Source organism: Cardiobacteriaceae bacterium TAE3-ERU3 (assembly GCA_019218315.1).
In the GTDB taxonomy this organism is placed as follows: Bacteria; Pseudomonadota; Gammaproteobacteria; order Cardiobacteriales; family Cardiobacteriaceae; genus JAHUUI01.
Window position 1 is genome coordinate 57,672 of sequence record JAHUUI010000005.1, and the last position, 104,787, is coordinate 162,458.

Consider the following 104,787-nt stretch of genomic DNA (forward strand, 5'->3'; position numbering starts at 1 on the left):
CCAGCCGGTCAATTATGGTGGCATGGAAAAGATGTCCAAATCCAAAAACAACGGTATTGATCCAGCCAGTTTGGTACAGCAATACGGTGCTGATACTGCACGTCTCTATACCATGTTTGCAGCGCCACCGGAGTCCACACTCGAATGGTCGGATAACGGAGTGGAAGGAGCACACCGCTTCCTGAAGCGTCTGTGGGCTTATTGCCATGAGTTTAAAGACCAACTCGGCAATGAGCACAGCACTGACAGCAGTACACTCGACGAAAAGCACCAAGCGATTCGCCGCGACATCCATGAACAAATCCGCTCAGCCCGCTTCGACTACCAGCGCAGCCAATTCAACACTGTCGTCTCTGCTGCCATGAAATTGCTCAATACCCTTGGTGACATTGAGCCTGGCAATGAAGCATTGCGCAATGAAGGCGTACGCACACTGCTACTGATTTTGGCACCAATTGTGCCACACATCACGCAGCAATTATGGGTCGATCTCGGCTATGGTGAGAGTATTCTGGACGTTGCATTGCCTGAAGTGGATGAATCCGCGCTCAAGCAGGATAAACTCACTCTTGTCGTGCAAATCAACGGCAAACGCCGTGGTGAAATCACCGTCCCGGCTGATATGGGTAAAGACGACATTATTGCCACAGCACAAGCTGATGAAACCCTTGCCAAGCACCTTGAAGGCACAACTTTGCGCAAAGCGATTGTCGTACCAAATAAGCTAGTCAACTTGGTGGTTGGCTAATCGACCCGACCAATCCGGCTTAAATCATGCCGGATTGGTCATTGACTCAAAGGTATACCATGAAAAAGATCCACATCTTTACCATCGTTTTATTGACAACATTCATTACTGCCTGCGGCTTCCATCTCAAAGGACAAGAGCAACATAGCACCAAAATTCACGCTATTTACCTTGACTGCGCATGTGACGACGCATTAGCTGAAAACATCGTCTCACAACTACAAGCACGCAATATTCAGCTGATTAGTGACCCAACCAACGGACTCGCTCTATCCATATCAAATGCTCGGGAAAACTCATTCAATACCGCTATCGGTGATAATGACCGGAGCAAAGAGGTTGAACTCACCATCGGATTCGATGCTCGAGTTGAACGTAATGGCAAATTTTTGGGCCAACGCCGTATAGAAAGTAGTGCCTATGTACAATACAACAGCGATACTTATCTCGGCAGCAGTGCTGAAGCTGCGGAAACACGCCACCGCTTACAACGAGAAAATACGGACAAGCTGATCCGCTTCCTCGAATCAGTAAGCGCGAAATAACTCAACCAATGAATATTCAAGCCGAGCAAGCCCCCCAGCACTTCGACAAGCAAAGCAGTACGCCCGTAACCTTAATCTACGGCGAAGAAACATTGCTCAATGTCGAAGCTGCTGATGCTTGGCGGCAATGTGTCCTAAAAGAAGGCTATAGCGAGCGCCAACGCCTCGACAGCGATGGTGGTTTCCGCTGGCCGACTCTACTCAATGAATTTGACACACCATCGCTGTTTGCCAGCAAACGCGCTATAGAGCTGCACAGTGACGATAAAAAGTTCAATAAAGCAGCCGGTGAAATACTCAAAGCGCTTGCCTCACGGCAATCTGACAGTATTCGCCTCCTGATCTACGCACCAAACCTTGAGAAACCGCATACCGCCGGTTGGTATAAAGCTTTATTTAACGGCCAAAATACCGTGGTGCAAAGTAAAGCCCTTTATCCCAGCACTCTGGCCCGACAAATAGACCAACGCTTGCGTAACGCCAAGCTACACCTCACAGAAGATGCATATCAGCGCCTGATGGATTATTGCCAAGGTAATTTGCTTGCCGCACAGCAGGCTATTGACCGACTCAAAATTCATCCTGAGCACAAAAGCGTCATAGGCCCTAATCTACTCAGCGATTTACTTTCAGATGTTTCACATTTTGGCGTATTTACCTTAAGTGACGCTTTACTCAGCGGGCACTGGCTCGAAGCATGGAAAATCACCAACAAACTGCGCGACGAACATGCTGACCAAGCAACGCTTGTCACATGGCTAATCCAGCGTGATATGAATACATTGCTGCAACTACACACCCTTCCCCCGCAGCAACACGGTGATATGTTCAAGCAATATCGGCTCTATAGCCCACAGCAACAGAAGCGCTACCAGCAAGCCAAGAAACGCTTTTCCCCGGCATTGATCCGGAACACACTAAAACTCTGCGCCAAGCTCGACCGCCTCACCAAAGGTGCCGAAGCTGGTGATTTTTGGCTCACACTCAGTCAGTACCTACTATTACTCGCTCAGCGCCATCATGCGACTCGTTAGTATGAGGTATCATAAATGCCGTATGTTTGCTGCACCCACTCCCTGCTTCGCTGGATTTTCAAGCCACGCAGCAATAAGCTATGATGTACTTTTTAACCTGACAAACATGCAAATGATTTCACCCCCCAAACATAATAGTTCTCTACTACGTGCGATATCGCATACTTGGCAAGAGATAGCATCTATTTGGGCGATGAGATTGTTTAGCGTGATAAACAACTCATAGCAGTATGGCTAACCCTTCGCCCCCACCTCTCAATCAAGCCATTGATGGCACCATCAGTCACTGGAATGATGAGAAAGGCTTCGGCTTTATCCAATACAAAGCCAAATCACCCGGTGTATTTTTCCATATATCCAGCTTTGCCTATCACCACAGCCGACCACAAAAAGGCAATAAAGTCGTTTTCATTGCTATGGAAAAAAATGGTCGCTATAGTGCACAACGCGTTGTACTGGCTAAAGATGCAGACAGCATCAACGGCGACAACATCATCGACAACACCCAACTGCCACCACATCTTGCGGAAGGTTTCATTTTCGCCCTGATCAGTATTTTTTTCTATGCTGCGTTAACCTATATTTCTGCACCGCTTGCCATTGCTTCATTGATCATCAGCAACCTGACCTATATGCTTTACAGCTTGGACAAGCAGGCCTCTCTTCAGCATCGTCAGCGCATCCCCGAAGCCAGCTTACACATTGCAGCCATACTTGGCGGCTGGCCTGGTGCTTTAATTGCCAGAGCGCTACTGCGCCATAAAACCAAGAAAATCCGCTTTGTCATCTTTTTTTGGCTGAGCATCATCATAAATTTTGCCGCACTTTACGCCCTGGTACTTTTTATTCCTGAGCATCTTGATTACTTCAACCATTACATCATGTCTTATTTGGGCTTTTAGTGCCGTAACATTGCTTGCACGAAAAGTTATTTGTATGATGCAGGTTTACCTTAATTGATCTAACACCATGAGTATCATTGCCCAACTGGGTCAGCAGGCAAAAAGCAGCGCGAGAATTCTTGCCAATGCAGGTAATCAGCAAAAAAGTGCTGCGCTACACGCTATTGCAGACAGCATCCTCACAATGCAGGATCAGATACAGCAAGCTAACCAAAAAGATTTGACTGCTGGTCGAGCCAAGGGCTTAAGCCCTGCGTTACTCGATCGACTGGAGCTGACGCCAGCAAGACTACAGAGCATGACTGACGGTATCCGCCAAATCGCCACGCTCAGCGATCCCGTTGGTGAAATCAGTAAAATGCGCACCAATGACAAAGGCCTGCAAATCGGCAGAATGCGCGTTCCACTCGGTGTTATCGGTATCATCTATGAATCACGCCCAAACGTCACGGCAGATGCTGCTGCACTGTGCCTCAAATCTGGCAATGCTGCCGTTTTACGTGGTGGCTCAGAGGCCATCCACAGCAACCGCGCCATCATGGCGGCTATTCAGCAAGGATTAGCCCAAGCAGGATTACCAGAACATGCCGTGCAGTTGGTCCCAGACACTGATCGTGCTTTGGTCGCAGAGTTACTCAATGCAGCAGAATATATTGACGTCATCATTCCACGCGGTGGCAAAGGATTGGTCAAGCTGGTCAGTGAGCAGGCAAAAATGCCGGTCATCAAGCATCTCGACGGCCTTTGCCACACTTATATCGATCAACACGCAGATATGAACAAAGCGCTGCGTATCGCCGATAACGCCAAAACCTACCGCTATGGTATCTGTGGCGCAACCGAGACGCTACTCGTCCATCAGGGCATTGCTGAAGCCTTTTTGCCACGCATTGCCGAGATTTACGCTGACAAAGGAGTGGAAATACGTGGCTGTGAACAAACCAGAGCCATTCTAAGCGCTCATACAGCTGAAATTAATCCAGCCAGCGATGATGATTGGTCCACTGAATACCTCGCGCCGGTGATTGCGATTAAAGTCGTTGCCGATTATGATGCCGCCTGCGCACACATCGACAAATACAGCTCAAAGCATACCGATGCCATTGTGACTGAGCATTTCAGCACCGCGCAACGCTTCTTGCGCGAAATTGATTCCGCTTCAGTCATGGTCAATACCCCAACTTGCTTTGCTGATGGCTATGAATATGGCCTCGGTGCAGAAATTGGCATCAGTACAGACAAAATACATTGGCGTGGTCCTGTCGGGCTTGAAGGGCTCACCGTAGAAAAATTCATCGTCATCAGTGATGGCGTTACCCGTTAAACAACATTATTTACACACAAAATTGGAATTTTATGAACGTAGAACAACTTAAAGAACTCGTCCACGCAAGCCTTGAAGACATGAAAGGCGTCGATATTCAGACCATCGAATTAGCTGGCAAAAGTGACATCGCCGATTACATGGTCGTCGTCAGTGGTACTTCTGATCGCCACTTGCACGCCATGGCAGACAAAGTCGTCACTGACAGTAAAGCAGCCGGCGTGCCACCAATTGGAGTAGAAGGCGAAGACAGCCGCGACTGGGTACTGGTTGACCTCGGCGACATCATCGTACATTTGATGCGCCCTGAGACGCGTGAACTCTATGCGCTGGACAAGCTGTGGTCATTGCCACCAACTCGCGGCTAAACCATTGAGATTCGATCTGTCATTGCGTACAGATCGATTTCCCGTCGCCTATACTTAACATCCACGACTGAGAAACAAATGATGCGCCCACTTTGGACCCTGACTTTACTCTGTGTACTCACCGCTTGTTCCACAGCCTACTATGGGACTATGGAAAAATTTGGTGTTTACAAACGCGATATCCTCGTTGACCGCGTCGTCTCGGCACGCGATGCGCAAGACGACGCAAAAGCCGAGTTTCAATCAGCACTAGAGCAATTTGGTTCAGTCGTGTCGTACAACGGTGGTGAGCTGGAAGCAACCTATAAGCGGCTTGATGATGCTTATAAGGACAGCGAGTCAGCAGCTAAGCGTGTTGATGAGCGCATTCGTGCCATAGAGCGCGTCGCAGAGGATTTATTTGACGAATGGGAAGATGAGCTCGACGAATACAGTAATGCTTCGCTACGCGCAGATAGTGAGCGACAACTGCGCGATACCCAGCGTGAATATCAGCGTCTTATCCGTGCGATGAAGGCCGTACAAGCGAAGATTCCACCTGTACTAACCGTATTCCACGATCAAGTACTTTACTTAAAGCACAATCTCAATGCCCGTGCAGTTGCCGCATTACGCGGTGAATATCGCAACGTCCAAGGCAATGTATCGCGCTTGCTAAACGAACTTGACGCATCTATTCGCGAGGCCGATCAATTTATTCAGCGTATGAAATACACTCAGGGTCAATAAATCACTTCCATGAAAAATGATCCTATTGCGCGCTATTCAACAGATTTTATTATCCGTTGTTGGCCTTTTTTACTGGTATTTGCTGTTTTTTCTATCGCTGGCTTAGCCGCACAAAGTTATTTTGGCAAAGTTGATCTGCATTTAATGCTGGTGACTAAAGGTACGCCGGCTTTGGATCACGCCTTTCAGTTTATTACCGACTTAGGAGACTTGCCTTTCGCATTGTTGGTTGCTGCAGTCATTGGCTGGCGCTATCGCTGGGGTGGGGTTGGCTTTTACGTCGTTGCCTGCTTATTACAGCTGATCATCGTGCAAGCACTCAAGCATGGACTGTTTGCCCATCATCTGCGGCCAATCCATTTCTTTCAAGAGATGGGCATCACGGTACACAGTATTGCCAGCGTTGATCAAGGCATGTACTTCCACTTCCCTTCGGGCCATACCGCGATGACTTTCACCGCCTTCTTGTGCCTGGCAACATTTAGTCACCGGCGCTGGTGGCAGTTCGTCTGTGGGCTGCTCGCTGTAGCCGTCGCCTATTCTCGGCTTTATCTCGCGCAGCACTTTATCCTTGATACCATCGCTGGCGCGACTATTGGCGTTCTATGCGTTATTGCTAGCTATTATGGCTGGCAAGCAATCGTCGCACGCAAGCAATTACGCGACAGTGAATCTAACCACATATAGCCCGGGCGAAACAAAAAGCCCGGCCATATAGCCGGGACTTGATGTTTCACAACAAGCTTGTGCGCTATTGCGCCTTACCTGAAGGAGCTTGCGCTTTCTTTGCTTCTTTTTCCGCTTTACGCTGCTCAATCAAATCAGGGACTTCACCGCCAATATGCGTCTCACCACGTGCTTTAGCGAGCTGAATTTGGCGTTCACGCTCGCGGAATCGCGCACGCTGCTCCTCAGTTGCCTTATCGATGCAATGCGGGCAGGACTCACCACGCACATACGCAGCACTTTGCTTGTCTTCTTCTGTAATTGGCATACGACAGGCGTAGCACTGGTCATACTGCCCTTTTTCAAGCTTATGGTTTACGGCAACGCGGTTATCGAAGACGAAACACTCTCCTTCCCATAAAGACTCTTCTTCCGGTACTTCTTCCAAATATTTCAGGATGCCACCTTCAAGATGATAAACCTCATCAAAGCCTTGCTGCTTCAGGTACGCAGTCGATTTTTCACAGCGAATACCACCTGTGCAGAACATTGCCACTTTCTTGTGCTTCTTGGGGTCAAGGTGCTCTTGCACATACTCGGGAAACTCACGGAAAGACTCGGTATGCGGATTGACGGCATGCTTGAACGTACCAATCTGTACTTCATAATCATTGCGCGTATCAATCAACACCACATCAGGATCAGAGATCAGCGCATTCCAATCTTTTGGCTTCACGTAGCGCCCAACGGACTGCAATGGATCAATACCTTCCACACCAAGAGTGACGATTTCTTTTTTCAGCTTAACCTTGGTACGGTAGAAGGGCTGTTCATCAGTAAATGATTCTTTATAGTCAAAGCTACCAATCGCAGGAATAGTGCGCAGATAATCAAGTACGGCATCAATACCGGCTCGGCTGCCTGCAATCGTGCCATTAATGCCTTCATGGGCAATCAATAGTGTGCCTTTGACGTCATGCGCAAGCATGGTATCGCGAATGGCTTCACGGTAATCGGCAAAATCAGGGAAAGGGGTAAATTTATACAATGCGGTGACGACAATATCACCATTTGAGGCTTCACTCATGTTGTTCTCCTGCTCGCTGAAGCGTAAGTTCAGTGCATCGGTTAATGGAAGGAATCTATAGATTCTGGAAATTCAGGACTGAATTTTAAAGCTTTTATTTCGAAAGGCAAGTAAGGCGTGCCTTATTGCATGACACACTCACGAACCTAATTGACAGCAAACAAGGTAGGGCTGGTTTTTTAGCTATGCTCAGCCCAGTAGATCACTGAAAAATTGCCGGCGCCAGCCGCGATCAATTTTGCATTCGCCAGCCTCGCCAGCTGCGAAATAGCGTAGATTTTTTTGAGTACTCAGCATATCTACATGAATACCCAACACTTCAGCCACTTCATGACTGCGCTTATCCAGCCGGTTAAACAGCTCGCGCTGTTTATTATTCAAGCGTGGACTGCGTGGAATGACGGGATAAGGTTTCGCGATCTGGGCAAAGCCTTCATCGAGCATGCTTTGCTTGCTAAAGATCAGATGAGCGCTATCGAGAAATTCTGCCAGCTCATCCGCTTGCTCAATACCACTTTGCGCAATATCAAAGATCACGCCATCATCAAGCACTTTGCGTCTCGGCCAATTTTTATCACGGGCAATATGCTCACGCACAGTATGCAGCAATGCGGCTATGGCTGTTTCCTGCCCTTTTAACTTTGGCGCATTACGCAGCTTGAACCATTGCTGCTGTAGCTGAACGGTAGCTTGATGATCAAGCAAATAACGACACTCTTCAGCCCACCAGCTCAAGCGCTCAAGCTGACTTAATTCAGCACACAAAAGTGGATAGACTCGGCTTAATAGACCAACATCATTCGCCGCATAATCCAGCTGCTTTGCATCTAAAGGACGCTTGAGCCAGTCACTACGGGTCGCACTTTTATCCACCACGGCATCGAGATAATATTCAACCATTTCAGCAAAACTGACCGTCAGCTGAGGGTGGCACAAAGCAAAGCCTATTTGAGTATCTCTGACTGATGACGGTAAATAGCCCGTTTCCTGCCGGATTAACTCAAGATCCTGGCTCCCACTATGCATAACTAAAGGCGCTGAATGATGCAGTAATGCTTGCCAAGGCGGCTGGGCTGATAATGGGTCACACAGTGTGGCCTCGGCCGCACCCGCCTCTTGCCACTGCATCAAGGCAAGCTTGGGAAAATAACTTTTCTCGCGGACAAACTCACTGTCGTAAAAAACCACACGACCCAAGGCGAACGATTCATTATCGCTCGCCCAGTGCCATTGTGTCTGTGTCGCAGCTCTGTTTGTCGGCATCAAAGAATTAGCCTTCTTTTTGATAGAGCTTGACGCTATTGCGCACTTCTTCCTCTGCGGCTGCTTTATCGCCCCAGCCATCAAGCTTAACCCACTTACCTTTTTCAAGTGCCTTGTACTGCTCAAAGAAGTGGCGGATTTGCTCAAGCGTCAGCTCTGGCAAATCATCAATACTTTGGTATTGGGCATAGATTGGGCAAAGCTTTTCAGTCGGCACAGCCAACAGTTTTGCATCACCACCTTTTTCATCAGTCATATGCAAAACACCCAAGGCACGAGATTCAATGACACAACCCGGCTCAACTGGGTGAGGCGTCAGTACCAATACGTCCAGTGGATCACCATCATCACACAGCGTTTGTGGGATATAGCCATAGTTAGCAGGATAATACATTGCTGTTGGCATGAAACGGTCAACGGTCAACGCACCGGTTTCTTTATCGATTTCGTATTTAACAGGGCCTGAATTAGCTGAAATTTCAATTACAACATTAAAAGATTCTGGCAAATTTTTGCCGGCCGGTACATTTTTTAAGCTCATTAAAGCCTCCAAAGATAAAAGTAAACTGTATCACTTATTCTATAACGTTTGTGCGGTGATAGGGTAAGTTTGGCAGCTTTTATCACGCCACTCTTACCCAGAATAACCTCACCTAGCCTCGCCGAGACAGCTCCGCCAAGCGCGCTTTATCGCGCACTGCGCCTTTATCGGCACTGGTCGCCAGCAATGCATAAGCTTGTAATGCCGTGCTGACGTATCGTTCTCTAGGTTCAGCTGGCTGCCAGCCTTTCTTGTCTTGCGCTTCGCGGCGCCGCGCCAGCTCTGCATCATCAATGATCAGGTTAATGCTGCGCTCGGGAATATTGATGTCAATGCGGTCGCCGTCCTCAATCAAGCCAATCGCACCACCGGCCGCGGCCTCTGGTGAGGCATGACCAATGGACAAGCCCGACGTACCACCAGAAAAGCGCCCATCGGTGAGCAAAGCACATTCCTTGCCCAGCCCCATGGATTTGAGATAACTGGTCGGATAAAGCATTTCCTGCATGCCTGGGCCTCCACGTGGCCCTTCGTAACGGATAATGACGATATCACCGGCTTTGACTTGCTTCTTCAAGATTGCGGTTACTGCGGCATCCTGACTCTCATAAACCTTTGCTTTACCGCTAAATACGTGAATTGACTCATCAACACCAGCCGTTTTCACCACACATCCATCAAGTGCAATATTGCCGTACAATACAGCGAGACCACCCTCCTGCCCATAAGCATGCTCTATATTGCGGATACAACCTTGCGCCCGGTCTTCATCAAGTGACGGGTAACGACAATCCTGACTAAATGCCTCTTGCGTCGGGATACCCGCAGGGCCTGCCAAATAAAAGTGCCTGACTTCCTCTCCACCTGTACCGGCGACGAGGTCAAAATGAGTGATCGCATCTTTAAGCGTCGCACTGTGTACTGTGGGGAGATCCGTATGTAACAACCCTGCACGATCCAGCTCCGCAAGGATATTCATAATCCCGCCAGCACGATGCACGTCTTCAATATGATATTTTTGGGTATTCGGTGCGACCTTGCACAGCTGAGGTACTTTGCGCGACAACGCATCAATATCGAGCAGTGTGTAATTCACTTCTGCTTCTTGCGCTGCTGCGAGTAAGTGCAAAATAGTATTGGTTGAGCCCCCCATTGCAATATCGAGGGTCATGGCATTATGAAATGCTTTTGCTGATGCGATAGTGCGCGGTAAGACACGGTCATCACCTTCTTCGTAATAACGCCGAGCATTAGTGACAATCTGACGTGCCGCTTTCAAGAATAATTCACGACGATCAGCGTGTGTCGCCAGTACGGTACCGTTGCCTGGTAAAGACAGCCCCATGGCTTCAGTCAAGCAGTTCATCGAGTTCGCTGTAAACATCCCTGAGCAAGAGCCACAAGTTGGGCAAGCACTGCGCTCTATTTCAGCGACAGTATTGTCACTGACATCAGGATCAGCAGCCATAACCATCGCATCGACCAAGTCAAGATGATGTTCGGCCAGCTTGGTTTTGCCCGCCTCCATCGGCCCACCAGAGACAAAAATCACAGGGATGTTGAGGCGCATTGCGGCCATCAACATACCGGGGGTAATTTTGTCGCAGTTAGAAATGCACACCATCGCATCCGCGCAATGCGCATTAACCATATATTCGACGCTATCTGCAATGATATCGCGCGATGGCAGCGAGTAAAGCATGCCATCATGTCCCATAGCAATACCGTCATCTACAGCAATGGTATTGAACTCTTTAGCAACACCGCCCGCCTTCTCAATCTCGCGCGCAACCATTTGCCCGATGTCTTTCAGGTGCACATGCCCCGGCACAAACTGGGTAAACGAATTGACGACCGCGACAATAGGCTTATTGAAATCACCATCTTTCATTCCGGTTGCACGCCATAATGCACGCGCACCGGCCATATTACGCCCGCCGGTAGAAGTCTTGGAACGATAGGTTATTTTGCTCATGATGTTTATAGCTTTAGAAAAAGATCTGATATTGTAATGGATGGCTTCGCTTTACCCAAGTATTGGGCTACTCCATCACTGCAGACTCATAAAAAAGCGCCACATCCCGTGTGGCGCTTTTGGCGTAGTCTTAATTAATAAGATGAATAAACGTGCCAATCCACTTATGTGGGAATACGCAGCTTCTGCCCTGGATAAATTTTATCCGCACTGCTCAACATTGGCTTATTCGCTTCAAAAATCTTGTTGTACTCATTGGCATTGCCGTAATACTCTTTGGCAATATGGGACAGCGTTTCGCCCTTTTGTACTTCGTGGTAGCGCGCTTCCTCACCATTCTGTTCAACTTCCAGATCATTTTCAACCTTGGCTACGCCTTTGATGTTCCCAGCAGCCAATGCAGCCTTCTCACACGCAGCTTGATCTGGCGCACGCCCTTTCAAAGTCACCAAACCTTCTGCTGCTGAAAATGACACTTCCAGATCTTCCAAGCCAAGCTTCTGCTGCTCAACGTGCGCACAAATTGCGTCAGCCGCTTCTTGGTTCAATTGCTCTATACTTTTCTCTTGCTCAGCTTTTTTCTGCGCAATAATTTGCTCACCAGCATCGGTCAAAAAATCAAACATACCCATCGTTTTGCTCCTTTAATGCTTAAAACATATTTAGCTTATTAATCATGTTCCATGATACCGATTGCCATAAGCACAATAAATAACTTTCATTCATCTATCATGCAAACAATTTCACCGTCACACCAAAGAGCTATAAGTCGGTCCCCTCTTGCTGCTCACGCTTGGCAACCAAGCGTGCAGAAATAAATAGCCCAAGCTCAAATAAGACCAATAGCGGCAAAGCCAATAAAGTCTGCGAAATGATGTCTGGCGGGGTAAGGATCATACCAATCACGAATGCAGCCAAAATAATATAGGGGCGCTTGGCTTTAAGTGATTCGACACTAACCACATCCATCAAGACCAGAATCACGGTCGCGATTGGCACTTCAAAAACAATCCCAAAAGCAATAAATAGACGCAGGCTGATCGACATATAGTTAGTAATATCCGGCATGAAAGCAACGCCTTCGAGCTCAATACTACCAAGAAAATGGAATAAAATCGGCAGGATAACGAAGTAAGCAAACAGCACACCAAGATAAAATAAAATTGTGCTGGATGCGAGAATAGGAAGCATCAAGCGCTTTTCATGGCGATACATACCCGGTGCAATAAACGACCAAATCTGATACAAAGTCCACGGCATTGAAGCAAGTACAGCGAGAAACAGGCAAACTTTTACCGGGGTTAAAAAGACGTCAATCGCATCTTTAGCCAGCATTGATTGTCCCGGGAGTAAATTCGCCAATACCGGGCGCGCAAACAACGTATAAACCTGCTCATAAAATGGTAATAGCGCGACGAACACGATAGCGACCGCAATCAGGATACGTAGCACACAGCTACGCAACTCAATAAGATGCTCGACCAGCGTCATCTCTTGGTCATCTGGGTTTGGATCAATTTTGGGTTCAGTCATGCTGCTTTGGTGGGGTAGTTGAGTCGGGTTTATCGGCTATATCATTCGAAGCTTGGTCATCATGTATAGGCTCAGCTTCAACACCAGTATCAGCATATTCTTCGCTGTCCGCCGCATGAGGATCATAGTCGTAATTATCGTATTCAATACCCGAATCACGCTCATCTACCGCGCGCACTTCCGGGTCATTGAGGTCATCAATACTCTGGCGAATATCATCGTCAAAGCGCGATACGGCTTTGCGTACATCGCGGTCAGCGTCCATCACAGATTGATTGAGCTTTTTGATGTGGTCTTCCATATCCACTTCCTGCATTTGCCGACGGATATCATCAAGGTCGAGTTCGCGCTCGATGTCTGATTTCACATCCTGAAATGCACGGCGCGCTTTACGCACATACGCAGCAACAGTACGCACCACTTCCGGCAATCGCTCCGGACCAACCACCACAATTCCAATAATAGCGATGGTCGCGAGTTCCCAAAAACCGATATCAAACATGGCTGGAACGCCTAGCGATCAAGGTGAGTTTTATCCTCTCGCTTGACTTCAGCATCAATGATACGATCATCATGCTGCTCTTGATTAATACGCTCTTGAGTTACAGCATCTTCTTCTTTTTTGTCGTCTTTGCTGACTTCTTTGAAGCCTTTAATTGCATGACCGAGGTCTGAACCAAGGCTGCGCAGGCGCTTGCCACCAAAGATCAGTACGACGATGACCAATACGATCAATAATTGGATTGGACTGATTCCCATATTTCACCTCATTCAGTGCGTTGTGCTTTTTCTGTAAGCCCCGAAAGGCCGAATCTTCTCGCTAATTCTACACAAATGTCATCAAGCGCGATACCTTGGCGTCTAAGAAGCACCATCAAATGAAAGATCAAATCAGCACTTTCATAGACCACTTCATCCCGCGCACCACCTTTTGCGGCAATCACAGTTTCGGTCGCTTCCTCACCAATTTTCTTTAGCAGCTTGTCCTCGTGGCCATGCAGCAACTTGGCCACATAGCTTTCCTCCGGGTCCGCAGACTGCCGTTCGTGAATAACTTGCTCGAGTGCATATAAAATGTCAGCTTGATTGCCCATAAATAGCCTCTTGTGATTTGATAACCGGTGCTTCAACTTGCCACATCCCATCTTCAAGACGACGATAGAAGCAGCTCTTTCGCCCAGTGTGACAGGCGATACCACCTTTTTGGCGCACCTGAGCAACGAGTGCATCACCATCGCAATCAAGCCATAACCCAACGACGGTTTGCGTATGCCCCGAGCTTTCACCTTTGTGCCACAAGCGCTGGCGTGAGCGGCTAAAGTAAACCATCTCACCGCGCGAGACTGTCTCACGCAGGGCAGCCTCATTCATCCACGCCTGCATGAGGACGGTGCCATCGTCTGCGTCCACAGCTGTAGCGCAGACGAGGCCTTGCGCATTAAAGCGCACTTCACTCAACCAATCAGCCACGTTGGCTTGCCGCCTGTTCTGCTTGAACAGCAGTGATGGCGATCGTATAAAGAATATCGTCGATCAGCGCACCACGCGACAAGTCATTAACCGGCTTACGCATACCTTGCAATACCGGCCCCATCGAAATGGCATTCGCTGAACGCTGCACTGCTTTATAAGTGGTATTACCGGTATTGAGATCCGGGAAGATAAATACCGTAGCCTGACCAGCAACCGGACTATTCGGCGCTTTGCTCTTGCCGACTGAGGCAATAGCAGCCGCATCGTATTGCAATGGACCATCGACGACGATATCAGGGCGCAGTTCGCGTACTTTATCCGTTGCGGCTTTAACCTTTTCAACGTCTTCGCCAGTGCCGGATGTACCTGTTGAGTAACTGATCATCGCAACTTTTGGCTCGACGCCAAATGCTTTGGCCGTGTCATGCGACTGAATGGCAATCTGGGCCAATTCATCTGCATTCGGGTTCGGCACAATCGCGCAGTCCCCGTAGACCAATACTTGCTCTGGCAAGCACATAAAGAATACTGATGACACCATCTTCGCACCTGGGGCGGTTTTAATGATTTGCAGCGGTGGGCGCATGGTATTGGCCGTAGTGTGTACTGCACCAGAGACCAAACCATCAACTTCACCAGCTTCAAGCATCATCGTGCCAAGCATCACGTTATCTTCAAGCTGAGTACGGGCAAGAGTTTCATTCATGCCTTTGTGCTTACGCAACTCAACCAAGCGCGCAATATAACGCTCACGCACCACATCAGGATCAATGATTGAAATATTATCGCCGAGCGTCACGCCTTGTTGTGCGGCAATTTCATTGACGCTATCAGGATTGGCTAGCAACACACATTTTGCCATACCACGCTCTGCACACTGGCTGGCTGCAACCACCGTACGCGGCTCATCACCTTCTGGCAGCACAATCGTCTTTTGCGCAGCAATCGCACGTTGCACAATGCTGTAGCGGAATGCAGCCGGAGAAATACTCGCTTTACGCACCTCTGTAAGGTAGGCATCAACCCAGTCGCTCTTGATATGCTCAGCAAAAAATTCTTTAGTGTGCTGAATGCGGCGTGCATCATCATCCGGGATATGCTTATTGAAGTTATCCATGGCACGCGCAGTCTTCCAGCTGTTGGTATTAATCTGCAACACTGGCAACTTTGACTCTTCAAGCAATGGACGACACAGCTTCATGACGTTTTCAGATGGGCTGGTAGAACCCGTCAAAATCAAACAGCCAAGATTATTACCCGACTTGGCTGAAATCGTGACTGCCATCAGCGTATCATCACGATCGCCCGGCGAGAAAATACAGTAGTTCGGCTTCAAGAACTCAACCGCATTGGGCACTGTACGCGCAAACATGACGTAATCATGCACACGGCGAGTTTCCAGCTCCCCTTCAAACAATACTTTGGCATTAAAGTGGCGCTTCAGATCCAACACTCGTGGCGCAGAAATATCAGCACGATTAGGAATCAAACCAAGCAGTTTAAAACGCTGACCAAAACGGCGCGAGCTGAAAATAGTATCGCCATCAAGGCAACCTTCCCCACCAACGTGATTGACAATCGCGCCGAGCAGATTACCTTTTTCATAACCACCAAACCCTTCAACTGAAAAATCGAGGCGGTTTTCAAGGCGGCTCAAGCTAGGCACTTTTGCACTGGTGACGAACACCACATCCGAACCCAATGAGCGGGCAATTTTCTGGTTAATCCCATTAGCGTAAGGTACGTTTGGCGTTTCGAGCAAACCTTCCATGACGATGATATCGGCATCGCCCTTCGCAGCCTCGAATTGCTGGATAACGTTTTCCATCAACTCATCAACATTATGCGTATCGAGTGCTTTCTGCACCACTTCCGGGCGGATAGTCAACGACTCATCCTGCTTGCCGCGGCAATACTTTGCCATCATACGGCTGCTGTTATCGACTGTATCACTGTCGCTGTTGTACTGCATCACTGGTTTATGGAAGCCAACTTTCATGCCTTGACGTTCCAGCGCGTGATACAGGCCCAATACTGCTGAGGTAAGCCCCGCCCCCTGATGGGTAGAGACTACTAAAATTGATTTAGCCATGCTGTTACTCCTGCATTAATGCCAAAGTGTCACGGGCAATCATTAATTCTTCATTGGTTGGCACGACCCAAATTGGCAGACTGTTCGCTGCATCAATACGACCTTCTGCACCGCGGATGGTCGCTTCATTTTTCTCTTCATCAAGTGCGAAACCCATAAAGGCGAGCTTTTTAATCACTTCACTGCGCACATACGATGAGTTTTCGCCAATACCACCGGTAAATACCAGTGCATCCGCACCACCCAAGGCCACCATTTGCGCAGCGATGTGCTTCGCCAAGCGATAGTTATAGACGTCCATTGCGCGCTTAGCCGCTTCATTACCCGCTTCAACACCTTCTTCCAGCGTACGGCAATCATTGGAAAGTCCAGAAAGACCGAGCAAGCCGGATTTTTTCCACAGCAAATCGGTTACTTCTTTTTCTTCCATACCAAATTGCTCAACGAGGATACCAGGAATAGCAGGGTCAATATCACCTGATCGCGTGCCGTGAACGATGCCTTCAAGTGGTGTTAAGCCCATAGTCGTATCGACCGAGTGATCACCGTCAATCGCGGCAACTGAACCACCATTGCCGAGGTGTGCAATCACCAACTTGCTACCTTCTTTGCCGGTCAACTCCTGAACACGACCAGCAGTGTAACGATAGGAGGTACCGTGGAAGCCATAGCGACGGATACCCTTTTCTTTGTAAAGCTCATAAGGCAAAGCATATAAAAATGCCTGCTCAGGCATATGCTGATGGAATGCAGTATCAAAGACCACAACTTGTGGCAACTCTTTAAAAGCTTCTCGCGCTGCATCAATACCTGCGACATGCGCCGGATTGTGCAAAGGTGCGATACGGATACAATCCGCAATCTTATCGCGCACATCATCATTAACGCGCACAGATTCAGAAAAATACTCGCCACCATGAACGATACGGTGACCAATACCAACGACTTTGTCGAATAAGTTCAACTCTCGCAACTTAGCAACAATATCTTCCAACGCTTGTTTGTGAGTTCCTTCCGACAGTGTATGGGTTTCTTTTTCCCCATCGTACTTAAATGTAATTTCGCCAGCCTGCCCACTTTGTCCGAGACGTTCGGCCAAACCTTTGAGTGACTCCTCTCCACTTGCAGGATCGATCAAAGCGAATTTAACGCTAGACGAACCGCAATTTACCACCAATACCCATTCTGCCATGCAAGACTCCTTGTATTTCATCATTCGGATATAATATCAAATTTCGTGTCTACTACTCGGACTAAAAAAAAGCCCCAAGCAAACGCTTGAGGCAAATCATCATGAGGCAATGTGACAGATTGCTTTCGCGCTCCATCAAGCGTAATGATAACGATTCTTAAAAATATTGCAACAAGAAATCGCTACTATTAGTTTATTACCCACTATTCTTTAGCAAATCAGCTTCGCTGCGCATAAAGCGTACAGCAATAAATTTAGACGTTGGCGTGTAACTTTTATCGCCAAAGCTCTCCAGCGGAACCAATGGATTAGTCTCGGGATAATACGCAGCACACTGCCCGGCAGGAATATCGTATGGCACAATTTCAAAACCGTGGATTGTTCGTGTACGCTGATCGCTCCACAGCGATGTAATATCGACGCGCTGTCCTTTTTCAAAACCTAACCGCTCGATATCATTGGGGTTCATAAACACAATATCGCGCTTACCACGTATGCCGCGATAACGATCGTTATAGCTATAGACTGTGGTGTTGTACTGATCATGCGAGCGCAACGTCTGCAAGATCAAATCAGGCTGTTCTTCATTATTTGGTACCGTGGTTTGCAGGATGCTTTCTGGCAACGGATTGGCTTTAAACACCGCCTTGCCACTAGCAGTCAACCAACGTCGTTCATCAGCAGCATTACCAAGGTGGAAACCACCAGGTTGCTGAACGCGCTTATTAAAGTCTTGGAAGCCATCAATAGTATCCTCAATCATATCTCGAATACGACTGTAGTCACCAATAGCCCAATCCCAATCTATCGGATGATTACCCAACGTTGCTTTCGCCATTCCAGCGATAATCGCTGGCTCTGATTTCAAGTGTTCAGATGCTGGTTCAAGCATACCGGAGGAAATATGTACCATCGAAAAAGTATCTTCAACCGTCACGCCCTGCCTTCCCTCACTCTGCATATCAAGCTCAGTACGGCCAAGGCAAGGCAAAATTAAAGCATCTTTGCCGTGTATCAAATGGCTGCGATTGAGCTTGGTCGCAATCTGCACCGTCAAATCACATTGCTGCAAAGCAGCATGGGTCCGCGGGGTATCAGGTGTTGCCTGAGCAAAGTTACCACCAAGGCCAATAAAAACCTTTGACTCACCACGCTCCATCGCACAAATCGCTTGCACGGTATTATGCCCATCATGACGCGGACTCTTGAACTTGAAGCGTTCATCCAACGCATCGAGCAGTTTTGCCGGTGGCGTTTCGTGAATACCAACGGTGCGATCACCTTGAACGTTACTGTGCCCACGCACCGGCGACAACCCGCAACCAGGCTTACCAACCTGACCACGTAACAATTGCACGCTAACAATTTCCTGAATAATAGGCACAGAATGGCGATGCTGAGTGACGCCCATTGCCCAGCACATGATCACGCGCTCGGAATCACGATGCATAGCAGCAATATTGCCAATCTCCTCTTTGCTCAGCCCTGACTGGGAGACGATATGTTCCCACTCGGTGGCATCTACCAATGCCAAATAATCATCCAGCCCTGTGGTATGTTCTTCGAGAAATGCATGATCGAAAATAGGCTGACCTTCGCGTTCCCATTGCAAAAACCACTTCGCCACACCACGCATTACCGCCATATCACCACCCAAATGTGGGTGATAAAAAGCAGTACTGGTTGGCTCAGAAGCATCGAAAATCATTTCCAGCTTTTCTTGCGGATTCTGAAAACGCTCCAAACCACGCTCTTTGAGCGGATTAAGGCAGATGACTTTCGCACCACGCTCAACGGCCTCACGCAATGGCTCAAGCATCCGTGGATGGTTCGTGCCGGGATTTTGCCCAATAACGAAAATACAATCAGCGTGATCAAAGTCCTGAATGACGACTGTACCCTTACCGACACCAATGGTTTCCTTCATGCCCGTACCACTTGCTTCGTGACACATATTTGAACAGTCCGGCATATTATTGGTGCCATAAGCGCGTGCAAAAAGCTGATACAGGAACGCTGCTTCATTACTCGCACGGCCTGAAGTATAAAACTCTACCGCGTCCGGGCTTTTTTGCGCTTTTAGATGCTTGGCAATTAATGCAAATGCATCATCCCATGTCGTCTCAACGTACTTATCCGTTGTCGCGTCATAACGCATCGGATGGGTGATCCGGCCATTTTTCTCCAGCTCATGGTCACTTTGCTGCAACAACTCGGTAACCGTATGACGTGCAAAAAACTCCGGCTTGGCGAGGTTGGCGGTCGACTCCCAGTTAACCGCCTTTGCGCCATTTTCACAGAACTTGAATGCACCTTTTTCAGGTGCATCACCCCATGCACAGCCCGGACAATCAAAGCCAGCTGGCTGATTGGTCTTAAGCATGGCACGGGCATTTTGCAGGATTTTTTTACTTGCAACCCAGTTTTTCGCCACACTTTTGAGCGCACCCCAACCACCAGCAGGCCCTTCATAATCATTGTATTTATCGTCAATTTTTCGTTTCATGATGATGTTCCGTGCAATACTCTACGATCAGAATAAATCCAGCACCTTAACAAATACCATGACAACACCGTAAACCAATGGCACACCAACAATCAGCCAGCTAATAATGGCACGCGCTGGGTGTGCTGAGGTCACTGCATCAGATACGCCATGAATCACTTCACTGGCATCATCAAGTGTCTGGTGGCGATTCACTTCAATATGGTGTTTCTTATCAACCGGCTTAACCAGCAGATTCAAAATCAGACCGACAATCAGCAGCCCAGCCATGATATACATCGTAATGCTATAGGCATCTGACGGCGCTACACCGCTATCAATTTGCCCCTGACGAATGTAGTTAACCAGAACCGGGCCAATAATTGCGGCGGTTGACCATGCCAGCAAAATACGGCCGTGAATTGCACCGACTTCAAACGTGCCAAACAAATCGCGCAGATAAGCAGGAATTGTGGCAAAGCCGCCGCCATACATCGAGATAATCAAGCAGAAGCCGACGATAAACATCGTCAAGTTACCGCTTTCCCCGAAAGTAGGAATCAAGAAATAGAGAATTGCGCCAAAGACAAAGAATACTGAGTAGGTATTTTTACGACCAAGTAAATCTGACATACTTGACCAGAAGAAGCGCCCGCCCATATTGAACAAGCTCAGCAAACCAACAAATCCAGCCGCAGCTGCAACGCTTACCGCCAGATTTTCACCGACAGAGCTCACTGAAAACATTTCTTGGATCATGACGGATGCTTGCCCGAGTACGCCAATACCCGCGGTAATATTCAAGCACAATACGCCAAACAGCAGCCAAAATTGTGGCGTTCTCACCGCCTGCTTTGCACTGACATGCCCATCAGAGACCAGCTTATTATTCGATACTTTAGGCTCATAGCCTTCAGGCTTCCAATCTGGCGCAGGTACCTTCACAGTAAACATGCCAAACATCATGAATACGAAATAAAAAATCCCCAGCGTAACAAACGTTGGTACAAGGCCGACAGAAGTGGGGGTCGCGAAATGATCAAGCAACGCAACACTAAGTGGTGATGCCAACATCGCACCGCCACCAAAGCCCATAATAGCCAGGCCAGTCGCCATACCAGGGCGATCAGGGAACCATTTAATCAGCGTAGAAACAGGCGAAATATAGCCTAGCCCCAAGCCGATACCACCCAAGACGCCATTACCAAGATAGACCAGCCAAATATTGTGTAAATGCAGCCCTAGTGCTGAAACCAGAAAGCCACCTCCAAAACAACAGGCAGAAATAAACATCGCCTTACGAGGGCCAGCACGCTCAAGCCATTGACCAAAAATAGCCGCAGAAGCACCAAGCACAGCCAATGCGATACTGAAAATCCAGCCAACAGTTGCCAAGCTCCAATCTGCTTCTGTCGAGGTACTAACGCCGAGCACACGCGTCATTGGTTCGTTGAAGACGCTATACGCATAAATCTGGCCGATGGAAAGGTGAATAGCCAGAGCAGCAGGAGGAACCAGCCAACGATTAAAACCCGGTGGCGCTATTGAGTGAGATCGATCAAGAAAAGACATATAGACCCTCGTTTTTTGTTAAGTAAATATCAGTTATGTAAATTACTAAACAAAGCTTAATTAAAATCTCGGATCTTTACAATATCTATTTTTAACTGAAAAAAGCTTCAAAACAATCACTGCATATAAAACTATGCTTTTATTTATATTTAAAGTGCTAAAAACACAGCTCCCTACTCAATAATTCTTTTGGGGTAGCTATAAATCACCAGCTTCTCCGGCCGCGCAAATCCAGCCAGCGTCAGGCCATAACGCCGCGCCAAGCGAACTCCTTTAGCTGTCGGCGCAGAAACTGCAACCAAAATACCACAGCCTGTATTGGCGGCTTTTTGTACCATTTCATAGCTTGCACGACTTGAAATAAGCAACCACCCATCCTGCCAATCGACTTTATGACGCGCCCCCCAGCCAATCAGTTTATCAAGCGCATTATGTCGCCCAACATCCTCATATACTGCTGCAATTTCACCACTCAGCGATACCCACGCAGCACCATGTACAGCGCCAGTTTCTTGTCGTAATGGCTGATGCCGGTTCAATTCATCTAGTGCTTTTTCTATCGCATCGGCCGTCACTGTTTTGGTCGCGCGGATCTGCCGGCGCACATCAGGCAAATCTTCCAGCTTTTCCAAGCCACATAATCCACACCCTGTACGCCCGGCCATATTGCGCTTGATCTCACGCATCCGCTCACCGCCAATACCTGCTACCCCAACGTCGATAATAAAGCCATCGCCCTGCTCTCGCACCAGTACCGTATCAATACGATCATACTCACTGACGACGTCCTCACTCAACGAAAAGCCCACTGCCAATTCGGGTAAATCAGCCGGGGTCGCCATTAAAACCGCATAAGAACGCTCGTTATAGCGGATCTCAACAGGCACTTCTTCAGCGAGAATATCCTCACTAATTTCACCTGCTTCTCCACGGCGGATCACTTGAAATACCTGCGTATTTTTTACATTTTCTTCCATAGCGCCCCCTTAAATATATTTTGACTGACCATACTTTTCGCTAACACCACACAATAATATCGCCGACAATCAGCTTTCATACAACTGGCAAGAGACGCTGGACAATACATATCACTTTTAGCAATTCTGGATGAATTTCTTGATGGTATTAAAAAGCCCCACTCATAAAAGTGGGGCTATACTTACATCATAACAATTCAAGTTAAAAATACAGCTTATAACTTGAGTGTAAAGTGTAGTTCATCGCCTTCGCCAGTAATGACCAAGTTATTACCGCTACGCTGTAATGATTCAGCTTCACCAAGTGCGCTCAAGTATTCAGATTCGAGCTTCATCGCGGGAATAGGCCCAGCCATGCGGGTGGTGATTAGCGGCCCGGTATGCTTAATACTGCCACCAGAAATGGCTACAGGAGCCCGGTATTTATTTACCGACCCATTGCCGACCATGGCTTCACCATCAACAAAAGACAAGGTAATCTCACCATTACTCAGATCCAATGGCTGCCCATCAACCTGACCTTCGACCAACACCCAAGTCTCGCTCTCAACACTAAGAGAATCTGCGCTTTCTCCAGCACAAGCACCGAGCAACAAAGCACTAAATGCCAAGCCTGTCAGTATGGATGCTTTCATGCCTTTGTTCCCTTATTATGATCATCTTTAATGTGCTTTTTGACCGAGTCAATAGCCGATTCATGTTGATTGCTCTTAACGATGGTGTCCGCTGGCTTTAAGCCGGCATTTTCCGCAGCTTTCTGTACATTACTCTTGGTGCTCTTGGCTTCTTCATTGACCTGAGCTTTGGCTGGAGCGGCATTAACTGCTGTTTCAGCTTTGACTTTCTGTTCACTCACAGGCTTTACTGCTTCAGGCTTCGCTGTATCAGCTGGCGTCTTTACTGTATTGGCATAGGCAATAACATCTGCTTTTTCATCGGCTGGCACCGGCGCCTCTTTCTTGAGCAACGGCTCAATGGCTTGCTTACCATCACTGACCACACTAGATGCTTCAACCTTACTCACCTTAGTTTTGCCCGCACCAGACTTTGGCTCACTTTCCTGGTCAACCAAATAAGCCAGCGTCACAGCCTTGCCTTGGCGCTTCTCAAGCTGATCCTGCAATGCTTTCTTGTCCATCAGGTTCTGAGCGCCATCGCTTAAGTGATCAAAAACTTGCTGATAGCTTTTGGTCAGTCCGTCAACCGCATCAGCAGTCTTGGCAAAATGTGCATTCACCTTTTCACGGTAGCTGTCATATTCTGCTTGCAGCTTGGCTGTTTCCAGATCCTTCTTCCCTTTGCTTCCACGGCCAATGATCGCCATCAAAACAGCGCCGATTACAAAGCCAATCAACCCTGCAATCACTACATCCATTTCTGTATTCATCTTTTTCTCCTCAGTTTTGCCACTCGTAAACGATTATAATATAACAAACGTTGAGTGTTGATATTGCTTTATACGCCAGTAATTTAATGGCCACGATAGCCAAAAAGGCGCTTTTCCTTAATCAGCTCAGCCACAGGCTCTGGGACGTCATTTTCCCATCCCGGCAATCCGTCTTGAATTTCCTGCAACACTTTGCGTGAGAAAATATTAAACAACTCAGCATTAGAATCGTGAATACCTCGAACAAATCCATTCTCAACCAAATGGCGGTACAAATGGCGCAGATGATCAGGCAATTTCACATTCTGATAGCTTACTTCTTCGCCATCACCATTTAGCTCAGGGTATGCGTATACAATCGTGTTGTCCGGGAACAACTTACCCAGACCTTCCATAATTCCGCCTTCAACGCCGCGATAAAATTCTTCATCAAAGATTTGGCGGATATTGTCCATCCCCATGACGATGCCAATTTGCTTGCGCGTAAACTGGCGGAAATAAGCACGCAGACGGAAATGGCGAACATAATCCGAAATCATGACGTGATAGCCCAGTGCGGACAACTGATCGACGCGCTCGACGAAGTCTTTGTCATTGACGTTTTCATTGTCCCCCACCAGCTGGTTCATGGTGATCTCGGCGAGCATCAAAGTATTATCGACGTTTACCCCCGGTAACTGCGCAAATTCACGCATCCCTTGGGTCATCATATCTTCGTTGATCTTGGTGAATGGCTTAAAAGAACCACGCGTCACAAGAATATTCTTTTTATATAGCAGCTCTGCAGGTACACACACTTCCCCTTCGGGATTAAACATAATCGCGCGCGTTTTCCAAGAGCGGATTAAGTGCAAGTTCAAGCAGCGGTTATCTTCATCTTCAAAATACGGACCAAAGAATTCGATACTGTCAATTTCCAGGCGGTCATCCCCAATACCATCAGTCAGTGAATCAATGATATCGCGTGGATTTTCGTAGAGATAATAGGCACCATAGATCAAATTGACGCCCAAAACACCCAGCGCTTCTTGCTGCTCATTGACGTCCTTATCCAACATACGCACATGCACGATAATGTCACTTGGCACAGCCTCAGGATAAAGCTGCACGCGAATCCCGCACCATGCATGGCATTCGTTATCGCGGTTAAAACTCTTTGCAGCAACGGTCGCCGCGTAAGCAAAAAATGTCGAGCTTTTGGGCCGGGTATCTTTTACCCGTTCAACCACCTGAGAAAACTCACGTTCCAACATTGCATACAAACGGCTACGGCTGACAAAACGACCATTTGGGTCCGTGCCATAGATCGCATTGGAAAACTGCATATCATAAGCAGACATCGTTTTAGCGATCGTCCCCGCCGCCGCACCAGCACGGAAAAATTCACGCGCAACCTCCTGGCCCGCACCAATTTCAACGATTGTGCCGTATTTACGCTCATCGAGATTCACCTGCAATGCTTTTTGTCGTGAAGACAACTCACGGTGATTTATCTTTTCCATCACACTACTCACTTAGATTCATAAGAGCGCTTAAAATACAGCACTTCATCGCAGCCGTCCAACTGCAACGGTGTGCCAATTAATCGTTCCGGCAATACAGCCTGCACCACACCACCCGCTTCATCTGCACCAAAATCAAGCACCACTCCGCCAAGCTGGCTGGCATTGCGCAGTTGATCCCCGGGTAAAACATTAATCTTTCTCTTGGTTTCTGCAACAGCAAGATGGCGTCGAGTTTGTGATTTATAGTGTAAGCGTGCCACATTCTCCTGCCCGACATAACACCCCTTAGTAAAGCTCAATGCACCAGCATGATCCAATCCCAACGCCTGAGGCAAAAATGTATCAGCCGTCTGTACATGAACCTGAGCTATACCAGATCTGATATAGCTTGCACGCCACTGTAGTGCATCTATTGCTTCATGAGCATCGAGTGCAGAACCAATAAAAACATCTACTCCAGCCGTCCCTGAAAGCAGAACAGAATCACTACCTATGACGCTACGCTTGCGCGTATCTTGAGCACCACCAACACCGAGCGTCGCCACCGCCATACATGGCACATCACGCAGTTCAATCGAAACGCGGCTGCGCAATACAAACATCTTTAGCCGGCGCTGAACGGACTCAACAATATCCTCAGCCATACCTAACCAGATTTCATCTGCATTACGCCACAGCCAAACAACTGCCAACACTTTACCTTGTGGAGAACAGTAGGCCGCCAACTGCCAATTATCATCACACAAAGCATTAACGTCATTACTGAGCTGACCTTGCAGAAATTCCACACGATCCTCACCAGTGACCACCAACCATCGAAGTAATTCCATTCTCCCTCCTTTTTACGACCCAGCCGTATTTATGGCTCAAGCATAAAATTGTTAATTAATCTAGAATCTTACTTGACTACGCGAGATAAGCCATAACGCAACCTATCACCAATAAAGCACCTCTATCATCCACAATAGCGTAATTTATTTATATTTCAGCCGCATGCTCAGCAATACCACTCTTGCATTATTTCCAGCACCAACCCCAAAGCCAATCACAAATAACAAGGCAACATTATATTAATCAACAAGATAGATATAGGATAAACCATGTAAAAAGTGATTACCTTGTGCTTAAAAACCTTCATATATAGAGCAAATATAAGTAGCGTTGCTTTTCACCCGATCTTAGAAGTAATACACTAAATCAGAATTTTAGCGAAGGTAAAGATCATGACGCACCAACCCCCAGAAAAATACACGCCACAGAGTGCTGAAAACGCAAAGCCAAACAGCGCCGAAGCGCAGCATGTTGATAGCGAGCTAGACAACAATCAGTCTACAAAAGAAAGTGGCGGCCCTTCAGGACCTGAACCCACCCGCTATGGTGACTGGGAACGCAAAGGGCGCTGCATAGACTTTTAAACAGTAGCAGAAGTCCGTAATTACCCCTTAATTAGCAACAGTATTCTATCCCAGCTAAAAGCCAAAAATAAGCTATTCGATTAGCGTTCTCAATAAGAGCGATAATCACATAAAGCTATTAGTTTGCTATATAATCCTGTTATAATTCACGTGTAAAACTGATACAAGCGCCAGCCTTTTTGGCACCTTGTGACACAAGACTTCTTGAGGCAAAACAATGCAACAACAAAATCGACCCTTATCGCCGCATTTGCAGGTTTATCGCCCGCAATTTACGTCTATTATGTCCATATTGCACCGCGCCACTGGTGTTACAAGCGCAATGGGATTGCTGCTGATTACATGGTGGTTAGCGATGACCGCGACAGGCAGCGACAGCTGGCACACAGCCAATAGCTTATTCGCCAACCCATTTGTCGTACTCATTTTATTCTTTTGGTCTGGCGCACTGATTTATCACCTCTGTAATGGTATTCGCCACCTAACATGGGATACAGGCAAATGCCTAACCATCGCAGAGTCGCGCAAAACAGCACGCATCGTCCAAATCGCAACTGTCATTATTACAGTCGCGCTGTGGATTGGCATTTGGTGGTAAGGAGCAGACATGAGCATACTTAACGAACTCAAAAAAGCCAAAGGCCTTGGTTCTGGCCATAACGGAACGCACCACTTTATCGTCCAGCGCGTCAGTGCCGTTATCCTCATCCCGCTGGTACTTTATTTCCTCTACAGCATCGTACGTATCACCGGCGCACACGACTATCAAGCCGTACAAGCGTGGTTTGCCAACCCGATCAACAGTGCTTTAGTACTCGCATTCATGATTACCGGCTTTTACCACGCTGCTCTCGGCGTACAAGTCGTCATCGAAGACTACGTACATCACGAACAAATCAAATGGCTTTCGCTTATTGCCGTACGCGGCGTCTGCCTGATCGGCGCACTCATTGCCATTACCTCTATTCTGAGCCTCGGCCTCGCCCGATAAAAGGACAGCAACATGACACAACCATACAAAATTCATCACCACACTTATGACGTCGTCGTGGTCGGCGCTGGCGGCGCTGGATTGCGCGCCACCTTCGGCATGGCACTTGAAGGCCTGAAAACAGCCTGCGTCACCAAAGTATTCCCTACTCGTTCACACACCGTTGCAGCACAGGGCGGTATCGCAGCCGCACTCGGCAATATGGGTGAAGACAAATGGCAATGGCACTTCTACGACACAGTTAAAGGCTCAGACTGGCTCGGCGACCAAGACGCCATCGCCTATATGTGCCGTGAGGCAATTCCAGCCATTATCGAGCTTGAGCACTATGGCGTACCGTTCTCACGTAACGACAAAGGCCAGATTTACCAGCGTCCATTTGGTGGCATGACCACGCACTTCGGCGAAGGCCAAGCTGAGCGTACCTGCGCTGCTGCTGACCGTACCGGTCACGCCATTTTGCACACCCTGTATCAGCAAGCACTGCGTAACCACGCTGAGTTCTACATTGAATACTTCGCAACTGACCTGCTTATGGGTGAAGACGGCGATTGCCGTGGCGTCCTCGCGCTCGACCTTTCATCAGGTGAACTACACGTCTTCAACGCACAAATGGTCGTTCTCGCGACCGGCGGTTATGGTCGTGCATGGCAGTCTTGTACTTCTGCACATACCTGTACCGGTGACGGCAACGGCATGGTGCTGCGCGCAGGTCTCGCTCTGCAAGACGTTGAATTTACCCAATTCCACCCAACCGGCATCTACGGCTCAGGCTGCTTGATGACAGAAGGTTGCCGTGGTGAAGGTGGCTACCTGACCAACAGTGAAGGTGAGCGTTTCATGGAACGCTACGCACCAAACGCCAAAGACCTCGCCTCGCGCGACGTCGTATCCCGTGCAGAAGCAATCGAAATCCGTGAAGGACGTGGCGTTGGCAAGCACAAAGACCACATCTACTTACACCTTGAGCACCTCGGTGCAGACGTCATCAATAAGCGCCTGCCAGGTATCGCTGAAACAGCGCGCATTTTTGCCGGCGTTGACGTCACCAAAGAGCCAAGCCCAATTCTGCCTACAGTTCACTACAACATGGGCGGCATCCCGACTAACTATCACGGCGAAGTCGTACAGCTCAAAGATGGCGACCCGGATTACGTCGTGCCTGGTTTGATGGCAATTGGTGAAGCTGGTTGTGTATCCGTACACGGCGCAAACCGCCTTGGCTCTAACTCACTGCTTGACCTCGTCGTCTTTGGTCGCGCCGCTGCGCACCGTGCTCGCGATATTATCAAGCCAAACAGCAAGCCAGCTCCAATTCCAGCTGCAGAACTTGAAAAAGCCCTTGGCCGCTTTGCTCAAATTCATAACGCAAATGGCGACATCGGCACTGCGGAAATTCGCGACAGAATGCAACGCGATATGCAGGCACACGCAGCAGTATTCCGCACCAGTGAAAGCCTCATCGAAGGCGTTGATAAAATCGACAAAATTTATCACAGCTTTGAGAACGTCCGCATCAAAGACAAGAGCCTCAACTGGAATACTGATCTCGTCGAAACCTTCGAGCTTGCCAACCTGCTCGCCTGTGCGCAAGTTTCTATCGTTGCGGCTGAAAACCGCAAGGAAAGCCGCGGTGGTCACGCACACGAGGACTATCCGGATCGCGATGACAAGAACTGGATGAAACACACACTCACGTGGCTCGACGAAGATGGCAAAGTAACCATCGACTACCGCCCTGTCCACGATTTCACCGGCACCGATGAAGTCGAATACGTCAAGCCGAAAAAACGCGTGTACTAAGGAGCAACATCATCATGGCAGAATTTAAACTCCCAGCCAATTCCACAATAAAAAAAGGCAAACACTACCCAGCCCCAGCCGGTGCGACCAACGTCAAGACATTCAAAATCTACCGTTGGGACCCGGGTGATGGCGAAAACCCACGTACCGACACCTATGAAATCGATCTAGATGATTGTGGGCCAATGGTGCTTGATGCACTGATTAAAATCAAAAATGAAATTGACAGCACCCTGACCTTCCGTCGCTCTTGCCGTGAAGGCATCTGCGGTTCGTGCGCAATGAACATTGACGGCACCAACACGCTTGCGTGCACCAAGGCCATTGATGACGTTAAAAAAGGCGTCAACATCTACCCATTGCCGCACATGCATATCGTCAAAGACCTCGTGCCTGACCTGACCCACTTCTACGCCCAGCACGCCTCAATCAAGCCGTGGTTGCAAACCGAAACCCCGGCACCTGAGCGCGAACGCCTGCAAAGTGAAGAAGAGCGCGCCAAGCTTGACGGACTTTACGAGTGCATCCTCTGCGCCTGCTGCTCGACTTCGTGCCCAAGCTACTGGTGGAATGGTGACAAATATCTCGGCCCTGCCATCCTACTGCAAGCCAACCGTTGGATTCAGGACAGCCGCGATGAAGCGACTGCCGAGCGTCTGGACTTCTTGGAAGACAGCTTCAAGCTCTACCGCTGCCACACCATCATGAACTGTACCAATACTTGCCCGAAAGGCCTGAACCCGGCAAAAGCCATTGCTGAAATCAAGCAAAAGCTGGTCGAGCGTCAAGTGTAATATTGTGCACAGGCACAAAAAAGGCGGGCAATGCCCGCCTTTTTTATTGCTTGAAACAATTATTCGCGAATCAACTTGTATAACGCTGGGGTGAATTTTAAACCTTCAACCGGACGAACACCCTGCTCTTTCAAATACTGCTTCATATTTTCTGACGCAGTCATAAAGTCTTGCGGTGATGCCCAAACAGCGACATTAATCAGCTCAAAAGTCGCATCATCTTTCAGAGACTGATGCAGCTTGGTTGAAATATAGCCGGGCTGTGTCTTCAAGAAATCACGGCAAATTTCCCAAAATGCGATCGATTCATCCAGCTTGTCGGCCGGTACTTCAAAAGGGTTAATCAGTACAACTTCTGTCGCATTCACTTGCTCTGCTTGAGTGTCCATCTTTTCTCCTGACTGTGCATAACTATTCGCAGCCACTAAAGAGCAAACAAACCCAAGTGACAGCATCAATGTTTTTAAAGTGTTTTTCACTATTTTCTCCACATATTATTCGATAAATGAACGATTAGTATAACGCTTGTAGCTTCGATAAAACTAAAGCTTTAGCCTCAAAAAGTGGATTAATTTGGTAACCAGTTGTCATTAATAAACATTATTTTTCCTCTTTTGCCCTACTTAAATGACCAGCAATACAACATTTCCGCTCTACTTTCTTCCCCTAACGCTACTTTTTATATGCAGCAAAAGCCAATCTCTTTCGTAAATGAATTAGACTACCCGTTTTAATTATCAGGATTGAACATGAGCACTATTGATAAACACAGCGTCGTCAGCTTTCACTACACTTTACGTGATGACGAAGGCAACATCCTCGACCAATCCGAGCAGCACCCGCTGACTTACCTCCACGGCAACGGCGCCATCATTCCCGGCCTTGAAAAGGCACTCGACGGCAAAGCAGTTGGTGATCAATTCACCATCACCATCGAGCCTCAAGATGCTTATGGCGAGCACCATGCAGATGGCGTCAACACCGTACCGCGTGAGCAGTTTAAAGGCGTTGATAAAATCGAGCCGGGCATGCAGTTTGAAGCGAACTCAGGTGAGCAAACCATGCTGGTCACCGTTACCGAAGTCAACGACGACACCGTCACCATCGATGCCAACCACCCTCTCGCTGGCAAACGCCTGACTTTCGACATTAACGTCACCGAAGTACGCAATGCCACAGCCGAAGAAATCAGCCATGGCCACGTCCACGGTGCTGGTGGCGTACATCACTAGCAGCCCTAGCTTACTGATTCATGCTGCGGACGTTAGCCGTATTACAATACAAAAGCAGCAACACAATCCGCTATATTTAGTATTGTAGCCAACTGCCTGAAATCTTTCGGCTATGCGTCAGCCGGTATTAACACTTGTTGGAGGCATACTGCATAGCGTATCACTCAACACATATCAATCATTACTAGCTTTATACACAGACAAGCATAGCCTAGAGATCATACACAATCACTCCATGCCAATTATATAAAGTGGGCCATCAGCATTAGTTATCAGTAGGTAATGCCAAAAAGGCTGGTCTTTGCAACATATGTTACAAAGACCAGCCTCAATTATGATCCTTCTACCAGATAAATCTTTTAGAATTAAAATGTTTTCGTAAATTCGAGGAATACATTATTCCCATCGTTGCTATAGAATGGATGATTGCTATCAACCTTCTTATATTGCCATGTCAGGCGTGGTGTCACATCCCAAATATGCCAGTCGCGGTTCCAAACACTCAAGCTGAGACTATAGTCAGTACTCTTTTGCTTGATGGCAAAGAAATCCATTCCATCATAATATTTCCTACCCAATCCAACAGAGGCTCTCGTAGAAATACCCTTACCCCACTCTTGGCCCCAGCCAAGACGGCCTCCTATGCGTCGATAAGACTGACTTGGAATGTCATTCTTACGCTTGCTTCCATCAAGGCCTGCAAAGAAGTATTGACGTGGATTGCGTGCGTAAAGGATCGTATTAGAAAGCAAATAATCGTTACCACTTGAAGCTTTTCTAGCGTCACGATAAATAAGCTTGGAAGCTTCAAGAGCACCCTGATAACGCAAGTTTGGTGATAACCATTGCGACAGCTCTGTTCTCACCCCTATGCTTTTATTATTGAAGTCGAAACCATGATTATCTTCATCTGAATCAACATACCAACGATAGGCAAAGAATGGCGTAACTGACACTTCTGTTATCGCATTGGAATAACCACCACCTATTCCAATACGGGTGGATAAATCATTATAGGACTTGTTGTCAAAATAGAGTGACCCATATACGCCCAAATCTATTTTGGCAAACAATCCATTATCAAATTGATAGCGCTTATCTGCACCGAAATTAAACTCAAGCCCTTTACCACTCTCAGGCTCTTGCAGGGAGCTTACCACCGCACCATTCGGGTAAACGATCTTGGTGCCTTTTTTAGGAGAATCATTGATATTCTTATCGTAAATATAAGAAGCACCAAAACTGAAGCTCCATTCATTTTGCTTTGAGATCGCTTCTAGAAATTGATCAATTATTTTATAGTAGGATTCGTTAAGATCCTGATTGCTACGCAGCTTTTCGAGTTCACTTTTTGCTGCTTGAAACTGCCTGTCGTAAAACAAAGCTATCGCCAATTGCAGGCGAACGCCAGCCTGATCCGGCAAAGCAGAGGTAATCTTGCGGTAAAGAGAAACAGCATCATTGGTCCTCCCTTCCGATAGGGCAATAATCGCTTCGCCCCAATCAATTAATGAATCATCACGGTTTTCAACTTCATAATACAGCTTCAGCTTTTCTTTTAATCCAGCTGCATCTGAGCGTAAGATCATCTCTGCAAGTTCTTCTTCCAAAGAAGAAACCGAGGTAGCTGAGAGAGCATCACCATTCTGTAAATCGGGGATAGCAATAGCCTTACTCTGAATATTTCTGGAATCTCTTTGAATCAAATCCTGATCAGGAACCACAAGCTTTTGATCCCTTTCTAGCGCGGCATCATCACCAAGTTGCTGTGCGTATATAGGTAACGCACAAAAAACAGAGATAGGAGCCAGAAAATAAATCGCTTTAAACATTAAATAATACCTTTTTTCACTCTTAAAATTGAGATTTTAAATCAATAAGAACATTCCTGGACACAAAATACGTGCTTGAATATAAATACACCACTTTTCTAATAGAGCAGCTTACCACCGCGCATTGTCGCATTTAAACTATCTTGCATAGGTTACAGAACTTTATATCCATTTTAGCAAACAGATTGATGGAAGCTGACCACAGAACAAACTGTAGATTCATCATTCCCTGAAAGCAGCAGAATAAAAAGTAGAAAAAATATCAAGCAGCTTTAATTTGTTTTCACCGAAGAACTTCAGCTATCGTAGCAGAAATTCAATCTATTTATATAGAGAATGCTGCCCAAAAAGCAAACGAAGTTTTAAACTGCATATAAAAATAAAGCGGCCACATAAGTGACCGCTTTATTACTAAAGGCTAGAATTAAGCCAAAAGTTTTGACTTAGTCAAGGTTAGAAACATCACCAACGTCAAGGTTGTCTAAGCCTTTGACTGGATCTGCATCGCGCTTAGCACCGAAGACACCGCCCCAGACATCGCCTTTAGCGCCAAACTTCTCTTGCCATGTGGTAGAGTTGATAGATCCACCTAACTCAGCAGCTTTTTCGCCGAAGAATGAAGCACGAAGGTCAGCTTTGTCTGATTTGTCGTAAATACGAGTAGCTTCACCCAATACGGTGTTACCGTGAATGTTACCTTCAAATTCAACCAAAGTATCTGTAACACTTGTCAAAGAATCATTCTTCTTCCAAACGTTATAAATATTACCTTTAACGTTGGCATTAGCCAGGTCAACAGTTGCAGTTACGAAGTTACCCAGAGCGTGAGAACCAGCACCTACACCGATTGCTGTAGGAACGTCTTGCTTGCCTTTGCCACCGTGGTAGCTGTTGTCGATACCGTACATCAGAGCGTGGCCATTATAAACAACCTTACGGTCGCCAAGGTCTTTAGCCAGTTTTTCCATTTCTTCAACAGTAGTTGCATCAGCACCACGGTAGAAGTAAGTATCAACGGCTTTTTCATCACCTTTTCTCAGGAATGGAGCACGAACATACTGTACTTCGCTAGTTTCTTCGTAATCCGCAATTGGATCCAAGTTACCAGTGACACGGCCATACTGTACCAATTCCAAAGTTTGTGGTACTGCAGCCAAGTTTGCTACAGCCTTCAAGGTACTTGCTTGTAGTTTTTCAGTAGCATTTTGACCACTAGTGCTAACTTTACCTACATTCGTTCCAGCAACGAAAGTTGTAGCACCTTTGTAGCTGTTGTAATAGTCAGGCGTACTTTGCGCATCAGTGTTGTAATAACGACCAAAGATGCGAGTAGATGAACGAGAATTCTCTTCAAGACCTTGGAATGTCTTCTTCTCGACAGGATTATTGGTAGCATCGTATGATTCTTTTGAATCTTTCAGACCTGGATAGTTAACACCAACCAGACCAATGGCTTCAGGGCCTTCGGCAGCGCCACTTTTTACTTTCTCCATCGCTTCTTCAGAAGTTGGCACCAAGTCACCAAAGACGTTCTGTTGGCCTAGCCAATTATTATCAAAGCGTAAAGAAACAAGTCCTAAACCGTAGTTTGGATCATCTTTAATCTTCTTCTCAAGATCTTTCAAGACTTTCTTGTAAGCTTCTGCTTCTTTCAAGATTTCTTTTTGCTCAATGCTCTTATTTGTCACAGCTTTCAGTTCTGTAATTTGATCATCTAAGTTACCGATAAGAGTGGTCAAATCAGTTTCTGTAACTGGAATGTCTGCCGCACTAGAACCAGTAGCTTTAGTTTGATCAAGCAGGTTAACGTTGAGATTATTCTGCGTCTGCAGAGACTGGTCACCATTGATATTATCTGCATCTTCACGAGGTTGACCCAAGTATTGAATTACCTTGATTTTGCCGTCTTTAAGCAAACGTGCACGAACGATGTTTGTGAACTTAGGGTTTTGGCTATCTGCATCTACACCAAGAATTGAAGTTGCTGAAGTGCTTTCATCCTTGTTAGCAAGACGGTCAAACAGTGACTTTTCATCACGAATGTATTGCAATGTACCTTGGCTAGGCTCTTTTTTGAAGTTCAGCTTGCCTACTACGCCAGTCTGTGATGGATCAACGATTTCCTGAGAAACTTCACCTGGAGTTTCAGTTTCAGGAATAACAACAGGAGTTTCAGGCTTAGGTGCTTGCTTTTCAGGAGTAGTCTGGTCATTGTTGCTGCTGCCGCCACATGCCGCAAGAGAGATTGCAGCAAAAATAGCGATAGATAAGTTCGAAAGTTTCATATATATGTTCCTATTCAATTGATGAATTCATAGCCATCTTGAATGACTGTCAGTAAGTCTAGCTTAGTTGTCCAGTCTGTGCAAGTCTTAAACAGGTTTTTTGTGGTTTTTTTACAAAAATCTATAGTTAATTACATTTTGATGTACAGGTTTATTTGACCTGCGGACTTATTATATCACCTAAATACGCCAATACTGTCGTTTTTTTGCAACAATTTTTTTGTATCAAAATTGCTACACTTAGGGCACTAAGCTCATCATCCATCTTTTATTAGTTATTATTTCTCTTAACTCTTTACTTATAATTCTAATATTATTGTCATTTTGGGAATGAGATTGGTTTCTATAGCTAAATTATCTTTCACATTCTTCCAGCTAAGCATCTGGATGACGAACGGCAAATCGTAATAGCAAGGCACATAGATTTTACAAATACCATAATCAAGCCCTACATAATATGTTTACAGCGCCGAACTTCTTCATAGCAATTAGCTATACCACCCTTCTAAAGGCAATAAATAATGCTTTGACATAGACCTTAAATACACAAGCAGAGAACCTAGCACCACCCACACGAGAACTACTATATATAGGGACTATCAAATGACATTAACCTAATAAGTCACCCTAACTGTACAAAGACCACATTCGCTCATAAGGTGTCATAACACACCTATTTAATTAATCTGATTATTCAATGGATAAAAGACTGCAATATCACTGCTCTTCCAATATGTAGACGATACATGCTCCCGGTCAGGGTAAGTACGTTTATAATGCATTTTCCAATGTATAGGACATCATCATGACTGCAAGACTCAAATGGCTGTGCCGCCGAGGCATGAAAGAGCTCGATATGCTCGTTGAAGGTTATCTGATCAACGACTACCCCAACGCTAGCCCTGAGCGACAGGCGGCCTTTGCCAAGCTGCTTGAATATCAGGACCCGCTAATCCTCGATTTACTGTTTGAGCGCACCCAAGATGAAGATGCTGAAGTGCAGGCGTTGATTGACGAACTCAAGGTCAAAAATACCAGCAAGTAAACTGATTCATGAACACTTTTAGCGTCAGCGAACTGAATCGGCAAGTCCGCGCCGAACTCGAAACCACGTTTGGCGATGTGTGGGTCGAGGGTGAAATATCCAACCTCGCACGCCCAGCCTCCGGTCACCTCTATTTCAGCCTCAAGGACAACAACGCACAAATCAGTTGCGCGCTATTCAAAGGCAGTCGCTACGGGCTCAAAATCCCAATGCGCGATATAGAAAATGGTATCGCCGTGCGTGCGCACGGCCGGGTCAGCCTCTATGAGCCACGCGGCAACTACCAGCTCATTGTCGATCAAATCGAACCCGCCGGGCTTGGTGCACTTGAGCAAGCATTTAAGGCACGGCAAGCTGAGCTTGCTGCTGAAGGACTGTTCGACATGGCGCACAAGCAAGCCATTCCCGAGCACCCGCGCACCATTGGCCTGATTACTTCAGCAAGTGGTGTAGCGGTTCACGACGCCCTGACCACGCTCAAGCGCCGTCATCCGCTGATGCCGGTGATTATTTATCCAAGTATGGTGCAAGGTGAAGGTGCGCCAGCACAGCTCATCGCGCAAATCAAAGCCGCCAATCGCCGCGCAGAATGTGATTTACTGTTGCTCATTCGCGGTGGTGGCAGCCTAGAAGACTTATGGGCATTCAACGACCCGCAATTGGTGCGCGAAATTGTCGCCAGCCGTATTCCAATCATCAGTGGTATCGGCCATGAAGTGGACGTGACCCTTGCAGACCTCGCCGCTGACCTACGCGCCCCTACCCCAACCGCAGCCGCCGAACAAGCTGTACCAGCGCTCAGTGATACTATCCGCCACCTTGCGCAACACCTTGAACAAATCGAGCAGCGTGTAGCGCGCCATCTCATGCACACTCGCCAGCATCTGGGCAACCTCGAACACCGCTTACAGCTGCAAAACCCCGTTCGCCAGCTACAAACCCACAGTCAGCGCTGTGACGAACTCGCGCAACGGCTCAGTCACGCCATGCAGCGCCGCATCAGTTTGCAACGCAATACACTTTCCTCCCTCAGCCAACGCCTGAGCATTGCTCCTGTACAACGCCGCGTTCAGCGCGAACGCCAAGCCGTGCAAAACCTCGAACAACGCCTAGGTCGAGCCATGACAGCCAAGCAGCAACACAGCCGTGAACGCCTTGTGTACCTGATGCAAAGCCTGCACAATCTCAGCCCACTGAATATTCTCGGGCGTGGCTATGCGATGGCATTTGATGATCAACAGCAGGTTATCCGCAGCAGCCAGGACGTCCCGCCCGGTGCACGCATCCACGTCCATCTTGGTGAAGGTAAACTGCACTGCGATGTGGTTCGCCGCAGCAAGAAATAGCTTCTTCTAGCCAAGAGGAAATGATGACATGATGAACCTCTTTCAAATTGACGATCCGCGCTTAACGCCCAATAGCGGCTATGATCCGATTACCTATGCACTCGTCACAGCTCCCGAAGCGTGGGTATTCGCTCACCCAGACACCAGCAGCGCTCGCCAAACCCAATACACTTTTGGCGAACCACTGCGCATCTTCGCTGAGCAAAACGGCTGGTTATATGCACAAAGCCTGCGTGATGACTATTGTGGTTGGCTACTGGCCTCTCAAGTGCGGCAATCTACGCAGCTGCCAACCACGCAAAGCCACGCTACACGCTACGCAGCCCCAATAACCACCAGCGCGACACTCAAAGGCGAACCGGTATGCATGTTGCCACCTGATGCTACATTTACGCCTGATGACGAACAAGGCGATTACCTGCATATTCCCAACCTCGGTTGGCTACATAAAAATCACACCATGCGCGGTGATGAGATCATCAATCCAGTCACTACCGCACGCGAACTATTGGGCAAAAGTTACGTCTGGGGTGGGCGTAGTGTCGCCGGGCTTGACTGCTCGGCACTGGCGCAGCTCTGCTACCGCCGCGCAGGGCGCAATATCCCGCGCGATGCCGACTTACAAGCACAATACTTACGCAACCACCACCAAACTATCGGCCTTGATGAAGTGCAAGCTGAAGACCTTATTTTTATTCCCGGTCACGTCATGCTCGCCATTGATCCAAATACCGTCATCCACGCCAGTGGCCACCACATGCTGGTCGTCAAAGAACCTCTACAGCCGGCACTCGAACGCTACCAACAATCTCTCAAAGAGCGCTACCAAATCAGCATCCACCGCTGGTCATAAACAATAAAAAAGGCCGCGATGATCGCGGCCTTTTTATCAGGGTTTGCTCACAAAATTAACCGTAGTGCGCCTCACCCATGTTGCGCTTGTGTCTGCCTTCCTGAATCATAGTCAGCAACAAAAGGACGCAAGCAAGGATACTGCCGCCAATCATGACGTAGAAACCACTATCCCAGCTGTAGTGCTCAACCGTCCAGCCAATCACGGCACTGGCCGCAACTGATCCACCAAGGTAGCCAAACAAGCCGGTGAACCCAGCGGCGGTGCCAGCGGCTTTCTTCGGCGCCAGCTCAAGCGCGTGCAAGCCGATCAGCATCACAGGGCCGTAAATCAGGAAGCCAACCACAACCATCATCGTCATCGCCATATTTTGCGATGTTGATTGCCAATAAGCATAGACGGCAATAGTAACTGCAATCATGAATACCAAGCCCGTCAGGCCACGGTTACTCTTGAACACTTTATCCGACATCCAGCCACACAGCAGCGTGCCCGGAATAGCCGCAATTTCATAAAGTGCGTAAGCAGTGGAAGATTTATCGATATTGAAGTGGCGAACTTCGCTCAAATAGGTCGGTGCCCAATCGAGGATGCCGTAGCGGATTAGGTAAACAAATACGTTTGCTACTGCGATGTACCACAGCAGTTTGTTCTTAAAGACATACTGAACAAAGATTTCTTTCGCCGTCAGTTCCTGCTCGGATTTAACCTTGTCATAGCCCTCAGGGTAATCGTCTTTATACTCTTCAATCGGTGGCAAGCCACATGATTGCGGCGTGTCTTTCATCACAAAGTAAATGATGATTGCAGCGACAACTGCAGCAATACCCGGATAGTACAGCGCTTGCTGCCAGACGTCTTTTTGCTCAACCGCATCGCGAACGATATTGTGTTGGCTCGCGTAAATAGTCGATGCCAAAATCAGCAATAATGCCGGAACAGCGCCACCGAAGTTGTGCGCAGTATTCCACACGGAAACAATCGTACCGCGTTCTTTTTTCGACCACCAATGCACCATAGTGCGGCCACAAGGCGGCCAACCCATGCCCTGTACCCAGCCATTGATGAACAGCAGAATAAACATGATGGTTACGCTACTCGTCGCCCAAGGGAACAGCCCCATCAGGATCATCACGATACCGGAAAGCACCAAGCCCAAAGGCAAAAATACCTTCGGATTCGAGCGGTCGGATACAGCACCCATCAGAAATTTTGAAATTCCGTAGGCAATTGAAATTGAAGACAGTGCATAACCCAATTCCGCTTTGGTGTATAAGCCCGCATCAATCATACCCGGCATAGCCAGAGAAAAATTCTTGCGTACAAAATAATACGCAGCATAGCCAAAGAAAATGCCAATGAACACCTGCCAACGCAAGCGCCGATAGGTAGGATCAATCTGTTCTTCGGGCAAACGTGGCTTATGCGCTGCCGGCTTCAAAAATCCGATCATATATGCTCTCCATCACTTTTATAAAACAGGGAGCCAATTCAACATCGGCTCCCGCGTGCAAAATTTGCGCGCGGATTGTAACAAATAAATAATACTTGTGTAATATTACCGAAACATTACTATGGTAGCGAATTTCCCTCAGAAAAATCAGTAGCTACTGCTCAATCAGATAAAGCATCGACATGTATAGAAAAAAAACAATCTAAAATGGATAACTTATTATATTTACTGATTATCCACTTTTGATTATCATGCGCCCAACCAAAAAGAAGAGCGGAATTAGCCATGCAAAGAAACGAGCAAATAGCACGAATTAAACAAATAGAAGAACAAGATGTTTTGATTATTGGGGGTGGCGCAACTGGATTGGGCATTGCCGTCGACGCAGCCAACCGCGGATTCAAGACCGTGCTATTTGAGCGTGCTGACTTTGCCAAAGGCACATCCAGCCGTAGCACCAAGCTGGTTCATGGTGGCGTACGTTATCTCGCTCAGGGTGATGTCGCGCTGGTTCGCGAAGCACTGCGTGAACGTGGTCGCCTCGCAAAAAATGCCCCGCACCTGTTCAAAACAGAAGCATTTATCATCCCCGGTGAGAAATGGTGGACTGCGCCCTACTACACCTTTGGCCTGTGGCTCTACGACCGCCTATCCGGCAAACTCGGTATTGGCCGCACGCGCTACCTCGCACAAGACAAAGCCAAAGCACAGCTCAAAGGCGTCAAAGCAGACAAGCTGCGCAACGGTGTATGCTATTACGATGGCCAATTTGACGATGCCCGACTCGCCATCAACCTCGCGCAAACCGCCGTTGAACAAGGCGCAACGCTGGCAAACTACTGTGCAGTTACCGGGTTGGAAAAAGATGATAGCGGCAAAGTCTGCGGCGTTACGGTGCAAGACACCCTGAACGGCGATACATTTACCGTCAAAGCACGCTGCATCATCAATGCGACCGGCGTCTTTGCCAACGAAATAAATGATATGGACGATCCAAACCACAAAGAAGGCATCGTCCCCAGCCAAGGTATCCACCTCGTGCTTGACCGCGAATTCCTACCCAACGATGCTGCACTGATGGTACCTAAGACCTCTGACGGCCGCGTACTCTTTGCCGTGCCGTGGCACGGTAAACTCGTCGTCGGTACAACCGATACCCTCGTTGAACACGCTGAATACGAACCGCGCCCACTTGAGCAGGAAATCGATTTTATCCTGCAAACCGCTACCGACTATTTCACCAAAGCACCAACCCGTGCTGACGTACGCAGTGTCTTTGTTGGTCTGCGCCCACTCGCAGCACCAAAAGAAGGCAGTAAGAGTACCAAAGAAGTCTCACGCAGCCATAAAGTCAGTATTAACCCATCGAATTTGGTCAATATCATTGGCGGCAAATGGACGACCTACCGTCAAATGGCGGAAGACACACTCGACGCAGCAATCAAAGCCAACATCCTGCCACACAAACCCTGTGGAACGACCGAACTCCCCATCCACGGCCACCACAGTGCGGACATGGGCAATCATCTCGGCTATTACGGCTCTGACCGTGCGGCAATCGAAGCGCTGGCACAGCAAGACAGCAAAGCTGGTGAGCAAATCCATCCGCAATATCCGTATCTCTACGCTGAAGTCTTGTGGGCAGTACGCGAAGAAATGGCGCAAACATTGGAAGACGTCCTCGCGCGCCGTATTCGCCTGCTGTTCCTTGACGCACAAGCCGCAGATGAAGCAGCCGAAAACGTCGCACGCTATATGGCGCAAGAATTGGGCAAAGACGATACATGGGCCAGCGAGCAAGCCGCGACGTTCCGCGAACTTTGCCAACAATACCGTTTACAGTAATTTATTTCTTAACCATAAAACAAAACGGCGTCCATGAAAGACGCCGTTTTGCTATGCCTGCAATAAGTTCAGGAAAACACCACCGTCTTCTTGCCATTGAGCAAGACACGGTGTTCACAGTGATATTGCAGCGCACGGGCAAGCACCAAACGCTCAATATCATGGCCAATTTCAGTCAGCTTTGCTGCACTCATGTTGTGGGTAACGCGCGCGACATCCTGCTCGATAATCGGACCTTCATCGAGATCAGTGGTTACATAATGCGCTGTCGCACCAATCAGCTTCACACCTTTGGCATGTGCCTGATGATACGGACGAGCACCCTTGAAGCTGGGCAAAAATGAATGGTGAATATTAATTGCACGGCCAGTTAAAAACTCGCATAGATCTTCGGACAAAATCTGCATATAGCGCGCCAGCACCACCAGATCAACATTATGATCAACTACAGCTTGCTTGAGTTTTGCTTCCTGCGCAGCGCGATTATCATCATCGCGATTGGCCAAAGGCCAGTGGTAATACGGCAAACCATGTCCTTCACACACTTCACGAAATGTATCGTGGTTACTGCCAACCGCAACAATCTCGATTGGCAGTGAGCCAGACTGCCAGCGGAACAGCAAATCATTCAGGCAATGCCCCGCCTTTGATACCATCAGCATCACTCTCGTTTTGTCGGTCACGCGGTGCCATTCAGATTGCATTTCCCATTGGCTCGCCACTGCGGACCATTCTTTTTCCAGCTCATCGAAAGAGGATGTAGCGGCCGATGCATCCATTTTCACACGCATGAAAAAGTGATTGGTTTCCTCATCACCGTATTGTGCTGAAGTGAGAATATTGATCCCACGATCAGCGAGGAAACCAGACACTGCATGAACGATTCCCGGTCGATCAGGGCATGACAAAGTCAGGATATAAATCGCATTTTCTTGCATCTTGTTCTTCTTTATATATGAATGAAACCGCGCACATCATACGCCAGCAGCCCACGCAGATAAAAATTTTTCACAAATTAATTGACAACCAGTTTCCATGATGTAAACTGGTTGTCAAATTACACAACAGGACAAGCCAATCATGGCACAACCTTCCAAACAAATAGGCGACATCGTGTTATCTTTATTCAGACTCAACGGGCTATTGCTCGCTTGGGGCGACCACTTTGCCAGTAGCGCCGGGCTGACCTCGGCTCGCTGGCAGGTACTTGGCGCACTCAGCCTGGCTGATGACCCGATGACAGCCCCACAAATTGCCGAGCGCATGGGCGTGACCCGCCAAGGTGTGCAAAAACAGCTCAACCTGTTGCTTGACGACGGTTGCGTTGAAAAGCGTGCCAATCGCATGCACAAGCGCTCGCCGCTGTATGTACTGACCGACAAAGGCGAAGCCTTGTTCCAGCGCATCAGTAACCTTTGGGACAACCACGCCGCAGAATGGGCCAAAACCCTGACTACCGAGCAGCTTGACCAAACTCAAAATACACTAAACCAATTAACCAACATCATCAATGAGGAAAACCACCATGAAAAGACAAACCATTCGTAACATCCACGTCGGCGCCGCCGTACTTGCCACCCTTGGTATCGCTACCTTTTGGCTTTCAACCATCACCGCAGAATTGTTCATGAGCCATGACAGTATTGCCACCGTCAAAATGCTGATTTGCTGCGCCATGTTTATTTTCATACCAACCATGGCCATCACTGGCGCGACCGGCATGAAAATGGGTGCAAAAAGCCCACACCCAAACATCGTGCGCAAGCGTAAGCGCATGCCGATCATTGCCTTGAATGGTCTGCTCGTATTGCTGCCCTGCGCCATTTACCTGAACCATCTTGCCAGTGCCGGGCAATTCACCACTACGTTCTACGTCGTGCAAATTATCGAAATTATTGCCGGTGCAACCAACCTGACCATGATGATACTCAGCATGCGTGACGGCATCACCCTGCACCGCCGTCCGAAAAAACGCAAACCAGCAATGGCATAAATACACACAAGGGCTGCCACAGAGCAGCCCTGTTATTTACACAAAACAATAATATAACATTCATCATAAGGCTTGATTATGTCCGCAGACACCCGCACCAAACTCTCTACTACCACCATCATCCTGCACTGGATTACCGGTATTGGCATCATATTCATGATGGCATTTGGTATTTATATGAGTCAAAACGAATTATTTGACCTCTACCCGATACACAAGGCCGTCGGCGTTGCTCTTTTTGCCCTGATTTTGCTGCGCCTGTTTTGGCGTATGCGCCAAGGATTTTTCCTGCAACACGTCGGTAACTATCACAAATGGGAAACTATACTGTCCAGAATCATCTTGCTGGTATTGCTGATCGGTATGGTGCTGTTCCCGATTTCCGGCATCGTCATGGCAAATGCCAGCGGCGTTGCTGCAACCATTGGCCAAGGCATCCACAAAGCACTGCTACCCATTATGGCTCTGGCCATAATCATCCATATCGTGGGTGCATACAAGCATCACCTGATCGATAAAGACGGCACCATGCGCCGTATGCTTGGCCGAAGAATTAACGACACTGGAGCCCTCTGATAGTTAAAAAATGCCCCCAGCAATTGGGGGCATTTTATGCATCATAATATATGCAAATTTCAGCATAACCCATCTATACAAAAATCTTTGTTCGTCATTTAATGACAACAGCCTCCAAGCAGCACGCACAAAAACTGAACACTCACCCATTTTGCGTGCGTCTTTTTATGATCAAATATACCTTGTCACTATAGTAGCCATAGCAAAACGGTCACAACTTCACCGAATGATTAGGAATTAAATTCAATGCTTACGTCACTAAACCACATCACGCTTGCAGTGCAAAATCTGGAGGTCTCTTTAACATTTTATACAGAGATTTTAGGATTCAAGCCGAGTGTGCGTTGGGACAACGGCGCTTACCTGCATTTGGGCAGTTTATGGCTTTGTCTTTCAGTAGATGCTGTATCACCACGGTCAGACTACACGCACATCGCGTTCACCATAGAAAAGAGTAACTTTGAGACTTTCGCGGAGAAGTTAAAACAATATCAAGTGCCAATATGGAAGCAAAATAAAAGCGAGGGAGACTCGATATACTTTCTTGATCCTGATCAGCACAAGTTGGAGGCTCATGTCGACAATTTACAGTCTCGGTTATCAGCACTGCATGATCACCCTTACGCCGGGCTTCAGTGGTTAAGTTAATCTAATAACAATCTCTGCAAACAGGCTGGTAGCTAAAAATCAGACGCTACTTTATTTTTAATAGTCCTCTTCTTTATGGCTCACTCAAACCATACTGAAGCCGGTTTCTTTCCATTAAAAACAGCACAGCGGACGATAGTCGACAACCATCGTCCGCTGTGCTGCAAGTAAAAATCAATCAGCTGCGCTTTTTCGTATCTGCCCATACGCAGATATTGGCGAGTAATGCACCACTGATGTTGTGCCATACGCTGAATAACGCACTCGGCAATGCCGCCAATGGTGAGAAATGCGCCGATGCCAGTGCTGCGCCCAAACCACTGTTCTGCATCCCGACTTCAACCATAATCGCACGCTGCTGCGCGAGGCCAAAGCCGCAGACCTTGCCGAGTGCAAAGCCACAGGCGTAACCAAGCAGGTTGTGCAGAACGACCACACCGAAAATCAACGCACCACTTTCAGCAATCTTGGCCTGTGACAATGCGACCACAATTGCAATAATCAGCACAATACCACCAACCGACACCAGCGGCAGAACCTCAATAGCAGGCTTAACCTTGTCGCCCAGCAAACGGTGCACAATCAAACCAGCAGAAATAGGCAACAAGACGATCTTGGCAATCGACCACATCATCGCCGCCAGAGGCACATCAATCAGCGTACCGGCATACAGCTCCAACAACAGCGGAGTGACAATTGGCGCAAGCACGGTTGAAAACGAGGTGATGGTGACGCTCAGTGCGACGTCCCCACGCGACAGGAACGTAATTACATTGCTCGACGTACCCCCGGGGCAGCAGCCGACCAGAATAACCCCTACGGCAACCATCGGATCAAGCGCAAACACTTTGGTTAACAGCAGCGCAAGCAGTGGCATAATCAAAAACTGCGCCGCAATACCAACGATGACCTGCACTGGACGTTTGGCAATTTCGGCAAAGTCTTTCACATCCAGCGTCAAACCCATACCGAACATAATCAAGCCCAGCGCAGGAACAATCCAGCCTTTTAACCCGACAAACCACTGCGGGAAAAAGAACCCCACGACTGCGAACAATATTGCCCACAGCGCAAATGTACGCCCAACCCAAGCGGAAAACCGCGCCAAACCTTGCATAATGCCACCTTACTGATTAATGAGAAACAATTAATACTATGCCTCTGCATAGCTTAATGCAACACTTCCGTGCCCACCGCCTGATGCGTATAATCCGCATTTTTGCACCACCAACCATCTATGCCCAACACGCCGCAAACCCTGATTTACCTGCTCGACATGATCGGCATCTTTGCCTGCAGTGTCGCGGCTAGCGTACTCGCAAAACGTGTGCGGCTGGATGTCTCGGGGGCAATCATGGTTGCTGTAGCAGGCGCAATCGGCGGCGGTACAATGCGTGACCTACTCATCAACCGCCACCCCATTTTTTGGCTCACGGACCTCAACTACCTCATCCTGATTACCGCTACCGCGATTATCACGCAAATTTTCTATCATCAGTTCGAGCGCCTTGACCACCCCTTGCGCTGGTTCGACGCTATCGGCCTCGCTGCATTTTCCATCATTGGCTTTAATGCCGCAGCCGAACAGGGCATGAATGCTGCAATTATCGTCCTAATGGGCGTCATTACCGCCGTCATGGGCGGCATCATGCGCGACATCATCTGCCGTGAAATTCCACTCGTTTTGCGCCGGGAGATTTACATATCTGCAGCCATAGCAGGCGGACTGTGTTGGCTAGCCATGAATCATCTCGGCCTGCCAAGCTGGCTGCGCGACCTCGCCAGTATGCTCATTATCATTGCCATCCGCATGATCTCGTTCTATCGTGATTGGCATCTACCCGATTTAACCAAACAACCAAAGAGAGAAAAACCATGAACTACAGCGAACTCAACCCACTCACCTACGACATCGTTTCCGTGCAATCGCAAGTCATCTACGGTACGGTCGGCAACTGTGCTGCCATGCCTACCTTGCGCGACCTCGGTCAACGCGCCATCGCTGTACCAACCGTCTTACTCAGTAATACCCCGTTCTACGCCAGCAACGCCGGCGGCATTATCAGCGATGAGTGGTTCAGCGGTTATTTGCGCGATGTCGATGCGCGTGACGCCATCCCTGAACTCAAAGCAATCATCAGTGGCTACCTCGGCGCACCGTCACAAGCACACATCCTGCACGATTGGATCGTCGAACAGCGCGGCAAACATCCAGATCTGATCGCCTGCATTGATCCAGTGATGGGCGATAGCGACAGCGGCCTCTACGTTGACCCTAACCTCGCTGCTGCTTACCGCGACAAACTCATCCATGCCGCCAACATCCTCACCCCGAACCACTTTGAAGTTGAATACCTTACCGGCGGAGACAAACTCGAAGGTACCGATGCACTCATCAAAGGTGCACGCAGCCTGCTGCACGATAACCTGCGCGCCATCGTCGTCACCAGCGCAAACCTTGACGATACGCCAGAAAACAGCATCAGTATCTTGATCGTCACAGCCGACAGCGCCGAGCACTTCCATCATGAGCGCATCGACTGCAACGTCAAAGGCTCAGGCGACACTTTCAACGCCACCCTCGCCACTGGCCTCATTCAAGGCAAGCCACTGCTCGATGCTGCCAAACACGCTGCTGAGTACGTCGTCAACGCCATGCGTGAAACTGCCAAAGGCAACTACGGCGAGCTTTTACTGCCTTAATAAACTGATAATCAGACGTTTCAAAGAGCCATGCTATAATTGAGCGCTTGCCAAATTTTAACGAGAGCGCAATGAAACGTCGTCAATTCGTCATTACCGGTGCAGCTGGGCTACTGGCTGCACCCAAACTGTTTGCCGCTGATGAAGCAGCCCCTGCGGCCGTAGCCACGCATAACTTTGACGCTGTGCGCGAGATTGCACGCCATCAGGCAACTCGTGTCGACAACCCAATAAAAATGCCTCTTGGCGGCCCATTTGCCAACCTCAACTACGATCAGTATCGCGGCATCCGCTTCCGCAAAGAGCGCAACCCATTGGCTGACAACAGCGGCTTCAGTATTGACTTGCTGCCGCCCGGCTTACTCTACGAACAGCCAGTTGATATTTATCTAGTACGCGACGGGATTGCTGAGCCGGTCACTTTCGATCCAACTGCATTCGACTTCCAGTCCAATCTTTTTGCTGACCGCAGCCTTGATGTCCCTGAAGAGGAACGTCGCAAAATGGGCTGGTCGGGCTTTCGTATCCGCTACCCAATCAATACACCTGACATCAGTGATGAAATTGCCGTCTTCCAAGGCGCGAGCTATTTCCGCGCCATCGCACGCGATACCTTATACGGTCTTTCCGCGCGTGGCCTGGCAATAAAAACAGGGAACCCTAAAGGTGAGGAATTCCCGCGCTTCACCCGCTTTTGGATTCACCAGCCCCCAGCTGGCTCACGTACTATTCGCGTTGAAGCCCTGCTTGAAAGTGATTCACTGACCGGTGCGTATAGCTTTGATATCACACCCGGTGCTGAAACCGTCTTCGTGGTCAATTGCAGCTTATTCCCACGACGTGTTATTGAAGACTACGGCATTGCACCACTGACCTCGATGTACTATTTCAGCCCGGCACAGCGTGCACAAATCAACGACTACCGCGAAGCCGTTCACGATAGCGAAGGCATCGCCATGCTCACCGGTCGGGATGTGCGCTTGTGGCGCCCTCTCTCAAACCCGCCACGCCTGCAGTTTTCCGCCTTTCAGGACAACAACCCCAAGGGCTTTGGCCTCATTCAGCGCAGCCGCAATTTTTCCGACTACGAAGACGGCGAAGCACGCTACGAAGACCGCCCATCAGCATGGGTTGTACCACGTGGCGAGTGGGGAAAAGGCAACGTGTCACTAATTGAAATACCGGTCAATGATGAGTTTAACGACAACATCGTCAGCTTCTGGAAGCCAGACGCCAAACTCGAAGCTGGCGTGCAAAAAGACTTCGCCTATGACCTGATTTGGTCAGCAGCAGGCCCATCATTTTCACGCCGTGCGCGGATCGTCTCGACCCGTTCAGGCCGTTCAGTCAATGATCCTGACAACATTACCTTTACCATCGACTTTGCACCTATTACCCGCCAGCAATTTCTCGATCCTGACAAAATCCGCCTGGACGTCAACGCGAGCCAAGGAGAAATCATCTCCTCATACCTGACCTCGCTACCAGATAGCGGCCTGCTTCGTGCCAGCTTTGACTTCCGCCCCGGAGATGCCAAGCTCGCCGAGCTACAACTCGTCATCCACGAGAGTGACAAGCAAATCGCAGAAAACTGGCTCTATCGCTGGATCGCCAAATAATGACAAATAAACTGCAATACGACGCCGCACTTCCACCGGAAGCGCCACTAGAGATGCCCATTCAGTCGCTGCGCAAAGCCAAGCGTGCCCCCAGGCTCGCTTGGTCATGGCGCACTTTTTTTGCGCGCATCATTGCCTTTGGCGGCGCTATTGCACTCGGCACGCTGGGTAGCTGGCAACTCTATGAAGCCTTTGGCAGCGAAGCCAATAGCTTGCAGTATGCCTTGCTCGGGTTATTCGCCCTGACCTTCTACTGGATTGCCTTCTCAACCACGGCCGCACTTGCCGGGTTATTGCCGGCACGCAAGCCTAAAAACAGCCCGGAACATCCTGCGGACAGCAAAATAGCACTGGTCATGCCCGTTTATGGTGAAGATCCGGCGATGACCGGCTCCGCACTGCTTGCCATGAGCAAACAACTTGCAGAGACGAACACCGGCCAACGCTTCGAGCTATTCATCATCTCTGACACACAAAATATCGACGCATGGGCCGCCGAAGCCGCGGCATTTGCTATCTTACGGCGCGAATCGCCATTACCGGTGTGGTATCGCCGCCGCCCCAAGAACACCGCGCGTAAAGTGGGCAACGTCGAGGACTTCGTCAAACGCTGGGGTGCACGCTACGAATACATGGTCATGCTAGATGCTGACAGCATCATGGATGCAGCCACCCTCACCCGCATGGCCGAACGCATTGATGCCTCACCTCGGCTCGGGCTGCTGCAAACTATGCCACGCTTGGTCGGTGGTGACTCCTTACTTGCCCGCACCATTCAGTTTGCCGGCGCATTATATGGGCCAATCGTTGCGCGCGGGGTCGATGCGTGGCAGGGGCAAGACGGCAACTACTGGGGGCACAACGCCATCATCCGTACCCGTGCCTTTGCCGAAAGCTGCGGCCTGCCCAAGCTCCGCGGCCGTCGCCCAATAGGTGGGCATATCATGAGCCACGATTTCGTCGAAGCAGCACTGCTGCGCCGTGCTGGCTGGGGCGTACGCATGGACGGCGACTTGCACGGCAGCTACGAAGGCATTCCACCTACGCTTGGTGACCTCGCGGGTCGTGAGCGCCGCTGGGCGCAAGGCAACCTACAGCACCTAGGCGTCATCGCAGCCAAAGGCTTACGCTGGCCAAATCGCGTCCATTTCCTGATCGGGATTTTTAGCTATCTGATGAGCCCAATCTGGCTCGCGATGCTTCTTGTCGGTGGCCTGCTTACCGCACAAACCCTGCTCATCCCGACGGAATACTTCACCTCGCGTTACCAGCTCTTCCCGGACTGGCCTACTTTTGACGCTGAGCGTATGCGCCTATTGTTTTTCGCAGCCCTCGGCTTACTACTATTACCCAAATTCCTCGGCCTGCTACGCGGACTGCTTCTACCGCGTGTCGCGCGTAGCTTTGGTGGCTACCTTGCACTCATTACCAGCTTCATCAGTGAGTTATTTATCTCGGCACTCTATGCGCCGTTAATGATGCTGATGCAAACCCATCACGTCTTCGACATCATCTTTGGTCGCGATTCCGGCTGGGCAACGCAAAGCCGTAATGCAACCGTTATGCCTTGGCGCGAAGCCTTCCGCCGCAGCTGGCTGCACTTATTTGCTGGCTGGGTTCCACTCATTCTGCTGATATTTCTTGCTCCAGATCAAATCATTTGGTTATCACCGGTACTTGCCGGGCTATGCCTCTCGCCATTACTGACCCGCCACAGCGGTAATACTCGCTTAGGCAAAGCATTGGCGCGCGGCCGAATTTTGCTAATCCCGGAAGAAACCAACCCACCAGCAGTCATCAATGAAGCTGACCAATACCGGCCACTATTTGCCAAAGCAGCCTCTTTGACCTTTGCCCAACTCATCAATGACAGCAGCGCAATCAATGCTCATATTGACAGCCTGCCCACACCATATGGCGAAGGCCGTGACGAACGCTTACTCGCCATCACAGCACATGCAAAAATCGACGCTGCACGAGATATTGAGCAAGCGCTTGACTACCTCAACCGCGATGAAATTATGTATGTGGCCGGTCACCCGGATTCACTACGCTACCTGCACACAAAAGCCAACCCGCTCGGCCTCGCCTGAGCGGATACGGCAATATCACTAATGCTTTAGCGCCGCACGGCGCTTTTGCAAAATCTCTACTGACATATAAATTTGTCGGTTTACGCATATTTTTGTAAGCTAACCTAAAATATATCGTTAAATTATCAGTACGATTTATAGGTTAAATCACTCTATCAATATCGTCGCTTGACCTTTCATCCATAACCACAAGGAAGCCTCTCGTGAAAAGAAGAAACCTCATCAAAGCCGGTAGTGTTAGCGCACTTGCTATGGGTGCTGCTGGAGCCGCACGCGCTGAAGAAAAGCAATACAACTGGAAAATGGTCATGTCGTGGCCAAAGAAATTCCCCGGCCTCGGCACCGGTGCGCAATGGTTTGCAGACGAACTCAAGCGCGTCACCAACGGCCAGATCAATATCACCATCTACGGCGGTGGCGAACTCGTTCCGGCGCTGGAAGTATTTAATGCCGTCAGCGACGGCACTGCCGAGCTCGGTCATGGTACAGGTTATTACTGGAAAGGTACTGTACCTGAAGCTGAAATTTTCACATCCGTACCCTTTGGGCTTACCCCTTTGGACTACACCTCATGGTATGAAATGCACGGCGGCCACGACCTACATACCGAACTTTACAAACCATTCAATGTTGTCCCAATGTTGGCCGGCAATACCGACTATCAAATGGGCGGCTGGTTCAACAAGGAAATTAATTCCCTGGAAGATTTCCAAGGATTGAAAATCCGTATGCCAGGCATTGGCGGTGAAGTACTCAAGCGCGTCGGCGCAACCCCGGTTACCATGCCCGGCAGTGAGATTTTCACCTCGATGCAAAATGGCGTCATTGATGCTGCTGACTGGGTAGGGCCGTGGAACGATCTCGCTTTCGGTCTCTATAAAGCAGCAAAATATTATTATGGCGGCTGGAACGAACCGAGTGCCGGAGTCGAACTCCTGATCAATGGCGATGCTTGGAACAGCCTGCCGGAACACCTGCAAGCCCAAGTTAAAAGCGTCTCGCAGGCGGCAACCATGTTTATGATCAATGAATACCGCGTCAACAATGCCCAAGCATTACAAACGCTGGTCGATAAACACGGTGTAGACGTCCGCTTCATGAGCGACGACATCATGCGTGAGCTGAAGAAACTCACCGCAGACTACATGGATGAATACGCGGCTCAAAGCGATATTGCCAAGCGCATTGCCGACTCATATCGCGCCTATTCTGCATTGCAAGACAAAGGCTCAGCCAACGAGCGCCATATCCTGCAATACCGCACTCTGTAACCAATCCTCATACAGCCGCAAGTGCTTCAAGCCTTGCGGCTTTTTTAGGCACTATAGCCCATTCGATTGACTATCTAACTCTTCAAAAAAAATAGATTATCGGTGCTTTACTGATCGGTATCAGCACAGCTAGCATCACCTATATCCATAAGTATGGCTTCACCGAAGAGATACCCTCGCACTCAACTGGCCTCTATATCACATTGAGATCAAGCTCCATTGTGATACGCAACTGCTGCAGCGAAGAAGCGCTTATCACCGCCTACTTCAGCTCGAATCCTTTTCAGAAGACGATACCGCACTAGAGCTTACTGAAGACTGCCAGATTTCGACCTCACAGCCAGTATTTGATGATGTTGTGATTGGTAACAGAAGGTTTCAAGTGCCACCACATCCCAAGGTCAACTGAAATTGAACTTTGTTTGGATACCGTGGCTTGAGTAATTAAAAAATGGGTAATAAAAAACTTCACTTTTATTAAGTTATGGTTATAATCTTACTTGTCTACTTACCCCATAGGAGTTCGATAATGAAAAAATCTCTGCTTGCTCTCGCGATCAGCACCATGATGCCTGCTGCATTTGCCGCCGACACCATCACCATTGCCCTTGCTGGCCCAACCACTGGTCCGGTCACGCAATATGGCACCATGCAAAATACCGGAGCAAAAATGGCGATTGAACAAATCAACGCCAATGGCGGTATGAACGGTCAACAAATCGAATACAAAATTTACGACGATGCTTGTGAGCCAAAGCAAGCCGTTTCAGTTGCCAACCAAATCGTTAATGACGGTATCCAGTACGTTATCGGCCACCTCTGCTCATCATCTACGCTGCCAGCAGCAGAAATTTATGACGAAGAAGGCATCGTCATGGTTACGCCAGCTGCAACTGCGCCAGAGCTGACTGAAAAAGGCTACACCACTATTTTCCGCACCATCGGTACCGACGCACAAAGCGCCCCGACCAGTGCCAACTACATCGTTGACGTTTTAAAGCCTAAACGCATTGCCCTGTTGCACGACAAACAGCAGTACGGCCAAGGACTCGCTGAAGGCGTGGAGAAAGTACTTAAGGAAAAAGGTGTTGAGCCGGTTATTATGGAAGGCGTGAGCAAGGGTCAAACTGACTTCGCTGCACTGATCACCAAGCTCAAGTCTGAAAATGTCGACTTCGTCTATTGGGGCGGCTACCACCCTGAGCTCGGCCTGATCATCCGCCAAGGTAACGACCAAGGCTTCAACCCAACTTACATGGGTGCAGACGGTATCGATAACCCTGACTTGTTCGCTATTGCTGGTGAAGCAGCCAATGGCATCCTCGCGACTGTACCTAAGAACTTCGCAGAAGATCCAAACAATGCCGAGCTGGTTGAAGCATTTAAAGCCAAAGGCGACGATGTTAGCGGCCCATTCGTACTCCCAGGCTACACTGCAGTACAAGTTATTGTTGATGCGGCCAACGAAGTTGGTAGTAACGACGATAGCGAAGCCGTTGCTGATGCAATCCGCGCTGGCACGTTCAACACCCCAATCGGTGAAATCAGCTATCAGGAAAATGGCAACCTGAAAGACTTCCAGTCAGTTATCTATGAGCTGAATGCTGACGGCAGCCGTAAGCTGGTCACTGGCGAATAAGCCATCATTACCACGGCGGCATGGTTTCCATGTCGCCGTTTTTTTGACTGTATAGCCAAGTGATTTTAAATTTCATATCAATACGATACCGTATGAATTTTAAAGGCACTTACTTTATGCGTACCTTTTCGCGGAACAACACACATGTACGATCTTCCCCAACAAATTATTAATGGCGTGACGCTTGGCAGCATCTACGCTCTAATCGCCATCGGCTATACGATGGTGTATGGCATTATCGGACTGATCAACTTCGCGCACGGCGAAGTCTATATGATCGGTGCTTACACTGGCATTGTTGCCATAGTCGGCCTACCGATGATCGGGATCACCGCCCTGCCGATTATTCTGATCCTGACTTTTGCCATCGCTATGCTCATCACCAGTGGCTACGGTTACATGATTGAGTCCGTCGCTTATAAGCCATTACGCAACAGTCCGCGCCTCGTACCGCTCATTTCCGCAATCGGTATGTCGATCTTCCTGCAAAACTTTGTCGCTAACGGCCAAAGCAATAAAGACATTGCCCTGCAACCGGTCATGGACCAGCGCTGGGAACTATTCAGTGGCAGCGAAGCCGCCTTCTCCGTCTCAGCACTGCAAATCATCATTATTATCTCGACCCTTGTATCCATGGCCGCACTAAGCCTGTTTATCCAGAATTCCAAAATGGGTAAAGCCTGCCGCGCCTGCGCACAAGACCTCGGGATGGCACGCTTGCTTGGCATTGACGCCAATAAAGTCATCGCCCTGACGTTCGTTATCGGTGCTGCGCTCGCTGCAATTGCCGGCGTACTCGTCGCTCTGTACTACGGCGTCGTTACCCCATATATCGGCTTCATTGCCGGGCTTAAGGCATTTACCGCAGCCGTTCTTGGCGGTATCGGTTCAATTCCTGGCGCCATGCTTGGTGGCTTGATTCTCGGCCTCACTGAAAGCTTTACATCTGCCTACTTATCCAGTGAATACAAAGATGTGGTCGCATTTTCGCTACTGATCCTTGTGTTACTGTTCCGCCCAACCGGAATCCTTGGTAAACCGGAGGTAGAAAAAGTATGATACGCCACACATTAAAACAAGCCGTGGTGATGGGCTTTCTCACCTTCCTCATCACTCTGCCAATTCTTGGCGTCAAAATCCATCAGGACGCCAGCGGCCTCAGCCTCACCGGAACATGGATGCACAGCGTCTATGCGGGGCTGGCAGTATTTATTGCCAACTTGATGCTGCCGGTCATGCGCTTCACCAAGCACATCAATCCACGCTTCCAACCATCGAGCTATCTCGAATCACACCGTGACTGGGTACTCGGTATCCTGATCATCATCGGCTGCCTGATTCCATTTATCGGCTCACGAGCCACCATCGACATTGCAACCTTGGCATTGATTTATGTCTTACTCGGCCTCGGCCTTAACGTCGTGGTCGGCTTTGCCGGGCTGCTTGATCTCGGCTATGTCGGCTTTTATGCCGTTGGCGCATACACCTACGCCCTGCTTTCGACTCACTACGGCATCAGCTTCTGGTGGGTGCTGCCCATTGCCGCTGTACTCGCCGGTATCGTCGGTATCTTACTCGGCTTCCCCGTCCTGCGCTTGCGCGGTGACTACCTCGCCATCGTTACTCTGGGCTTCGGTGAAATCATCCGTATCCTGCTCAACAACCTCGATACCTACACCAACGGCCCGGCCGGCATCAGTTCAATACCGGCACCAAGCCTGTTTGGTATCGTGTTTACCAAACGAGCCAAAGTCGGGGAAATCCCATTCCATGAATGGGCGGGGCTGAAATACAGTTCGGAATACCGCTTAATATTCCTCTACATCATTATTTTTGTCCTTTGCCTGGCAACATTGTGGATCGTCAACCGTCTCCTGCGTATGCCGGTTGGTCGCGCGTGGGAGGCACTGCGTGAAGATGAAATCGCTTGCCGCTCACTCGGCCTAAACCCAACGTTGGTCAAGTTATCAGCCTTCGCCATCGGCGCATTATTTGCCGGTATTGCTGGTGCATTCTTCGCCGCTAAGCAGGGCTTTATCAACCCCGAATCATTTACCTTTATCGAGTCGGCCATCGTCCTCGCCATCGTCGTCCTCGGCGGCATGGGCTCGCAAGTTGGCGTTATTCTCGCCGCCATTGCGCTCACAGCCATCCCCGAACTGGCACGCGAATTTTCTGAATACCGCATGCTGATCTTCGGTGCGGTGATGGTCGTCATGATGATTTGGCGACCACAAGGTCTTATCCCTGCTCAACGTCCAAAAATGGAGCTGCCGGAATGAAATCACTGCTCTCTGTACACGACCTGCGCATGGTCTTCGGCGGCCTCGTTGCGGTAGATGAAGTCACTTTCCACCTTTATCAAGACGAAATCTCTGCCATCATTGGCCCTAACGGCGCCGGAAAAACCACGGTATTTAACTGCATCAGCGGCTTCTATAAGCCCAGCGGCGGCACTATCACCCTCGACGGCGAAGATATCACCGGCAAACCCAGCCACATCGTCGCGCAAAAAGGGCTGACGCGAACCTTCCAGAACATCCGCCTATTCAAAGAAATGACGGTGCTGGAAAATCTGCTGATTGCGCGCCATCAATACGTCAACCGTAGCTATTTTGCCGGTATATTCCGCACCAAAAGCTACCGCGACAGCGAACAGCGCGCCAAGATCCTCGCAGCCGAATGGCTGAGCTTCTTCGGCCTGCGCGAGTACGCTAACCACGAAGCGGGCAATCTCGCCTACGGCCAGCAGCGCCGCCTCGAAATTGCGCGCTGCATGATGACCGAGCCCAAAGTGCTGATTCTCGACGAACCTGCAGCGGGGCTAAACCCCAACGAAACTGCCGAACTCGTCACCCTCATTCGCCGCCTACGCGATGAGCACCGCATCTCCGTGTTGCTGATTGAGCACGACATGAGCCTCGTCATGCCGTTATCCGAACAAATCATGGTGATGGAATACGGCCGCCCAATCGCCATCGGCAGTCCAGACGATATCCGCAACAACCCCGACGTCATCAAAGCCTACCTCGGAGAAGAATAAATGCTGCAAATTACCGACCTGCATACTCACTACGGACAAATTGAGGCACTCAAAGGCGTATCTCTGCACGTTGAACAAGGCGAAATCGTCACACTTATCGGTGCCAATGGTGCAGGAAAATCGACCTTACTCAATACCATCTGCGGCAACCCGCAAGCCTCATCAGGCAGCGTCATCTACGAAGGTGAAGACATCACCCAACAGCCCACGCACCGCATCAGCCAATCGGGCATTGCCCTTGTCCCCGAAGGGCGCCGCATCTTTTCTGGCTTAACCATCGAAGAAAACCTCGAGCTCGGTGGCTTCCACCGCAGCGCCAGTGAAAACAAACAGGGTATAGAACACGCCTACAGCCTATTCCCGCGCCTTGCCGAACGCCGTAAACAACGCGCCGGCACCTTATCCGGCGGCGAACAACAAATGCTCGCCATTGGCCGCGGGCTGATGATGCGCCCACGCCTGCTGCTACTTGATGAACCTTCGCTTGGTCTCGCGCCGCTAATCATCGCGCAGATCTTCAACATCATTGAGGACATCCGCAAAGAAGGTATCACCATCTTTTTGGTCGAGCAAAACGCACACCGCGCCCTACAAATAGCCGACCGTGGCTACGTCCTCGAAATCGGCAAGATCACCATGCACGATACTGGCGCCAACCTGCTCACCTCCGACCGCGTCAAGGCCGCCTATCTAGGAGGCTAAGCCGTTATCATAGACTTAAACAACTGATTTTATTTGAAACAAAATAACACTAGTTAAATAAATGCTAACAGCAATATATAGAGATTATATTTTTTAAGTAGTAGTGTAATGACATATAGCCAATTCATTTTAAAGACAATTGGCTATTGCATTTCGTTCATCACATGAGGGGAGAGCAAGTCATGTCAACTATGAAAGCAACCGTATTTATTGCACCCGGGAAAATCGAGGTACAGGAAAAGCCCATACCTGAAATCGGGCCAAACGATGCACTAATTAAGATCACTACAACCACCATCTGCGGCACAGACATCCATATTCTAAAAGGAGAATACCCCGTAGAAAAAGGCCTGACCATCGGCCATGAGCCTGTCGGGATCATTGAGAAGCTAGGCAAGAATGTCCATGGCTACGAAGAAGGCCAGCGCGTTATTGCAGGCGCGATTTGCCCTAGCTTCAGTTCTTATGCCTGTCAGGACGGCGTCTCATCTCAAGATGGCGGCTACATCATGCCGGATGGCCCTTGCCATGGCTACAAAGCAACTGGCGGCTGGCGCTTCGGCAACATCATCGACGGCACTCAAGCCGAATACGTGCTCGTACCAGACGCACAGGCAAACCTCGCCCCAGTACCTGATGAACTCACTGACGAACAGGTACTGATGTGCCCGGATATTATGTCTACCGGCTTTAAAGGTGCTGAAAATGCCAATATCAAAATTGGCGATACCGTTGCCATTTTTGCTCAAGGCCCTATCGGGCTATGCGCTACAGCAGGGGCAAAGTTGCGCGGCGCGGCTGCAATTATCGCCATTGATGGCAACGACGAACGCTTGGCAATCGCCAAAAAGATGGGTGCAGATATCACCCTGAACTTCACCAAAGTCGACGTGATTGATGAAATCATGAAGCTGACCAATGGTCGTGGTGTCGATGCCAGCATTGAAGCGCTTGGCATGCAAAAGACATTCGAACAAGCGCTGCGTATCCTTAAACCGGGCGGTACATTATCAAGCCTCGGCGTTTATTCAGAAGACCTCAAGATTCCAATCAGCGCATTTGCCGCCGGACTCGGTGACCACAAAATCAACACTGCACTTTGCCCCGGCGGAAAAGAACGCATGCGCCGCCTGATGGCCGTCATTGAGCACGACCGCATCGACCTCACGCCACTGGTCACCCATGAATACAAGCTCGATAACATCGTCGAAGCCTATGACCTATTCATGAACCAGCGCGACGGCGTACTAAAAGTCGCGATCAAACCATAATCAACAAACCAAGCTCATTCAAGCCCTGCTTTTGCAGGGCTTTTGTTTTCCAAAAACATTGCTCACTAATTTAAAATAACGAGCTGTTTACCAAACCGAATCACCATGCTTATTCTTAACGAATTGTTTCCAACCTTTCTTTGGCTTATTCCGTTATTGGTATGCGTCATGGTGCTCAAGCTGGTATTCAGTAGCAGACGCGTTAAAGGCTGGATAGGTGAAAAAGTCGTTGCTACTTCATTTCAACTGCACCTCAATCCCGAGGAATATCAGGTAATCAATGATGTCACGTTACCGACGCATAATGGCGGTACGACGCAAATAGACCACATCATCACTTCACGCTACGGCATCTTCGTCGTTGAAACCAAAAATATGAAAGGCTGGATATTTGGTGATACAAAGCAAGCGAAATGGACGCAAATCCACTACAAACAAAAACACCAATTCATGAATCCGCTACGACAAAACTACAAGCACACCAAAACGCTCGCCGACCTGCTCAATATCAATCACGAATACTGCATACCCGTTGTCATTTTCATCGGTGATGCAATATTTAAAACCCCCATGCCGGATAACGTAGTTAGTGACGGCGGCAGCCTCGCTAACTATATTCGGCGCCATCAGCAAACCCGGTTTAGTGAAGCCGAAGTATTGAGCATGACAGACACCATCAAAAATAACTGTCTCATGCAGAACAGAGCGACCAAGCAGGCCCATATTAACCACATCAAAACATTACACACCCAAGCACAAAAACAGCCTACACCGTCCTGCCCGCACTGCGGCAGCAATATGAAACTACGCACCGCCCACAAAGGCGCACACAGTGGCAAACAGTTTTGGGGCTGCGAACATTTTCCCAAATGCCACGGCACTAAAGCCTATATTCAGGGGCGCTAATAACCAAGCTATTAAGACTATCTAAATAACCTTAGCTTGATATCCTTACTTACCGCTTCAACTTCGCAAATGCATCAGCCATTGCGGTATTCGGCTGTGGTTTGCTGTCGCGTTTGTTGGATTTATGCTGGTTGCGTGACGGGTTGTTGTCTTGTCGTTTGGCGCTGCTGTGGTCACTGCCGGATTGTCCGCCGTCTTTGCGCATCGACAGGCTGATGCGTTTGCGCTTGGGATCAACTTCAAGCACGCGCACCTTAACCACATCACCGGCTTTAACCACCTCACGCGGATCACTGACGTAGCGATCCGCTAGTTGCGAAATATGCACCAGTCCGTCCTGATGCACGCCGATATCGACGAATGCTCCAAAATTGGCGACATTACTGACCACGCCTTCGAGCACCATGCCCACTTCAAGGTCGCTGACTTCATTCACGCCCTCGGCAAAGCTCGCGGTTTTGAATTCACCACGCGGATCACGGCCCGGCTTTTCCAGCTCGCTGATGATGTCGCGGATGGTCGGCAAGCCAAATTGTTCGGTGATGAAGTCTTGCGGCTTGATACGCGCAATCGCCTCACGGTTGCCAATCAGTTCACCAGTAGACAAGCCCAGCGCTTCGCTCATTTTCTTGACCACACCATACGCTTCAGGGTGTACCGCGGAAGCATCCAGCGGCTCTTTACCGCCATTGACGCGCAAGAATCCCGCCGCCTGCTCGTAGGTTTTCGCGCCCAAGCGCGGTACTTTGAGCAAGGTCTTGCGGCTGTTGAATGCGCCATGTTCATCGCGAAATGCAACAATATTTGCCGCCAAAGTTGCATGCAAACCGGCAATGCGTGCCAGCAATGCCGGTGATGCCGTATTCACATCAACCCCGACCGCATTCACGCAATCCTCAACCACGCCGTCGAGACTGTGCGCCAGTGCATTCTGGTCAACATCGTGTTGATACTGACCGACACCAATCGACTTCGGATCAATTTTGACCAGTTCTGCGAGCGGATCTTGCAAGCGCCGCGCAATCGATACCGCACCGCGCAACGACACATCCAAATCCGGCAACTCCTGCGACGCCAGTTCCGACGCGGAATATACCGACGCACCTGCTTCACTCACCACCAGCTTGTGCACTTCCATATCCTGCTTGCGGCATTCGGCGACCAGTTCCGCAGCAAGCTGATCGGTTTCGCGGCTCGCGGTGCCATTGCCAATCGCAACCAGGCGCACATTGTGCTGCTTGATCAGCTTGAATAAGGTATGCAAACTACCCTGCCAATCCTTGCGAGGCACATGCGGGTAAATCGTATCCGTCGCGGCGACTTTGCCGGTATCGTCAACCACCGCCACTTTGACCCCAGTACGCAAACCGGGATCAAGCCCCAAGGTCGGCAAACGCCCTGCTGGTGCAGCAAGTAACAAGTCTTTTACGTTACTGGCGAATACAGAAATGGCGTCTTCATCCGCCTGTTGCTTGAGGCGGGAAAACGCATCGGTTGATAGTGAAATAAGCAACTTGGCGCGCCATGCAAGTCGCACGCAATCGCGCAACCAGCAGCATTTCTCGCCAATGCCGAAATGCTCCACTATAATCAGCTCGTATTCACTCGGCACACTGCTTGGCAATTCCTCGGCCTGCGCCTGCAAGCTGACATTGAGCACGCCTTCATTGCGCCCACGGAACAGCGCCAACGCCCGGTGCCCCGGTACTTTAGCAATTGGCTCAGCGTAGTCAAAATAATCCTTAAACTTCTCACCTGCCTCGGCCTGCCCTTCGACCACCTGCGACACCACCACACCTTCACGCCACAATTTCTCGCGCAAGCGTGCCAACAAGGCCGCATCCTCGCCTAATTGCTCGATGACAATCGCGCGTGCACCATCAAGCGCCGCTTGCGCATCAGCTACACCCTTATCGGCGTCGACATAATCAGCAGCCAAATCAAGTGGCTCGGCTGGCTGCGTATCCATAATTGCTTCAGCCAATGGTGCCAACCCAGCCTCACGCGCAATCTGCGCCTTGGTACGGCGCTTGGGCTTATATGGTAGATAAAGGTCTTCAAGTGTGGTCTTATTATCCGCCGCCTCAATCGCTGCACGCAGCTCATCATTCAGCTTGCCTTGTTCATCAATGGATTTCAGGATGGTCTCGCGGCGCTCGTTTAGCGAGCGTAAATAGCCCAGCTGGTCGTGCAAATTGCGCAACTGGGTATCGTCCAACCCGCCGGTCACCTCTTTACGATAACGGGCAATAAACGGCACCGTCGCACCATCGTCGAGCAGCGCAATCACCGCCTCGACCTGCTTCGGCTGCACATTCAACGTCGTCGCAATCTGGCGAATAATATCCATAATCCCTCACAATCTATATAATCTGAATAAGCACACAGTTTACCAATCACATACAAACATGCTTGCAAAATATATCTTTGTCAGGATTATGTAACTCCTATAAGATACCTGATGTCCACAGACATAACGGACATAAGAATAACCACCTCACTATTTTTCAGGGAATTATCATGTCAAAAAAATTACTCTTTTCTATTCCGGTATTCATTACTACACTAGCCCTGACAGGTTGCGGAGGTGGCGGTGCAGATATTAGCCACACTGAAATGATAAAGTCAGAAAACAATAAAAAATTTGAAGAAAAACTTGGTGAATCTATTAATAAGAATAATGCTCTAACGCCAGATGAATATCAGGAAGAAGCAAGACGCCTCAAAGACAATACGTTAACAATAACTAACTCCTCCAATTCTGATAGTCTCGAAGCAACTTTAATCGAGAACAATCACACCTTGATGAAATACAAAAATAACGAACTATATCTATCTTTTAGCACCCTTCCTGCAGGGTTAAGTACAAAAAAGATCCACTTTATAGGAAATGACCTTCAAGATACTGGTAATTTATACAGTTATCAGCTCCCTTTTTCACTCGCCTCCATATATCGAAACTACGATAAGGGAACCAGCATTCACTATGTTCTCGGATCACCTACCCGATTAAGTGAAACACCCTCAACAGGGAAAGCACAATATAAAGGTTTTGCTTCGGATGGAAGAGAAAGTGGTGAATTAATATATGATATTGATTTTTCAACAAGAAAAGGATCAGGAATAATTTCGGGCTTATCTCACTATGGTGAAATAACCCTGCACGAAGCTTCCTTAAAACAAGCCCCTTTTGGGCTTAATAATGATTCTATACAAAGTATGACAATTGCTGATGCTTCAGTAAGCTCAAAAAAACAAGATTTTGACTCTGGGCCACTCCAGAACTATGGTTTAATTTTGTACGGTCCTAAAGCCAGTGAATTGGCTGGTAGTATCAATAGTTTCTCCATTGAACACGTTATCGTTTTTAATGGAGAAAGAGGCGATATTCAAGAATAGTAACTATTAACAAATGCAAAAAGCGTCTAAATTTTAGACGCTTTTTTCTGTTTTAATGCACCATGCAAGAACTCTCTTTCCGCAAATACCCGTCCACTGCTTCGCTGCAATGCTTTGAAGCATCTGCACGGCATCTGAGCTTTACCAAGGCAGCGCGGGAATTGCACATGACGCAAAGCGCGGTGAGCAAGCAAGTCGCCCAACTTGAGAATTTGCTGCAAACACAGCTGTTCCACCGCAGTCGCCAGCGCCTCCACCTCTCTCCGGCTGGCAAGATTTTTCTCAAAGAAGCAGAGGCGATTCTTGCACGGATTGAACTTGCTGTACTCAATATGCTCGCACACGGCAGCGAGGCCGAGCCGCTACACATCGCTTGCCACCCGACTTTGTGCGCACGCTGGCTAGTGCCGCTACTTAAGGGATTCAGTCGCGCACATCCGCACATCCATCTCGATATTTGCGACCAGATTGGTACGCTGGTCGCGGAAAATCGCACTGTCGATATGGCATTTCTATACGGCGACGGTGTGTGGCCAGAAATGGAATGTATCAAATTATTTGACGAGCACTGCGTCGCGGTCTGTGCGCCGTCGTTAATCGACGCACCGCTGGCCAATGTCGAAGCACTTGCTGATTACACACTACTACAATCGCGCTCACGCCCGCGCGCATGGCGCGATTATTTTGCCTTGCAACTGGTCCAGCAAAGCCACACCTTCACTGGTCCACGCTTTGATACCTTTTACGCCTGCATTCAGGCCGCAGAAACTGGCTGTGGTATCGCATTGGTGCCGCAGCTTCTCGTGCAAGACGAGCTCGATAGTGGCAAATTAATCATGCCGTGGCCGTATGTACTGCACAGCAGCGGTGCGTATTACATGCTCTATGCCACCGCACTCGCCGATACGCCAAAAGTCGCGGCGATGCTCGCCTGGGTACAAAAGCACCTTCATGATTAGAAAAAAGCTCAAAAAATCCTACTTTAGGAAAATAAAGAATAACTAGACGATAAATATTCGTTTGCTTCATGCTTCACTCTCGGCTTCAATAACCATTCCGTGACTAACATAAAGAGAATAAACATGAGCCAGTGGATCAACCCAGACGACATCCGCGCAGACTTTTCCGCCGCGATGTCAAAAATGTACCAGCAAGAAGTACCACTCTACGGTGACTTGATGGATTTGGTTGCAGACGTTAATACAGCAACCCTTAAAGCTCATCCTGAGCTACAACACCAGCTTGAGCAGACTGGCGAAATTGAGCGCCTTGATATGGAACGCCACGGTGCTATCCGCGTTGGTAAGCCTGAAGAGTTAGCAACCATTCGCCGCGTATTTGCGGTAATGGGTATGCAACCAGTTGGTTATTACGATCTTGCCCCAGCGGGCGTCCCAGTGCATTCCACCGCATTTCGCGCCACCGATGCAAAATCGCTAAACCGTAGCCCATTCCGCGTATTTACCTCTTTATTACGCTTGGAACTGATTGACGACCCTGCCCTGCGCCAGCAAGCCGAGGAAACTCTTGCCAAGCGCAACATTTTCACCGACGGTGCAATCGCCCTGACCGAACAATGCGAGCGCGACGGCGGCCTGAACGAAACAGACGCCAAGCGCTTCGTGGAAGAAGTGCTGGAAACTTTCCGGTGGCACACCGAATCACCGGTATCACGTGAGCTCTACCAAGCCTTGCACGACCAACACCGCCTGATTGCAGACGTCGTCGCATTCAAAGGCCCACATATTAACCACCTCACGCCGCGCACCCTCGACATCGACGCTGTACAGGCTGGCATGAGCAGCCGCGGCATCACGCCCAAAGCGGTCATCGAAGGCCCACCACGCCGCAACTGCCCAATCTTGCTGCGCCAGACCAGCTTTAAAGCACTTGAAGAGAGCGTTACCTTTACCGGCAGCGGCCAACCCGAAACTGGCCACCACACTGCGCGCTTTGGCGAAATCGAGCAGCGAGGCGTCGCCCTCACCCCCAAAGGCCGTGGGCTATATGACCGCTTGCTAAACGAAGCACGTGGCCAACTTGGCGGCGCACCAAACGAAGCGAATGCCGATCGCTACATGCAATTACTCGAAGCATCTTTTAGTGACTTCCCTGATGATTACGCTACCTTGCGCAGCGAAGAATTGGCCTATTTCCACTACTTCGTCACTGAGCAAGGCAAAGCCCGCAATTACGATAAAACCTTAACCGAAGCCGACCTCGATACTCTGCTCACCGCTGGCGACATCAGCATAGAACCAATTGTGTACGAAGACTTCCTGCCCGTATCTGCGGCCGGTATCTTCCAATCTAACCTCGGCGAAGGTGGCGCCAAAGAATACAACGGCACATCCAACCGCGATTTATTCGAGCGCGACCTCGGCGCGTCGGTACAGGACGAACTCGAACTGTACGCGACCACTGAACGGCAATCCATCGCCACCTGCCTCGCCGCACTCAACCAAAACTAATCAACCCATAAAAGGAATACACATGATTCAGGATTTACTGCAAAAACTCGGTGTTGCCAAAGATGCTTACCAAAACGGCAGCCTCGCCGTACACAGCCCGATTGACGGCAGCGAATTGGCTAAAGTCAGCGAACACCAAGCCAGCGATGTCGACGGCATTATCAACAACGCTCAGCAAGCGTTCAAGCAGTGGCGCAACGTACCAGCCCCGCGCCGTGGCGAATTAGTTCGTCTGCTCGGTGAAGAGCTGCGCGCGCACAAAGCTGAACTCGGCGCACTGGTATCGTGGGAAGCAGGCAAAATCGAACAGGAAGGCCTCGGTGAAGTACAGGAAATGATTGATATCTGCGACTTTGCCGTCGGTCTGTCGCGTCAGCTTTACGGCCTGACCATTGCATCGGAACGCCCCGGCCACCACATGCGCGAAACGTGGCACCCGCTTGGCGTCGTCGGTATCATCTCGGCGTTTAACTTCCCTGTCGCGGTGTGGTCGTGGAACAGCGCACTGGCACTGGTGTGCGGCAACAGCTGTATCTGGAAGCCATCGGAAAAAACCCCGTTGACCGCACTCGCTTGCCAAGCCCTGTTCGACAAAGCAGTCGCCAAATTCGGCGACGACGCACCGGCCAACCTCTCGCAACTGCTGATTGGCGACGCCAAAGTCGGCGATGCACTGGTCACCGATGAGCGTGTACCATTGGTCAGCGCCACCGGCAGCACGCGCATGGGCCGCATCGTTGCACCGAAAGTCGCCGAACGCTTCGGCAAGTGCATCCTCGAACTCGGCGGCAACAACGCCATGATTCTTACCCCAAGTGCCGACCTTGACCTCGCCATCCGTGGCATCCTGTTCTCGGCGGTTGGCACAGCCGGTCAGCGTTGCACCACCCTGCGCCGCCTGTTCGTGCATGAATCGATCAAGGACGACGTCCTCACCAAGCTGAAAAAAGCCTACTCAACCGTCTCCATCGGCCATCCGCTCGAAGGCAACCTCGTCGGCCCGCTGATTGATGAAGCCATCTTCAACGACATGCAAGCCATCCTCGACAAAGCCAAAGCCTCTGGCGGCATCGTCACTGGCGGCGAGCGCGTCTTGCAGGACAAATTCCCCGATGCGTACTACGTTCAGCCAGCCATCGTTGAAATGAACGAGCAAAACGACGTGGTCAAGACCGAAACCTTCGCGCCAATCCTCTACGTCATGAGCTACAGCGACTTCGAGGACGCGATTGAACTGCAAAACGACGTCCCGCAAGGCCTGTCGTCCTGCACCTTCACCAACGACATCCGCGAAGCCGAACTGTTCCTCAGCGACCGTGGCAGCGACTGCGGCATTGCCAACATCAACATCGGCACCAGTGGTGCAGAAATCGGCGGCGCATTCGGCGGTGAAAAAGAAACCGGCGGTGGCCGTGAATCTGGCTCGGATGCATGGAAAGCGTACATGCGCCGCCAGACCAACACCATCAACTACTCGCGCGAACTACCACTCGCCCAAGGTATCAACTTCGGCGACTAAACCAGACAAGCCCGCGTTTATCGCGGGCTTTATCGCCACAAATACTTGCTGGTACTTATAGTCAAATAACACAATAAATGAGGGTGCATACCATGTCCGAACTAAATAACCCAGCGGCCATCTACGATAAAGAGCCCAATCACCTGCCGGAAAGTAATAATTTTCTACTCGACATTGCCCCACTGGTGCTCACCACCATTATTATGGCGATACAGTTCTTCTACTATAAAGACTTCACTCCACACATTCCTCTCGCCTGCGGCATCCTGATTACCGGCCTGTTCGTGCGCTTCCGCCACGGCAAATGGATGAACATGGAAAACCACATGTATAAAGTGGTTAAAATCGGCCTGCCAGCGAGTATGATACTACTCAGCGTCGGCATGCTGATTGCCTCGTGGATACTCGCCGGCACCGTCCCGACCATCCTCTATTACGGCTTCGGCTGGTTCTCGCCGAGCACCTTCCTGTTCTCGGTGTGTATCCTCTGCGCTATCATCTCGGTCGCCACCGGCACCTCATGGGGCACCGTCGGTACAGTCGGCCTCGCCATGATGGGTATTGGTGAAGGTCTCGGCATTCCAGCCGCGTATACTGGCGGCGCCGTCGTATCCGGCGCGTTCTTCGGCGACAAAATGTCACCGCTATCAGACACCACCAACCTCACCCCTGCCGCGGCCGAAATCGACCTCTGGGACCACATCAAAGGCTTGCTGCCGACCACCGTACCGGCAATGGTCATCGCTCTCGGCATTTACTGGTACATGGGTATGCAATACGGCGGCGACGGCGTCGACACCAGCCGCGTCGACCTGCTGCGCCAAACCATGATGGATAACCACACTATCTCGTGGATCACCCTGTTGCCCGCGGTCATCGTCATTGGTGCTGCGATTATGAAACTGCCCGCATTGCCAACCATCCTTGCAGGTGTCGTCACCGCCTGTTTAATCGCCGTATTCATGCAAGGCATCAGTCTGCACCCGATCTTCGACATGCTCATGAATGGCTACAAATCCACCACCGGCGTCGAAATCGTCGACAAACTGCTGTCCAAAGGCGGTGTCATGTCGATGACGTGGGTCACTGCATTGACCCTGTTTGCCCTGTCATTTGTTGGCTGTATCGAATACTACGGCACCCTGCGCTCAATCATGGCCAAACTTAACAAAGTCATCCACAGCCGCTTTGGCCTCGTCAGCGCCAGCTACGGCGGCGTCATCGGTGCAGGTACTATTACTGGCGACGTCTACACCACGCTCGTCCTCTCTGGCCGCCTGATGAAAGACAAATACATCGAACTCGGCTACCGTCGTACCATCCTCACCCGCTCAATCGAGGATTGCGGCACCCTGCTTTCGCCGCTGATTCCGTGGAACATGGGTGGTAGCTTCGTCGCGGCCACTCTCGGCATCGCCACCATCACCTATGCACCGTGGGCATTCGCCTGCTGGATATCGCCACTCATCGGCCTCGTCTGGGCGGCTACCGGCCTATTCATGCCACGCGAACCCGTCCTAGCCGACCCCAACCCGAAAAAGCCAGCACACTGGGAGGGCTTATAATATGCTCAAAGACGCAATACTGTGGCACACTCAGGTTGCCACCCCTATTGCACACCTCGCACTCGACGCCGACCTGCGCAGCGATGTCTGCATCATCGGCGGCGGCTATACTGGCCTATCTGCCGCCATCCACCTCGCCGAAGCCGGCAAAAACGTCACCCTGCTCGAAGCCCACGCCATTGGCGCGGGCGGCTCGGGGCGCAACGTTGGCCTCGTCAACGCAGGCACATGGGCGCAGCCCGACGACCTCAATCAACAGCTCGGCGAAGCAGCCGGTGAAAAACTCACCTCCGCGCTCGGCCAAGCGCCCAAACTCGTCTGGGACACCATTGACCGCCTCAATATCACCGCTCACGACAGCCGTAGCGGCAACCTGCACATGGCGCACAACGACAGTGCCGAAGCCGACATAGACGCACGCCACGCACAACTCACCCGCCGTGGTGCAGACGTCGAAATCCTCACCGGCAGCCGCTGCCACGAGTATTGCGGTACTACCACCATCAACAAAGCCCTGCTCGACAAACGCGCAGGCACGATTAACCCCTACGCCTACGTCACCGGCCTCGCGCAAGCCGCGACCCGCCTCGGCGTACGCATATGCGAGCACAGCCCCGTCACCGGCATCGAAAAAAGCGGTGAGCGCTGGCTGGTACGCACCGACAGCAACAGCGTTGACGCCGAAAAAGTCATCATCGCCAGCAACGCCTACACCGAAGGCGAATGGACCGACATCCTCAAAACCATCTACTTCGTCAACTACTTCCAAATCGCCTCGCCGCCACTCGAAGGCGAAGCCAATGAACGCATCCTGCCACACCGCAACGGCTCGTGGGACACCCGCCTCGCGCTATCGAGCATCCGCCGCGACAGCGAAGACCGCCTGCTGCTCGGCACAGTCGGCCTCGCAGACGGCAAACAATGGCTCTACCGCGCATGGGCAGACCGCATGGCCAAGCACTACTTCCCCGACCTCGGCAACATCGACTGGGACTACCGCTGGTGCGGCCGCTTCGGCTTCACCCCCGACCACATCATGCGCATCTTCGAGCCCGCCACAGGCATCCTCGCCGCCACCGGCTACAACGGCCGTGGTATCACCACCGGCACCCTGTTCGGCAAAGCCTTTGCCAACTACCTCATCGACGACGACCGCGACGCCTTGCCCATTCCCTTCCGCACCGTCGCCGACAGCAGCCTGAACTGGCGCAAAACCCGCGCCATCAACTACGACGCCGGTATCGCGCTCTACCACGCCGGACAATGCCTGCGCATCATCACGTAAATGAAAATGCCTTGGCCGTATGTTATGTTGATAACTTAATCCAACCGCAGGAATCATTATGAAATTCTTTGACGCCGAACAAACCGCAGCAGCACTCACTTATCCAGAGCTGATTGACGCCCTGCGCCGCTATTTCAGCACCGATATTGAAGCACCACTGCGCCACGTGCACACCATGCCTAATAAAGACGAACACGATCCAATGCTACTACTCAAGCCTGCATGGGCAAAAGACGGCGAATTTGGCGGCACCAAGCTACTCACCTTCACCCCGGACAACGGACAACGCAACCTGCCCGCGATTGACGGCGCATACGTTCTATTCTCGCGGGAAGATGGTCGTCTGCTAGCGCTGATGGACGCCAAGCCAATGACTGCCAAGCGCACCGCCGCTGCATCCGCGCTTGCTGCTGATTACCTCGCACGCAAAGACGCCAAAGTCCATCTGGTAATTGGCAGTGGCGCAGTCGGCAGTGAGTTACCCCACGCTCACCGCGCAGTACGCGACATCGAGCGCACCCTAATTTGGAGCCGTGACGAACAAGGCGCAAAAAAACTGGTTGAGAAACTCAATCAGCAAGGCCTTAAAGCTGAGCATTGTGCTGACCTCGAAGCAGGTGTGCGCGAAGCCGACATCATCAGCAGCGCGACGCCTTCTTCCGAACCGCTGATTTTTGGCAAATGGCTACAGCCCGGTCAGCACGTTGACCTGATTGGCAGCTTCCGCGAAGACATGCGCGAAGCCGATAACGAAGCTGTTTCGCGTGCAGAAGTATTCATTGACTGCGACGCAGCGCCCGAAGAAAGCGGCGACCTCATCCAGCCGATCAAAAGCGGTGTATTAAAAGAAGACGACATCCGTGGCGATCTTGTTGCCCTGTGCGCGGGCAAAGCCAAGCGCGAGAGCAACGACGCCATCACCCTGTTTAAAAGCGTCGGCACCGCACTGGAAGACCTCGCAGCAGCTGAAGTCGTTTACAAGCACTACAGCTAAATCAAGTCGCGCGTGAGTAAGCAGGTCAATATCATCGGCGGCGGCATCATTGGCTTGACCACCGCCGCCGCATTAATCGAGCGCGGTCATCGCGTCACGCTGATTGAAGCGCGGGCAAATATTGGCGATGGCACCAGCCATGCCAATAACGCCCTGCTCACCACCAGCTTTGCCACCCCGTTATCCGCACCTGGCACCCCGCACCAATTCCTGCAATGGCTACGCGCTGATCCAGCAATTTCGCCAAGCCGTGTCGATTGGCGCATTTTGCCTCGCAACAGCAAATGGGGCTTTGACTTCCTGCGCGCCTGCCGCGCAACCCCGTACCGCAACACCACCCGCACCACGCTTGAAATGGCACGGCACAGCCTCGACCTGCTGCACGACCTCGGTGAGCGCTACAATCTCGACTACGACCAACGTGGCGGCGGTTGCCTGAAAATCTTTCGCGACCCGCAACAACTCGCTGCCTTTGCCAGCCAGCAACGCTTGCTCGATGAATTGGGCGTAGCCAGCAAATGGCTCGACCATGACGCACTGCTCGCACAAGAACCAGCTCTCGCGCACAGCAAGGAACAGTGGCTCGGCGGCTGGTATTTCCCCGAAGACCGCATCGGCGACTGCCATGCTTTCATCCAGGCACTGCACAGCGTGCTTGCTGAACGCGGCTTGCATACGGTCACTGACGAACCCGTGACCGCCCTGCTGGGCAATCATCAGCACGTCCACGGCGTACGCAGCGAAAACAACGAATACCCTGCCGATGCCACGATCCTGTGCACCGCCTTCGTACCCGACTTCGCCCGCCGCGACATTGCCTTTGAGGTGTGTCCGGTCAAAGGCTATTCCTTCACTTACGACGCATCGGCATTGCCGCCCGAAGCCATGCCGACTGCCACCGTGTTTGACGACGTCGATCACATCGGCGTCGTACGGATTGGTACACGCCTGCGTGTGGCCGGACGTGCCGACCTCGTCGGCCACAACCTCACCCTTGATCCCGCTTCGCAACAGCAAATCCGCAATGGCCTGCAACGCCTCTTCCCTACCCTGACCGGCTTGCCCGAACTGGAAAACTGGTGCGGACTGCGCCCGATGGCGGCCCGCGGCTTACCGTTTATCGGTGCGGGTAAACGCAGCGGCCTTTATGCCAATCTCGGCCACGGCCACCTCGGCTGGACGCTTGCCTGCGCCAGCGCAAAAACCCTCTGCCAACAACTCACGTAGTATTGCTACGCCATCATTTGCAGCGCAATCTCATGATGTACAATAACCCGCTTGTTTTAACGACCACACCAAGGATTGCCCATGTCAGCATGGACCGTCAGTAAAGCCCGCGAACTCTACGAAAAGCCATTTATGGATTTGCTCTTTGAAGCGCAGCAAATTCATCGCCAGCACCATGACCCGAATGCAGTGCAAATCAGCACCCTGCTTTCGATCAAGACGGGTGCTTGCCCTGAGGACTGCAAATACTGCCCACAAAGTGCGCGCTACAAGACCGGCGTACAGCGCGAAGCCTTGATGAAAGTCGAAGAAATTGTCGCCGCTGCCAAAAATGCCAAAGCACAAGGTGCAACGCGCTTCTGCATGGGTGCGGCATGGCGCGACCCGAAAGAAAAAGACATGCCTTATTTGCAGGAAATCATCCGCCAAGTCAAAGGGCTGGGCATGGAAACCTGCATGACCCTCGGTATGCTCAATGAGGACAAAGCGAACAAACTCGCCGAAGCGGGGCTTGATTACTACAACCACAACCTCGACACCTCGCGCCGCTACTACTCGGAAATCATCAGTACGCGCAGCTACGACGACCGCCTAGACACACTGGAAAACGTGCGCAACGCAGGCATGAAAATCTGCTCGGGCGGCATACTCGGCATGGGTGAAGAGCAGGATGACCAACTCGCCATGCTGGTCGAACTCGCCAACCTGCGCCAACCGCCGGAATCGGTACCGATTAACCAGCTGGTGCGCGTCCCCGGTACACCACTGGCCAAACTCGACGACCTCGATCCGTTCGATTTCATTCGCATTATTGCTGTCGCACGTATCATGATGCCAAAATCATCAGTACGCCTCTCTGCCGGTCGTGAATTGATGAACGAACAGATGCAGGCGTTGTGCTTTATGGCCGGTGCCAACTCGATTTTCTACGGCTGCAAGTTGCTCACCACGTCCAACCCCGAAGAAAATGCCGACAAAAAGCTGTTTGCCAAACTCGGCATCAACCGCCATCAGGCTGGCTTTGCCGAGCCCGTCGAAATTGACGAACCGGCACCCGCAGCCGCACCGGTTGGCATGTATTTCCCAGAAAAGAAAACCGCTGACGCTTCTTCATAAAGCGACGCGAATACAATCATGACACCTAAATCCACTACCGACATCATCCTTTATACAGTGATGCTTTTTGTTGGTGTGTGGATTATCGACTGGATATTCACAACGCTTTTTGGCGGCGAAAGCACGTCGTTGGTTGCAATAGCCATAGGCGTAATATTCGTTCGTTTTACGCAGTCATATTTCGGTAAAAAATTAAATCAGAATAACCACCCCGATTTGCACGAAAACGAACAGTTCGAATACGCAACACCAGCAAATCTGTCCAGTGTTGGCGGAAAACTGTTTCTCACTAACCAGCAGCTGATGTTTAAAGCGCATAAATTCAACTTGCAGAAAAAAAAGCACATCAGTATCCCGTACAGCGACATTGTCAGTATTAACGCTTCCGGCACACTGAACCGACTGCTGAACAAAATCAATATCACTGACAAAAGTGGCCACACCTACCGCTTTATCATCACAAGTGGCGAGCGTGACAAATTCATCACGCTATTACACGCTAAAGCACCATAATCCGTGGACTTAAAAGAGCATTTCAATTGGGCGTTGATCGATGAACTCGGTCAACGTCTGCAAGCTTCTGACCCTGATTTTGATCGCGGGCAATTCAAAGCCAACGTCACCCCCGATCTGCTCATGCTGGAAATGAAGGCACGCTTGCACATTATTTCCACGGCCTTGTTTACCAGCATGGATAAGCCTTACGCGCAAGCCGTACCGCTGCTGCTGACTGCATTGGACGACGGTTCACATGGTCTCGGCGAATTACGCGGCTTTCCGGTGTGGGTGATTGCCGATATTGTCGAGCGTTACGGCCTCAACCAACCCAAATTGTCACTGCAAGCCATCCACAAAATCACCCAACACTTCACCGGTGAATTTGCCATTCGCCCCTACCTTGAGCAGCATCCGCAATACACCCTCGAAACATTACACGCGTGGACGGATGATCCATATGCCGACGTACGCAGGCTGGTCAGTGAAGGCATTCGCCCAAGATTACCGTGGGGCACACGAATCAAGCGCCTGATCCAAGACCCAAGCGAGATTTTCCCGCTGCTGGACAAACTTTATGACGACGACAGTGAATACGTGCGCCGTTCAGTCGCCAATAACCTCAACGACATCAGTAAAGACCATCCCGAACTGGTCATCGCACGCCTGAAATCATGGCAAAAGCAAAGCCCACCATCACCGCACCTCGACTGGATCATCCGCCATGCTTGTCGTAGCCTGATTCGTGCCGGTCATCCTGATGCATTGGCGCTGCAAGGCTATGCTCCCGCAACTGCTGTTATCGTCAACGAATTCACAGTGCAGCCTGAGCAAGTTATTTTGGGCGAATCATTTACCGTCAACCTTACCCTTGATGCTGACCAGGACTCTGCACTACTGATTGACCTGATTTTGCACTCACCAAGCGCGAGCAACAAAGCGCGCAAACGGGTACTGAAATGGTGCCGCCGCGACGTTCCGGCTGGCAACCGCGTTACCCTGAGCAAATCATGGCCACTCAAAAGCACCACAACCCGCCAGGAATATCCCGGTGAATACCGCATTGAACTGATGATTAACGGGCGGATACTTGCCAGCACAACTTTTGCTGCTATTTCAGGCGAGATATAAAGCAAGATAATCTGCAATAATGCTCGCTCAATACTAATAAGGTACGACCATGCAACCACAAACCGTGCTCGACTTCTGGTTCAAAGACATCGACAAGAGCCTGTGGTTCAGGAAAGACGATGAATTTGACGCGACCATCCGCGAACGCTTCGGTGCGCTGACCGAAAGTGCACACGCGGGCGAACTTTATGTTTGGCGTGGCGACATTTACGGCCGCCTGGCTGAAATCATCGTTTTGGATCAATTTTCGCGCAATATCTGGCGCGACGATGCGCGCGCTTTTGCCAGCGACAGTATGGCACTGGTTTTGGCACAAGAAGCAATCAAGCAGCCAGACTATGACAAGCTTGATACTGACCAGCGCAGTTTTTTACTGATGCCTTACATGCACTCGGAATCTGCGGCCATCCACGAGCAAGCAATGCAACTGTTTGCGACACTTGACGCACCTTCTACCTACGCATTCGAACAAAAGCACAAAGCCATCATCGACCGCTTCGGGCGCTATCCGCACCGCAACGGTATTTTAAATCGCAGCTCGACGCCTGAGGAAATCGAGTTTCTCAAGCAACCCGGGTCAGGCTTCTGAGACCTAATAAAAACCCCCGTGAAAGCGCTGGGCTTTCACGGGGGTTTCTAAAAACATAGCCAAGTGATTTTAAAGGTGCTTGGCTATATGATTAGCTGGATTTTTGCTCGCTGATCCGGCGCAAACACACATTGGCAAATTCAAACAAGCCCCACTTGCCGAGTTCACGGCCGTAACCGGAGCGCTTGATGCCGCCAAATGGCAAATCCGGCTGGGTGCTGGAAAATTCATTGACTGCAATCATGCCAGCGTTGAGCTGATCGGCGACTTTGGTCGCGCGCGCAACGTCCGCTCCCCACACTGAAGCTGAAAGGCCGAAGTCGGTGTCGTTGGCGATTTCGATGGCATGCGCATCGTCTTTCGCTTTGTAGATCATCACCGCTGGGCCAAACAACTCGTTACAGGCAAGGTCGCTGCCTTCGGGAATATCGGTCAGCACAGCCGGGCTCATGAATGCGCCGGCTCGGTCAAGCTTTTCGCCGCCACAATGCAGGGTTGCGCCGTCTTTAACCGCTTTTTGAATGCGCTCGACCACTTCATCACGCGCACCGACTGAAGAGAGTGGCCCCATTTTGGTTTCAGGGTCGTCGTAAGTGCCCACTTTGGTGTTCTTGGTAAATTCGACCGCATGCTTGACGAACTCGTCGTATAGGCTTTCGAGCACGATGATGCGCTTGTTCGAGGTGCACACTTGCCCTGAATTGCTGAGGCGGTTGCGTACCGCAGCTTTGGCCACACCGGCGACGTCATCAGTATCGAGCACGACCATCGGGTCATTGCCGCCGAGTTCGAGTACCGATTTTTTGATGTGCTTGGCTGCCTGCGCGGCAACGGCTGTACCCGCGCGCTCGGAACCGGTCAGTGACACGCCTTTAATGCGCTTGTCGGCGATGATGCTTTCCACATCCTCTACTTCAACAAATACAGACTGGAAAGCATGCTGCAACAAACCTGCATCGGTCAGAATTTGCTCACAAGCCATGCTCGATTCAGGGCAAATTTGTGCGTGCTTGAGCAGGATGGTGTTGCCGAGCAACAGGTTTGGTGCCGCAAAGCGTGCGACCTGATAGTACGGATAATTCCACGGCATGATGCCGAGCAATGCGCCAATTGGGCGGTACTCGACGAATGACTTGTCCGCCCCATGCAGTGGCAATGATTCATTCTCAAGCAGTTCTGGGCCTTTTTCCGCATACCAACGGTAAATATCGGCAACCAACTTGATTTCGCCAATCGCAGCCTTGAGCGGCTTGCCCATTTCGCGACCGATGATGTGCGCAAGTTCTTCGGCGCGTTCGTCGTATAGGTCACCGGCTTTTTTCAATACCGCTGCACGCTCGGCAATGCTTTGCTTGTTCAGCTCGACGTAAGCGGCTTCAGCCTGCTCAATAGCGCGCTCAATTTCAGCGCTGTTCAGTGACGGATAGACCTCACCCTTTTCACCGGTATTGGGATTCTTGACTTGATAAGTACTCATACGCTCTCTCCAATTAAACGGCTGAACTGTGCGGCAGCCTCGCATTCGACTCAGCGCGCTATTATACAGGACTGATTAAACTGGATTACGGACATACGCTACATAGTCCTTATTAAGGTGTTCGCAACAGAGTTCATAAAATGCTTGCGCGGGCGGGGTGAGCGTACGCTGCTTGAGTTTGAAGATGCCGATTTCGCGGCACAGATCGAGGTCGTTAAACGGTATCCAGCGCAGGTCTGGTGAATTGACGCTGAAAAATGCCAGCCGTGGCAAGGTCGTCACGCCGATATTGAGTGCGAGCACAGAGAATAATGCGGTGATGTTGTCAATCGCGTAATGCGCATCGGTATTGACCGCTTGCGCCGCTGTACCATCGAGCAGGATGCCGGTGCCGTTGCGGATAAAGGGATAGTCGAGTAACACTTGCCACGACACGCTGCTTTGCTCGGCGAGTGGATTGTCACGATGGCAAACCAGCCCGAGCGGATCAGCGACCAGCGGCGTGAAGTCGATTTCGGCCAAGTCAATATAGGACGGATTGCCGAGCGCCAAATCGACCTCACCACGCACCAATCTTGCGGTAATGCCGGCGGCATTGTCGTCACTCATGCACACGCGCACTTGCGGATATTGCTGAGTGAAGAGCTTGAGTACGTCGGGAATTAAACGCGCGGCAACCGACGGTACGCTGGCCAAGCGCAATTCCCCAACTTCACCACTGGCAATCGCACGCGCTTCATCGACAAAAATATCGTAGGTGCGCACCATTTGTACCGCTTTAGGATGTAGTGCTTCACCAAATGGGGTCAATTTCATTTTATAGCCGTGCTCGAACAGCGCCGTACCGAGGGTTTCTTCCAGCGTTTTTAACGCCGATGATAATGCCGCCTGTGAGCGATTGACTTGCGCTGCAGCGGCACGAAATCCACCACATTCAACGACCGCCAAAAAATATTGCAACTGCTGGATTTTGATGTTCATCCCCATACTCGATAAGAAAAAGTGTTCAGATGAACAATATAAACTATTTTACTTATCACTGTTGAACCTTTATCCTGCGCGCCTACCTTTCACCGATTTAATGGAACAGTAATGAGCAGGAAACAAGCGGTCAAGACCAAATTATTCGCATCCAAAGCACCTTTGGAATGGGCCATCACCCACAACGGTACGCTTTACACCGCGCAAATCCCGATTGACGACAGCGGCAAAGTCGTCACAGGCGGCATCGAAGCACAGACGCGCCAAACCTTCGCCAACCTCAAGCACACCCTTGAATGCGCAGGTGCAGACATGGACAGCGTCCTGCAAGTGCTGATTTACGTCACTGACCGCGAATACCTCGCTACGGTCAACGCGGTGTACGCCGAGTATTTCAATGCGCCATACCCTAACCGCGCAGCCGTGGTCGTAGCCGGTCTGGCACGCGAAGAGATGCTGGTCGAGTTTGTCGTCTACGCCGCCGTCTAAGCCATTACCCAACATAAATAAGCCTATAAATAAACAAGGAATAACATCATGCACAAAATTCAAGCCGAACAAGCCCTTTATATCAACGGCGAATGGCAGCGCGGACAAAGCACCGTTGCCAACATCAACCCTTCCGACATCTCTGAAACCATCGGCGATTACGCACAAGCCAGTGCTGAGCAAGTACAGCAAGCAATTGACGCCGCCAACCACGCACAACCCGAATGGGCAGCCGTGCCGATGGAACGCAAGCAAGCGATTTTGCAGGCGATTGGCGACGAGCTGATTGCGCGCTGCGACGAACTCGGCAAGCTGCTGTCACGCGAAGAAGGCAAACCATTTGCCGAAGGTCGCGGCGAGATTTACCGTTCAGGGCAGTTTTTCCACTACTACGCCGCCGAAGTGCTGCGCCAGATTGGCGACTGCGCCGATTCAGTACGCGCCGGTGTGTCAGTCGAAGTGACGCGTGAGCCGGTCGGCACAGTCGCGATCATTTCACCGTGGAACTTCCCGACCGCAACCGCAGCGTGGAAAATTGCTCCGGCATTGGCATTTGGCAACAGCGTGATCTGGAAGCCCGCCAACCTCACCCCGGCCAGCGCAGTGGCACTCGCGGAAATCATCGACCGCCAAGGCCTACCAGCTGGTACGTTCAACCTTGTCCTCGGCAGCGGCAGTACAGTCGGCGATGCGCTGATTAACAGCAAGCAGATTAACGCGGTGAGCTTCACCGGTTCGGTTGATACCGGTCGCAAGGTTGCCGCTGCGACAGCCGCCAATTTCGTGCGCTGCCAGCTCGAAATGGGCAGCAAAAACGCGCTGGTCATTGCCCCTGATGCCGATTTGGATATTGCGGTTGAAGCGACCATCGCCGGTTCGTATTCCGGTGCCGGTCAGAAATGTACCGCGTCGTCACGCCTGATCGTCTGCAACGACATCCACGATGCCTACGTTGATAAGCTGCTCAAGCGCATTGCCGAATTGAAAGTCGGCCACGCACTTGCAGACGGCATTTTCATGGGCCCAGTGGTTGACGACAAGCAGCTGCAAAGCAACCTCAAGTGGGTCGAAACCGCTACCCAAGAAGGCGCGCAAATCGGCTGCGGCGGCAAGCGCCTTGAGATGGATTACGACGGCTACTACATGGCGCCAACCCTGCTGCTCGACACGCAAAACTCGTGGTCGGTCAATCAGGAAGAAGTGTTCGCACCGCTGGCCTCAGTCATCCGCGTCAACGACCTTGACGAAGCGATTGCCACTGCCAACGACACCCGCTTCGGCCTGACCGGCGGCATCATCACGCAAAGCCTCGCCAACAGCGCACGCTTCAAGCAAGGCATCCTCACAGGCTGTGCGATGGTCAACTTGCCAACTGCCGGTACTGATTACCACGTGCCGTTCGGTGGCCGTAAAGAATCGAGCTTTGGCCCACGCGAACAAGGGCAGTACGCCAAAGAGTTCTACACCGTGGTCAAGACCACTTACCAGCGTGCCTACTAAGATGAATAGCCATATTGTCATAGACGGGCTGCAATACTGCCACTGGGACAAAGCCTATTTTGAAACCCTGCACCGCAGCGGTGTGGACGCGGTACACGTCACGCTGGTTTACCACGAAAACGCACGCGAAACGATGACCCGTTTTGCCGAATGGCAGCAGTTCTTTGCTCAGTTCCCTGACCTGATTACGCCCGTATACAGCGCGGCGGACATCATCAAGGCGAAAGAAAACGAGCAAGTCGGCATCATCTTCGGCGCGCAAAATTGCTCGCCGATTGACGATGAAATCGGCCTGATTGCGGTGATGAAGCGCCTTGGTCTGTCGATCATGCAGCTCACTTACAACAATCAGAGCTTGCTCGCCACCGGCTGCTACGAATCAACCGACAGCGGCATTACCCGCTTCGGTAAGCAGGCGATTGCGGAAATGAACCGCGTCGGCATGATTGTTGATATGTCGCACAGCGCCGAACGCTCAACGCTGGAAGCGATTGACCTGTCATCACGCCCGATTTGCATCAGCCACGCCAACCCAGAGCGCGCCCACGCGGCACTGCGCAACAAATCCGACACTGTGATTAAGGCGCTGGCGGCACGCGGCGGCCTGCTCGGCTTCAGCCTGTATCCATTCCATTTGCCTGACGGCAGCCAATGCACCTTAGAGCGCTTTTGCCAAATGATTGCTGACATCGCCGAACTGGTCGGCGTTGACCACCTCGGCATCGGCAGCGATTTGTGTACCAACCAGCCGCAATCCGTACTTGAGTGGATGCGCAACGGCAAATGGTCGCGCAAGATGGATTACGGCGAAGGCTCGGCAAATAACGCCGGTTGGCCGGATGCCCTACCGTGGTTCGATGCCGAAAATGGCATGAACAACATTTATCAAGGACTGCTCAAGCAGCAATTCACCACCAGCGAAGCGGCAAAAATCGTCGGCGGCAACTGGTTCAATTTCTTACAAGACGGCCTCAAGCCGTCATAAACAGACTATCAGAGGCATAATTAATATGACCACCAACAGCAAACAATCGACTTTCGATAAACTCGAAGGTCGCAACCCTGTCTTATGGATGAGTGGCGGCTTTATTCTCGCTTTCATCATTCTCGCGTTAACCAACCAAAACTTGCTCAAGACCTTAGTCGACGGCGGCTTTGCCTGGGCCATCCAGATTTTTGGCCCATATTGGCAAGTATTGATGCTCGCGACCTTCATTCTCAGCTTGTTCCTCGCTTTCGGCCGTACCGGTCGTGTGCGCCTCGGCGGGCTAGACAAACCGGAAATCGACACCTTCCGCTGGATGGCCATCGTACTGTGTACGCTGCTTGCCGGCGGCGGTGTGTTCTGGGCAGCTGCTGAGCCACTGGCGCACTTCCTCAGCCCGCCACCACTGTTTGGTGCCGAGCAGAATGTGCAGCTCAAAGCGACCAACGCACTGGCGCAATCGTTCATGCACTGGGGCTTCCTCGCATGGACCATCCTCGGCGGCCTGACCACCATCGTTTACATGCACCTGCATCACAACAAGGGCTTGCCACTCAAGCCACGCATTCTGCTTTACCCGATTTTTGGTGACAAGATCCTGCATGGTTTCTGGGGTGCGCTGGTTGATGCTTGCGCGATCATCGCGGTGGCGGCGGGTACCATCGGCCCGATCGGCTTCCTCGGCCTGCAAGTCAGCTACGCGCTACACTCCCTGTTCGACTTGCCTGACGGCTTCACCACGCAGATGATCATCATCCTGTTCGCCATTGCCATGTATACCATTTCGGCACTGAGCGGCCTGAACCGCGGCATCCAGATTTTGAGCCGTTGGAACGTTATCCTTGCAGTCGTCCTGATGCTCTACATTCTGGTCGTCGGCCCAACCGGCTTTATCGTCAACAGCTACATCCAAGGCGTCGGTACACTGGTTGACCAGTTCATTCCAATGTCGACTTATCGCGGTGATGTGCCCTGGCTTGGCTGGTGGACGGTATTCTTCTGGGGCTGGTTTATCGGCTATGGCCCAATGATGGCGCTGTTCATTGCACGTATTTCACGTGGCCGTACCATTCGCCAGTTGTTCCTCGGCCTCGGCATTGCCGCGCCATTGATTACCTGCTTCTGGTTCACCATCGTTGGCGGCTCAGGTATTTCGTTTGAAATTGCCAACCCTGGTCTGATCAGTGATGCGCTTAACTCTGACGGCGGCTTCAACCTGCCTGCGGCACTGCTCGCTGTCACCAATCAGCTGCCATTCCCACTGATTGTATCGGTACTGTTCCTCATTCTGACCACCATCTTCATCGTTACTACCGGTGACTCAATGACCTACACCATCAGTGTGGTCATCAGTGGTGATCTTGAGCCAAACGCAGCCATCCGTATCTTCTGGGGCGTGGCGATGGGTATCACCGCCATCATCCTCATCTCACTGGGTGAAGGCGGCATTGCAGCACTGCAGTCGTTTATCGTCGTCACCGCTGTGCCTGTGTCGCTACTCATGCTACCGGCACTGTGGAGCGGACCAAAATACGCCCGTGAAATGGCACGTGCGCAAACGCATAAAGAACTGCAACAAGGTCATCCGCACCATTAATACGTAACACAACCCCCGTTGCCGCCTTGCGCGGCATCGGGTTTTCCATAAAGACATTATTGTTTGTCGTAAAGACGCTTTACCACAACCAATAAGGTTTAAAAAATACTCGCATCAGGAGGCATCATGACCACAACAACAAATAATCACCAGCGCGCCCCGTCCACTGTCATGCACCCCGAACGCCTCGGCGCGATGCACCAGACCCGGCTCAGCTTCACCCGCCACCTGCTGCGCAAAATGGCACGCGAACAATGGCGTGTGCACCAGCACGACTGGCAACTCAACCCACAGGGTTTCGGGCACGTCATCTACCAGCTCAATACCCCAAATAATCGCTATCATCTCGTCGTCTTCTGCGACCAGATTGCCGACCACGAGCGCAATGATCGCGTCATCGCTGAAAAATGGGACGTCACCTTTGCCCTTGTCGAGGGCGATGTCGACACCACCATGCTGCTCAACCTGCGCGCCAACGTGCCGCTGCAAGAAGCCGGGCGCAACAGCAATAACGTCCTCATTCTCGCGCGCGCCAACAAAAGCGTGCGCGTCTTTGAGCATCTCGTCGAGCGCTTGAGCAATGGTGAGCAACCCGACAGCGACCTGCTTACCCAAGTCGGCTACATCCTGCGCACCACCGCCGTGTACGGTAACGGCAAATTCGGCATCGCCGACTTCAAAAAACTCGAAAACAACCCTGACTTCAACACTGCTTTTGCCGCACAACTGTGCGCCGTCTATTTATTGCGTCAATTCAGCCTCGACTGGGTACACTACATCGCCGCACAGCAAAACCCACAACACGCCACACGCCTTACTCCTGCTATCCAAACTTACATCGGCATCGGCAACGCCACCGGACTCGGCATGGCACCATACCTCATCAATCACCCGCGCGTGGTTGACGCATGGCTCAGCGCGCGTGAGCACGCCCTTTCCGCCGTCTGCACTGCCGAACTCGACCGCGACAACCAAGCACAACTCTGCGCCCTGCTCGCCCGCGCCAAGGCACACCTGCAACAGATCGACACCATCGACAACCAGCAAGACGTGCTCAACCAAACTGCCGAAAGCGAACTCGAACAGCTCATCACCGACATCAAACAAGATGAAGAGCGACAATCCGCCGCCGACATCCGCACCCGCAGCGAACAGTACAGCCTCGAAACCCAGGAAATCCTCATCGCCTGCTTGCTCGAATGCTTCCCTGACCTCGTCGATCCATACGAAGACCAACACTACACCGACGAAACCCTGAGCTACCCTACCGGCTGCACCATCGGCGATATCAAGCGCTGCCTCACCGAACGCTACACTTGGGCGACCGACATCGACTTTGACGACTACCCCAACCGCTACTGGTTCTGGTATCGCTCGCAGGAAAAAGAAGAGCCACGCATGGGCGTACGCGATGAAGAACCCGGCCAGGATCGCGAGCTGTCGCTCGACATTGCGCGTCAAGTTAATCGCTTCAACGCTGCGATTGCCGCACAAGACGACAACACCAGCCTGTCCAGCTTCCTGCTCGAACAACCCAAATGGCGCAGCATTGCGCGGCGCATCTGGACGATGACGCACAGCGACATGGGCGACATTCAAATCAACGTTCTGCACCGCAACACGCGGCCGATGGTGCTGCTGCGCTGCAAACTCGCCATCCTCGGCGCAACCAAATTCGACCCGCGTTCCGATCGCTGGGTACGCGTCACCTTTTTCCAGGGCGCACCGCTGCTTGCCAACCTGCACGACGGCGAATGGCTGTTCCCGTTACTCGACAAAGACTTCCAGCAACAACCCGAACACCAGCCCGATACCCTCACCGTGTCGCAAAATGAACTGACCAATCTCGTCTATAAAGCCTTCACCGGCCTGCGCCGCGAACACGGTGAAGCGGACGTCATTGCCAACATGGTTGCCGAGTTGCAAATGTGTGGATTGGATGGCATCGCTCACTTCACCCGTTGCCTGCCTTTCTTCACCCCCGAAACCGACAGCAACATCAGCATTCAAGCGCCCGATGACGACCATCTCACCATCGACTTACACCACGACAGCCTTGCCTGCCATATGCCAGCGATTGCCGACTACCTGCTCGAATACATGGAGGGGAAAGGCCGCCTGCATGTTCACCTGCAACACTGCCACAGCCGCTTCCTCGCGCACAGTGAACTGGTCAAGCTAACCAAAGCCGGTATTGCCTGCAAAGCGCGCTGGCGCAATGGCGCAGACGCACGCGAAACCTGCTACATTCTAAACAGCGGTTGTGCCGCCCCCGACCTGTTCATCGCCGACGAAGACACCACGCTGATTGATGAAAACCGTCAGGATCTGCACCTCACCCTATCGCGGCACGACTTCGACCTCAGCGACATCGATATGCCCTACGCCACGCACATCAATGCCATGCAGCTAATGCTTGCCTACCAGCGCAGCCTGCAAGACGGCATCGAAGTCAACACCAACGATTGGCAACAGCTCAAACAAGCAGCCACTGCCATCCTCGTCGAAAACAGCGAACACTCGCGCAAAGGTGCCGGCGAATAACGTTCACATACAGTCCAATTCCAGAAAAACGGTCACAGGGTAACCAAAAAATAAAAACAAGAACAATGCCTTGTTTTTATGTGTTGTAACCATTTTTCTGGAGTTCCACTATACAAAAAACCGGCAAAGCATCACGCCTTGCCGGTTTATCAAATCGATTGATTATGCAATCAGGATTTCTTGACGAACTCCGATTTGAGCATCATCGCACTGCCGTCAATTTTGCAGTCGATGTTGTGGTCACCTTCAGGTACCAAGCGGATATTTTTTACTTTGGTGCCCTGCTTCAAGGTTTGCGTGCTGCCCTTGAGTTTCAGAGCTTTGATCAGCGTGACCGTGTCGCCATCAGCCAGTTCAACGCCATTGGCATCAAGTACTTTTGGCGTGTCGTCCAGTACGGTGTTTTCATTCCATTCAAACGCGCACTCAGGGCACACGTTGTTGATGCCATCGTTATAACAATAGTCGCAACTGCATTTCGGGCAAGCCAATTCGCTCATCATAATTCCTTATATATTTAAGATAGGCGCGCATTGTAACCTGCTTACCCACAGTACAAAATCACACTTTAGCTGCTCACTACTGATAACGACTCACTTCAATCAAGTTTCCATCAGGGTCGCGCAAATATACGGACTCAATTGCACCAACTGCGCCAGTACGTGGCACAACATCACTTTCTGCGTCGATACCGCAATGCGCCAAATGCGCGAGTACGTCTGTAAGTGGCGTGGAAGTCAGTAAGCACACATCTGCCGAGCCGCTGGCTGGTACGCGCGCATGTGGGGTGATCTCCTGCCCAGCCTGATGTAAATTGATTTTCTGCCGCCCGAAGCGCAGCGCATGGCGGCCTTCACCAAAGGTAATTGCTTCCATACCCAATACGCGAGTATAAAATTCAATACTCGCATCAATGTCCTGCACAGTGAGGACGAAGTGATCCAGCGCAGTAATCTTAATGCTCAAAATAACCTCGCAATGCTTCAGGAGTAAAAAGGTAGTCACCGTCGTCTGTTGCGAGTACGGGTACGCAGGCAAAGCCTTGCGCCTTGCCATCATCAAATGCAGCTTCGCGATCACGGATCACTAAAAAGCGCTTGAGGTTTCTCATGCTCGCGGTGATATTTACTGGCTCGTATTCAATCCCCAACTCATCAAGTACTGCCACAAATGGCGCAGTATCGGGGCAAAGATCGCTGAAATAGCAGATATGCATAATCATTCCTCGCTTAGGCTACTGTAAAAGTGGCGTGGATTTTATCCAGCAGATTAAGCTCAATCTGATCACCACTATTAAGTTTCCCAACGCCTTTTGGCGTACCGGTATAAATGATATCGCCTTTGTTCAAAGTGATATAGCGGCTGATATAGGCAATCTGTTCGGCAATTGGAAACAGCATCATGCTGCTATTGCCCTGCTGGCGCAACTCACCATTGAGGCACATAGTGAAGCTGATGTCATCTGCGGGCGGGCATTCGGCTGCAGGCACAAATGCCGAGACGCACGCAGCACCGTCAAAGCCTTTAGCCAGCGTCCACGGTAAGCCTTTTTCCTTGGCTTGTTGCTGCCAATCACGCGCAGTCAAATCCAGCCCGACGCCGTACGCGGCAATGGTTTTTTCTGCTTCCGCTAACGACAAGTTACGACCGCCACTACCGAGCAAGACGACGATTTCGCTTTCATAGTGCACATCGTCGCTTTCCTGCGGTAAGTGAATTGTGCCACCGCTGTGCAGTAATGCCGCCGCTGGCTTGTCAAAAACGACCGGCGCATCAGGGCGTTCGTTATTCAGTTCTGCGATATGCTCGGCGTAATTGCGCCCGATGCAATAAATTGAGCCGAGATTAACGGCTGCGCCATTGATAAGTTCTAACTGAGACATAACACGCTCCTAATCAGCCTCCAAGCTCAATGATTTCTTTCTGCCAGCCATTTTTATTCTCATAGTAAAAAATGACCTGATCGCCGTTACGCTCCAGCTTAAAATCATAGCCTTGATTGTGATAAATAGTGCGGGGCGTCAGGCCGCGTAATGAAATGACGTTCCCCATTCCACCACCACTGCCTTCATAGCCTTTAATGCCCAGTGTTGTTACCAGCGCAATATCATCATCCTGATAGTTCAAGCGCGGCTTGATATAGGCTTCGTCTACCTGGTCGTAGCAATATCCTTCCGGATCACGATGCTGCAAATACTCTTCACCACCACAATATTCAACTTCCGAGCTGTGTATGTCTTCAAAGTACGCATACACCAAAGGATGAATTTCTTCCACAGGCTGCGTTTCGGCATTTGCGGCTATTGATGTTCCACCAAAAGCAGCGATTGCAAGCGACAGCAAAAGTTGTTTTTTCATGGCGTTTGCCCTCATTGTGATGCTAAAGCCAAATATAGCATTGGTGCAATTAGTTGCACATAAAAAAACGGACGTCGGTATCCCGGCGTCCGTATGAGACTACTCATTGAGCAATTATTCGACAGTCAGCTTGTCACCATCGTAATCAAGTACGGTGACGCTTTTCAGTGCGCCTTCATCCGTCGCGCCGCCGATGAGCAGCAGTTTGTCGTCGTAGCTGATGCTCACGCCATAGCCTGCCCCTTGTGGCAACTGGCCAACGACTTCCCATTTGTCATCATTGAGGGTGTAGATGTCCGCATGGTGGGTTTTCTTCAGGCCTTTATGGGCGAAGTTCTCACCATCAGCAAATTGCTTGCGCGCACCGGGGAAGTTTGCTCCACCTGTGATCAGGTAATGGCCGTGGCTATAGCCGCTATACGCACCAGCGAGGCCGTCTTGCTGGGTTTCGCCATCTGCGCTGATCAGCTCTGGCGCTGCTTGCCATTCAACGCCATCACCGGTGAATGTACCAATTTCGACCGCATCAGTACGCAGCCCTGGCTTGATTTCACCATTAGCGACAATGATATTGTCTCCATCAACTGCGACTGCAGCACCAGCGCGGCCGGCGAATGGTAATGCGCCGTCGTTGTACCAGCGGTTGGTTGATGGTTCGTAGCTGAATAAAGTTGTGTTAAAGAAATAGTCTTGTGGGCGTTGATCGAAGTACGCCCCCATGACGGCGTCTTTTTTGCTTTGATCATCACCGGCTGCGGTGTAATCCTGGAAGTAGCCATTGAAGATCGACAGGTTCGAGCCGCCAATCATGTATACGCGATCGCCGTGAACAGCCGGCGTGGTTCCAACCAAGCCAAGCGGTGAACGGGTTGGCAACTTTTCCCACTGTTGGCTTTCCGGGTCATAAACATACGCATCATTGACCAGTTGCAGCTCGCCTTTGTCATTTTTCTGCAAACCACCAAATACATAGAGTTTGCCATCAACACCGGCAATGACAGGCTGGCCACGATCACCACCCGGGAATGCAGGCAGAGTTTGCCAGCCATTTTCAGGGTTTGCCAGATCGAGGCTGTAGATATTTTCACCAGCCGAGCCAAGGCCAACGTAGGCAGTGTCGCCAATCAACGCACCGCCGCCACTTTTAAATTCGACGGGTAAATCCGGATAACTGGCCGCCAATGCACCGCCTGCTGCAGTCGCCAGAGCGAGTGTAAGAATGGTTTTTTTCATCGTGATACTCCGTGGTTGTGGGAATTTGGTTGCTTTATGAATGAATTTGGCAGTAATGACGCAGTGCGCCAAGCATGCCCGCCTTATTGCCAAGCGCTGCGCAGCGGATATGCTGCGGCATCAAGCGTGGCGATTTGATCTGTTGCTCAAAAGCTGCGCGGATACGCGGCTCCAAGATGTCGCGCTGAGCTGCGATGCCGCCACCAATCACAATGGTTTGCGGGGCAAGCAAGTAATTAGCGGCAAGTAATCCTTGCGCAAGGACGTCAATTTGCCGCGTCAATGCGGCTTCTGCGTGGCTATCTCCAGCAGCTGCTCGAGCAAAAAGGGTTTTGCCGTCAATACGCTCACCTGTGCGCGCTTGGTAGTCGGCGAGTAACGCACTGGTTGAAGCGCTTTGCTCAAAGGTTTTACCATCTGCGGCCGGTAAGTAGCCAATTTCACCGGCTGCGAAGTTGTGCCCATGAATCAGTTGTCCATCGATGACGATCGCACCACCAATGCCGGTGCCAACGGTAATACACAATGCACTACTGCTGCCTTTCGCAGCCCCCAGCCAGCTTTCCCCAAGCGCAACCGCATTGACGTCATTTTCCGCACTGCACGGCACACCACACTGCTCGCTGATCAATGCTGAAAGAGCGGTGCCGCTATAGCCGGGGATAGTGTCGCCAGCAAAGACGACTTCACCACGCTCGTGGTCGATCACACCAGCGCTGGCGATCGCCACGCCGTCTATATCATGCGTTTTCTGTACGTCTTTAACCCATGCGACAATTTGTTCACCGATACGGTTGCCGTCACGGGTAACTGCAGTCGGTTGATTGGGGAATGCCTGTACGGGTTCGCCGTCTTCACGGTAGATCGCGGATTTAATTTCGGTGCCGCCAATGTCAATCGTGAGAATATTCATGATGATGTCTCGCTGTTGTGCAATGCGCGATAAGTGCGCTGCCAAATGCTGTCGCGCTCGCCCGGATCAACGTGCATGACGTCAGCATAGACGATGTCGAGCACGACCAAAGCCGGAAACTGCGGCGAGATCAAGCGCCCTTTGTCGAGCTGGTTTTTCATCGCAAAGAGCTGTACTTCATCACAGTATTGCTCGAATGCGTGGTCGTGATTAGCGGTAAATAAAATGGTCTTTGCGCCGCTTTTTTTTGCTGATTGCAACCCTTCCGTCACAATGCGCGTTTTACCGCTGATGCTGATGCCGATGACGAGGCAGTCTTTGTCGAGGATGATTTTATTGATGCGGATCAAGTCATCTTCCGTGATCGCTTCGCAGATCAAGCCAATACGCATAAAGCGCAGTTTCATTTCCTGCGCAACCATGCCTGAGCTACCTTTACCGTAGACGTAAATGCGCTTTTGCGTGGTCATCAACTTGCTGATACGGCGAATTTGCGCCATATCAACGATGGAATAGGTTTTGTTAAGCAATTCCTGATAGCTGGCAAAGACGGGCGCAATGTGGTTATCACTGGTTTTGGCTTCATCTGGTGGCTGATAGGCATAAGCAAAGGCGCGATAACCCTTGAAGCCGCACTTTTGCGCAAAGCGGGTCAGCGATGCCTCGGATACACCGAGCTGCTCAGCAATAGCACGTGCGCTGAGGTCACTATCCTGCCCACATTCTTCAAGGAAATAGCGCGCAATTTTACTTTCCGAGCGCGTCATTTGCCCAAGGCGGGACTCTATTAATGGCAGGATACTTTTTTGCATACCATTCATGGTTACGCCCCGATACGGACTTTAAACACCGCTTTGCGTACTGGCTGTGAAGGGTTGTCTGCGGTACGAACGCCGGTTTGGTGCGCATCCTGCGGATAGAAGACGGCAAAATAACCGGGACGCAGTGTAAAGCGGGTATTGTGGCTATGTGCGACTTCGAGGTAATCGCTATCAGGGTGATATTCGCCACTGTCGCAGTCTTCAATAAAATTCTGGCTAACCAGCTCGCTTCCTTCTATGACGGTATGTACGTCGATGTATTCGCGATGCGCTTCCCAGATGCGATCTTCTGATAATTTTGTGTCGTAGGTGAAGATATTGACGAAAAAATCCTCACCATCGATCGCGTGCTGGCCGTTCTCCATCGCCGCGAGATCGTGCTCGCGGCAATAATCCATAACGCGCTGAGCTGTTGCTGAGCATATGGTACGTGGTGCTTTATGGTGTAAAAATTCCATGTGACCTCCTGTAAATTATCCGCCCATCACCAGATTAGGCAGGAAGGTGACAATTTGTGGGAACAGCGTCAATAAAACAAGTACCGCAAAGATTGGAATAATGAAAGGTATCGCGCCTTTGGTGACGGTACTGACCGGTATATTGCCAACTCGCGCGACGACGAATAGCGCCATACCCATCGGCGGGGTCAGAATGCCGATCATCATGTTGAGCGTAGTCATCACACCAAAGAATATCAGGTCAATATTGAAATGCTGAGCGATCGGAATCAGCATCGGCAGGACGAGGAACTGCAGCGCCAGGGCATCGATAAACATGCCGAGGAACAGTAACAGGATATTGATCATGATCAATACAGTCAGAGTTGTGGTCGCAAAGCCCATAAAGCCTTCGGCAATTTTCATCGCGACTTGCTCGCGCGCAATCATGTCGCCAAAGAAAGTCACGGTCATCACCATGAGTACGGTCACGCCGGTGATCGCCATCGCATCAACGCAACCTCTAAACAAACTGGCAAAATTCAGCTCTTTATAGATGAACATACCCAGGATGGTCGAATACAGTGCAGCAAATACAGCTGCTTCAGTCGGGGTGAATGCGCCCGAGAAGATGCCTCCGATAATGAAGCACGGGGTAAGGATCGCCCAAAAAGCTTCTTTAAATGCGGTGAAACGCTGGCTAGCACTGGCTTTTGGCGTCGGTGGATAACCGCGCTTTTTACAGATGATGTAGCACATCGTCATCAGTGCGACTGTGAGTAGTACCCCGGGTATAAAGCCGGCCAAAAACAGCTTAGCGATCGACTGGTTGGCAATCACACCGTAGATAATCATCGCGATACTCGGCGGTACCAATGGCCCGATGATACATGAGGCAGCCGTCAAACCGCCGCAGACATCATCATCGTACCCTGCGTCACGCATCGCCTTGATTTCCATTTGCCCAAGGCCGCCAGCATCAGCCAGTGCCGAACCGGACATCCCCGAGAAAATCAGACTGGCTGAGACGTTAACGTGCCCCATACCGCCAGTGAAGTGACCAAACATGGATTTGGCAAAGTCGAAAATACGCGTGGTGATACCCGAACTGTTCATCAAAATACCAGTAAGGATGAAGAACGGTACACTGAGCAGGCTGAAGCTATTGAGGCTATCGACCAACTTGGCCGCAGCAAAGTTGACGACCGGCCAACGCGTCATCGAGAAAAACAGAATTGTAGCGATGAATAGCGACCAACCAACCGGGACTCCGAGGAACATGATCACCAGCCATACACCAAGTGCGATATACACCGATTCATTACCAAATCGCACGTAATTACTGATGCGTAGCGCTTTGTAAGCATCCGGCCAAAGATACAACACTGAGACGAGAACTACCGCAGCCACGACAAATATCCATGCTGGCAATGCTGTTTGCTCATCGCGGTAGTTTTGCTGCTGTGCTTGTAAAAATCGGATCATCATCAGGACAGCGCCGAGTGGCAAAGCGAGATACATCCATTTGGTTGAAATACCGAGAGTAACGATTTTATCGTTGGCAATTGAGGCGGCTTTATCAAACAAGACAATACCAAAATGGAAGAAGAGAATGATGCAGGCAAAAATGATGATCTGGATCAGGGTGAAAATGACTTTCGCACTCGATGCCGGCAGACGTTCGTAAATAAAGTCGATGAATACGTGCTGCTGGTTGCGAATACCCATACTGATACCGAGCATGGCAACATAGACGAAGATCAACCGAGCCAGCTCTTCACTCCACGCCAACGGCTGAGTGTAGCGCGCGACAATTTGTGCAATCAGCAGCGCAAACATAACGAGAAATAGACTGCCGCCAAGCCATTCTTCGAGTTTATTAAATGCTTTCATGATGCTCCATCCTCAGTGTCATGTAAGTGTTGTGCGCACAGGCCGACTCTGCGCAGCCGTTGTGCACAATACTCAAATTGTATTATTGGTAGCAGGCGACGGATGCCGCCTGCTTTTATCTCGCGATACGCTAAATGGTCATCGCGCAGGCAAGAGGTTTACTGCAATGCCTGAATTTCTTCTACAGCCGCACGGCCTTCATCACCGGTTTTCTCGATGAATGCATCGTAGTAAGGCTGCATGGCTTTTTTGAATGGCTCGATGTCTGGACGGGTGACATTAACGCCTTGCTCTTCAAAGAAGCTGACTAAGTTAGCCTCGCCTTCTTCAAACAGCTTGGTCTGATAACTCGCGGCATTTTGTGCAGCAGTCTTGACCACTTCCTGCAGGTCTTCTGGCAGCTCGTCCATGGTGTAATCACTGGCGATGTAGAGTACATCGTTGAGGATGTGGTTAGTCAGTGCCAAGTTCTTCTGTACTTCGTAGAACTTCTGCGCCTGAATGGTTGAAAGTGGGTTTTCTTGCCCGTCTACCGAGTTGGTTTGCAGAGCGAGATACACTTCTGAGAATGCCATTGGGGTTGGCGCCGCACCGGCGTATTCAGCAAAAGCAAGGTTAGTTGCGGCATTTGGTACGCGCAGCTTCAAGCCTTTCATGTCCTCAATGCTGTTGATCGGACGGTTAGACGTAGTCTGGCGAGTACCGTTATAGGCTTGCGCAAGGATCTCAATGCCTTTGTCGTCGTGGATTTTTTGCTTGAGGTTCTTACCAAACTCAGTCTCGTTAAGTGCTTTCTGTGCAACATCGAAGCTAGTGATCATGTATGGCAGAGCAAAAACTTCTGCACTTGGGTAATAGATCTGGAAGCGTGCACTTTCAGCAAAGGTGAAGTCCAACGCACCTTCGCTAACCTGCTCAATCATTGAACGGTCATCGCCGAGCTGGGCATTTGGATACAGGGTAATCTCGATTTTGCCGTCGGATTTTTCATTTACTTCCTTAGCAAACTGCTCAGCAGCTTTGTACTCATTCGAGGTGTTACCCGCGACCATACCCATTTTGAAGTTGTAGTCAGCAGCCATAGCTGAAGTCGTCGCCAGCGCACACAAAGTGGCAAGGGTCAGGGTTTTCAGTTTCATGGTGTTTCTCCTGTTGCTTTGGTTTATATCATCAATCAAGCGGCATATTTTTGATGTATGCCTCATGAATTTCTTTGGCTCGGGCAATCTGCGCTGAGGTTGCCGATGCCATGGGTTTACGCGACAAGAAAGGCCCTGCATCACAACCTTCGAGCACCAATAATTGCTTGATGGTCGGATAAAGCCCATTAGCGAGAATCGCACTGATCAGGTCGTTGCTTTCATGCTGGTAGCGCAGCGCTTCGTCGTTGTTGCCAGCTGCAGCAAGCTGCATGATTTTGCGTGCTCTCGGTGCATTGACGTTGTAAGTCGAGCCAATCGCGCCATCGACCTTATGCACCACTGCTGGCAGCAGCATTTCATCAAAGCCAGACCAAATCAGCTGGTCCGGGAAACGCTGACGCAAGCGCTCAAGCTGATAAAAGTCAGCGGCAGTAAACTTGACCCCAATAATTTCTTCACGGGCAAACAATTCGGCAAATTGCTCTACGCCGATATTGACGCCGGTCAGAAATGGAATTGAATAGACGATCATGCGGTTATCTACCGCGTCGATGATGTCGAAGTAAAATTGCTTTACTTCGTCAAAGCTGAACTTATAGTAAAAAGGTGTTACGGCAGAAATGGCATCGTATCCTAGATCGGTTGCATATTGCCCAAGTTCAATGGACTCATAAACGTTGCTACTGCCGACTTGCGCGATCAATGCTACTTCATCGCCAACTTCATCTTTGACAATATCAAAGATGCGCTTTTTGGTCGCCGTCTCGAGCATGAAGTTTTCGCCAGTCGACCCACCAACATATAACCCATCAATCTTCATCTTGTCGATATTGTGGCGGATTATCTGGCGTAAGCCAGCCTCATTCGGCTGACCGTGCTCGTCGTAAGGCACCAGCAAAGCCGAAATCAAGCCACGCAAATCTTTAGCACTCATGTTTAACACTCCGTATTCGAAGAAAAATCAGGATGGGTCGCCGCAACAAACTGCTCAGTAATCCACTTCGGGCGCGTGATCGCCGAACCAACGACGACACTATGCACACCAAGCTCTAAAACACGCTTAACCTTCGCTGGTGTATTAATATTGCCTTCGGCAATAATTGGTTGCTTGAGCATTTCAAGAGCACGACGAATCAAAGCAAAATCATCGGATTCAATTTTCATACCTTTACTCGTAGGCGTATAGCCAACCAGCGTGGTTCCAATGAAATCAAAACCCAGCGCATCAGCATGGATCATCTCATCGAGTGTTGCGCAATCCGCCATCAAAGCTACATCGGGGTATTTTTTGCGTACTTCAGCATAGAAGTCGTCTAACATCTGACCATTCGGGCGCAGTGCATCACGTGCGTCAAGCGCAATAACTTCTGGCGCTACCGCCATCAGTTCATCAACCTCACGCATGGTTGCGGTAATAAAAACTTCACTGTCTGGATAATCGCGCTTAACAATGCCAATGATAGGTAAATCAACCGTTTCACGAATTGCAGTAATGTCTTCCGGTGAATTAGCACGAATGCCGGCTGCGCCGCCTTGCTGTGCGGCCAATGCCATACGCGACATGATAAAAGATGAATGCAACGGTTCATCAGGCAGAGCCTGGCAAGATACGATGAGGCGCCCTTGAACAGATGCCAAAGCGTCAGTCATTATTGTTGCTCCGTTAATGTTTATGAAACAATAGCGCACGATGAAAGTAATTTCAAGTATTTTCGTTTTGGTGTAAGATTATTTCTAAAAGTAGTTAAAATTCGTTATATTTTGGCTGGCTCGAAATTATTTACAGATCATGCTGCACAATTATTACTTAATGAATACAAATAATTGACTACAAAATGGCACAATATGATTTTTACAAACCCTTTTAATATTGCCCAAAAAATTGAAAGATAAGGAGTCCTCATGACCTTGATGAAGAAAGAAATTGCTGAAGCTGCAGCAGTCGTTCGCCGTCAACAAGATGATCCGTCACTTGCCAATACGCGCAGTATGCTCACAGCCAAAAGCCCCGATATGCTGATGACCTTAGCGCGTGGCACTTCCGACCATGCTGCAGAATATCTCGGCTATCTACTGATGCGCTACAGCGGTATTCCGGTTGCTTCGATTCCGCTGTCATTAAACACGCTCTATCAGGCGCCATGGCGTCAAACTAACAACATGGCACTGACTATTTCACAGTCTGGCGGTAGCCAAGATTTGCTCGAAGGCGCCAAGCGATTGCAGCAAGCAGGCATACCAGTACTCGCACTACTCAATACTGTACCTTCACCACTCTCAGACGTCTGCCCACACGTAGTGAATATTGGCGCAGGTCGTGAACAAAGTGTTGCCGCGACTAAAAGCTTTATTGCCTCAATCACCGCTGGCATTCGCGTCATGGCCGATTGGCTGCAGCAAGATGACCTACTGCCGGCATTAGACGCCCTCCCCGATAAACTCGACGCTGCCCAAGCACTCGATTGGTCGCCTGCTGTCGAACAATTACGCGACGCTAAGCGTCTCTACGTCATTGGCCGTGGCACAGGTTTGCCGATTGCCAAAGAAGCTGCACTCAAATGTAAGGAAACCTGCTTATTACAAGGTGAAGCATTCAGTGGTGCAGAAGTAAAGCATGGGCCAATGGCACTGGTTAACGAGCAACAGCATATCTTAATCCTTGCACCACCAGACGAAACACAAGCAGGATTGTTAGAACTCGCGGCACAATTTCGCAAGATGGGTGGTAACGTTTTACTCGCTGCAGATGACAAAGTCAGCGAACGTGATTTGCCTTTGATTGATGCGGGTCACAGCGCATTACAAGGCATCACCAGCATCCAAAGCTTCTACAGCATGGCTGAGTCACTGTCTCGTGCACGAGGTATCGATACGGATAATCCACCAAACCTCAACAAAGTAACTACGACTCTGTAGCCTTTATCAATAAATATCAGTAATTCGAAAACACACCGTCTTACTTTTGTCTTTTGGCCAACTTGTAGTACTTCATTGGGGGGTTAATACAGACATTAGGACGCATATAAAAAGCCCACAGTGAGCACTGTGGGCTTTTAGTAATCATAGCAAAGTTATTTGCTTAAGCAGTCATATAAATTCTGGCTCAAGTTGCGCAACAGTTCACCATATAAATCTGGACCAGCTTGTAAGTCTGCGCCAATAGGATCCAGAGTTCCAGTATGGACGTTTGTACCGTCCACCAATTTGGCCGTCAATGCCGACGGGAATTGTGGCTCATTGAATAAACATACAACACGCTCACCTTCTAAAACGTTACGGATTTCACCAATTCGTGCTGCGCCCGGCTCATGCTCTGGGGATACACGAACGACACCCACTGCATTCAGACCATGCGCCTGCTCAAAATACTGATAAGCATCGTGAAATGACATAAACGGCTTGCCTGCTACCGATCCTAACTGATCATTGATCTCTGCATTCACATTTGCAATATTTTCTTTGGCGGCTTCAGCATTCGCAGCATATTGCTCTGCATGCTCAGGGTCTGCTTCACTCAACGCATCAGCTACAGCATTCACCAGTGCAGTACTGTTCTGAGGATCAAGCCATACATGTAAGTCAAACTCACCATGATCATGATGGTGATGCTCGTGATCGCCATGTTCGTGATCGTGATCGCCATGTTCGTGATCGTGGTCACCGTGTTCGTGATCGTGGTCACCGTGATCGTGATCGTGATCGTGATCGTGATCGTGTTCGTGTTCGTGATCGTGATCGTGATCGTGATCACCATGATCGTGTGGCGGCCACATACCCCCAATACGCGTCTTCAATAACGCCACATCAGGTACAGCCGTCCACTCAATCACATTTGTTTGTTTGCCGGATTTTTCCAATACATCAGGTAAAAATGTTTCTAGATGATCGTCAACATAGACAACCAAGTCTGCACCAGCAATCGCTTTAGCATCGCTCGGTTTCATCTGATAACCATGCGGTGAACCTTGTGTCATCAGCAATACCGGCTCACCAACGCCATCCATCACCTGTGCGACCAGGCTATGTAAAGGCTTGATTGAAGTCACAACATTGGGTACTTCAGCATGAGCTGCTGTAACAACTCCTAGTAAAGACAAGGATAAAATCGATTTTTTCATCAAAAGCTCCATTTAAGCAATATAGAGAGTTCTACAACTGGAAACATTAAGTTATAACGTAACAATATAAAGAGCTAAAAGAAATATTGCAACCAAAATTATCAATCTAAATTCGAAAGAAATTACACAATACGAATCCATAGGAATAAACACCCACACCTTCTAAAACTGGATGATATCCACATGCTGCAAAATAGTACCACTCTTAACCATCTGTTCTTAGATGATTCCCCACCACTCACATTGAGCGTAACCAGCAGCGCTTATTAAGGGTGGTACATATTAATAATTCATCGAAAAGCAAATTTGCAATAACCTATCTCAAGCATACACAACAGCAGGGGCTGATATTCCAGTAGTACGATAGTGATACCTCATTGAAGACATAACTATCATTATGCTCTTTACGTTATCTCATATACCGTATGATATATTATTCCATAAGTAATAGAATTTCGGTACTAATTAACAAAATCAAGGGTCTAAATCAGGATTGATCCTCACTTTAAATTTTAAAGCTAAATAATGTCCTTGTTAGTTAGAAGGTACGTTTCAACTTTATTTATACTCAAAATGTATCTATGTCCCACTCTAGTTATTCAGCACTTCGTCCAATACTGACTCTGGCTTTGCCATTAATTGCCACCAATGTGGTTTACGTTGCGTTATCAACCATTGATGTTGTGGTACTCGGTGCACTCGGCGCAACAGAATTGGCGGCTGGTGGTTTGGCTATTGCCCTGTTTAACCAGTTTCGTACTGCCGGTGCGGGTCTGGTTACCGGGTTGAGTAATCTCGCTGCATCCGAATCTCCGGATCATCCCGATTATCAAAAGCGCATTTACGCACTGCTTGGTGCCGGTATTTTCTGGGCTATGGTCTGTTCCTTATTATTTACCATTTTGCTCTATAACCTTGCCGCACCGCTGCGTTGGTCAGGCCAATCACCGGAAGTCGTCGAACTCAGCTCTCAATTTCTCGCCATCATCGCACCTGCTATGCTGCCCGCACTGCTGGTACAGGCTTTACGCCATTTCAGTACCGGCCTAAAACGCCCCGGTCCATTGTTCTGGATGACGGTTTTTTCCGTTGTTCTCAGTGCGCTTTCCAATTATGCGCTGGCATTTGGTCATTTTGGCTTTCCTGCGTTTGGATTTCGCGGCGTCGCGATCAGTACGCTGCTTACCCTGACCGCATCACTGCTGGTGATGTACGTCATGCTGCGGCGGGACAAAAAGCTCAAGCCGTGGCTATACCTGTCGCATATTACTTTCGAGGCTTGGGCAATCCGTGCGGTATTCCGTCTTGGCTTGCCTATCGCTTTGACTAATGTGGCCGAAGCAGGCTTTTTTACCGTACTCGCTCTGATGATTGGTACGCTCGGTGTTGAAGCGCTTGCAGCACAAACCGTGGTCAATCAGGTCATGTTCATCGTATTCATGATACCGGCCGGTTTTTCCCATGCCGCTTCGGTGCATATCAGTGAAGCTTTTGCCCATAAACGCTGGACGCTGGCATTGTGCGAAGCCCAGTCAGCGATCGTATTGTCCCTGATACCGTGTTTGCTGATTGCCGCGTTGTACTTCTTTGCCCCGGCAAGCGTCATTAAAATAATAATGTCGGGTGAAGAACATAGCACTGCCGCATTCCGGCTCGCGGTACACGGCTTGTGGTTTGCCGCTATCCTGCAAATCTTCGATGCAGGGCAAATTATGGGGTCGGGTATCATGCGCGGGCTTAGCGATACTGTCACGCCACTCAAATGGTCACTGGTTGGCTATTGGCTGATTGGCATACCGGTGGCAGGATTGCTCGGATTACTGCTGGACTTCGGCGTTTATGGTATCTGGACAGGGCTTGGCATCGGGCTGGCAACTACTGCTGCGGCACTACTGCATTTGTTTGTCCATCGTATTCACCATTACCAACAACCTCATAAAATTTATTGATTATCGTTTCTATTAATGATAAAAAACAAGGCTTGTAGAATATTGCACACCAAAACCAAAGATATAGAACATTTTTCTACAACCAAATCAAATATTTTTGCGAGGTTTACATTATGATCCCCTCTTGTTTTGTGAAAAAATCATCTCTATTGCGTTCATTACTGCTTGCCACCGCAGCTGCTCTCAGTACATCTGCACTCGCTGACCACTATCCGCTAACCATCAAAAACTGTGGCGTTGATGTAACCGTTAATGCCAAGCCGGAACGTGCTTTGATCTACAACACACCTGCAATCGACAACATGATGGCATTGGGACTTGGAGATCAGATTTACGGTGTCAGTGAACAGACTACCACCGAATACGCCGACAATATTCCATGGGCAGAAGCACGCAAATCACTCAAGCAACTGACCAAAGGCGATGATGTTCTCTCCGAAGAAGCGATACTCGATTTACAGCCTGACTTGGTCTATGCCAGCTATTTCTGGTACTTGCACACCAATGAAACCGCATCTCGCGATGTACTGAAAAACTTTGACATTCCTTCCTACCTGTCGCCCATTGAGTGTAATGGACAAATGGCGACACCCGAAGAGCCAACGACCTTTGCAACCATCTTCAAAGAGCTGAAAGACCTAGGCAAAATTTTCAATGTCGAAGACAAAGCAGATACCTTGACAACTGACTTGCAAGCGCGTGTTGATGCCGTGAGCAAAGAGGCCGAATCTTTCAAGCCCGCATCAGCATTATGGTATTACGCCGGCACAGATGCCCCGTATGTAGCAGGTTGCTGTGGTGGCCCTGACATGATCGGTAAAATCCTCAAGCTCGACAATATCTATGGTGAAACCGAAGCATTGTGGCCGGTTGCCAGTTGGGAAGTGGTTGCCGAAGCCAATCCTGACTTTATCATTGTCGGCGACCTGAAACGTGCCGGACAAGGGCAAAGTGCCGAGGACAAAATCGCTTTCCTTGAAAGCAATCCTGTCACACAAGCCATGGATGCAGTCAAGAACAAACGCTATATCGTCGTACCGGGACGTTACCTTGATGGCTCTGTACTGTCTGTCTGGCTACTCGAACAGATTGCTGCCGAACGCGCCAAGCACGATATTTAATCGTTACTTGGCAAAGGTAACATTCATTAAATGAGTAGCCCCGAAGTCATTTCAGGACAAAGCCGCCATCGTGCGGCTTTCCTGTCATATCACCGGTTATTCGCTGTATTAAAGCCCATCCTTGCTCTCACGGTTTTATTACTCGTGATGGCGGCTTCGATCAGTATGGGACCCGCTGACATCGACTTTAGCGCCGTATGGAAAACACTGGCACTAAACTGTGGCCTCTCCCCCGATGTATCCGACATTAGTACCATACACCAGCGCATCATTTGGGAATTACGCCTCCCGCGCGTATTGCTTGCGGCATTGGTCGGCGCAGGTTTGGCGGTTACCGGGGCAATTTTGCAATCTTTAACCCTGAATTCACTTGCCGATCCTTATTTGCTTGGTGTATCCAGCGGTGCAGGGGTTGGCGCGGTCGTCGTCATCGTTGCAGGCTATCTATCTATTCCCTACCTATTACCACTCGGGGCATTTGTTGGTGCAATATTGTCTTTTATCGTGGTACTGCTACTTGCCGGACGACACGCAGGCGGCAATGCTTCCCCAATTATTCTTGCCGGTGTTGCCACCACCAATCTCTTTTCTGCGGTGACCTCGCTGCTACTCATGTGGTTTGCCAGCGCCAATGCCACTCGTGGTGTCTTGTTCTGGCTGCTCGGCTCATTGTCCGCTGCACGCTGGTACGAAGTCATCATCTGTGCTGCTGTACTTGCCGTTGCCTACATTATCTGTCGCTGGCAGGCAAATGCACTCGACAGCATGGCTTTTGGTAGTGACAGCGCCGCTGCACTCGGTATCAATATTGCCGCTGTCCGTGTCCTGCTCTATTTCGTCACCGCTGCTTTAACCGCAACACTCGTCGCTTTCAGTGGCGCTATCGGCTTCATCGGGCTGGTTATGCCGCACATGGCACGTTTCTTTGTCGGGCACAGCCATCATCGCTTATTGCCCGCCAGTGCCTACATTGGCGCACTGTTTACTGTTGCCGCCGACACCGTTGCGCGTACGGCTTTCGCGCCACAGGAAATGCCCGTTGGCGTGATCACCGCGCTGATTGGTGTTCCTGTCTTCATGGCTATCCTTTACCGACAATTCAGAAAATGATTCGTGCCGACAACCTGATCTGGAACATCAAAGCGCGTCGTATCATCGACGATGTCTCGCTGACCCTTACCAAAGGTGAAACTGTCGCCTTGCTCGGGCCCAACGGTAGTGGTAAATCTTCGCTGATTCGGCTGATTGCCGGGCTACGCCCAGCTGACAGTGGCAATATTACCCTTGATGATCGCCCACTTGACGAATACCCGCGCCGCCATATTGCACAGCATATAGCCGTACTCGAACAGGAAGCCAAAACGCCACTTTCCATGCGTGCCATTGACGTTGTCATGCTCGGACGCATTCCCTACTGGAAAAGCTGGCAGCAAGGCGGTGAAGCTGACCGCAACATTGCCCGACACGCCTTGCAACAGGTCGGCATGCAGCACCTTGCCGAACGAAACTGGTCCGATCTTTCCGGAGGTGAACGGCAACGCATCCAGCTTGCCAAAGCCCTTGCCCAGGAAACCGACTACCTGCTGCTTGATGAACCCACCAACCATCTCGACATCCATCACCAACTCGAATTTCTCAATCTGTTGCGTCAAACCGGAAAAGGTTGCCTCATCGCACTTCATGACCTCAACCTTGCGTCCATTTACAGTGACAGAACTATCCTTCTCACCAATGGCTGCATCAAAGCACAAGGCAATACCGTTGATGTGCTACAGTCAGAAACCATCGCTACCCACTACCGCCTGCGCTGTGAAGAAAGCAGCACCAGCCTTGACCATCACCCACGCTTTCATTTCCGCGAACGCGGCTAACAGAATGAAAAGTATATGTCTGATTATTAGGTTATGAGAATTAGCCACTAGATAATAACGATCAGACTAAAACGGTTTGAACTTATGATTCTCTCTTGCAGGTATATAGCAAAATAGTGGAGTACGGTTATAGTACAGAAAAATACCAACCACTCACGCTAATCCTCATTGTATCTGCTAGTTCTTATATCAAAGAGAGTATTTCGAGATGATTGAATAAGTGGACAGCCTTGGATGAGAACTGGTGGACACCGTTAATAAGAGTGGTTGGTCATGGAAATATGGATATGCACACATGCATCTGAATAGAAGGAATTTCCCCTAAATTCCACAACAAACAACCCAAACGCATTAAAACCTACATTTTTATGAATATGACTGCTTATTCTTACTGATGCAGTGAACCTATCCCCATTTAATCACCTAAGAGGTAATGAAGTAACACCAAAGGCTGAGATCTCAAAACTCTTGTCGGCCTCAATTCACCAAAAAAGATCATAAACTACCTACTAGAGGAGAGAATATTGAGCTGAACTACCAGAAGCATGGAAAAAGCATCGTAGAGAAGATAAAAGCAGATATCAAGCTTGAAGGCGAGACTGACTTATCGGACATCAACCAGTAATAGGCTGCTTTTTTGATTTTGGTCTATTTATTTTGTGCATTAAAAAAGCCCCTTAGCGTTAGCTAAGGGGCTGTGTAAAGCCCTGACGGTGACCTACTCTCACATGGGGAGACCCCACACTACCATCGGCGATACTGCGTTTCACTTCTGAGTTCGGCATGGGATCAGGTGGGACCACAGTTCTAT

At 50.1% G+C, this 104,787-nt stretch carries 98 protein-coding genes and 1 rRNA gene (1 of these 99 cut by a window edge); 56 read left to right on the forward strand and 43 right to left on the reverse strand.

The window, feature by feature from the left end; translation table 11 throughout:
- The 8 genes from leuS to KRX19_09870 form a co-directional block, all read left to right on the forward strand.
- A protein-coding gene (gene leuS, locus KRX19_09835; protein ID MBV7435324.1) for a leucine--tRNA ligase crosses the window boundary here: on the forward strand, positions 1-748 show its 3' end. 1,820 nt of this gene lie to the left of the window's left edge; the window shows 748 of its 2,568 coding nt (coding positions 1,821-2,568); its start codon lies beyond the left edge, outside the window; its stop codon occupies positions 746-748.
- Positions 749-807: 59 nt separating this feature from the next.
- Entirely contained in the window at positions 808-1,293 is a 486-nt protein-coding gene (locus KRX19_09840; GenBank protein ID MBV7435325.1) for a hypothetical protein, read from the forward strand.
- An 8-nt stretch (positions 1,294-1,301) separates the two neighbouring features.
- Positions 1,302-2,327 carry a DNA polymerase III subunit delta gene (gene holA / locus KRX19_09845; protein MBV7435326.1) on the forward strand — a complete coding sequence of 342 codons (1,026 nt, stop codon included), beginning with the start codon at positions 1,302-1,304 and terminating at the stop codon, positions 2,325-2,327.
- Between the two features lie 230 nt (positions 2,328-2,557).
- Positions 2,558-3,229, forward strand: coding sequence for a cold shock and DUF1294 domain-containing protein (locus KRX19_09850; GenBank protein MBV7435327.1), 672 nt, complete (start codon positions 2,558-2,560; stop codon positions 3,227-3,229).
- A gap of 67 nt (positions 3,230-3,296) precedes the next feature.
- Positions 3,297-4,553, forward strand: a complete 1,257-nt coding sequence (locus KRX19_09855) for a glutamate-5-semialdehyde dehydrogenase (protein ID MBV7435328.1) — start codon at positions 3,297-3,299, stop codon at positions 4,551-4,553.
- A 32-nt stretch (positions 4,554-4,585) separates the two neighbouring features.
- Positions 4,586-4,921 (forward strand): ribosome silencing factor, encoded by a 336-nt coding sequence (gene rsfS, locus KRX19_09860; GenBank protein MBV7435329.1) that lies wholly within the window; start codon positions 4,586-4,588, stop codon positions 4,919-4,921.
- An 81-nt stretch (positions 4,922-5,002) separates the two neighbouring features.
- Positions 5,003-5,650, forward strand: a complete 648-nt coding sequence (locus tag KRX19_09865; protein MBV7435330.1) for a DUF2959 domain-containing protein — start codon at positions 5,003-5,005, stop codon at positions 5,648-5,650.
- A gap of 9 nt (positions 5,651-5,659) precedes the next feature.
- Positions 5,660-6,337 (forward strand): phosphatase PAP2 family protein, encoded by a 678-nt coding sequence (locus KRX19_09870; protein MBV7435331.1) that lies wholly within the window; start codon positions 5,660-5,662, stop codon positions 6,335-6,337.
- A 64-nt stretch (positions 6,338-6,401) separates the two neighbouring features.
- On the opposite strand, the gene KRX19_09875 is transcribed toward KRX19_09870, so the two are convergent.
- The 19 genes from KRX19_09875 to KRX19_09965 all read right to left on the reverse strand — a co-directional run bounded on the left by KRX19_09875 (position 6,402) and on the right by KRX19_09965 (position 26,228).
- Positions 6,402-7,403: a rhodanese-related sulfurtransferase gene (locus tag KRX19_09875; GenBank protein ID MBV7435332.1), complete on the reverse strand. Its 1,002-nt coding sequence runs from the start codon at positions 7,401-7,403 to the stop codon at positions 6,402-6,404.
- 189 nt (positions 7,404-7,592) lie between these two features.
- Positions 7,593-8,666 carry a ribonuclease D gene (locus KRX19_09880; GenBank protein ID MBV7435333.1) on the reverse strand — a complete coding sequence of 358 codons (1,074 nt, stop codon included), beginning with the start codon at positions 8,664-8,666 and terminating at the stop codon, positions 7,593-7,595.
- A gap of 7 nt (positions 8,667-8,673) precedes the next feature.
- Positions 8,674-9,207 (reverse strand): inorganic diphosphatase, encoded by a 534-nt coding sequence (ppa, locus tag KRX19_09885; GenBank protein MBV7435334.1) that lies wholly within the window; start codon positions 9,205-9,207, stop codon positions 8,674-8,676.
- Between the two features lie 112 nt (positions 9,208-9,319).
- Complete coding sequence (gene ilvD, locus KRX19_09890) at positions 9,320-11,182, reverse strand: dihydroxy-acid dehydratase (protein ID MBV7435335.1); 1,863 nt, start codon at positions 11,180-11,182, stop codon at positions 9,320-9,322.
- Between the two features lie 164 nt (positions 11,183-11,346).
- Entirely contained in the window at positions 11,347-11,808 is a 462-nt protein-coding gene (gene lysM, locus KRX19_09895) for a peptidoglycan-binding protein LysM (GenBank protein MBV7435336.1), read from the reverse strand.
- Between the two features lie 136 nt (positions 11,809-11,944).
- Positions 11,945-12,715, reverse strand: a complete 771-nt coding sequence (gene tatC / locus KRX19_09900) for a twin-arginine translocase subunit TatC (protein ID MBV7435337.1) — start codon at positions 12,713-12,715, stop codon at positions 11,945-11,947.
- Positions 12,708-13,217, reverse strand: coding sequence for a Sec-independent protein translocase protein TatB (gene tatB / locus KRX19_09905; GenBank protein ID MBV7435338.1), 510 nt, complete (start codon positions 13,215-13,217; stop codon positions 12,708-12,710). The genes tatC and tatB overlap by 8 nt, the downstream gene beginning before the upstream one ends.
- A gap of 11 nt (positions 13,218-13,228) precedes the next feature.
- On the reverse strand, positions 13,229-13,474 hold the full coding sequence (tatA, locus tag KRX19_09910) for a twin-arginine translocase TatA/TatE family subunit (protein ID MBV7435339.1): 246 nt from the start codon (positions 13,472-13,474) through the stop codon (positions 13,229-13,231).
- Between the two features lie 8 nt (positions 13,475-13,482).
- Positions 13,483-13,809 carry a phosphoribosyl-ATP diphosphatase gene (locus KRX19_09915; protein MBV7435340.1) on the reverse strand — a complete coding sequence of 109 codons (327 nt, stop codon included), beginning with the start codon at positions 13,807-13,809 and terminating at the stop codon, positions 13,483-13,485.
- The gene (hisI, locus tag KRX19_09920) at positions 13,793-14,098 is read right to left on the reverse strand and encodes a phosphoribosyl-AMP cyclohydrolase (GenBank protein ID MBV7435341.1); all 306 of its coding nucleotides are present in this window, start codon (positions 14,096-14,098) and stop codon (positions 13,793-13,795) included. The genes KRX19_09915 and hisI overlap by 17 nt, the downstream gene beginning before the upstream one ends.
- Before the next feature lie 79 nt (positions 14,099-14,177).
- Positions 14,178-16,280 carry a phosphate acetyltransferase gene (gene pta / locus KRX19_09925; GenBank protein MBV7435342.1) on the reverse strand — a complete coding sequence of 701 codons (2,103 nt, stop codon included), beginning with the start codon at positions 16,278-16,280 and terminating at the stop codon, positions 14,178-14,180.
- Positions 16,281-16,284: 4 nt separating this feature from the next.
- A complete protein-coding gene (locus KRX19_09930) occupies positions 16,285-17,472 on the reverse strand; it encodes an acetate kinase (protein ID MBV7435343.1) in 1,188 nt (395 codons plus the stop codon).
- Between the two features lie 196 nt (positions 17,473-17,668).
- Positions 17,669-19,978 (reverse strand): FdhF/YdeP family oxidoreductase, encoded by a 2,310-nt coding sequence (locus KRX19_09935; GenBank protein ID MBV7435344.1) that lies wholly within the window; start codon positions 19,976-19,978, stop codon positions 17,669-17,671.
- Between the two features lie 27 nt (positions 19,979-20,005).
- Positions 20,006-21,529 carry an OFA family MFS transporter gene (locus KRX19_09940; GenBank protein MBV7435345.1) on the reverse strand — a complete coding sequence of 508 codons (1,524 nt, stop codon included), beginning with the start codon at positions 21,527-21,529 and terminating at the stop codon, positions 20,006-20,008.
- 173 nt (positions 21,530-21,702) lie between these two features.
- On the reverse strand, positions 21,703-22,506 hold the full coding sequence (gene fdhD, locus KRX19_09945) for a formate dehydrogenase accessory sulfurtransferase FdhD (protein MBV7435346.1): 804 nt from the start codon (positions 22,504-22,506) through the stop codon (positions 21,703-21,705).
- 215 nt (positions 22,507-22,721) lie between these two features.
- Positions 22,722-23,141, reverse strand: a complete 420-nt coding sequence (locus tag KRX19_09950; GenBank protein ID MBV7435347.1) for an META domain-containing protein — start codon at positions 23,139-23,141, stop codon at positions 22,722-22,724.
- On the reverse strand, positions 23,138-23,893 hold the full coding sequence (locus KRX19_09955) for a DUF1043 family protein (protein ID MBV7435348.1): 756 nt from the start codon (positions 23,891-23,893) through the stop codon (positions 23,138-23,140). The genes KRX19_09950 and KRX19_09955 overlap by 4 nt, the downstream gene beginning before the upstream one ends.
- Before the next feature lie 83 nt (positions 23,894-23,976).
- On the reverse strand, positions 23,977-25,395 hold the full coding sequence (locus KRX19_09960) for a hypothetical protein (GenBank protein MBV7435349.1): 1,419 nt from the start codon (positions 25,393-25,395) through the stop codon (positions 23,977-23,979).
- Between the two features lie 8 nt (positions 25,396-25,403).
- Positions 25,404-26,228: a hypothetical protein gene (locus KRX19_09965; protein ID MBV7435350.1), complete on the reverse strand. Its 825-nt coding sequence runs from the start codon at positions 26,226-26,228 to the stop codon at positions 25,404-25,406.
- Positions 26,229-26,621: 393 nt separating this feature from the next.
- On the opposite strand from KRX19_09965, the gene KRX19_09970 reads away from it, so the two are divergent.
- The 5 genes from KRX19_09970 (at position 26,622) to KRX19_09990 (ending at position 30,401) form a co-directional block, all read left to right on the forward strand.
- Entirely contained in the window at positions 26,622-26,813 is a 192-nt protein-coding gene (locus KRX19_09970; protein MBV7435351.1) for a DUF1674 domain-containing protein, read from the forward strand.
- A gap of 217 nt (positions 26,814-27,030) precedes the next feature.
- Positions 27,031-27,411 carry a succinate dehydrogenase, cytochrome b556 subunit gene (gene sdhC / locus KRX19_09975; GenBank protein ID MBV7435352.1) on the forward strand — a complete coding sequence of 127 codons (381 nt, stop codon included), beginning with the start codon at positions 27,031-27,033 and terminating at the stop codon, positions 27,409-27,411.
- Between the two features lie 9 nt (positions 27,412-27,420).
- Positions 27,421-27,804 (forward strand): succinate dehydrogenase, hydrophobic membrane anchor protein, encoded by a 384-nt coding sequence (gene sdhD, locus KRX19_09980; protein ID MBV7435353.1) that lies wholly within the window; start codon positions 27,421-27,423, stop codon positions 27,802-27,804.
- A 12-nt stretch (positions 27,805-27,816) separates the two neighbouring features.
- Entirely contained in the window at positions 27,817-29,607 is a 1,791-nt protein-coding gene (gene sdhA / locus KRX19_09985; GenBank protein MBV7435354.1) for a succinate dehydrogenase flavoprotein subunit, read from the forward strand.
- Between the two features lie 14 nt (positions 29,608-29,621).
- Entirely contained in the window at positions 29,622-30,401 is a 780-nt protein-coding gene (locus KRX19_09990; GenBank protein ID MBV7435355.1) for a succinate dehydrogenase iron-sulfur subunit, read from the forward strand.
- A gap of 59 nt (positions 30,402-30,460) precedes the next feature.
- Here KRX19_09990 and KRX19_09995 read toward each other — a convergent pair whose 3' ends face one another.
- Complete coding sequence (locus KRX19_09995; GenBank protein ID MBV7435356.1) at positions 30,461-30,790, reverse strand: antibiotic biosynthesis monooxygenase; 330 nt, start codon at positions 30,788-30,790, stop codon at positions 30,461-30,463.
- A gap of 360 nt (positions 30,791-31,150) precedes the next feature.
- Here KRX19_09995 and KRX19_10000 point away from each other — a divergent pair, with 360 nt between their 5' ends.
- Complete coding sequence (locus KRX19_10000; GenBank protein ID MBV7435357.1) at positions 31,151-31,633, forward strand: peptidylprolyl isomerase; 483 nt, start codon at positions 31,151-31,153, stop codon at positions 31,631-31,633.
- Positions 31,634-31,998: 365 nt separating this feature from the next.
- On the opposite strand, the gene KRX19_10005 is transcribed toward KRX19_10000, so the two are convergent.
- Both KRX19_10005 and KRX19_10010 read right to left on the reverse strand, forming a co-directional pair.
- Complete coding sequence (locus KRX19_10005) at positions 31,999-33,465, reverse strand: DUF560 domain-containing protein (protein MBV7435358.1); 1,467 nt, start codon at positions 33,463-33,465, stop codon at positions 31,999-32,001.
- Between the two features lie 443 nt (positions 33,466-33,908).
- Positions 33,909-35,750, reverse strand: coding sequence for a transferrin-binding protein-like solute binding protein (locus tag KRX19_10010; protein ID MBV7435359.1), 1,842 nt, complete (start codon positions 35,748-35,750; stop codon positions 33,909-33,911).
- A gap of 805 nt (positions 35,751-36,555) precedes the next feature.
- On the opposite strand from KRX19_10010, the gene KRX19_10015 reads away from it, so the two are divergent.
- The 3 genes from KRX19_10015 to KRX19_10025 are packed head-to-tail and all read left to right on the forward strand — an operon-like array spanning position 36,556 to position 38,994.
- Complete coding sequence (locus tag KRX19_10015; protein ID MBV7435360.1) at positions 36,556-36,795, forward strand: succinate dehydrogenase assembly factor 2; 240 nt, start codon at positions 36,556-36,558, stop codon at positions 36,793-36,795.
- Positions 36,796-36,803: 8 nt separating this feature from the next.
- The gene (gene xseA, locus KRX19_10020; protein ID MBV7435361.1) at positions 36,804-38,141 is read left to right on the forward strand and encodes an exodeoxyribonuclease VII large subunit; all 1,338 of its coding nucleotides are present in this window, start codon (positions 36,804-36,806) and stop codon (positions 38,139-38,141) included.
- A gap of 28 nt (positions 38,142-38,169) precedes the next feature.
- Positions 38,170-38,994, forward strand: coding sequence for a C40 family peptidase (locus tag KRX19_10025; protein MBV7435362.1), 825 nt, complete (start codon positions 38,170-38,172; stop codon positions 38,992-38,994).
- Positions 38,995-39,049: 55 nt separating this feature from the next.
- On the opposite strand, the gene glpT is transcribed toward KRX19_10025, so the two are convergent.
- Positions 39,050-40,447, reverse strand: coding sequence for a glycerol-3-phosphate transporter (gene glpT / locus KRX19_10030; GenBank protein MBV7435363.1), 1,398 nt, complete (start codon positions 40,445-40,447; stop codon positions 39,050-39,052).
- A 285-nt stretch (positions 40,448-40,732) separates the two neighbouring features.
- On the opposite strand from glpT, the gene KRX19_10035 reads away from it, so the two are divergent.
- Positions 40,733-42,292: a glycerol-3-phosphate dehydrogenase/oxidase gene (locus KRX19_10035; GenBank protein MBV7435364.1), complete on the forward strand. Its 1,560-nt coding sequence runs from the start codon at positions 40,733-40,735 to the stop codon at positions 42,290-42,292.
- A 68-nt stretch (positions 42,293-42,360) separates the two neighbouring features.
- On the opposite strand, the gene purU is transcribed toward KRX19_10035, so the two are convergent.
- On the reverse strand, positions 42,361-43,230 hold the full coding sequence (gene purU / locus KRX19_10040; GenBank protein ID MBV7435365.1) for a formyltetrahydrofolate deformylase: 870 nt from the start codon (positions 43,228-43,230) through the stop codon (positions 42,361-42,363).
- Between the two features lie 142 nt (positions 43,231-43,372).
- Here purU and KRX19_10045 point away from each other — a divergent pair, with 142 nt between their 5' ends.
- From KRX19_10045 to fos, 4 genes are all read left to right on the forward strand, one after another.
- Positions 43,373-43,840 (forward strand): MarR family transcriptional regulator, encoded by a 468-nt coding sequence (locus tag KRX19_10045; protein MBV7435366.1) that lies wholly within the window; start codon positions 43,373-43,375, stop codon positions 43,838-43,840.
- A complete protein-coding gene (locus tag KRX19_10050) occupies positions 43,818-44,285 on the forward strand; it encodes a hypothetical protein (GenBank protein MBV7435367.1) in 468 nt (155 codons plus the stop codon). The genes KRX19_10045 and KRX19_10050 overlap by 23 nt, the downstream gene beginning before the upstream one ends.
- 78 nt (positions 44,286-44,363) lie before the next feature.
- Complete coding sequence (locus KRX19_10055) at positions 44,364-44,861, forward strand: cytochrome b/b6 domain-containing protein (protein MBV7435368.1); 498 nt, start codon at positions 44,364-44,366, stop codon at positions 44,859-44,861.
- Positions 44,862-45,107: 246 nt separating this feature from the next.
- A complete protein-coding gene (gene fos, locus KRX19_10060) occupies positions 45,108-45,509 on the forward strand; it encodes a fosfomycin resistance glutathione transferase (protein ID MBV7435369.1) in 402 nt (133 codons plus the stop codon).
- A gap of 178 nt (positions 45,510-45,687) precedes the next feature.
- Here fos and KRX19_10065 read toward each other — a convergent pair whose 3' ends face one another.
- On the reverse strand, positions 45,688-46,626 hold the full coding sequence (locus KRX19_10065) for a bile acid:sodium symporter family protein (protein ID MBV7435370.1): 939 nt from the start codon (positions 46,624-46,626) through the stop codon (positions 45,688-45,690).
- Between the two features lie 120 nt (positions 46,627-46,746).
- Between KRX19_10065 and KRX19_10070 the strand changes: the two genes are divergently transcribed.
- From KRX19_10070 to KRX19_10125, 12 genes are all read left to right on the forward strand, one after another.
- Positions 46,747-47,388: a trimeric intracellular cation channel family protein gene (locus KRX19_10070; protein MBV7435371.1), complete on the forward strand. Its 642-nt coding sequence runs from the start codon at positions 46,747-46,749 to the stop codon at positions 47,386-47,388.
- Entirely contained in the window at positions 47,385-48,212 is an 828-nt protein-coding gene (gene pdxY / locus KRX19_10075; protein MBV7435372.1) for a pyridoxal kinase, read from the forward strand. The genes KRX19_10070 and pdxY overlap by 4 nt, the downstream gene beginning before the upstream one ends.
- Before the next feature lie 71 nt (positions 48,213-48,283).
- Complete coding sequence (locus tag KRX19_10080) at positions 48,284-49,831, forward strand: glucan biosynthesis protein G (GenBank protein MBV7435373.1); 1,548 nt, start codon at positions 48,284-48,286, stop codon at positions 49,829-49,831.
- Positions 49,831-51,924: a glucans biosynthesis glucosyltransferase MdoH gene (mdoH, locus tag KRX19_10085; GenBank protein ID MBV7435374.1), complete on the forward strand. Its 2,094-nt coding sequence runs from the start codon at positions 49,831-49,833 to the stop codon at positions 51,922-51,924. The genes KRX19_10080 and mdoH overlap by 1 nt, the downstream gene beginning before the upstream one ends.
- A 203-nt stretch (positions 51,925-52,127) precedes the next feature.
- Positions 52,128-53,195 carry a TRAP transporter substrate-binding protein gene (locus KRX19_10090; protein MBV7435375.1) on the forward strand — a complete coding sequence of 356 codons (1,068 nt, stop codon included), beginning with the start codon at positions 52,128-52,130 and terminating at the stop codon, positions 53,193-53,195.
- A gap of 529 nt (positions 53,196-53,724) precedes the next feature.
- Complete coding sequence (locus KRX19_10095) at positions 53,725-54,834, forward strand: high-affinity branched-chain amino acid ABC transporter substrate-binding protein (GenBank protein MBV7435376.1); 1,110 nt, start codon at positions 53,725-53,727, stop codon at positions 54,832-54,834.
- Between the two features lie 144 nt (positions 54,835-54,978).
- Positions 54,979-55,893 carry a high-affinity branched-chain amino acid ABC transporter permease LivH gene (gene livH, locus KRX19_10100; GenBank protein MBV7435377.1) on the forward strand — a complete coding sequence of 305 codons (915 nt, stop codon included), beginning with the start codon at positions 54,979-54,981 and terminating at the stop codon, positions 55,891-55,893.
- Entirely contained in the window at positions 55,890-57,116 is a 1,227-nt protein-coding gene (livM, locus tag KRX19_10105) for a high-affinity branched-chain amino acid ABC transporter permease LivM (protein MBV7435378.1), read from the forward strand. Before livH ends, livM begins: the two co-directional genes overlap by 4 nt.
- The gene (gene livG, locus KRX19_10110) at positions 57,113-57,877 is read left to right on the forward strand and encodes a high-affinity branched-chain amino acid ABC transporter ATP-binding protein LivG (protein MBV7435379.1); all 765 of its coding nucleotides are present in this window, start codon (positions 57,113-57,115) and stop codon (positions 57,875-57,877) included. The genes livM and livG overlap by 4 nt, the downstream gene beginning before the upstream one ends.
- Complete coding sequence (locus KRX19_10115) at positions 57,878-58,579, forward strand: ABC transporter ATP-binding protein (GenBank protein MBV7435380.1); 702 nt, start codon at positions 57,878-57,880, stop codon at positions 58,577-58,579.
- A gap of 182 nt (positions 58,580-58,761) precedes the next feature.
- Entirely contained in the window at positions 58,762-59,850 is a 1,089-nt protein-coding gene (locus KRX19_10120) for an NAD(P)-dependent alcohol dehydrogenase (protein MBV7435381.1), read from the forward strand.
- A gap of 450 nt (positions 59,851-60,300) precedes the next feature.
- Positions 60,301-60,756, forward strand: a complete 456-nt coding sequence (locus KRX19_10125) for a topoisomerase DNA-binding C4 zinc finger domain-containing protein (GenBank protein ID MBV7435382.1) — start codon at positions 60,301-60,303, stop codon at positions 60,754-60,756.
- 49 nt (positions 60,757-60,805) lie between these two features.
- On the opposite strand, the gene KRX19_10130 is transcribed toward KRX19_10125, so the two are convergent.
- Positions 60,806-63,106 (reverse strand): RNA-binding transcriptional accessory protein, encoded by a 2,301-nt coding sequence (locus tag KRX19_10130; GenBank protein ID MBV7435383.1) that lies wholly within the window; start codon positions 63,104-63,106, stop codon positions 60,806-60,808.
- 170 nt (positions 63,107-63,276) lie between these two features.
- Here KRX19_10130 and KRX19_10135 point away from each other — a divergent pair, with 170 nt between their 5' ends.
- From KRX19_10135 to KRX19_10190, 12 genes are all read left to right on the forward strand, one after another.
- Complete coding sequence (locus KRX19_10135) at positions 63,277-64,155, forward strand: hypothetical protein (GenBank protein MBV7435384.1); 879 nt, start codon at positions 63,277-63,279, stop codon at positions 64,153-64,155.
- A gap of 62 nt (positions 64,156-64,217) precedes the next feature.
- Positions 64,218-65,114: a LysR family transcriptional regulator gene (locus KRX19_10140; GenBank protein ID MBV7435385.1), complete on the forward strand. Its 897-nt coding sequence runs from the start codon at positions 64,218-64,220 to the stop codon at positions 65,112-65,114.
- A 123-nt stretch (positions 65,115-65,237) separates the two neighbouring features.
- A complete protein-coding gene (locus tag KRX19_10145) occupies positions 65,238-66,626 on the forward strand; it encodes a VOC family protein (GenBank protein MBV7435386.1) in 1,389 nt (462 codons plus the stop codon).
- A gap of 22 nt (positions 66,627-66,648) precedes the next feature.
- Positions 66,649-68,145, forward strand: a complete 1,497-nt coding sequence (locus KRX19_10150; GenBank protein ID MBV7435387.1) for an aldehyde dehydrogenase family protein — start codon at positions 66,649-66,651, stop codon at positions 68,143-68,145.
- Positions 68,146-68,237: 92 nt separating this feature from the next.
- Complete coding sequence (gene nhaC, locus KRX19_10155) at positions 68,238-69,710, forward strand: Na+/H+ antiporter NhaC (protein MBV7435388.1); 1,473 nt, start codon at positions 68,238-68,240, stop codon at positions 69,708-69,710.
- Position 69,711: 1 nt separating this feature from the next.
- Entirely contained in the window at positions 69,712-70,995 is a 1,284-nt protein-coding gene (locus tag KRX19_10160; GenBank protein ID MBV7435389.1) for an FAD-binding oxidoreductase, read from the forward strand.
- Between the two features lie 58 nt (positions 70,996-71,053).
- Positions 71,054-71,989: an ornithine cyclodeaminase family protein gene (locus KRX19_10165; GenBank protein MBV7435390.1), complete on the forward strand. Its 936-nt coding sequence runs from the start codon at positions 71,054-71,056 to the stop codon at positions 71,987-71,989.
- Positions 71,990-72,001: 12 nt separating this feature from the next.
- Positions 72,002-73,216, forward strand: coding sequence for an FAD-dependent oxidoreductase (locus tag KRX19_10170; GenBank protein ID MBV7435391.1), 1,215 nt, complete (start codon positions 72,002-72,004; stop codon positions 73,214-73,216).
- Between the two features lie 81 nt (positions 73,217-73,297).
- Entirely contained in the window at positions 73,298-74,332 is a 1,035-nt protein-coding gene (bioB, locus tag KRX19_10175; protein ID MBV7435392.1) for a biotin synthase BioB, read from the forward strand.
- 18 nt (positions 74,333-74,350) lie between these two features.
- Positions 74,351-74,845 carry a PH domain-containing protein gene (locus KRX19_10180; protein ID MBV7435393.1) on the forward strand — a complete coding sequence of 165 codons (495 nt, stop codon included), beginning with the start codon at positions 74,351-74,353 and terminating at the stop codon, positions 74,843-74,845.
- Positions 74,846-74,848: 3 nt separating this feature from the next.
- Positions 74,849-75,958 carry a hypothetical protein gene (locus tag KRX19_10185; protein MBV7435394.1) on the forward strand — a complete coding sequence of 370 codons (1,110 nt, stop codon included), beginning with the start codon at positions 74,849-74,851 and terminating at the stop codon, positions 75,956-75,958.
- Between the two features lie 49 nt (positions 75,959-76,007).
- Positions 76,008-76,547, forward strand: coding sequence for a DUF924 domain-containing protein (locus KRX19_10190; GenBank protein MBV7435395.1), 540 nt, complete (start codon positions 76,008-76,010; stop codon positions 76,545-76,547).
- 91 nt (positions 76,548-76,638) lie between these two features.
- Here KRX19_10190 and KRX19_10195 read toward each other — a convergent pair whose 3' ends face one another.
- Together KRX19_10195 and KRX19_10200 are read right to left on the reverse strand one after the other, a co-directional pair.
- Positions 76,639-78,024, reverse strand: coding sequence for an NAD-dependent succinate-semialdehyde dehydrogenase (locus KRX19_10195; GenBank protein MBV7435396.1), 1,386 nt, complete (start codon positions 78,022-78,024; stop codon positions 76,639-76,641).
- Between the two features lie 75 nt (positions 78,025-78,099).
- Entirely contained in the window at positions 78,100-79,005 is a 906-nt protein-coding gene (locus KRX19_10200; protein MBV7435397.1) for a LysR family transcriptional regulator, read from the reverse strand.
- Between the two features lie 111 nt (positions 79,006-79,116).
- On the opposite strand from KRX19_10200, the gene KRX19_10205 reads away from it, so the two are divergent.
- The 5 genes from KRX19_10205 to KRX19_10225 all read left to right on the forward strand — a co-directional run bounded on the left by KRX19_10205 (position 79,117) and on the right by KRX19_10225 (position 86,120).
- Entirely contained in the window at positions 79,117-79,494 is a 378-nt protein-coding gene (locus KRX19_10205) for a RidA family protein (GenBank protein ID MBV7435398.1), read from the forward strand.
- Positions 79,495-79,542: 48 nt separating this feature from the next.
- Positions 79,543-80,994, forward strand: coding sequence for an aldehyde dehydrogenase family protein (locus KRX19_10210; GenBank protein MBV7435399.1), 1,452 nt, complete (start codon positions 79,543-79,545; stop codon positions 80,992-80,994).
- Position 80,995: 1 nt separating this feature from the next.
- Entirely contained in the window at positions 80,996-81,979 is a 984-nt protein-coding gene (locus KRX19_10215; protein ID MBV7435400.1) for a dipeptidase, read from the forward strand.
- A 25-nt stretch (positions 81,980-82,004) separates the two neighbouring features.
- Positions 82,005-83,576 carry a BCCT family transporter gene (locus KRX19_10220; protein MBV7435401.1) on the forward strand — a complete coding sequence of 524 codons (1,572 nt, stop codon included), beginning with the start codon at positions 82,005-82,007 and terminating at the stop codon, positions 83,574-83,576.
- Positions 83,577-83,702: 126 nt separating this feature from the next.
- Positions 83,703-86,120 (forward strand): DUF3726 domain-containing protein, encoded by a 2,418-nt coding sequence (locus KRX19_10225; GenBank protein MBV7435402.1) that lies wholly within the window; start codon positions 83,703-83,705, stop codon positions 86,118-86,120.
- A 170-nt stretch (positions 86,121-86,290) separates the two neighbouring features.
- Here KRX19_10225 and KRX19_10230 read toward each other — a convergent pair whose 3' ends face one another.
- The 13 genes from KRX19_10230 to KRX19_10290 all read right to left on the reverse strand — a co-directional run bounded on the left by KRX19_10230 (position 86,291) and on the right by KRX19_10290 (position 96,567).
- On the reverse strand, positions 86,291-86,620 hold the full coding sequence (locus KRX19_10230; protein MBV7435403.1) for an alkylphosphonate utilization protein: 330 nt from the start codon (positions 86,618-86,620) through the stop codon (positions 86,291-86,293).
- A 79-nt stretch (positions 86,621-86,699) separates the two neighbouring features.
- Complete coding sequence (locus KRX19_10235) at positions 86,700-87,176, reverse strand: VOC family protein (protein ID MBV7435404.1); 477 nt, start codon at positions 87,174-87,176, stop codon at positions 86,700-86,702.
- Positions 87,076-87,336 carry a hypothetical protein gene (locus KRX19_10240; GenBank protein ID MBV7435405.1) on the reverse strand — a complete coding sequence of 87 codons (261 nt, stop codon included), beginning with the start codon at positions 87,334-87,336 and terminating at the stop codon, positions 87,076-87,078. Before KRX19_10240 ends, KRX19_10235 begins: the two co-directional genes overlap by 101 nt.
- A gap of 13 nt (positions 87,337-87,349) precedes the next feature.
- Positions 87,350-88,003, reverse strand: coding sequence for a fumarylacetoacetate hydrolase family protein (locus KRX19_10245; GenBank protein MBV7435406.1), 654 nt, complete (start codon positions 88,001-88,003; stop codon positions 87,350-87,352).
- A gap of 13 nt (positions 88,004-88,016) precedes the next feature.
- Entirely contained in the window at positions 88,017-88,478 is a 462-nt protein-coding gene (locus KRX19_10250; GenBank protein ID MBV7435407.1) for a hypothetical protein, read from the reverse strand.
- 114 nt (positions 88,479-88,592) lie between these two features.
- Positions 88,593-89,717 (reverse strand): N-acetylneuraminate epimerase, encoded by a 1,125-nt coding sequence (locus KRX19_10255; GenBank protein MBV7435408.1) that lies wholly within the window; start codon positions 89,715-89,717, stop codon positions 88,593-88,595.
- Positions 89,718-89,745: 28 nt separating this feature from the next.
- Positions 89,746-90,624 carry an ROK family protein gene (locus KRX19_10260; GenBank protein MBV7435409.1) on the reverse strand — a complete coding sequence of 293 codons (879 nt, stop codon included), beginning with the start codon at positions 90,622-90,624 and terminating at the stop codon, positions 89,746-89,748.
- Positions 90,621-91,445, reverse strand: coding sequence for a MurR/RpiR family transcriptional regulator (locus tag KRX19_10265; protein MBV7435410.1), 825 nt, complete (start codon positions 91,443-91,445; stop codon positions 90,621-90,623). Before KRX19_10265 ends, KRX19_10260 begins: the two co-directional genes overlap by 4 nt.
- A gap of 2 nt (positions 91,446-91,447) precedes the next feature.
- Positions 91,448-91,903: a YhcH/YjgK/YiaL family protein gene (locus KRX19_10270; protein MBV7435411.1), complete on the reverse strand. Its 456-nt coding sequence runs from the start codon at positions 91,901-91,903 to the stop codon at positions 91,448-91,450.
- 15 nt (positions 91,904-91,918) lie between these two features.
- The gene (locus KRX19_10275) at positions 91,919-93,775 is read right to left on the reverse strand and encodes a TRAP transporter large permease subunit (protein ID MBV7435412.1); all 1,857 of its coding nucleotides are present in this window, start codon (positions 93,773-93,775) and stop codon (positions 91,919-91,921) included.
- Positions 93,776-93,933: 158 nt separating this feature from the next.
- Entirely contained in the window at positions 93,934-94,914 is a 981-nt protein-coding gene (locus KRX19_10280; protein ID MBV7435413.1) for a sialic acid TRAP transporter substrate-binding protein SiaP, read from the reverse strand.
- 31 nt (positions 94,915-94,945) lie between these two features.
- Positions 94,946-95,851: an N-acetylneuraminate lyase gene (locus KRX19_10285; GenBank protein MBV7435414.1), complete on the reverse strand. Its 906-nt coding sequence runs from the start codon at positions 95,849-95,851 to the stop codon at positions 94,946-94,948.
- A 2-nt stretch (positions 95,852-95,853) separates the two neighbouring features.
- Positions 95,854-96,567: an N-acetylmannosamine-6-phosphate 2-epimerase gene (locus KRX19_10290; protein MBV7435415.1), complete on the reverse strand. Its 714-nt coding sequence runs from the start codon at positions 96,565-96,567 to the stop codon at positions 95,854-95,856.
- A 252-nt stretch (positions 96,568-96,819) separates the two neighbouring features.
- Between KRX19_10290 and KRX19_10295 the strand changes: the two genes are divergently transcribed.
- Positions 96,820-97,833, forward strand: a complete 1,014-nt coding sequence (locus tag KRX19_10295) for an SIS domain-containing protein (GenBank protein MBV7435416.1) — start codon at positions 96,820-96,822, stop codon at positions 97,831-97,833.
- A gap of 155 nt (positions 97,834-97,988) precedes the next feature.
- Here KRX19_10295 and KRX19_10300 read toward each other — a convergent pair whose 3' ends face one another.
- Complete coding sequence (locus KRX19_10300; GenBank protein MBV7435417.1) at positions 97,989-99,035, reverse strand: zinc ABC transporter substrate-binding protein; 1,047 nt, start codon at positions 99,033-99,035, stop codon at positions 97,989-97,991.
- A 581-nt stretch (positions 99,036-99,616) separates the two neighbouring features.
- On the opposite strand from KRX19_10300, the gene KRX19_10305 reads away from it, so the two are divergent.
- The 4 genes from KRX19_10305 (at position 99,617) to KRX19_10320 (ending at position 103,976) form a co-directional block, all read left to right on the forward strand.
- Positions 99,617-100,984, forward strand: coding sequence for an MATE family efflux transporter (locus tag KRX19_10305; GenBank protein MBV7435418.1), 1,368 nt, complete (start codon positions 99,617-99,619; stop codon positions 100,982-100,984).
- Positions 100,985-101,115: 131 nt separating this feature from the next.
- Positions 101,116-102,105, forward strand: a complete 990-nt coding sequence (locus KRX19_10310) for an ABC transporter substrate-binding protein (GenBank protein MBV7435419.1) — start codon at positions 101,116-101,118, stop codon at positions 102,103-102,105.
- Between the two features lie 30 nt (positions 102,106-102,135).
- Positions 102,136-103,215, forward strand: a complete 1,080-nt coding sequence (locus KRX19_10315; protein MBV7435420.1) for an iron ABC transporter permease — start codon at positions 102,136-102,138, stop codon at positions 103,213-103,215.
- The gene (locus KRX19_10320) at positions 103,212-103,976 is read left to right on the forward strand and encodes an ABC transporter ATP-binding protein (GenBank protein ID MBV7435421.1); all 765 of its coding nucleotides are present in this window, start codon (positions 103,212-103,214) and stop codon (positions 103,974-103,976) included. The genes KRX19_10315 and KRX19_10320 overlap by 4 nt, the downstream gene beginning before the upstream one ends.
- Positions 103,977-104,681: 705 nt before the next feature.
- On the opposite strand, the gene rrf is transcribed toward KRX19_10320, so the two are convergent.
- Positions 104,682-104,787: ribosomal RNA gene (gene rrf / locus KRX19_10325) — 5S ribosomal RNA — on the reverse strand; the annotation flags it as partial.

Excerpts from the sequence above, each read along its gene's own strand:
- KRX19_10210 (MBV7435399.1), top strand. The coding sequence starts at position 79,543 with ATGCACAAAATTCAAGCCGAACAAGCCCTTTATATCAACGGCGAATGG.
- xseA (MBV7435361.1), top strand. The coding sequence starts at position 36,804 with ATGAACACTTTTAGCGTCAGCGAACTGAATCGGCAAGTCCGCGCCGAA.
- KRX19_10190 (MBV7435395.1), top strand. The coding sequence starts at position 76,008 with ATGCAACCACAAACCGTGCTCGACTTCTGGTTCAAAGACATCGACAAG.
- KRX19_09870 (MBV7435331.1), top strand. The coding sequence starts at position 5,660 with ATGAAAAATGATCCTATTGCGCGCTATTCAACAGATTTTATTATCCGT.
- KRX19_10120 (MBV7435381.1), top strand. The coding sequence starts at position 58,762 with ATGTCAACTATGAAAGCAACCGTATTTATTGCACCCGGGAAAATCGAG.
- KRX19_10160 (MBV7435389.1), top strand. The coding sequence starts at position 69,712 with ATGCTCAAAGACGCAATACTGTGGCACACTCAGGTTGCCACCCCTATT.
- KRX19_09970 (MBV7435351.1), top strand. The coding sequence starts at position 26,622 with ATGACGCACCAACCCCCAGAAAAATACACGCCACAGAGTGCTGAAAAC.
- KRX19_10215 (MBV7435400.1), top strand. The coding sequence starts at position 80,996 with ATGAATAGCCATATTGTCATAGACGGGCTGCAATACTGCCACTGGGAC.
- KRX19_10240 (MBV7435405.1), bottom strand. The coding sequence starts at position 87,336 with ATGCATATCTGCTATTTCAGCGATCTTTGCCCCGATACTGCGCCATTT.
- KRX19_10300 (MBV7435417.1), bottom strand. The coding sequence starts at position 99,035 with ATGAAAAAATCGATTTTATCCTTGTCTTTACTAGGAGTTGTTACAGCA.
- tatA (MBV7435339.1), bottom strand. The coding sequence starts at position 13,474 with ATGGGAATCAGTCCAATCCAATTATTGATCGTATTGGTCATCGTCGTA.
- KRX19_10260 (MBV7435409.1), bottom strand. The coding sequence starts at position 90,624 with ATGAATATTCTCACGATTGACATTGGCGGCACCGAAATTAAATCCGCG.
- hisI (MBV7435341.1), bottom strand. The coding sequence starts at position 14,098 with ATGCAGGCGTGGATGAATGAGGCTGCCCTGCGTGAGACAGTCTCGCGC.
- KRX19_09880 (MBV7435333.1), bottom strand. The coding sequence starts at position 8,666 with ATGCCGACAAACAGAGCTGCGACACAGACACAATGGCACTGGGCGAGC.
- bioB (MBV7435392.1), top strand. The coding sequence starts at position 73,298 with ATGTCAGCATGGACCGTCAGTAAAGCCCGCGAACTCTACGAAAAGCCA.
- KRX19_09840 (MBV7435325.1), top strand. The coding sequence starts at position 808 with ATGAAAAAGATCCACATCTTTACCATCGTTTTATTGACAACATTCATT.
- livG (MBV7435379.1), top strand. The coding sequence starts at position 57,113 with ATGAAATCACTGCTCTCTGTACACGACCTGCGCATGGTCTTCGGCGGC.
- KRX19_10045 (MBV7435366.1), top strand. The coding sequence starts at position 43,373 with ATGGCACAACCTTCCAAACAAATAGGCGACATCGTGTTATCTTTATTC.
- KRX19_10070 (MBV7435371.1), top strand. The coding sequence starts at position 46,747 with ATGCCCAACACGCCGCAAACCCTGATTTACCTGCTCGACATGATCGGC.
- ppa (MBV7435334.1), bottom strand. The coding sequence starts at position 9,207 with ATGAGCTTAAAAAATGTACCGGCCGGCAAAAATTTGCCAGAATCTTTT.
- pdxY (MBV7435372.1), top strand. The coding sequence starts at position 47,385 with ATGAACTACAGCGAACTCAACCCACTCACCTACGACATCGTTTCCGTG.
- pta (MBV7435342.1), bottom strand. The coding sequence starts at position 16,280 with ATGGCTAAATCAATTTTAGTAGTCTCTACCCATCAGGGGGCGGGGCTT.
- KRX19_10225 (MBV7435402.1), top strand. The coding sequence starts at position 83,703 with ATGACCACAACAACAAATAATCACCAGCGCGCCCCGTCCACTGTCATG.
- KRX19_10245 (MBV7435406.1), bottom strand. The coding sequence starts at position 88,003 with ATGTCTCAGTTAGAACTTATCAATGGCGCAGCCGTTAATCTCGGCTCA.
- KRX19_10010 (MBV7435359.1), bottom strand. The coding sequence starts at position 35,750 with ATGAAACTTTCGAACTTATCTATCGCTATTTTTGCTGCAATCTCTCTT.
- KRX19_10135 (MBV7435384.1), top strand. The coding sequence starts at position 63,277 with ATGTCAAAAAAATTACTCTTTTCTATTCCGGTATTCATTACTACACTA.
- KRX19_10035 (MBV7435364.1), top strand. The coding sequence starts at position 40,733 with ATGCAAAGAAACGAGCAAATAGCACGAATTAAACAAATAGAAGAACAA.
- KRX19_10200 (MBV7435397.1), bottom strand. The coding sequence starts at position 79,005 with ATGAACATCAAAATCCAGCAGTTGCAATATTTTTTGGCGGTCGTTGAA.
- KRX19_10280 (MBV7435413.1), bottom strand. The coding sequence starts at position 94,914 with ATGAAACTGAAAACCCTGACCCTTGCCACTTTGTGTGCGCTGGCGACG.
- holA (MBV7435326.1), top strand. The coding sequence starts at position 1,302 with ATGAATATTCAAGCCGAGCAAGCCCCCCAGCACTTCGACAAGCAAAGC.
- KRX19_10015 (MBV7435360.1), top strand. The coding sequence starts at position 36,556 with ATGACTGCAAGACTCAAATGGCTGTGCCGCCGAGGCATGAAAGAGCTC.
- KRX19_09850 (MBV7435327.1), top strand. The coding sequence starts at position 2,558 with ATGGCTAACCCTTCGCCCCCACCTCTCAATCAAGCCATTGATGGCACC.
- KRX19_10115 (MBV7435380.1), top strand. The coding sequence starts at position 57,878 with ATGCTGCAAATTACCGACCTGCATACTCACTACGGACAAATTGAGGCA.
- livM (MBV7435378.1), top strand. The coding sequence starts at position 55,890 with ATGATACGCCACACATTAAAACAAGCCGTGGTGATGGGCTTTCTCACC.
- KRX19_10165 (MBV7435390.1), top strand. The coding sequence starts at position 71,054 with ATGAAATTCTTTGACGCCGAACAAACCGCAGCAGCACTCACTTATCCA.
- livH (MBV7435377.1), top strand. The coding sequence starts at position 54,979 with ATGTACGATCTTCCCCAACAAATTATTAATGGCGTGACGCTTGGCAGC.
- KRX19_10305 (MBV7435418.1), top strand. The coding sequence starts at position 99,617 with ATGTCCCACTCTAGTTATTCAGCACTTCGTCCAATACTGACTCTGGCT.
- KRX19_09955 (MBV7435348.1), bottom strand. The coding sequence starts at position 23,893 with ATGAATACAGAAATGGATGTAGTGATTGCAGGGTTGATTGGCTTTGTA.
- KRX19_10005 (MBV7435358.1), bottom strand. The coding sequence starts at position 33,465 with ATGTTTAAAGCGATTTATTTTCTGGCTCCTATCTCTGTTTTTTGTGCG.
- tatC (MBV7435337.1), bottom strand. The coding sequence starts at position 12,715 with ATGACTGAACCCAAAATTGATCCAAACCCAGATGACCAAGAGATGACG.
- KRX19_10250 (MBV7435407.1), bottom strand. The coding sequence starts at position 88,478 with ATGAAAAAACAACTTTTGCTGTCGCTTGCAATCGCTGCTTTTGGTGGA.
- KRX19_10205 (MBV7435398.1), top strand. The coding sequence starts at position 79,117 with ATGAGCAGGAAACAAGCGGTCAAGACCAAATTATTCGCATCCAAAGCA.
- KRX19_10065 (MBV7435370.1), bottom strand. The coding sequence starts at position 46,626 with ATGCAAGGTTTGGCGCGGTTTTCCGCTTGGGTTGGGCGTACATTTGCG.
- KRX19_10275 (MBV7435412.1), bottom strand. The coding sequence starts at position 93,775 with ATGAAAGCATTTAATAAACTCGAAGAATGGCTTGGCGGCAGTCTATTT.
- lysM (MBV7435336.1), bottom strand. The coding sequence starts at position 11,808 with ATGTTTGATTTTTTGACCGATGCTGGTGAGCAAATTATTGCGCAGAAA.
- KRX19_10130 (MBV7435383.1), bottom strand. The coding sequence starts at position 63,106 with ATGGATATTATTCGCCAGATTGCGACGACGTTGAATGTGCAGCCGAAG.
- KRX19_10295 (MBV7435416.1), top strand. The coding sequence starts at position 96,820 with ATGACCTTGATGAAGAAAGAAATTGCTGAAGCTGCAGCAGTCGTTCGC.
- KRX19_09935 (MBV7435344.1), bottom strand. The coding sequence starts at position 19,978 with ATGAAACGAAAAATTGACGATAAATACAATGATTATGAAGGGCCTGCT.
- KRX19_10320 (MBV7435421.1), top strand. The coding sequence starts at position 103,212 with ATGATTCGTGCCGACAACCTGATCTGGAACATCAAAGCGCGTCGTATC.
- KRX19_09990 (MBV7435355.1), top strand. The coding sequence starts at position 29,622 with ATGGCAGAATTTAAACTCCCAGCCAATTCCACAATAAAAAAAGGCAAA.
- KRX19_10000 (MBV7435357.1), top strand. The coding sequence starts at position 31,151 with ATGAGCACTATTGATAAACACAGCGTCGTCAGCTTTCACTACACTTTA.
- KRX19_10230 (MBV7435403.1), bottom strand. The coding sequence starts at position 86,620 with ATGAGCGAATTGGCTTGCCCGAAATGCAGTTGCGACTATTGTTATAAC.
- fos (MBV7435369.1), top strand. The coding sequence starts at position 45,108 with ATGCTTACGTCACTAAACCACATCACGCTTGCAGTGCAAAATCTGGAG.
- KRX19_09995 (MBV7435356.1), bottom strand. The coding sequence starts at position 30,790 with ATGGACACTCAAGCAGAGCAAGTGAATGCGACAGAAGTTGTACTGATT.
- KRX19_10140 (MBV7435385.1), top strand. The coding sequence starts at position 64,218 with ATGCAAGAACTCTCTTTCCGCAAATACCCGTCCACTGCTTCGCTGCAA.
- KRX19_10125 (MBV7435382.1), top strand. The coding sequence starts at position 60,301 with ATGAATCCGCTACGACAAAACTACAAGCACACCAAAACGCTCGCCGAC.
- KRX19_10150 (MBV7435387.1), top strand. The coding sequence starts at position 66,649 with ATGATTCAGGATTTACTGCAAAAACTCGGTGTTGCCAAAGATGCTTAC.
- KRX19_10095 (MBV7435376.1), top strand. The coding sequence starts at position 53,725 with ATGAAAAAATCTCTGCTTGCTCTCGCGATCAGCACCATGATGCCTGCT.
- KRX19_10315 (MBV7435420.1), top strand. The coding sequence starts at position 102,136 with ATGAGTAGCCCCGAAGTCATTTCAGGACAAAGCCGCCATCGTGCGGCT.
- KRX19_10050 (MBV7435367.1), top strand. The coding sequence starts at position 43,818 with ATGAAAAGACAAACCATTCGTAACATCCACGTCGGCGCCGCCGTACTT.
- KRX19_09960 (MBV7435349.1), bottom strand. The coding sequence starts at position 25,395 with ATGGAAAAGATAAATCACCGTGAGTTGTCTTCACGACAAAAAGCATTG.
- KRX19_10220 (MBV7435401.1), top strand. The coding sequence starts at position 82,005 with ATGACCACCAACAGCAAACAATCGACTTTCGATAAACTCGAAGGTCGC.
- KRX19_10290 (MBV7435415.1), bottom strand. The coding sequence starts at position 96,567 with ATGACTGACGCTTTGGCATCTGTTCAAGGGCGCCTCATCGTATCTTGC.
- tatB (MBV7435338.1), bottom strand. The coding sequence starts at position 13,217 with ATGTTTGATATCGGTTTTTGGGAACTCGCGACCATCGCTATTATTGGA.
- KRX19_10180 (MBV7435393.1), top strand. The coding sequence starts at position 74,351 with ATGACACCTAAATCCACTACCGACATCATCCTTTATACAGTGATGCTT.
- rsfS (MBV7435329.1), top strand. The coding sequence starts at position 4,586 with ATGAACGTAGAACAACTTAAAGAACTCGTCCACGCAAGCCTTGAAGAC.
- sdhD (MBV7435353.1), top strand. The coding sequence starts at position 27,421 with ATGAGCATACTTAACGAACTCAAAAAAGCCAAAGGCCTTGGTTCTGGC.
- sdhA (MBV7435354.1), top strand. The coding sequence starts at position 27,817 with ATGACACAACCATACAAAATTCATCACCACACTTATGACGTCGTCGTG.
- KRX19_10265 (MBV7435410.1), bottom strand. The coding sequence starts at position 91,445 with ATGAATGGTATGCAAAAAAGTATCCTGCCATTAATAGAGTCCCGCCTT.
- KRX19_10055 (MBV7435368.1), top strand. The coding sequence starts at position 44,364 with ATGTCCGCAGACACCCGCACCAAACTCTCTACTACCACCATCATCCTG.
- KRX19_10270 (MBV7435411.1), bottom strand. The coding sequence starts at position 91,903 with ATGGAATTTTTACACCATAAAGCACCACGTACCATATGCTCAGCAACA.
- KRX19_09865 (MBV7435330.1), top strand. The coding sequence starts at position 5,003 with ATGCGCCCACTTTGGACCCTGACTTTACTCTGTGTACTCACCGCTTGT.
- nhaC (MBV7435388.1), top strand. The coding sequence starts at position 68,238 with ATGTCCGAACTAAATAACCCAGCGGCCATCTACGATAAAGAGCCCAAT.
- ilvD (MBV7435335.1), bottom strand. The coding sequence starts at position 11,182 with ATGAGCAAAATAACCTATCGTTCCAAGACTTCTACCGGCGGGCGTAAT.
- KRX19_10145 (MBV7435386.1), top strand. The coding sequence starts at position 65,238 with ATGAGCCAGTGGATCAACCCAGACGACATCCGCGCAGACTTTTCCGCC.
- KRX19_10235 (MBV7435404.1), bottom strand. The coding sequence starts at position 87,176 with ATGGCAAGGCGCAAGGCTTTGCCTGCGTACCCGTACTCGCAACAGACG.
- KRX19_09855 (MBV7435328.1), top strand. The coding sequence starts at position 3,297 with ATGAGTATCATTGCCCAACTGGGTCAGCAGGCAAAAAGCAGCGCGAGA.
- KRX19_10285 (MBV7435414.1), bottom strand. The coding sequence starts at position 95,851 with ATGAGTGCTAAAGATTTGCGTGGCTTGATTTCGGCTTTGCTGGTGCCT.
- KRX19_10195 (MBV7435396.1), bottom strand. The coding sequence starts at position 78,024 with ATGAGTACTTATCAAGTCAAGAATCCCAATACCGGTGAAAAGGGTGAG.
- KRX19_09965 (MBV7435350.1), bottom strand. The coding sequence starts at position 26,228 with ATGGAATTACTTCGATGGTTGGTGGTCACTGGTGAGGATCGTGTGGAA.
- purU (MBV7435365.1), bottom strand. The coding sequence starts at position 43,230 with ATGCAAGAAAATGCGATTTATATCCTGACTTTGTCATGCCCTGATCGA.
- KRX19_10080 (MBV7435373.1), top strand. The coding sequence starts at position 48,284 with ATGAAACGTCGTCAATTCGTCATTACCGGTGCAGCTGGGCTACTGGCT.
- KRX19_09950 (MBV7435347.1), bottom strand. The coding sequence starts at position 23,141 with ATGAAAGCATCCATACTGACAGGCTTGGCATTTAGTGCTTTGTTGCTC.
- fdhD (MBV7435346.1), bottom strand. The coding sequence starts at position 22,506 with ATGGAAGAAAATGTAAAAAATACGCAGGTATTTCAAGTGATCCGCCGT.
- KRX19_10025 (MBV7435362.1), top strand. The coding sequence starts at position 38,170 with ATGATGAACCTCTTTCAAATTGACGATCCGCGCTTAACGCCCAATAGC.
- KRX19_09915 (MBV7435340.1), bottom strand. The coding sequence starts at position 13,809 with ATGGGCAATCAAGCTGACATTTTATATGCACTCGAGCAAGTTATTCAC.
- KRX19_09930 (MBV7435343.1), bottom strand. The coding sequence starts at position 17,472 with ATGGCAGAATGGGTATTGGTGGTAAATTGCGGTTCGTCTAGCGTTAAA.
- mdoH (MBV7435374.1), top strand. The coding sequence starts at position 49,831 with ATGACAAATAAACTGCAATACGACGCCGCACTTCCACCGGAAGCGCCA.
- KRX19_09940 (MBV7435345.1), bottom strand. The coding sequence starts at position 21,529 with ATGTCTTTTCTTGATCGATCTCACTCAATAGCGCCACCGGGTTTTAAT.
- sdhC (MBV7435352.1), top strand. The coding sequence starts at position 27,031 with ATGCAACAACAAAATCGACCCTTATCGCCGCATTTGCAGGTTTATCGC.
- glpT (MBV7435363.1), bottom strand. The coding sequence starts at position 40,447 with ATGATCGGATTTTTGAAGCCGGCAGCGCATAAGCCACGTTTGCCCGAA.
- KRX19_09875 (MBV7435332.1), bottom strand. The coding sequence starts at position 7,403 with ATGAGTGAAGCCTCAAATGGTGATATTGTCGTCACCGCATTGTATAAA.